At 65.5% G+C, this 114561-nt stretch carries 99 protein-coding genes; 51 read left to right on the top strand and 48 right to left on the bottom strand.

Annotation, left to right across the window (positions count from 1 at the left end):
* Positions 1–486: 486 nt before the first annotated feature.
* The 5 genes from ACFW0H_RS23035 to ribBA form a co-directional block, all read right to left on the bottom strand.
* Positions 487–1635, bottom strand: a complete 1149-nt coding sequence (locus tag ACFW0H_RS23035; protein WP_422916168.1) for an ABC transporter ATP-binding protein — start codon at positions 1633–1635, stop codon at positions 487–489.
* Between the two features lie 17 nt (positions 1636–1652).
* On the bottom strand, positions 1653–2462 hold the full coding sequence (locus ACFW0H_RS23030; protein WP_422916167.1) for an ABC transporter permease: 810 nt from the start codon (positions 2460–2462) through the stop codon (positions 1653–1655).
* Positions 2463–2465: 3 nt separating this feature from the next.
* Entirely contained in the window at positions 2466–3425 is a 960-nt protein-coding gene (locus ACFW0H_RS23025; RefSeq protein WP_422916166.1) for an ABC transporter permease, read from the bottom strand.
* Positions 3410–4435, bottom strand: coding sequence for a polyamine ABC transporter substrate-binding protein (locus ACFW0H_RS23020; protein ID WP_422916165.1), 1026 nt, complete (start codon positions 4433–4435; stop codon positions 3410–3412). The genes ACFW0H_RS23025 and ACFW0H_RS23020 overlap by 16 nt, the downstream gene beginning before the upstream one ends.
* Positions 4436–4809: 374 nt before the next feature.
* Complete coding sequence (ribBA, locus tag ACFW0H_RS23015) at positions 4810–5919, bottom strand: bifunctional 3,4-dihydroxy-2-butanone-4-phosphate synthase/GTP cyclohydrolase II (protein ID WP_422916164.1); 1110 nt, start codon at positions 5917–5919, stop codon at positions 4810–4812.
* Between the two features lie 80 nt (positions 5920–5999).
* Between ribBA and ACFW0H_RS23010 the strand changes: the two genes are divergently transcribed.
* Entirely contained in the window at positions 6000–6293 is a 294-nt protein-coding gene (locus tag ACFW0H_RS23010; protein WP_422916163.1) for a DUF1330 domain-containing protein, read from the top strand.
* 140 nt (positions 6294–6433) lie between these two features.
* Here the strand turns inward: ACFW0H_RS23010 and ACFW0H_RS23005 are convergent, their stop codons facing one another.
* The 12 genes from ACFW0H_RS23005 to ACFW0H_RS22950 all read right to left on the bottom strand — a co-directional run bounded on the left by ACFW0H_RS23005 (position 6434) and on the right by ACFW0H_RS22950 (position 16418).
* Positions 6434–6997 carry an NUDIX hydrolase gene (locus tag ACFW0H_RS23005; RefSeq protein WP_422916162.1) on the bottom strand — a complete coding sequence of 188 codons (564 nt, stop codon included), beginning with the start codon at positions 6995–6997 and terminating at the stop codon, positions 6434–6436.
* A gap of 4 nt (positions 6998–7001) precedes the next feature.
* Complete coding sequence (locus ACFW0H_RS23000; RefSeq protein ID WP_422916161.1) at positions 7002–7754, bottom strand: GntR family transcriptional regulator; 753 nt, start codon at positions 7752–7754, stop codon at positions 7002–7004.
* An 81-nt stretch (positions 7755–7835) separates the two neighbouring features.
* Positions 7836–8225: a carboxymuconolactone decarboxylase family protein gene (locus ACFW0H_RS22995; RefSeq protein WP_016491349.1), complete on the bottom strand. Its 390-nt coding sequence runs from the start codon at positions 8223–8225 to the stop codon at positions 7836–7838.
* Between the two features lie 80 nt (positions 8226–8305).
* Positions 8306–8791, bottom strand: coding sequence for a flavin reductase family protein (locus ACFW0H_RS22990; protein ID WP_422916160.1), 486 nt, complete (start codon positions 8789–8791; stop codon positions 8306–8308).
* Positions 8792–8804: 13 nt separating this feature from the next.
* Positions 8805–10286, bottom strand: a complete 1482-nt coding sequence (locus tag ACFW0H_RS22985; protein ID WP_422916159.1) for an aldehyde dehydrogenase — start codon at positions 10284–10286, stop codon at positions 8805–8807.
* Positions 10283–11116, bottom strand: a complete 834-nt coding sequence (locus ACFW0H_RS22980; RefSeq protein ID WP_422916158.1) for an alpha/beta fold hydrolase — start codon at positions 11114–11116, stop codon at positions 10283–10285. The genes ACFW0H_RS22985 and ACFW0H_RS22980 overlap by 4 nt, the downstream gene beginning before the upstream one ends.
* Before the next feature lie 26 nt (positions 11117–11142).
* Positions 11143–11733: an amino acid synthesis family protein gene (locus tag ACFW0H_RS22975; RefSeq protein WP_069082639.1), complete on the bottom strand. Its 591-nt coding sequence runs from the start codon at positions 11731–11733 to the stop codon at positions 11143–11145.
* 326 nt (positions 11734–12059) lie between these two features.
* The gene (locus ACFW0H_RS22970) at positions 12060–13424 is read right to left on the bottom strand and encodes a purine-cytosine permease family protein (RefSeq protein ID WP_422916157.1); all 1365 of its coding nucleotides are present in this window, start codon (positions 13422–13424) and stop codon (positions 12060–12062) included.
* A gap of 5 nt (positions 13425–13429) precedes the next feature.
* On the bottom strand, positions 13430–14116 hold the full coding sequence (locus ACFW0H_RS22965) for a cysteine hydrolase family protein (protein ID WP_422916156.1): 687 nt from the start codon (positions 14114–14116) through the stop codon (positions 13430–13432).
* 122 nt (positions 14117–14238) lie between these two features.
* Positions 14239–14397 (bottom strand): hypothetical protein, encoded by a 159-nt coding sequence (locus ACFW0H_RS22960; protein WP_422916155.1) that lies wholly within the window; start codon positions 14395–14397, stop codon positions 14239–14241.
* Positions 14398–14465: 68 nt separating this feature from the next.
* Positions 14466–15509 (bottom strand): LLM class flavin-dependent oxidoreductase, encoded by a 1044-nt coding sequence (locus ACFW0H_RS22955; protein WP_422916154.1) that lies wholly within the window; start codon positions 15507–15509, stop codon positions 14466–14468.
* A gap of 423 nt (positions 15510–15932) precedes the next feature.
* A complete protein-coding gene (locus tag ACFW0H_RS22950; protein ID WP_422916153.1) occupies positions 15933–16418 on the bottom strand; it encodes a flavin reductase family protein in 486 nt (161 codons plus the stop codon).
* A 351-nt stretch (positions 16419–16769) separates the two neighbouring features.
* Here ACFW0H_RS22950 and ACFW0H_RS22945 point away from each other — a divergent pair, with 351 nt between their 5' ends.
* The 3 genes from ACFW0H_RS22945 to ACFW0H_RS22935 all read left to right on the top strand — a co-directional run bounded on the left by ACFW0H_RS22945 (position 16770) and on the right by ACFW0H_RS22935 (position 20662).
* The gene (locus ACFW0H_RS22945; protein ID WP_422916152.1) at positions 16770–18167 is read left to right on the top strand and encodes a purine-cytosine permease family protein; all 1398 of its coding nucleotides are present in this window, start codon (positions 16770–16772) and stop codon (positions 18165–18167) included.
* A 161-nt stretch (positions 18168–18328) separates the two neighbouring features.
* Positions 18329–19153, top strand: coding sequence for a polyphosphate kinase 2 (ppk2, locus tag ACFW0H_RS22940; RefSeq protein WP_422916151.1), 825 nt, complete (start codon positions 18329–18331; stop codon positions 19151–19153).
* A 33-nt stretch (positions 19154–19186) separates the two neighbouring features.
* Positions 19187–20662 (top strand): MltF family protein, encoded by a 1476-nt coding sequence (locus ACFW0H_RS22935; RefSeq protein WP_422916150.1) that lies wholly within the window; start codon positions 19187–19189, stop codon positions 20660–20662.
* 1 nt (position 20663) lies between these two features.
* On the opposite strand, the gene ACFW0H_RS22930 is transcribed toward ACFW0H_RS22935, so the two are convergent.
* The 3 genes from ACFW0H_RS22930 to ACFW0H_RS22920 form a co-directional block, all read right to left on the bottom strand.
* Complete coding sequence (locus ACFW0H_RS22930; RefSeq protein ID WP_422916149.1) at positions 20664–20981, bottom strand: heavy metal-binding domain-containing protein; 318 nt, start codon at positions 20979–20981, stop codon at positions 20664–20666.
* 188 nt (positions 20982–21169) lie between these two features.
* Positions 21170–21595, bottom strand: a complete 426-nt coding sequence (locus ACFW0H_RS22925) for an organic hydroperoxide resistance protein (protein WP_422916148.1) — start codon at positions 21593–21595, stop codon at positions 21170–21172.
* 60 nt (positions 21596–21655) lie between these two features.
* Positions 21656–21784, bottom strand: a complete 129-nt coding sequence (locus ACFW0H_RS22920) for a hypothetical protein (RefSeq protein ID WP_422916147.1) — start codon at positions 21782–21784, stop codon at positions 21656–21658.
* Between the two features lie 364 nt (positions 21785–22148).
* Between ACFW0H_RS22920 and edd the strand changes: the two genes are divergently transcribed.
* The 10 genes from edd to ACFW0H_RS22870 all read left to right on the top strand — a co-directional run bounded on the left by edd (position 22149) and on the right by ACFW0H_RS22870 (position 34102).
* Positions 22149–23975 (top strand): phosphogluconate dehydratase, encoded by a 1827-nt coding sequence (gene edd / locus ACFW0H_RS22915; RefSeq protein ID WP_422916146.1) that lies wholly within the window; start codon positions 22149–22151, stop codon positions 23973–23975.
* Positions 23972–24925 carry a glucokinase gene (locus ACFW0H_RS22910; RefSeq protein WP_422916145.1) on the top strand — a complete coding sequence of 318 codons (954 nt, stop codon included), beginning with the start codon at positions 23972–23974 and terminating at the stop codon, positions 24923–24925. Before edd ends, ACFW0H_RS22910 begins: the two co-directional genes overlap by 4 nt.
* Positions 24926–25051: 126 nt before the next feature.
* Positions 25052–25783 (top strand): response regulator, encoded by a 732-nt coding sequence (locus tag ACFW0H_RS22905; RefSeq protein ID WP_422916144.1) that lies wholly within the window; start codon positions 25052–25054, stop codon positions 25781–25783.
* Positions 25776–27206, top strand: coding sequence for an ATP-binding protein (locus ACFW0H_RS22900; RefSeq protein ID WP_422916143.1), 1431 nt, complete (start codon positions 25776–25778; stop codon positions 27204–27206). Before ACFW0H_RS22905 ends, ACFW0H_RS22900 begins: the two co-directional genes overlap by 8 nt.
* 272 nt (positions 27207–27478) lie before the next feature.
* On the top strand, positions 27479–28732 hold the full coding sequence (locus ACFW0H_RS22895) for an ABC transporter substrate-binding protein (RefSeq protein WP_422916142.1): 1254 nt from the start codon (positions 27479–27481) through the stop codon (positions 28730–28732).
* Positions 28733–28954: 222 nt separating this feature from the next.
* Positions 28955–29863, top strand: coding sequence for a carbohydrate ABC transporter permease (locus tag ACFW0H_RS22890; protein WP_422916141.1), 909 nt, complete (start codon positions 28955–28957; stop codon positions 29861–29863).
* Entirely contained in the window at positions 29856–30701 is an 846-nt protein-coding gene (locus ACFW0H_RS22885; RefSeq protein ID WP_422916140.1) for a carbohydrate ABC transporter permease, read from the top strand. Before ACFW0H_RS22890 ends, ACFW0H_RS22885 begins: the two co-directional genes overlap by 8 nt.
* 24 nt (positions 30702–30725) lie before the next feature.
* Positions 30726–31877, top strand: coding sequence for an ABC transporter ATP-binding protein (locus tag ACFW0H_RS22880; RefSeq protein ID WP_422916139.1), 1152 nt, complete (start codon positions 30726–30728; stop codon positions 31875–31877).
* A 114-nt stretch (positions 31878–31991) separates the two neighbouring features.
* Positions 31992–33215 carry a maltoporin gene (locus tag ACFW0H_RS22875; protein ID WP_422916138.1) on the top strand — a complete coding sequence of 408 codons (1224 nt, stop codon included), beginning with the start codon at positions 31992–31994 and terminating at the stop codon, positions 33213–33215.
* Positions 33215–34102: a D-hexose-6-phosphate mutarotase gene (locus tag ACFW0H_RS22870; protein ID WP_422916137.1), complete on the top strand. Its 888-nt coding sequence runs from the start codon at positions 33215–33217 to the stop codon at positions 34100–34102. The genes ACFW0H_RS22875 and ACFW0H_RS22870 overlap by 1 nt, the downstream gene beginning before the upstream one ends.
* A 140-nt stretch (positions 34103–34242) precedes the next feature.
* On the opposite strand, the gene ACFW0H_RS22865 is transcribed toward ACFW0H_RS22870, so the two are convergent.
* Positions 34243–35112, bottom strand: coding sequence for a MurR/RpiR family transcriptional regulator (locus tag ACFW0H_RS22865; RefSeq protein WP_459077329.1), 870 nt, complete (start codon positions 35110–35112; stop codon positions 34243–34245).
* 173 nt (positions 35113–35285) lie between these two features.
* Between ACFW0H_RS22865 and zwf the strand changes: the two genes are divergently transcribed.
* The 5 genes from zwf (at position 35286) to ACFW0H_RS22840 (ending at position 41054) form a co-directional block, all read left to right on the top strand.
* Entirely contained in the window at positions 35286–36755 is a 1470-nt protein-coding gene (zwf, locus tag ACFW0H_RS22860; protein ID WP_422916136.1) for a glucose-6-phosphate dehydrogenase, read from the top strand.
* Positions 36742–37455 carry a 6-phosphogluconolactonase gene (gene pgl / locus ACFW0H_RS22855; protein ID WP_422916135.1) on the top strand — a complete coding sequence of 238 codons (714 nt, stop codon included), beginning with the start codon at positions 36742–36744 and terminating at the stop codon, positions 37453–37455. Before zwf ends, pgl begins: the two co-directional genes overlap by 14 nt.
* Positions 37456–37522: 67 nt before the next feature.
* Positions 37523–38161, top strand: coding sequence for a bifunctional 4-hydroxy-2-oxoglutarate aldolase/2-dehydro-3-deoxy-phosphogluconate aldolase (locus ACFW0H_RS22850; protein ID WP_422916177.1), 639 nt, complete (start codon positions 37523–37525; stop codon positions 38159–38161).
* Between the two features lie 273 nt (positions 38162–38434).
* Complete coding sequence (locus tag ACFW0H_RS22845) at positions 38435–40060, top strand: NADP-dependent glyceraldehyde-3-phosphate dehydrogenase (RefSeq protein WP_422916134.1); 1626 nt, start codon at positions 38435–38437, stop codon at positions 40058–40060.
* Between the two features lie 172 nt (positions 40061–40232).
* Entirely contained in the window at positions 40233–41054 is an 822-nt protein-coding gene (locus ACFW0H_RS22840; protein WP_422916133.1) for a shikimate 5-dehydrogenase, read from the top strand.
* 113 nt (positions 41055–41167) lie between these two features.
* Here ACFW0H_RS22840 and ACFW0H_RS22835 read toward each other — a convergent pair whose 3' ends face one another.
* The 5 genes from ACFW0H_RS22835 to ACFW0H_RS22815 all read right to left on the bottom strand — a co-directional run bounded on the left by ACFW0H_RS22835 (position 41168) and on the right by ACFW0H_RS22815 (position 46775).
* Positions 41168–41644, bottom strand: coding sequence for a MarR family winged helix-turn-helix transcriptional regulator (locus tag ACFW0H_RS22835; protein ID WP_422916132.1), 477 nt, complete (start codon positions 41642–41644; stop codon positions 41168–41170).
* Positions 41645–41780: 136 nt separating this feature from the next.
* Complete coding sequence (locus ACFW0H_RS22830; RefSeq protein ID WP_422916131.1) at positions 41781–42572, bottom strand: ABC transporter ATP-binding protein; 792 nt, start codon at positions 42570–42572, stop codon at positions 41781–41783.
* Positions 42572–44371 (bottom strand): branched-chain amino acid ABC transporter ATP-binding protein/permease, encoded by a 1800-nt coding sequence (locus tag ACFW0H_RS22825; protein ID WP_422916130.1) that lies wholly within the window; start codon positions 44369–44371, stop codon positions 42572–42574. Before ACFW0H_RS22825 ends, ACFW0H_RS22830 begins: the two co-directional genes overlap by 1 nt.
* Positions 44368–45405 (bottom strand): branched-chain amino acid ABC transporter permease, encoded by a 1038-nt coding sequence (locus ACFW0H_RS22820; protein ID WP_422916129.1) that lies wholly within the window; start codon positions 45403–45405, stop codon positions 44368–44370. The genes ACFW0H_RS22825 and ACFW0H_RS22820 overlap by 4 nt, the downstream gene beginning before the upstream one ends.
* A gap of 218 nt (positions 45406–45623) precedes the next feature.
* On the bottom strand, positions 45624–46775 hold the full coding sequence (locus ACFW0H_RS22815; RefSeq protein ID WP_422916128.1) for an ABC transporter substrate-binding protein: 1152 nt from the start codon (positions 46773–46775) through the stop codon (positions 45624–45626).
* A 146-nt stretch (positions 46776–46921) separates the two neighbouring features.
* Between ACFW0H_RS22815 and ACFW0H_RS22810 the strand changes: the two genes are divergently transcribed.
* From ACFW0H_RS22810 to ACFW0H_RS22755, 12 genes are all read left to right on the top strand, one after another.
* A complete protein-coding gene (locus ACFW0H_RS22810) occupies positions 46922–47131 on the top strand; it encodes a hypothetical protein (protein ID WP_422916127.1) in 210 nt (69 codons plus the stop codon).
* Positions 47132–47502: 371 nt separating this feature from the next.
* A complete protein-coding gene (locus ACFW0H_RS22805) occupies positions 47503–48615 on the top strand; it encodes an amidase (RefSeq protein ID WP_422916176.1) in 1113 nt (370 codons plus the stop codon).
* A 25-nt stretch (positions 48616–48640) separates the two neighbouring features.
* Positions 48641–49813, top strand: a complete 1173-nt coding sequence (locus ACFW0H_RS22800) for an acyl-CoA dehydrogenase family protein (RefSeq protein WP_422916126.1) — start codon at positions 48641–48643, stop codon at positions 49811–49813.
* Positions 49814–49840: 27 nt separating this feature from the next.
* The gene (locus tag ACFW0H_RS22795; protein WP_422916125.1) at positions 49841–50203 is read left to right on the top strand and encodes an IacB protein; all 363 of its coding nucleotides are present in this window, start codon (positions 49841–49843) and stop codon (positions 50201–50203) included.
* A gap of 5 nt (positions 50204–50208) precedes the next feature.
* A complete protein-coding gene (locus ACFW0H_RS22790; protein ID WP_422916124.1) occupies positions 50209–50724 on the top strand; it encodes a nuclear transport factor 2 family protein in 516 nt (171 codons plus the stop codon).
* A gap of 165 nt (positions 50725–50889) precedes the next feature.
* Positions 50890–52164, top strand: a complete 1275-nt coding sequence (locus ACFW0H_RS22785; protein WP_422916123.1) for an aromatic ring-hydroxylating oxygenase subunit alpha — start codon at positions 50890–50892, stop codon at positions 52162–52164.
* Between the two features lie 82 nt (positions 52165–52246).
* The gene (locus ACFW0H_RS22780; RefSeq protein ID WP_422916122.1) at positions 52247–52723 is read left to right on the top strand and encodes an aromatic-ring-hydroxylating dioxygenase subunit beta; all 477 of its coding nucleotides are present in this window, start codon (positions 52247–52249) and stop codon (positions 52721–52723) included.
* 153 nt (positions 52724–52876) lie between these two features.
* Positions 52877–53617 carry an SDR family NAD(P)-dependent oxidoreductase gene (locus ACFW0H_RS22775; RefSeq protein ID WP_422916121.1) on the top strand — a complete coding sequence of 247 codons (741 nt, stop codon included), beginning with the start codon at positions 52877–52879 and terminating at the stop codon, positions 53615–53617.
* A gap of 85 nt (positions 53618–53702) precedes the next feature.
* Positions 53703–54662 (top strand): PDR/VanB family oxidoreductase, encoded by a 960-nt coding sequence (locus tag ACFW0H_RS22770; RefSeq protein ID WP_422916120.1) that lies wholly within the window; start codon positions 53703–53705, stop codon positions 54660–54662.
* A gap of 18 nt (positions 54663–54680) precedes the next feature.
* Positions 54681–55181 (top strand): flavin reductase, encoded by a 501-nt coding sequence (locus ACFW0H_RS22765; protein WP_422916119.1) that lies wholly within the window; start codon positions 54681–54683, stop codon positions 55179–55181.
* A gap of 317 nt (positions 55182–55498) precedes the next feature.
* Positions 55499–56776: an OprD family porin gene (locus tag ACFW0H_RS22760; protein ID WP_422916118.1), complete on the top strand. Its 1278-nt coding sequence runs from the start codon at positions 55499–55501 to the stop codon at positions 56774–56776.
* 59 nt (positions 56777–56835) lie between these two features.
* Positions 56836–57459, top strand: coding sequence for an NIPSNAP family protein (locus ACFW0H_RS22755; protein ID WP_422916117.1), 624 nt, complete (start codon positions 56836–56838; stop codon positions 57457–57459).
* A gap of 196 nt (positions 57460–57655) precedes the next feature.
* Here ACFW0H_RS22755 and ACFW0H_RS22750 read toward each other — a convergent pair whose 3' ends face one another.
* Positions 57656–58540: a LysR family transcriptional regulator gene (locus ACFW0H_RS22750; RefSeq protein WP_422916116.1), complete on the bottom strand. Its 885-nt coding sequence runs from the start codon at positions 58538–58540 to the stop codon at positions 57656–57658.
* 136 nt (positions 58541–58676) lie between these two features.
* Here ACFW0H_RS22750 and ACFW0H_RS22745 point away from each other — a divergent pair, with 136 nt between their 5' ends.
* The 4 genes from ACFW0H_RS22745 (at position 58677) to ACFW0H_RS22730 (ending at position 62287) form a co-directional block, all read left to right on the top strand.
* Positions 58677–59798, top strand: a complete 1122-nt coding sequence (locus tag ACFW0H_RS22745; RefSeq protein ID WP_422916175.1) for a muconate cycloisomerase family protein — start codon at positions 58677–58679, stop codon at positions 59796–59798.
* 16 nt (positions 59799–59814) lie between these two features.
* Entirely contained in the window at positions 59815–60105 is a 291-nt protein-coding gene (catC, locus tag ACFW0H_RS22740) for a muconolactone Delta-isomerase (protein ID WP_028628792.1), read from the top strand.
* 39 nt (positions 60106–60144) lie between these two features.
* Positions 60145–61056, top strand: coding sequence for a catechol 1,2-dioxygenase (catA, locus tag ACFW0H_RS22735; protein WP_422916115.1), 912 nt, complete (start codon positions 60145–60147; stop codon positions 61054–61056).
* A gap of 358 nt (positions 61057–61414) precedes the next feature.
* A complete protein-coding gene (locus ACFW0H_RS22730; protein ID WP_422916114.1) occupies positions 61415–62287 on the top strand; it encodes an alpha/beta hydrolase in 873 nt (290 codons plus the stop codon).
* 184 nt (positions 62288–62471) lie between these two features.
* On the opposite strand, the gene ACFW0H_RS22725 is transcribed toward ACFW0H_RS22730, so the two are convergent.
* The 9 genes from ACFW0H_RS22725 to antA form a co-directional block, all read right to left on the bottom strand.
* Positions 62472–63725, bottom strand: a complete 1254-nt coding sequence (locus ACFW0H_RS22725) for an OprD family porin (RefSeq protein ID WP_422916113.1) — start codon at positions 63723–63725, stop codon at positions 62472–62474.
* Positions 63726–63856: 131 nt separating this feature from the next.
* Complete coding sequence (locus ACFW0H_RS22720; protein ID WP_422916112.1) at positions 63857–64546, bottom strand: ABC transporter ATP-binding protein; 690 nt, start codon at positions 64544–64546, stop codon at positions 63857–63859.
* Complete coding sequence (locus ACFW0H_RS22715; protein ID WP_422916111.1) at positions 64539–65288, bottom strand: ABC transporter ATP-binding protein; 750 nt, start codon at positions 65286–65288, stop codon at positions 64539–64541. The genes ACFW0H_RS22720 and ACFW0H_RS22715 overlap by 8 nt, the downstream gene beginning before the upstream one ends.
* Positions 65285–66304 carry a branched-chain amino acid ABC transporter permease gene (locus ACFW0H_RS22710; RefSeq protein ID WP_422916110.1) on the bottom strand — a complete coding sequence of 340 codons (1020 nt, stop codon included), beginning with the start codon at positions 66302–66304 and terminating at the stop codon, positions 65285–65287. The genes ACFW0H_RS22715 and ACFW0H_RS22710 overlap by 4 nt, the downstream gene beginning before the upstream one ends.
* Before the next feature lie 10 nt (positions 66305–66314).
* Complete coding sequence (locus tag ACFW0H_RS22705) at positions 66315–67226, bottom strand: branched-chain amino acid ABC transporter permease (protein WP_422916109.1); 912 nt, start codon at positions 67224–67226, stop codon at positions 66315–66317.
* A gap of 62 nt (positions 67227–67288) precedes the next feature.
* On the bottom strand, positions 67289–68452 hold the full coding sequence (locus ACFW0H_RS22700; protein ID WP_422916108.1) for an ABC transporter substrate-binding protein: 1164 nt from the start codon (positions 68450–68452) through the stop codon (positions 67289–67291).
* Between the two features lie 272 nt (positions 68453–68724).
* The gene (gene antC / locus ACFW0H_RS22695) at positions 68725–69750 is read right to left on the bottom strand and encodes an anthranilate 1,2-dioxygenase electron transfer component AntC (protein WP_422916107.1); all 1026 of its coding nucleotides are present in this window, start codon (positions 69748–69750) and stop codon (positions 68725–68727) included.
* A 19-nt stretch (positions 69751–69769) separates the two neighbouring features.
* A complete protein-coding gene (antB, locus tag ACFW0H_RS22690; RefSeq protein WP_422916106.1) occupies positions 69770–70261 on the bottom strand; it encodes an anthranilate 1,2-dioxygenase small subunit in 492 nt (163 codons plus the stop codon).
* Positions 70258–71652: an anthranilate 1,2-dioxygenase large subunit gene (gene antA / locus ACFW0H_RS22685; protein ID WP_422916105.1), complete on the bottom strand. Its 1395-nt coding sequence runs from the start codon at positions 71650–71652 to the stop codon at positions 70258–70260. Before antA ends, antB begins: the two co-directional genes overlap by 4 nt.
* Positions 71653–72365: 713 nt before the next feature.
* On the opposite strand from antA, the gene ACFW0H_RS22680 reads away from it, so the two are divergent.
* Both ACFW0H_RS22680 and ACFW0H_RS22675 read left to right on the top strand, forming a co-directional pair.
* Positions 72366–73379, top strand: coding sequence for an AraC family transcriptional regulator (locus ACFW0H_RS22680; protein ID WP_422916104.1), 1014 nt, complete (start codon positions 72366–72368; stop codon positions 73377–73379).
* Between the two features lie 107 nt (positions 73380–73486).
* Positions 73487–74224 carry a DUF899 domain-containing protein gene (locus ACFW0H_RS22675; protein WP_422916103.1) on the top strand — a complete coding sequence of 246 codons (738 nt, stop codon included), beginning with the start codon at positions 73487–73489 and terminating at the stop codon, positions 74222–74224.
* A gap of 135 nt (positions 74225–74359) precedes the next feature.
* Here the strand turns inward: ACFW0H_RS22675 and ACFW0H_RS22670 are convergent, their stop codons facing one another.
* Both ACFW0H_RS22670 and ACFW0H_RS22665 read right to left on the bottom strand, forming a co-directional pair.
* The gene (locus ACFW0H_RS22670; RefSeq protein ID WP_422916102.1) at positions 74360–77437 is read right to left on the bottom strand and encodes an efflux RND transporter permease subunit; all 3078 of its coding nucleotides are present in this window, start codon (positions 77435–77437) and stop codon (positions 74360–74362) included.
* Position 77438: 1 nt separating this feature from the next.
* Positions 77439–78536 carry an efflux RND transporter periplasmic adaptor subunit gene (locus ACFW0H_RS22665; protein WP_422916101.1) on the bottom strand — a complete coding sequence of 366 codons (1098 nt, stop codon included), beginning with the start codon at positions 78534–78536 and terminating at the stop codon, positions 77439–77441.
* Between the two features lie 144 nt (positions 78537–78680).
* On the opposite strand from ACFW0H_RS22665, the gene ACFW0H_RS22660 reads away from it, so the two are divergent.
* Positions 78681–78821, top strand: coding sequence for a hypothetical protein (locus tag ACFW0H_RS22660; RefSeq protein WP_422916100.1), 141 nt, complete (start codon positions 78681–78683; stop codon positions 78819–78821).
* Entirely contained in the window at positions 78818–80017 is a 1200-nt protein-coding gene (locus tag ACFW0H_RS22655; protein ID WP_422916099.1) for a multidrug effflux MFS transporter, read from the top strand. Before ACFW0H_RS22660 ends, ACFW0H_RS22655 begins: the two co-directional genes overlap by 4 nt.
* Positions 80018–80147: 130 nt before the next feature.
* Here the strand turns inward: ACFW0H_RS22655 and ACFW0H_RS22650 are convergent, their stop codons facing one another.
* Entirely contained in the window at positions 80148–80594 is a 447-nt protein-coding gene (locus ACFW0H_RS22650) for an Ohr family peroxiredoxin (protein WP_422916098.1), read from the bottom strand.
* 304 nt (positions 80595–80898) lie between these two features.
* On the opposite strand from ACFW0H_RS22650, the gene ACFW0H_RS22645 reads away from it, so the two are divergent.
* Positions 80899–81360: a MarR family winged helix-turn-helix transcriptional regulator gene (locus ACFW0H_RS22645; RefSeq protein WP_422916097.1), complete on the top strand. Its 462-nt coding sequence runs from the start codon at positions 80899–80901 to the stop codon at positions 81358–81360.
* A gap of 39 nt (positions 81361–81399) precedes the next feature.
* On the opposite strand, the gene ACFW0H_RS22640 is transcribed toward ACFW0H_RS22645, so the two are convergent.
* Positions 81400–85536 carry a sulfite reductase subunit alpha gene (locus ACFW0H_RS22640; RefSeq protein ID WP_422916096.1) on the bottom strand — a complete coding sequence of 1379 codons (4137 nt, stop codon included), beginning with the start codon at positions 85534–85536 and terminating at the stop codon, positions 81400–81402.
* Between the two features lie 803 nt (positions 85537–86339).
* Here ACFW0H_RS22640 and nirB point away from each other — a divergent pair.
* Complete coding sequence (gene nirB, locus ACFW0H_RS22635) at positions 86340–88901, top strand: nitrite reductase large subunit NirB (RefSeq protein WP_422916095.1); 2562 nt, start codon at positions 86340–86342, stop codon at positions 88899–88901.
* Complete coding sequence (nirD, locus tag ACFW0H_RS22630) at positions 88901–89269, top strand: nitrite reductase small subunit NirD (RefSeq protein WP_422916094.1); 369 nt, start codon at positions 88901–88903, stop codon at positions 89267–89269. The genes nirB and nirD overlap by 1 nt, the downstream gene beginning before the upstream one ends.
* Positions 89270–90016: 747 nt before the next feature.
* Here the strand turns inward: nirD and ACFW0H_RS22625 are convergent.
* Positions 90017–90676, bottom strand: a complete 660-nt coding sequence (locus ACFW0H_RS22625) for a gamma-glutamylcyclotransferase (RefSeq protein ID WP_422916093.1) — start codon at positions 90674–90676, stop codon at positions 90017–90019.
* 339 nt (positions 90677–91015) lie between these two features.
* Between ACFW0H_RS22625 and sfnG the strand changes: the two genes are divergently transcribed.
* The 4 genes from sfnG (at position 91016) to ACFW0H_RS22605 (ending at position 94494) form a co-directional block, all read left to right on the top strand.
* Entirely contained in the window at positions 91016–92104 is a 1089-nt protein-coding gene (sfnG, locus tag ACFW0H_RS22620) for a dimethylsulfone monooxygenase SfnG (protein ID WP_422916092.1), read from the top strand.
* A gap of 228 nt (positions 92105–92332) precedes the next feature.
* A complete protein-coding gene (locus ACFW0H_RS22615) occupies positions 92333–92989 on the top strand; it encodes a DUF3313 domain-containing protein (protein WP_422916091.1) in 657 nt (218 codons plus the stop codon).
* Positions 92990–93194: 205 nt separating this feature from the next.
* Positions 93195–93533: a DUF3302 domain-containing protein gene (locus ACFW0H_RS22610; protein WP_422916174.1), complete on the top strand. Its 339-nt coding sequence runs from the start codon at positions 93195–93197 to the stop codon at positions 93531–93533.
* Between the two features lies 1 nt (position 93534).
* Positions 93535–94494 carry an HlyD family secretion protein gene (locus ACFW0H_RS22605; protein ID WP_422916090.1) on the top strand — a complete coding sequence of 320 codons (960 nt, stop codon included), beginning with the start codon at positions 93535–93537 and terminating at the stop codon, positions 94492–94494.
* A 328-nt stretch (positions 94495–94822) separates the two neighbouring features.
* Here ACFW0H_RS22605 and ACFW0H_RS22600 read toward each other — a convergent pair whose 3' ends face one another.
* Positions 94823–95323, bottom strand: a complete 501-nt coding sequence (locus ACFW0H_RS22600) for an outer membrane beta-barrel protein (protein WP_422916089.1) — start codon at positions 95321–95323, stop codon at positions 94823–94825.
* A gap of 46 nt (positions 95324–95369) precedes the next feature.
* Positions 95370–96044 (bottom strand): DUF3313 domain-containing protein, encoded by a 675-nt coding sequence (locus ACFW0H_RS22595; RefSeq protein WP_422916088.1) that lies wholly within the window; start codon positions 96042–96044, stop codon positions 95370–95372.
* A gap of 297 nt (positions 96045–96341) precedes the next feature.
* Here ACFW0H_RS22595 and ACFW0H_RS22590 point away from each other — a divergent pair, with 297 nt between their 5' ends.
* Together ACFW0H_RS22590 and ACFW0H_RS22585 are read left to right on the top strand one after the other, a co-directional pair.
* Entirely contained in the window at positions 96342–97193 is an 852-nt protein-coding gene (locus ACFW0H_RS22590) for a winged helix-turn-helix domain-containing protein (protein ID WP_422916087.1), read from the top strand.
* On the top strand, positions 97190–97663 hold the full coding sequence (locus ACFW0H_RS22585) for a hypothetical protein (protein ID WP_422916086.1): 474 nt from the start codon (positions 97190–97192) through the stop codon (positions 97661–97663). The genes ACFW0H_RS22590 and ACFW0H_RS22585 overlap by 4 nt, the downstream gene beginning before the upstream one ends.
* 36 nt (positions 97664–97699) lie before the next feature.
* Here the strand turns inward: ACFW0H_RS22585 and ACFW0H_RS22580 are convergent, their stop codons facing one another.
* Positions 97700–97879 (bottom strand): hypothetical protein, encoded by a 180-nt coding sequence (locus ACFW0H_RS22580; protein ID WP_422916085.1) that lies wholly within the window; start codon positions 97877–97879, stop codon positions 97700–97702.
* A gap of 267 nt (positions 97880–98146) precedes the next feature.
* Here ACFW0H_RS22580 and ACFW0H_RS22575 point away from each other — a divergent pair, with 267 nt between their 5' ends.
* Together ACFW0H_RS22575 and ACFW0H_RS22570 are read left to right on the top strand one after the other, a co-directional pair.
* Entirely contained in the window at positions 98147–99223 is a 1077-nt protein-coding gene (locus tag ACFW0H_RS22575; RefSeq protein ID WP_422916084.1) for a hypothetical protein, read from the top strand.
* Entirely contained in the window at positions 99223–99642 is a 420-nt protein-coding gene (locus tag ACFW0H_RS22570; protein WP_422916083.1) for a hypothetical protein, read from the top strand. Before ACFW0H_RS22575 ends, ACFW0H_RS22570 begins: the two co-directional genes overlap by 1 nt.
* Positions 99643–99646: 4 nt before the next feature.
* Here ACFW0H_RS22570 and ACFW0H_RS22565 read toward each other — a convergent pair whose 3' ends face one another.
* Genes ACFW0H_RS22565 through msuE form a run of 4 tightly spaced genes read right to left on the bottom strand, consistent with a single transcriptional unit; the run spans position 99647 to position 103738 of the window.
* The gene (locus ACFW0H_RS22565) at positions 99647–100768 is read right to left on the bottom strand and encodes a sigma-54 interaction domain-containing protein (protein WP_422916082.1); all 1122 of its coding nucleotides are present in this window, start codon (positions 100766–100768) and stop codon (positions 99647–99649) included.
* On the bottom strand, positions 100765–101982 hold the full coding sequence (locus ACFW0H_RS22560; protein WP_422916081.1) for an acyl-CoA dehydrogenase family protein: 1218 nt from the start codon (positions 101980–101982) through the stop codon (positions 100765–100767). Before ACFW0H_RS22560 ends, ACFW0H_RS22565 begins: the two co-directional genes overlap by 4 nt.
* Before the next feature lie 36 nt (positions 101983–102018).
* Positions 102019–103164: an FMNH2-dependent alkanesulfonate monooxygenase gene (gene ssuD, locus ACFW0H_RS22555; protein WP_422916080.1), complete on the bottom strand. Its 1146-nt coding sequence runs from the start codon at positions 103162–103164 to the stop codon at positions 102019–102021.
* Positions 103165–103174: 10 nt separating this feature from the next.
* Positions 103175–103738, bottom strand: a complete 564-nt coding sequence (msuE, locus tag ACFW0H_RS22550) for an FMN reductase (RefSeq protein WP_422916079.1) — start codon at positions 103736–103738, stop codon at positions 103175–103177.
* A gap of 937 nt (positions 103739–104675) precedes the next feature.
* Here msuE and ACFW0H_RS22545 point away from each other — a divergent pair.
* Positions 104676–114561, top strand: a 9886-nt coding sequence (locus ACFW0H_RS22545; RefSeq protein WP_422916078.1) for a peroxidase family protein, incomplete at its 3' end; no start/stop codon positions are given.

Genomic DNA, 114561 nt, shown 5'->3' with positions numbered 1-114561 from the left:
AAGAGAGAGGAACACACCGAGAGAGGAAGCGGGCCACCTGAAGAGGCACGGGTGGAGCGGAGGCCGTCGCGCTGCTGTCTGGAGTCGGCGGCGCTGCGGCACGCGGCATCGGGTGCGAGGCTGCAGTGGCGCCGTGGCCTCGGGGATAATCCTTTTCTTTGTAACAGGGTGTGTCAATGAGCGGGATGAGTCGCAATCAGCGAAAGGTCAAAATGCTGGCATAAGCGGTAGAAGCCCAAAGATTGGGGGTTTCAGGGCATTTGAGGGAGTTTCTGGAGGGGACTTGGCGTCGTTTTTTGCCAGTGACGGGATTCCGGCGCAGCGACAGTCGCAACCTGTAGGCACCCCGTGGTCGAGACGGACATCCCCGGCGAGGGTGATGTCCGTCTCGTAGGGTGGACAGCGTTTTTCTGTCCACCAGACGGGACTGGCCGTAACACCGACGGTGGACAAAAAGGCGTTATCCACCCTTGGCAGGGAGGTGTTTCAGTGCGCCCCGGCCCCCTTGACCAGGTCGCTCTCGTTCCACTCGGTGTAGACGCAGGCATCCGCCGCGGCCCAGCGCACCAGCACCGGGGCGCCCGGTTGCAGTTGCGCGGCGCTGCCGGACAGTTCCTTGAGGGTCAGGCTGGCGCCACCGGCCGTGGTCACGCTACAGGTCAGGCATTCACCGAGGAACACGGTTTCCGCCACCTTGGCCGGGATCTGGTTCCAGCCGGCGGCCAGCGGTTCGCTGGCGGCCTGGTCCGGGGTCAGCACCTGGGCCTTTTCCGGGCGCACCATCAGCACCAGTTCCTGGCCATTCTGCAGGCTGGCGGTGGGGCGGATGGCCAGGGACTGGCCTTCGAAGTGGGCGGCGGCATTGCCCTGGGCCTTGACCCTGAGGAAGTTGGAGTTGCCCAGGAAGGAGGCGACGAAGGCATTCGGCGGGCTCTGGTAGAGGTCGTAGCCGCTGCCGAGGCCGACGATCTTGCCGTGGCTGAAGATGGCGATGCGCTGGGACAGGCGCATGGCTTCTTCCTGGTCGTGGGTAACGTAGACGATGGTGATGCCGAGGCGACGGTGCAGGTGGCGCAGCTCGTCCTGCAGGTCCTCGCGCAGCTTCTTGTCCAGGGCACCCAGGGGTTCGTCCATCAGCAGGATGCGCGGTTCGTACACCAGTGCCCGGGCGATGGCCACGCGCTGCTGCTGGCCGCCGGACAGCTGGGCCGGGCGGCGCTGGGCGAACTTCTCCAGCTGCACCAGCTTGAGCATGGCCTCCACGCGGCGCTCGCGCTCACCGGCGGCCTGCTTGCGGATGTCCAGGGGGAAGCCGATGTTGTCGCGCACATTCAGGTGGGGGAACAGCGAATAGCGCTGGAACACCATGCCAATGTCGCGCTTGTGCGGCGGCACGTTCACCAGGGACTTGCCGTCCACCAGGATCTCGCCCGAGCTCGGCGTCTCGAAACCGGCCAGCATGGACAGGGTGGTGCTCTTGCCCGAGCCGCTGGAGCCGAGGAAGGTGAGGAACTCGCCGTCCTGGATGTCCAGGCTGATGTTGTCCACGGCGGCGAAGTCGCCGTAGTGCTTGTTCAGGTTGCGCAGGCTGACCAGGGTCTTGTTTTCGCGGGTGTCTTGGATCACGGCACTCATTTTCTTTACCTCGGCGCTCAGGCGCTTGCAGGGTTGCGCCGGCGCAGCACGGCGGCGATCACCATGACCAGTACGGACAGACCGATCAGCAGCGTCGAAGCGACGGCGATCACCGGGGTCAGGTCCTGGCGCAGGGTGGTCCACATTTTCACGGGCAGGGTCTGCAGGGTCGGGCTGGCCATCATCACGCTCAGCACCACTTCATCCCAGGAGACCAGGAAGGCGAACAGGGCGCCGGCCATCATGCCGGGGCGGATCGCCGGGAAGGTCACCTTGAATACCGCCTGTAGCCGCGAGGCGCCGCAGATCACCGCGGCATCCTCGATGGACTGATCGAACAGCTTCAGCGAGTTGATGATCGAGATGATGGTGAAGGGCAGGGCGACGATCACGTGGCTGACCACGAAGGAGAACAGCGTCCCGGTGTAGCCCAGCTTGAGGAACAGCGCGTACACGGCCACCGCGATGATCACCAGCGGCACGATCATCGGCAGGGTGAACAGGCCGTAGAGGAACTCCCGGCCGGGGAACTTGCCGCGCACCAGGGCGAAGGCGGTGGGCAGGCCCAGGGCCACGGAGCAGACGGTGGTCAGCACGGCCACCTTGAGGCTGGCCAGGGCCGACTCCATCCACTCGGCGTTGGAGAAGAACTGCCCGTACCACTTCAGCGTCCAGCCCGGCGGCGGGAACACCAGCCACTGGGAGGAGCCGAAGGACAGCAGCACGATGAACAGGATCGGCAGCAGCAGGAAGGCCGCGATCGCCCCGGTGGTGAGGTAGAGGCCGATGCGCAGGCGCAGGCCCATGGCGTTGGGTGACAGCAGCATGGCTTACCTCGCAGTGCTCGAAGCCACCGGGGATTCCGGCTGCAGCTTCAGGTAGAGGTAGAACAGGACCAGGGTGATGGCGATCAGCAGCGCGGCGGCGGCGCTGGCCAGGCCCCAGTTGAGGAAGGACTGCACCTGCTGGACGATGAACTCCGGCAGCATCATGTTCTGCGCGCCACCGAGCAGGGCCGGGGTGACGTAGTAGCCGAGGGACATGACGAAGACCATCAGGCCGCCGGAGAACAGCCCCGGCCGGCACAGCGGCAGGAATACCCGGGTGAAGTTGGTCCAGGGGCTGGCGCCGCAGATGGAACCGGCCTGCAGCACCATCGGGTCGATGGCCGACATGGTGGCCTGCAGCGGCAGCACGATGAACGGGATCATGATGTAGCTCATGCCGATCACCACGCCTGTGAGGTTGTGCACCATTTCCAGCGGCTGGTCGATGATGCCCATCGCCATCAGCACCTTGTTGATCACTCCCGAGGCCTGCAGCAGCACCAGCCAGGAGTAGGTGCGCGCCAGCAGGCTGGTCCACATCGACAGCAGCACGATGTTCAGCAGCCAGCGGCCCCAGCCACGCGGCACCAGGGTGATCACCCAGGCCAGGGGGAAGCCCAGCAGCAGGCTGATCAGGGTCACCAGGCCGCCGACCGCGAAGGTGTTGAACAGCACGCGGGCATAGGCCGAGTTGGCGAACAGCTGCTCGTAGTTGCCCAGGCCCGGCGTCGGTTCCAGCACGCCGCGCAGCAGCAGCCCGATCAGCGGCGCGAGGAAGAACAGGCTGAGGAACAGCAGGGCCGGGATCAGGTTGCGGGCACCGCGCCAACGCAGCGCGGCCTGGTTGTCTTGCTTCATCGACGCAGCCTTGGAATCAGTGCCAGCGGAGGCGCGGGCTGCACCTCCAGTGGCCTTGGCCGGCGAGTTGGGCTGGATGGCAGCCATCTTCACTTGACCAGCCATTCGTTCCACCGCGCGGCGATAGCCGGGCCGTTCTTGGCCCAGTATGCGTAGTCGAGGGTGATCTGATCCTTAGCGTAGGCAGTGGGCAGGTTGGGGGCGAGGTCACCCTTGAGCTGGCCGACGCTGTCGACGTTCACCGGGGCGTAGGCGGTGAGGTTGGCGAACTCGGCCTGGCCCTTGGCGCTGCTGGCGTTGGCCAGGAACTTCATGGCCGCGTCCTTGTTCTTGGCGCCCTTGGGGATGACCAGGAAGTCGGCCATGACCAGGTTCTGCTTCCAGCTCACGCCCACCGGCGCGCCGTCCTGCTGCAGGGCGTAGACGCGGCCGTTCCAGAACTGGCCGAGGGTCGCTTCGCCGGAGGCCAGCAGTTGCTGGGACTGGGCGCCACCACCCCACCAGACGATGTCTTTCTTGATGGTGTCGAGCTTCTTGAAGGCGCGGTCCAGGTCCAGCGGGTAAAGCTTGTCGGCGGGCACGCCATCGGCCAGCAGGGCCAGTTCCAGTACGCCGGGGCTCGGCCACTTGTAGAGGGCGCGTTTGCCCGGGTAGTTGGCGGTATCGAACAGGGCGGTCCAGTCCTGCGGGGTCTTGCCGCCGACCTTGCCCTGGTTGTAGCCGAGCACGAAGGAGAAGAAGAAGGAGCCGACACCGTGGTCGGAAACGAAGCGCGGGTCGATCTTGTCGCGCTGGATCACGCCGAAGTCCAGGGGCTCCAGCAGGCCTTCGGCGGCGGCACGCAGGGCGAAGTCGGCTTCGACGTCCACCACGTCCCACTGCACGTTGCCGCTTTCCACCATGGCTTTCAGCTTGCCGTAGTCGGTGGGGCCGTCCTGCACCACGCGGATGCCGCTGGCTTCGCTGAAGGGCTCGGCCCAGGCCTGCTTCTGCGCGTCCTGGGTGGTGCCGCCCCAGCTGACGAAGCTGATGTTGTCGGCGGCGATGGCGGCGGTGCCGGTCGCGGTCAGGAAGGCTGCGGCGAGAACCACTGCTGCACGTTTTTTGAACACCATCTTGCTTGCCCTCATTGTTGTGTTTGTACGCAAGCGGGCTTCGCTTTCTACCCGCTTATCAGGAGCAGGGACCTCACTGGGTGAGGCTTCAAGGGCGGCCGGGGCGGGAGGCGGTCCCGGAAATTATCTCGGCCTACGGAATGTCATATTATGGTATTCCAAACTTTCTGCAAGTCCTCGGCGTTGCCGGTGGTCGCCATCGATGCTGGAAGCCCCGTTACGAGCGCGAGGGGAACCGTTGTAGGGGCGAATTCATTCGCCAGGCAGACCGCAGGTCTGCCCTGTGGGCCATTGGGGGCTGCTGCGCAGCCCTTGGCGAATGAATTCGCCCCTACAGGAGAAGCATCCGGGTTACCTGGCTACGAAGTCGGGCCTCACCCCTCGAACGGCAGGGTCTCCACCACTTCCAGGTCGTAGCCGGTCAGGCCCGCGTATTTCAGCGGCGCGCCCAGGTGGCGCAGCTTGCCGACGCCCAGGTCCTGGAGGATCTGCGCGCCGGTGCCCACTTCGGAGTAGATGCGCGACTGCGAGCGGCTGAACTGCCGGCGCGGCTGGGTGAGTTGCGGCACGCGCTCCAGCAGGGCCTGGGAGGATTCGTTGTTGGCCAGCACCACCACCACGCCGTGGCCGGCTTCGGCCACCTTCTGCAGGGCGGCCCAGAGGGTCCAGTTCTTCGGCCCGGTGTATTCGGCGCCCACCAGGTCGCGTAGCGGGTCGATCACATGCACTCGCACCAGGGTCGGCTCGTCGCGGTGGATATCACCCATCACCATGGCCATGTGCACGCCGCCTTCGATGCGATCTTCATAGGTGACCAGGCGGAAGGTGCCGTGCACCGTAGGCAGGTCGCGCTCGCCGATGCGGGTGACGGTGTGTTCGGTGCTCAGGCGGTAGTGGATCAGGTCGGCGATGGTGCCGATCCTGATGCCGTGCTTCTCGGCGAAGGCTTCCAGGTCCGGCCGGCGGGCCATGCTGCCGTCGTCGTTCATCACTTCGACGATCACCGAGGCCGGGGTGAAACCGGCCATCCGCGCCAGGTCGCAGCCGGCTTCGGTGTGCCCGGCGCGGGTCAGCACGCCGCCTTCGCGGGCGCGCAGGGGGAAGATGTGGCCGGGCTGCACCAGGTCGTCGGCGCAGGCCTCCGGCGCCACGGCGGTGAGCACGGTGTGGCAGCGGTCGGCGGCGGAGATGCCGGTGGTGACGCCGCTGGCGGCTTCGATGGAAACGGTGAAGGCAGTGGCGAAGGCGCTGCCGTTGGCCGGCACCATCTGTTCCAGGCCGAGGCGCTGGCAGTGTTCGTCGGTCAGGGTCAGGCAGATCAGACCACGGGCTTCGCGGGCCATGAAGTTGATCGCCTCGGGGGTGCATTTCTCCGCGGCCAGCAGCAAGTCGCCTTCGTTCTCGCGGTCTTCGTCATCCACCAGGAGGACCATCTTGCCCTGGCGGTAGTCTTCGATGAGTTCTTCGATGCGATTGAACGGCATGGTGTGACACCTGGCTGGATAAAGGGGAAGGTATTCTGGTATACCATAATACCAATTTAGCCGAAACAGCAGAGGTCAGCATGAAGGCTTACTGGATCGCCCACGTCGATGTGACGGACCCGGAGCGTTACAGCGAATACACCCGTCGCGCACCGGCCGCCTTCGCCAAGTATGGCGGCAGGCTGCTGGCCCGGGGTGGCCGTTCGGAAGCCCTGGAGGGCAGGCCGACGCCCCAGCGCAGCGTGGTGATCGAGTTCGATTCCTACGACCAGGCGCTGGCCTGCTACCGCTCGGCGGAGTATCAGGAGGCCTGTGGATATCGCCAGGGGGTGGCAAAGGCGGAGGTGATCATTGTGGAGGGGGTGGAGCCCTGATCAGGGCGCTTTTCCTGTAGGGGCGAATTCATTCGCCAAGGGCGGCGCAGCTGCCCCTGATGATTGGCAGGGCAGACCTTCGGTCTGCATGGCGAATGAATTCGCCCCTACAAAAGTGGTTCGCGCGAGCGAGCAACGCCTCAGCGGATGAAATGAATCTTCCCGGTATCGTCATTGCCCATGTAGATGCCATACACCCCCGCCTCGCGCTCTTCGATATAGCGCTCGAGGATCTGCCGGATGGCGGGGTAGTAGATGGCGTCCCAGGGAATCTCCTCGGGGGCGAAGAAGCGGTAGTCGAGGGTTTCCGGGCCGTGCTGGCCGGTCACTTCCAGGGCGGTGGCGCGGAAGATGATGTAGACCTCGCTGATCTTCGGCACGCTGAAGATGGAGTAGGGGCAGACGATCTCGGCGCGCACGCCGCTCTCTTCCCAGACCTCGCGCAGGGCCGCTTCCTCGGTGGTTTCGCCCTGTTCCATGAAGCCGGCGGGCAGGGTCCAGGTGCCGGGGCGCGGCGGGATGGCGCGCTGGCAGAGGAGGTACTTGCCGTCCTGCTCGATGATGCAGCCGGCGATGATCTTCGGGTTTACGTAATGGATATAGCCGCAGGCCGCGCACACCAGCCGTTCATGGGTGTCCCCCGGCGGGCACTGGCGGCTCAGGCCGCCGCTGCCGCAACCGGGACAGAAGCGCGGGGCGGGCATGGCGTCAGCGTCCGATGCGCGGTTCTTTCAGGACGATGGGGGTGACGATTTCGCGCACCTTGCCCGGCTCGTCCTGCTTGGACTTGAGGTAGTCCAGAGCCACCTTGGCGGCGGCGCGCACGTGGTCCACCGAGGCCTGGTGGGCGGCCAGCGGGTCGCCGCTCTTGATGGCTTCGACGATGCGCTCCATTTCCTTGTTGCTGGCGCCGCGGCGGTTCTCCTGGGACACCGAGGTGGCGCGCAGGTAGCTGATGCGCGCCTGCAGCTGGCGCAGCTGGGTGGCGGCGATGTGGTTGCCGGAGCCTTCCAGCAGCACGTCGTAGAAGCCCTGCACGGACTCCAGCACCTGCTGCAGCTCGCCTTCCTCGAGGGCCTTGCGGTTCTCCTCGAGGGCGCGCTCCAGGGCGCGGATGTCCTTGGCCTTGGCGTTGAGGGTGAAGAGCTGGACGATCAGGCCTTCGAGCACGCAGCGCAGCTCGTAGATGTCGCAGGCGTCTTCCAGGGTGATGATGGCCACGCGCGGACCCTTGGCATCGGCGAACTCCACCAGGCCCTCGGACTCCAGGTGGCGCAGGGCCTCGCGTACCGAGGTGCGGCTGACGCCCAGGCGGTCGCATAGGTCGCGCTCCACCAGGCGGTCGCCGGGCAGCAGCTGGAAGTTCAGGATGGCGCCCCGCAGCTTGTCGAGGACGATCTCGCGCAGGGTGACGGGATTGCGGTTGACCTTGAAGCTGTCGTCGAGGGGCAAGCGTTTCATGTGGTCCGCTCTGGTAATGGCTGTCCGTAGGAAAAACGAAGGAGCACCACAGGGTGCTCCATCATCGGGTAGCGCCGGCGGTCAACCCTGGGCCTCGGCATCGGCCTCGGCGAAAGCCTCGCGGGCGATGCGGAAGCTGTCCACCGCCGCCGGCACACCGCAGTAGATGCCGACTTGCAGGAGGATCTCGCGGATCTGCTCACGGGACAGGCCGTTGCGCAGGGCGCCGCGGACATGCAGCTTCAGCTCATGGGGGCGGTTGAGCGCCGAAATCATGGCCAAGTTTATCATGCTGCGTTCCTTCAGCGATAAGCCGTCCCGGCCCCAGACGTGGCCCCAGCAGTACTCGGTGACCAGTTCCTGCAGCGGGCGGGTGAAGTCGTCGGCGTTCTGGATCGACTTGTTCACATAGGCCTCGCCCAGGACTTTGGTGCGAATCTCCAGGCCCTTGGCGTACTTGTCGTTGCTCATGGGTGGTTCCTCCGGCAACGTCGGTTGCAATAAAAAAAGGGCCGCTGCCGAGAGTGGTGGCGGGCGGCCCTGAAGGTGACTCAGGCGATCTCCGGCAGGGCGCCAAGCTTGCCCTTGTGGTAGACCATGGGCGTGACCTCGTCCTTGGGCAGGATCAGGTTCTTCACCGCCCCGACGATGATGGCGTGGTCACCGCCGTCGTACTCGCGCCACAGTTCGCATTCGATGATGGCGGTGGCCTTTGCGAGCAGCGGGTTGCCCAGTTCGCTCAAGTGCCACTCGATGCCCTTGGCCTTGTCCTTGCCCTTCTTGGCGAAGGCGTAGGCCTCGGCCTGCTGGTCGGCGCAGAGCAGGTGGATGGCGAACTGCTTGCTGTCGCGCAGCACCGGGTAGGTGTCCGAGGCGTAGTTGGGGCAGAACAGCACCAGCGGCGGCTCGATGGACAGGGCGCTGAAGGCGCTGGCGGTGATGCCGACGATTTCGCCCTCGGCGTCAAGGGTGGTGACCACGGTGACGCCGGAGGGGAAGGAGCCCATCACGTCTTTGTAAATGCCGGGTTCGATCATCGCGGGTCTCCTCTCAACGCATCACGAAGGGGTCGGGCATGGGCGCTTGCGAGAGGTTGATCCACACCGTCTTCAGTTCGGTGTAGGCCAGCACCGAGTCGATGCCGCTCTCGCGGCCGTAGCCGCTGTTGTGGAAGCCGCCGATGGGCGCCATGGCCGACACCGCACGGTAGGTGTTGACCCAGATGATCCCGGAGCGGATGTCACGGGCTAAGCGATGTGCGCGGCCGAGGTCGCGGGTCCAGATGCCGGCGGCGAGGCCGAATTGCGAGTCGTTGGCGATGGCCAGGGCCTCGGCCTCGTCCTTGAAACGGATGACCGAGGCCACCGGGCCGAAGACTTCTTCCTGCATGATCTTCATCGAGTTGCGGTCGCACTCGAACAGGGTCGGCTCGTAGTACCAGCCCTTGGCGTCGATCGCGGGGCGCTTGCCGCCCAGGCGCAGGCGCGCGCCTTCGGCCAGGGCGTCGGCCACCAGGCCTTCCACCACGGCGAGCTGCTGCGCGGTGGCCATGGGGCCCATCTCGCTGCTGTCGTCCTGCGGGTTGCCGATGCGGATGCGCTGGGCACGGGCCACCAGGCGCTCGACGAACTGGTCGTAGATCTCGTCCTGCACCAGCAGGCGCGAGCCGGCCACGCAGCTCTGCCCGGAGGCGGCGAAGATGCCGGCCACGGCGCCGTTGATGGCGCTGTCCAGGTCGGCGTCAGCGAAGATGATGTTGGGCGACTTGCCGCCCAGTTCCAGGGACAGCTTGGCGAAGTTCTCCGCGCTGCTGCGCACCACGTGGCGGGCGGTGGCGGCGCCGCCGGTGAAGGCGATCTTGCGCACCAGCGGATGGCGGGTCAGCGCCGCGCCGGTGCTCGGGCCGAAGCCGGTGACCACGTTGACCACGCCCGCCGGGAAGCCGGCTTCCAGGGCCAGGCGCGCCAGTTCGAGGATGGTCGCCGAGGCGTGCTCGGAGGGCTTGAGGACGATGGTGTTGCCGGCGGCGAGCGCCGGGGCCAGCTTGATCGCGGTCAGGTACAGCGGGCTGTTCCAGGGGATGATCCCGGCCACCACGCCCAGCGGCTCGTGCACCGTGTAGGCGAACATGTCCGCCTTGTCGATGGGCAGGGTGCCGCCTTCCAGCTTGTCCGCGAGGCCCGCGGTGTAGTGGAAGAATTCCGGCAGGTAGCCGACCTGACCACGGGTCTCGCGGATCAGCTTGCCGTTGTCGCGGCTTTCCAGCTGGGCCAGGTGTTCCTTGTTCTCGGCGATCAGGTCGCCCAGGCGGCGCAGCAGCTTGCCCCGAGCGGTGGCGGAAAGGCCGCGCCAGGCCGGGTTCTCGAAGGCCTTCTGGGCCGCCTGCACGGCACGCTCGACATCCGCCTCGTCGGCATCGGGGAGCGCTGCCCAGGGCTCGGCCAGGGCCGGGTTGAGGCTTTCGAAGGTCTTGCCGGACAGCGCATCGACCCACTGGCCGTCGATGCACATCTGGAAGCGTGCGAGCGTCATGCGACGATCCCCTTTGCTTGATTCTGGAAGGTCTCTGCCTGCTGGAGGAACTCCAGCAGCATCTGGTTCACCAGACGCGGCGACTCCACCGGCATCATGTGCCGTTGCTCGTCGAGCACCACCACCCGGGCACCCGGAATGCATGCGGCCAGTTGCCGGGCCATCTCGGGCGTCGAGCCCGGGTCCAGTTCGCCGGTGGCGACCAGGGTCGGCACCTTGATGCTGTCCAGGTCCTCGGCGCGGTACATGTCCTGGGTGGCGAACAGCTCATAGGTAGTCAGATAGCCCTGCGGGTCATTGCTGGCAAGGGTCTGGCGGATGGCGGCGATCTGCGCCGGATTGGCTGCCTGGTACTCGCGGCTGAACCAGCGCGACAGGGCCGCCTCGGCATTGGCGTCCGGGCCGTGTTCGGCGGCCTGGCGGGTGCGTTCGATCACCCCGGCGCGCTGCTCGGCGCTGCGGTTGAACACGCTGTTGAGGATCACCAGGCCTTCCAGTCGCTGCGGATGGTGCAGGGCGAAGGCCCGCGCCACCAGGCCACCCATGGAGAAGCCGATGACGGTGGCCCGCTCCAGCTTCAGGTGCTCCAGCAGTTCGCGCAGCTGCTCGGCATAGCCCACCAGGCCGGTGCCCGGCTCCGGGCGCGGGCTGGCGCCGTGGCCGAGCATGTCGTAGGCGATGACCTGGAAGTGCGGGGCCAGGCCGACAATCTGGCCGCCCCACATTTCCTTGTTCAGGCCGACGCCGTGGATCAGCACCACGGGGTGGCCTTGGCCGGTCGCCAGATAGCTGGTGCCGGCCGGTGTGCGTTCAGCGGTGAGCCGAATCATGGATCGCTCCTGCACAGGCGTTGGGGTCACTGGGCCTGCTCGGCGGCCAGCTCTTCCAGGTCGATGTAGCGGTTGCCGATGCGCGGGTGCAGGCGACCACCGTCGGCAGCGCCCAGCACGACGATGATTTCGTCGGCGCGAGGTGCGTCTTCGATCTGCATTTCCAGGGTGATGTAGTGGGAGCGCAGGCCCTCGTCGTCCTTGTGCATCATCGGGATCTGGATCGAGGTGCCCGGGCCGCCGCGCTTGTTGGTGAAGCTCAGGTAGCTCTTGGCGTTCACCGCCTGGCGGTAGTGGTTGCCGAAGCGCAGGGTGTGGATAACTGCGGAGGCGTGTTCGATCTCACCGTCGGCGCCGACCACGGCGGCCTTGCCATAGGCTTCGATCTTCGCGGCACCGCCGATGGCGGCGGTGAGGCGCTCGACCATCATGGCGCCGAGGTCGGAGCAGTTGGCCTTGATCTCGGGCTTGAGGTCTTCGACGAAGCCGCGGCCGAGCCACGGGTTCTTGATCACCACGGCCAGGCCCACCATGGTCACCGGCTTGTCGGTTGCCTTGCCGCCTTCGATGAAGGTCTCTTCCACGTAGCTGACGATCTTGCGGATTTCGAAGCTCATTGGGCTCTCCTGGTTGGGGAAGTCTCTTGTTGTCTGATGGTATACCATAATATTGAATATGCAAGAGCCAGGTGGCGGGGGAGGGTAGGGCTTGGCGACGGAAGGTCGTGGAGGGCCTGGGATGCAGCTGGCGGCGGGGTGCCAAGGATAAGAGAAAATATGGAATACCGTAATACGAGATTCCGTTGATGTGGGGGCTGTAGGTGCGAATTCATTCGCCAACCGAGCCGAAGGCCCGGCCCGTGTAACCGATGGGGGCGCTGCGCGCCCCTTGGCGAATGAATTCGCCCCTACAAAGGCTGTTCCACCCCGGCAGGTGTGTGCGGCTATTGGGCCAGCGACCGTTCAGCCGCGCTTGCGACCTTGCGCCGCATCGCCCAGTAGTAGGTCAGCGCCGGAACCAGCAATCCGACCACCCAGGCCAGGTCGACGCCATCCAGCGCGGTGGCGATGGGACCGACGTAGAGGGTGGTGTTCATGAAGGGGATCTCCAGCAGGATGGTCAGCAGGAAGCTGCCGCAGGCCACCAGGTTGACCCGGCCGTAGCGGCCGTTCAGGTCGAAGATGTCCGGCACGCAGTAGTCGCCTTTCCTCAGGCAGTAGTAGTCCACCAAGTTGATGGCGGTCCACGGGATGAGGAAGTAGCTCATGAAGAAGATGAAGTTCAGGAAATAGCTGATGAAGTCTTCCTGGCTGATGGTGCACAAGGCGGTGGCGATCACGCTGATGGCCAGCATGAACAGTCCGCGGACCAGGGGCGTTACGCGCAGGCGGGAGAAAGGCTCGATCACCGTGACCGTGGACATGAAGGCGCCATAGAGGTTGAACACGTTGATCGCCACCTGGCCGTAGAGAAGGAAGGCGAACAGCGGCAACGCTGCTGCGCCGAACAGCAGCGCCAGGTGGCTGCCGACGTTATCGGAGAAGCCGCCGATGGCGACGCTCAGCACGGCGCCGAGGATCATCATCCAGGCGCCACCCGCCACGGTGCCGGCGTAGCTGTACCAGAACACCTGCGACATCGGCGTTGAACTCGGCAGGTAGCGCGAGTAGTCGGCGACATAAGGCGCATAGGACAGCTGCCAGGTGACCGCGATGCTCACCGCCACCAGGAACTTCGACAGGGAGAAGCCGGCCGGCGACCACTGCCCCTCGGGGATCGGCAGGCCCAGGGCAAGGGCGGTGGCGACCAGGAATACCAGCACCGAAAGCAGCGACAACAGCTTCTGCAGCCGGTGGATCAGGCGGTAGCCATAGAGCGCCACCAGGAAGCACAGCGCGCTGATCAGGTAGATGTTGCCGTTGCCGCCCAGCGGGCTGACCGATTCGATGGCCTGGGCCGCCAGCAGCGTGTTGCTGACGAAGAAGCCCAGGTAGATGAGCATCACGAACAGCAGCGGCAGCACGGCGCCGACCACGCCGAACTGGGCGCGGCTCTGGATCATCTGCGGGATGCCCAGCTTCGGCCCCTGGGCCGAGTGCGAGGCCATGAAGAGGGCGCCGATCAGCGAGCCGACGACGATGGCCGCGGCGCTCCAGAACAGGTTCAGGCCGAGCATCACGGGCAGCACGCCAGAGGCGATGGTGGTGATGTTCATGTTGGCGCCGAACCAGATGTAGAACAGCGAACCCGGCTGGCCGTGACGTTCGCTTTCAGGGATGAAATCGATGCTGCGTTTCTCGACATTCATGGCGATCACTCCTGTTCACGGCGCGGCAGGCCGAGAGTGGCCTGCAGGCGGACGATGGTGGCGACGAACTGATCGGGGCGGTGGGCGAACTGGTCCGGCTCCGTCGGGCGGCAGGACTGATGCGGCTCGCCGTCCAGCCGCCGCAGGAACTGGTCGGTGGAGAAGAGTTCGATGGCGTAGACCCAGTTGGCCATGATCAGCAGCACGGCGTTGTGGGCCGCCTCGGTGGTGCTGGTGCAGGCGTCGGCGATGAGGTCGACGCCGTAGCCGAGGGCGAAGGCGTCCAGCACCGTGGCCAGGACGCAGGCGTCGGTGAGCACCCCGGTGACGATCAGCCGGCGTACACCCAGTTCCCGCAATTGCCGGTCCAGGTCCGTGCGGTGGAAGGCGCTGTAGCGCGGCTTGTCGATAACCCGGTCGCCGGGCTGTGGCGCCAGGGCGCCGCAGATCTCCACCTGGCGGGTGCCGGCGCGGTAGCTGAGCGGGCGTCCGGCGCTGTCCAGCGGCTCGCCCGGGGGCAGGTCGCTGCCGTCCGCCGCGTTGACGTGCCGGGTATAGATGACGGGGATGCCGGCACCGCGCATGGCGGCAAGCAGCGAGGCGTTATTGGCGATGACCGGGTGCAGGTCGTGCAGGGGGAAGGCGTCCTCCTGCTGCAGGTCGATGACGAGGAAGGCTCTGTCAGTGTTCATGAGCAACTCTTGTTGTTCGGCCATGAGTTCGCGCCGACGTTTCCTGCCGGCCAGGCGCACGAAGGCGCCTCGCCAGGGCGTCGAAACGTCGGACGCGGGCGAATTTCAGCGGAGAGAGTTGGTCAGCGGACTATCTGCCAGAAGCCGTTCTGCTTGGCCGTGACGGAGGAGCGCAAGCGCTTGAGGAAGAGGTGGGCGGGGCTCCACTTGCCGCGCAGATAGGCCGTGGCGGCCCCGGGCAGTGGATTGCGGGGGCAGAAGGTGATGCCAGTCTCGTACATGGCGTTCGACCACCTGTGGGTTGGTGAAGGGCGGCCGGATCGCCCGATCCGGCCGTCTGCAGCATATATCAGCGGAACGCCGGCACCACGTGCTTGATGAACAGCTCCAGCGACTTCTTCTTCTCGGCGTGGGACAGGCTGTTGTCGGCCCAGAAGCTGAACTCGTCCACGCCCAGCTCCTGGTAATGGCGGATGCGCGCGATGATTTCTTCCGGGGTGCCGATCATGGTGTTCTTGCGGATGTTCTCCAGCTCGAACTCCGGGCGGTCCTTGAACTTCTCTTCCGGGCTCGGCTGGAGGATGCCGTTGACCGGGGTTTCCTTGTTGCCGAACCAGGCATCGAAGGTGCGGTAGAAGCGCGAGATGGCGGCAGCGCCGACCTTCCAGCCTTGCGGATCGTCCACGCTGTGCACATGGGTGTGGCGCAGCACCATGAGTTGCGGGCGCGGCACATCCGGGTTGTTGGCCAGGGCGCCCTCGAACTTGTTCTTCAGGTCCACCACTTCCTCGTCACCCTTCATCAGCGGGGTGACCATCACGTTGCAGCCATTGGCCACGGCGAAGTTGTGGGAGTCCGGGTCGCGAGCGGCGATCCAGATCGGCGGAGTGGGTTTCTGGATCGGGCGCGGCGAGGAGGTGGAGGTGGGGAACTTCCAGATTTCGCCGTCATGGGCGACATCGCCCTGCCACAGGGCTTTCACCACCGGGACCATTTCGCGCAGGGCCTGGCCGCCACTGGTGGCGGGCATGCCGCCGGCCATGCGATCGAATTCGTACTGGTAGGCGCCGCGCGCCAGGCCCACTTCCATGCGGCCGTTGCTGATCACGTCCAGCAGCGCGCACTCGCCGGCCACGCGGATGGGGTGCCAGAAGGGCGCGATGATGGTGCCGGCGCCCAGGCGGATGGTGGTGGTGCGGGCGGCGAGGTAGGAGAGCAGCGGCATGGGGCTCGGCGAGATGGTGTATTCCATCGCGTGGTGTTCGCCGATCCACACGGTGCTGAAACCACCGGCTTCCGCCATCAGGGTCAGCTCGGTCAGGTCTTCGAACAGCTGACGATGGCTGATCTGCTCGTCATAGCGCTCCATGTGCACGAACAAAGAGAATTTCATGTCGCTTACCTCGAACCATTTTCTGTTCGGCCATGGATCGGCCGGCTGCTGTGGGGGACCCCGCCGGTGTCCTCGGAAGGGCGGGGCGGCTTGATGGATATTGGTATACCATAATATGGAATATCCGCAAGTTCCTTCTATCAGCCTCCTGACTTCCGGTGACACCTTTGGGGAAACCCTGGCCTCGTGCGTTAAGCCCGTATGTGCTTCACGGTAGGGTGCGCTGCGCGCACCGATTCCAGAGGTAGGTCCGGCGCCATGCCCAGACGCTGGTGCGCACGGCGCACCCTACAAGGGCGTCTGAGCTATTCAGCCCACCAGCGGAGAACAGCGTGGGCTGAAGCCCACCCTACGGGCCATCAGCCCCCATAAAAAAAAAGCCCCCAATAAAGGGGGCGGGAATCAAAGCACACGAGGATTGAATCAGGCGAAGGCCTGCAGGGCCCCCATCTTGCCGCGGCAGTAGACCATCGGTACCACGGCCTGCTCGGGCACGATCAGGTTCTTCACGGCACCCACCAGGATGGCGTGGTCGCCGCCTTCGTATTCGCGCCACAGCTCGCATTCGATGATGGCGGTGGCATTGGCCAGGATCGGGTTGCCCAGTTCGCTCAGGGTCCAGTCGATGCCCTGGGCCTTGTCCTTGCCTTTCTTGGCGAAGGCGTAGGCCTCGCCCTGCTGGTCGGCGGAGAGCAGGTGGATGGCGAAGCGCTTGCTGCTGATCAGCACCGGATAGGAGTCGGAACTGTAGTTGGGGCAGAACAGCACCAGGGCCGGGTCCATGGACAGGGAGCTGAAGGCGCTGGCGGTCAGCCCGACGATCTGGCCGTCATCGTCCAGGGTAGTGATGACGGTGACGCCGGAGGGGAAGGAGCCCATGACTTGTTTGTAGGCATTGGTGTCGATCATTTCGGGTACCTATCGGGAGCAAGTGGCTGCGACCGGCAGCGCATCTGTGTCTGATGGTATACCGTAATACTTGCAATGCAAGCGGTATTTTTCCACCGCTCAGCGCTTGCCGACAAACGTCGATTGAGTCGCTGCAGGCCAGTAAATACGGGCTTCAAGCGAAAAATGGTTGAACGTTTCAGCAGGCGGAAAGACCCGTTTCAGTACAGATCGGCCCTGAAAAAAGCCTTGTCTGAGTCTTGGAATACCATAATATGGTGTTCGCGTATCGGGCTGTCGAAGCTGCAAGCGCAGCCCCCGAAAGCCAGACCCTCGAGGCTTTTCTACAAAGACAAGAAGCAAGGCAAGACGATGTCCGAGAAATCCCAGCAGACGCTGATCGAGAACCATACCGTCGACTACGTGCCGCCTGCCGAGCGTCATGGCAAGGCGCGCGACCTGTTCACCCTCTGGTTCAGCACCAATATCGCGCCACTGCCGATAGTCACGGGTGCCATGGTGGTCCAGGTGTTCCACCTTGACCTGCTCTGGGGGCTGCTGGCCATTGTGCTGGGGCACATGATCGGCGGTGTGTTCATCGCCCTCGCCTCGGCCCAGGGACCGCAGATGGGCATTCCGCAGATGGTCCAGAGCCGGGGCCAGTTCGGCCGCTACGGCGCGCTGCTGATCGTGTTGTTCGCCGCGGTCATCTATGTCGGCTTCTTCATTTCCAACATCGTCCTGGCAGGCGAGTCGATCCACGGCATCGCACCGGCCGTGCCGCTGCCGGCAGCCATCATCATCGGTGCCATCAGCGCCACCGCCATCGGCGTGATCGGCTACCGCTTCATCCATACCCTCAACCGCATCGGTACCTGGGTGATGGGCGGCGCGTTGCTGGTCGGCTTCGTCGCCATCTTCTGCAGCGAGCTGCCGGCGGACTTCTTCAGCCGTGGCGGCTACAACCTGGCGGGCTTCGTGGCCACCATTTGCCTGGGGATCATCTGGCAGCTGAGCTTCTCGCCCTACGTGTCGGACTACTCGCGCTACCTGCCGGCCAGCATCGGCATCGCCAGGCCGTTCTGGGCCACCTATTTCGGCGCCAGCCTGGGCACCATCCTGTCCTTCAGCTTCGGCGCGGTGGCCGTGCTGGCAACCCCGGAAGGCACCGAGGCCATGGCGGCGGTGAAACAGGCAACCGGCGTGCTCGGCCCGGTCCTGATGCTGCTGTTCCTGCTCAACATCATCAGCCACAACGCCCTCAACCTGTACGGTGCGGTGCTGTCCATCGTCACCTCGATCCAGACCTTCGCCGGCAACTGGACGCCGAGCATCCGCGTACGGGTGATCCTCTCCGCCGTGGTGCTGGCTGGCAGCTGCGTGATGGCGCTGGGTGCGTCGGCCAATTTCATTTCCCATTTCATCGGCCTGATCCTTGCGCTGCTGCTGGTCCTGGTGCCCTGGGCCACGATCAACCTGGTGGACTTCTACCTGATCAAGCGCGGTCGCTACGACATCGCCTCGATCTTCAAGGCCGACGGCGGCATCTACGGGCGCTTCAACCCCCATGCGATCACGGCCTACTTCATCGGCATCCTGGTGCAGCTGCCCTTCGCCAATACCGCGCTCTATGTCGGCCCCTACGCCAACTACATCGAGGGCGTGGACCTCTCCTGGCTGGTCGGGCTGCTGGTGACCTGCCCGCTGTACTACTGCCTGGCCACGCGCAGCGGGAAGGAAGCCGAGGCCGAGCTGAGCCTGGCCGAATAAGCGCCCAGCCCCGCCTGCGCACGACGCCCCGACCTGCCCTGGCAGTCGGGGCGTCGTGCCTTTGCCGTAGCGGCGCCGACCGGAGGCGTTTCGCCGCAGCTGCAAGCCGCCAGAGCTCAGCTAGCTTGTATGGAACGGATTCCCATACAACGGAGCGGGTCATGGCAAAGGGCAAGAAGAAGGCAGCCGCCAACGAGTCGGCGGGAGAGGGCAACATCGGTCGCAAGGAGTACGAGGAAGAACTCGAGCGCCTGCATGGGGAACTGGTGAAGCTGCAGCAGTGGGTGGTGGCCCAGGGGCTCAAGGTCTGCATCGTGTTCGAGGGACGTGATGGCGCCGGCAAGGGCGGGACCATCAAGGCCATTACCGAACGGGTCAGCCCGCGGGTGTTCCGCGTCGTGGCGCTGCCGGCTCCCACCGAGCGGGAAAAGACCCAGATGTACGGCCAGCGCTACCTGGCCCATATGCCGGCGGCCGGCGAAGTGGTGATCTTCGACCGCAGCTGGTACAACCGCGCGGGCGTTGAGCGGGTCATGGGCTTCTGCACCGAGGAGCAGGCGCACAAGTTCCTCGCCGTGACCCCCTTGTTCGAGAAGATGATGGTCGAGTCCGGAATCATCCTCATCAAGTACTGGCTGGAAGTGAGCGCCGAGGAGCAGACCCGCCGCCTCAAGGATCGCATCGACGATGGGCGCAAGGTCTGGAAACTCTCGCCCATGGACCTCAAGTCCTATACCCGCTGGGACGATTACACCCGCGCCCGCGACGAAATGTTCGCCGCTACCGACTCGTCCTGGGCGCCCTGGTACATGGCTCTCTCGGAAGACAAGCGGCGGGTGCGGCTGAATATCATCAGCCACCTGCTCAAGCAGATTCCGTACAAGGACCTGACCCGCGACAGCAAGGTGGAGTTGCCCAAGCGCGGCAAGCTCGGCAAGTACAAGGCGGCTCCCTATCCGTTCAGGATGGTCGAAGAGATATTCTGATCCCGCCGCCACCGGCGGCGAAGGCGGTGCTCCATGAGATCCGCGCATTCCCTGCAGCTTGTGGTGCTGGTGCTGCTTCTGCTGGTACGGAGTGTGTGGGCGGAGGATCTGCCCAGCGTCGAGTTGAGTGCGGCGGAGGAGGCCGAGGTCGATGCCATGGTGCTGCCCGTCCCGCGGATCTGGACAGGCGACTTCAAGGGAATGCGCGAACGCCGCCTGGTGCGCATCCTGGTGCCTTACAGCAAGACGTTCTATGCCGTCGATCGAGGGCGACAGCTGGGCATCAGCTACGAGATCGGCAGGGCCTTCGTGGACTGGCTCGACAAGAAGTACCCGCTCAAGAGCAAGTCCCTGCGCTGGCGGGTGCTGTTCATTCCGGTTGCCCGGAATGAACTTCTTCCCAAGCTGGTGGCCGGTGTGGGCGACGTCAGCGCCGGAGGTTTGGCGATCACCGGAACGCGTCTGGAAGCCGTGGATTTCAGCGAGCCCTTCGCCAAGGGCATTCGCGAAGCCCTGGTAACCGGCCCCGGCAGCCAGCCGCTGACGAAAATCGAGGACCTCTCCGGAATGGAGATCACGGTGCGGCCCTCCAGCAGCTATTACGAGCACCTGCTGGCGCTCAACGAAGACTTCGAGAAGCGCGGCTTGGCACCGGTGAAGATCAAGCCCGCCGATGAGAATCTGGAGTCCGAAGACCTGCTGGAAATGGTCAATGCCGGGTTGATCGGCGCTACCGTGATCGACCGTTACATCGCCGAGATCTGGCAATCGATGCTGACACAGCTGGTGATCCACGATGCGTTCTATCTGAGGGACGATACCGAGATCGCCTGGGCCGTGCGCAAGGGCAGCCCGCAGTTGCTCAAGGTCCTGTCCGAATTCGCCAAGGGACACAAGCTGGGCACGGCGTTCGGCAACGCCCTGCGCAATAAGTATGTGAAGAACAGCAAGGCGCTCTATGCCGCCACCAGCGAAGAGGAGTTCAAGCGTTTCACTGAACTGGTGACCTTCTTCGAGAAGCACGCGGGCACCTACGACTTCGACTACCTGATGCTGATGGCCCAGGGGTACCAGGAATCCCAGCTCAACCAGGGCGCCCGCAGCCAGCGCGGCGCCGTAGGTGTGATGCAGTTGTTGCCCAGTACCGCTGCCGACCCGAGTGTCGGCATTCAGGACGTCGACAAGAGCGCCGATCGAAACATCGAGGCCGGCACCAAGTACCTGCGCCTGCTGGTGTCCAAGTACCTCGACGATCCGGCGCTGACGCCCCAGAATCGAACCCTGATGGCGTTCGCCGCCTACAACGCGGGGCCGGGCAACCTGCGCAAGTTCCGGCGGCTGGCGGAGAAGTCCGGGCTGGACAAGAACGTCTGGTTCGGCAATGTCGAACACTCCGCCGCGCGCATCGTCGGGCGCGAGACGGTGGATTACGTCGGCAACATCTACAAGTACTACGTGGCCTACAAGCTGGCGCGGGAAAAGCAGCAGCTGAAGGCCGGGAACGGCTGACTCAGATCACCACCGCCGTGCCACTGATGCTCACCATCAGCATGCTGCCGTTCTGGCCGACCACCTCGTAGTCGATATCGATGCCGACCACCGCGTTGGCACCGACCTTCTCGGCGTGCTCGGAGAGTTCCTCGAAGGCGATTTCCCGCGCACGGGCCAGTTCCTTCTCGTAGGCGCCGGAACGGCCGCCGATGATGTCGCGGATGCCGGCGAACAGGTCGCGGAACACGTTGGCGCCGAGAATGGCTTCGCCGACCACTATGCCTTTGTATTCACGAATGGCACGGCCTTCGAGGGTGGGGGTGGTGGAGAGGATCATGCTGCGCTCCTTGGCTGGACTGAGGTGCATTCATTGTAGGGGCGAATTCATTCGCCAAGGGCTGCGAAGCGGCCCTCGTTCATGTTCGTCAGGGCAGGCCGGCGGCCTGCTTGGCGAATGAATTCGCCCCTACAGCGCAAGAAAGCGGGCACCCCGCTCGGGATGCCCGCCTTCGTTTCCTGCGCCACTCAGACCAGCGTCAGGGTCACGTCGATATTGCCGCGGGTGGCATTGGAGTAGGGGCACACGATGTGGGCCTTGTCGACGATGGCGCGGGCTTCCTCGCGGTCCAGCCCGGGGATGTCGATGCGCAATTCCACCTCGATGCCGAAACCGGTGGGGATGGCGCCGATGCCGACGATACCTTCGATGGAGGTATCGGCCGGCAGCTTGTGCTTGTCGCGGGCGGCGACGAACTTCAGGGCACCGAGGAAGCAGGCCGAGTAACCGGCGGCGAAGAGTTGCTCGGGGTTGGTGCCTTCGCCGCCGGCGCCGCCCAGTTCACGAGGGGTGGCCAGGCTGACGTCGAGTACGCCATCGGAGGAGATGGCGCGGCCGTCACGGCCGCCGGTGGCTTCTGCATAGGCGCGGTAGAGAACGTTTTCGATGCTCATGATGGATTCCTTCAGTTGGGTAGGGATTGCGTGGTGTGTGAGTGTTCAGGGTCTTCCGGATCAGCCGTCGTGGTTGATCAGCCATTCCGGGTACAGCGCGCCGCTGCGGCGGTTCTCCTGCTTTCCGGTGTCGGCGAAGCTGGTGGAGGACAAGGCAAGGACGGCGGTGAGGGTGAGCAGGGCTTTCATGGCGAGTCTCCGGGAGTTGGTTTGTTCGCTAATCTTTTGTTCGCCAAGTAAGCTGGTGAGGCAGAAATTACTGCTGAGTTATTTTGCGCGCAAGTTATTTCTTAGAGCATTTTGCGCTAGCGCCTATCTGCTGCGGTCATAAGCCTCTGGAATGCGCCATGGAAGGGGTAGGTGTCGATACCGGCCCGGCGTTATTCTCCAGGTCAGCCAGCGCTGGCGGTGGTCTATATGGATGGAAGCGGGCCTTGAGGGTGGTGTTGTTGTAATAACAAAATATTTTGCTTTTTATGGTTAATTTTTACACTGAGTGGCAATATTGTGGTTTCTATAAAAACAAATTTACCCGCTACCTGGAGTCGAGCTCATGCATCCCCGCATCCTTGAAGTAACCGAGCGCCTGGTGGCGCGCAGCCGCGCCACCCGCGCGCGCTACCTGGCGATGATCCAGCAGGCGGCCAGCGAAGGGCCGCAGCGCGGCAAGCTGCAGTGCGCCAACTTCGCCCACGGCGTGGCCGGCTGCGGTGGTCACGACAAGCAACGCCTGCGCCTGATGGATGCGGCCAACGTCGCCATCGTCACCGCCTACAACGACATGCTTTCGGCCCACCAGCCCTACGAGGACTACCCGGAGAAGCTCCGCCAGGCCCTGCGCGACATAGGTTCCGTGGGGCAGGTGGCCGGCGGCGTGCCGGCCATGTGCGACGGCGTCACCCAGGGCGAGCCGGGCATGGAACTGGGCATCGCCAGCCGCGAGGTGATCGCGCTGTCCACCGCCGTGGCGCTGTCCCACAACATGTTCGATGCGGCGCTGTTCCTCGGCATCTGCGACAAGATCGTCCCCGGCCTGCTGATGGGCGCGCTGCGCTTCGGCCACCTGCCGTCGATCTTCGTGCCCGCCGGGCCGATGCCCTCGGGCCTGTCCAACAAGGACAAGGCCGAGGTGCGCCAGCGCTACGCCGAGGGCAAGGCCAGCCGCGACGAGCTGCTGGCCTCGGAGATGGCCGCCTACCACAGCCCCGGCACCTGCACCTTCTATGGCACCGCCAACACCAACCAGATGCTCATGGAGATGATGGGCCTGCACCTGCCGGGCGCCTCCTTCGTCAACCCCAACACCCCGCTGCGCGAGGCGCTGACCGTGGAAACGGCGCGCCAGGTGACGCGCCTGACCCGGCAGGGCGGGCAGTTCCTGCCGCTGGCCGAGATCGTCGACGAGCGCGTGCTGATCAATGCGGTGGTGGCCCTGCACGCCACCGGCGGCTCCACTAACCACACCCTGCACCTGCCGGCCATTGCCCAGGCCGCCGGCATCCAGCTGACCTGGCAGGACATGGCCGACCTCTCCGAGGTGGTGCCGACCCTGGCCCACGTCTATCCCAACGGCAAGGCCGACATCAACCACTTCCACGCCGCCGGCGGCGTGGCCTTCCTGGTGCGCGAGCTGCTCGACGCCGGGCTGCTCCATGAAGACGTCAACACCGTCGCGGGTCGTGGCCTGCGCCGCTACACCCGGGAGCCGTTCCTCGCCGACGGCCAACTGGTCTGGCGCGACGGCGCCGGCCAGAGCCTCGACGAAAGCATCCTGCGCCCGGTGGCGCGGCCCTTCTCGCCGGAGGGCGGCCTGCGGGTGATGGCGGGCAACCTCGGCCGCGGGGTGATGAAGGTCTCCGCCGTGGCGCCGGAACACCAGGTGGTGGAAGCGCCGGCGCGGGTGTTCCACGACCAGCAGGCGTTCGCCGCCGCCTTCCAGGCCGGCGAGCTGGAGCGCGACCTGGTGGCGGTGCTGCGCTTCCAGGGCCCGCGCAGCAACGGCATGCCCGAGCTGCACAAGCTGACCCCCTACCTCGGGGTGCTGCAGGACCGTGGCTTCAAGGTCGCCTTGGTCACCGACGGCCGCATGTCCGGCGCCTCGGGCAAGATCCCGGCGGCCATCCACCTGTGTCCGGAAGCCGTCGACGGCGGCCCGCTGGCGCGCCTGCGCGATGGCGACCGGGTGCGCGTGGACGGCACCACCGGCACCCTGGAAGTGCTGGTGGACGCCGCCGAATTCGCCGCCCGCGAGCCGGCCCGCTGGGACCTGGAGCCCAACGTCGGCACCGGCCGCGAGCTGTTCGCCTTCATGCGCGAGGCCTTCAGCAGCGCCGAGCAGGGCGCCAGTGCCTTCACCCGCAACCTGGAGAGCCTCAAGTGAAGCTGGCGCTGGTCGGAGACATCGGCGGTACCAATGCGCGTTTCGCCCTCTGGCGCGACGAGAAACTGGAGTCGGTGCGAGTGCTGGCCACCGCCGATTTCGCCGGGCCGGAACAGGCCATCAGCCATTACCTCGCCGGCCTCGGCCTGGCGACGGGCAGCCTGGGGGCTGTCTGCCTGGCGGTGGCCGGGCCCGTGGGTGGGGAGCATTTCCGCTTCACCAACAACCACTGGCGCCTCAGTCGCTCGGCCTTCTGCCGCACCTTGCAGGTGGACGAGCTGCTGCTGGTCAACGACTTCACCGCCATGGCCCTGGGAATGACCCGCCTCAAGGGCCACGAGCGCGTGCAGATCTGTCCCGGCGTCGCCGAGGCGGACAGCCCTGCGGTGGTGATCGGTCCGGGCACCGGTCTCGGTGTCGGTACCCTGCTGCCCCTGGGCGAAGGCCGCTGGAAGGCCTTGCCGGGGGAGGGCGGGCATGTCGACCTGCCGATCGGCAGCCTGCGCGAGGCGGCGATCTGGCAACAGCTGCACGGCCAGCTCGGCCATGTCAGCGCCGAGAACGTGCTCAGCGGCAACGGCCTGCTGAATCTCTACTGCGCCGTTTGCGCGGTGGGTGGCCATGCACCGCGCCTGGTCTCACCGGCCGAGGTGAGTGCCGCAGCCCTGGTCGGCGACCCGCTGGCCGAGGAGGTGCTGGAGCTGTTCTGCAGCTGGCTCGGCCGGGTGGCCGGCAACAACGTGCTGACCCTTGGCGGCCGTGGCGGGGTATACATAGTCGGCGGCGTGGTGCCGCGTTTCGCGGCGTTCTTCCAGAACAGCGGCTTCGCCCGCGCCTTCGCCAGCAAGGGCTGCATGAGCGGTTACTTCGAGGGCATCCCGGTGTGGCTGGTAACCGCCGAATACCCCGGTCTGGAAGGGGCGGGCGTGGCGCTCCAGCAGTTGCATTGACACGGGCGGCGCCCGATTCGTTGGGCCTCGCGGGCTCGGCGCCAACCTACGAGGCTGCATGTAGGTTGGTGCCGAGGAACGAGGCCCAACATTTGATCGACCCGATAACAACAAAGGACGGCCGAAGTGAGCCAATCCGGAAAATCCATTCTCCTGGTGGATGACGACCAGGAAATTCGCGAACTGCTGGAAACCTACCTGAGCCGCGCCGGCTTCCAGGTGCGCAGCGTCGCCGATGGCGAGGGTTTCCGTCGCGCCATGGGCGAGGAAGCGGCGGACCTGGTGATCCTCGACGTGATGCTGCCCGACGAGGACGGCTTCAGCCTGTGCCGCTGGGTGCGCGCCCACCAGCGCGTTGCCCAGGTGCCGATCATCATGCTTACCGCCAGCTCCGACGAAGCCGATCGGGTGATCGGTCTGGAGCTGGGTGCCGACGACTACCTGGGCAAGCCCTTCAGCCCCCGCGAGCTGCTGGCGCGGATCAAGGCCCTGCTGCGCCGTGTCGGCTTCGGCCAGGAGCGCTCGGTGGTGGAGGTGCTGGCCTTCGACGACTGGCGCCTGGACATGATCAGCCACCGCCTGTTCCACCAGGATGGCGAGGAGGTGATCCTCTCCGGCGCCGACTTCGCCCTGCTCAAGCTGTTCCTCGACCATCCGCAGCAGATCCTCGACCGCGACACCATCGCCAACGCCACCCGTGGCCGCGAGGTGATGCCGCTGGAGCGCATCGTCGACATGGCGGTGAGCCGCCTGCGCCAGCGTCTGCGCGACACCGAGAAGCCCCCTCGGCTGATCCGCACGGTGCGCGGTGCCGGCTACCTGCTGGCGGCGCAGGTGACGCCGCACCATCATGCTTAGGCTGGTACCGCGTTCGCTGCTCGGACGCATGCTGTTTCTCACCCTGCTGGTGGTGCTGGTGGCCCAGGCGCTGTCCAGCGTCATCTGGCTCTCGCAACTGCGCACCAGCCAGATGGACGGCCTGCTGACCAGTGCCCGCAGCCTGGCCCAGTCCATGGCCGCCAGCGTCAGCTACATCCGCTCGCTGCCGCTGGGTTACCGGCCCATGGTCCTGGACCAATTGCGCTCCATGGGCGGCACCCGCTTCTTCGTCTCGCTCAATGACAAGCCGCTGGACATGCAGGTGCTGCCGGAAACGCCGCGCAAGCGCGCGGTGTTGGACGAGGTGGAGGTGGTGCTGCGCGAGCGCCTGGGCAAGCAGGTGGACCTGTCGCTGCACTTCGTCGCGCCGGACGACCTGCGTATCTTCAACAGCGGCCTCAAGCTCGACGAACTGCCGCGTTCCTGGGCCCACTATGCCCTGACTCTGGAGCCGGTGAATCCGCCGGTGCTGGTGACACAGATCCAGATCGGCCCCAGCGAATGGCTGTACCTCGCGTCCCTGCTGCCCGAGCCCTACGCCAGCCTGGAAGACCAGGGTCTGCCGACCCAGCAGCTGTGGTTCATCCTGCTCACCAGCAGCTTCCTGCTGCTGTTCATCGGCCTGCTGGTGCACTGGCAGAGCCGGCCGCTGAAACGCCTGGCCAGGGCCGCACGGGAGATGTCCCTGGGCGCCGAAGTGGAGCCCCTGCCCGAGGCCGGCGGCAGCGAAGTGGCTGATGTGAGCCGCGCCTTCAACAGCATGCGCGAGCGCATCAGTCGCTACCTCAGCGAACGCAGCCAGTTGTTCAGCGCCATTTCCCATGACCTGCGCACTCCCATCACCCGCCTGCGCCTGCGGGTGGAGCTGCTGGGGGATGAAGCCGTGCAGGCCAAGTTCAGCCGCGACCTGGACGACCTGGAGCTGCTGGTGAAAGGCGCCCTGCAGTGCGTGAAGGACACCGACATCCACGAGAACATTGAGCAGGTGGATCTCAACCACCTGCTGCATGGCCTGGTGGAACCCTACCTGGGCAGCGGCCGGGTGACCCTGGAAGGCGAGGCACATGCCAGCTACCCCGGCAAGCCACTGGCCCTGCGCCGCTGCATCGGCAACCTGGTGGACAACGCGCTGAAATACGGCGAACGCGCCCACCTGCAGATCGAGGACAGCAGTGATGCCTTTGTCCTCCACGTCGACGACGAAGGCCCCGGCGTACCCGAGCAGAAGCTGGAGCAGGTGTTCGAACCGCACGTCCGACTGGCCGGGCACCAGCAGGGCTATGGGTTGGGCCTGGGCATCGCGCGCAACCTGGCGCATAGCCATGGAGGCGAGCTGAGTTTGCAGAACCTGCGCGACGGTGGGTTGCGGGTGACGCTGTGGTTGCCGAGGCAGGCGGGGTGATGCGCTGTGCTGCGCTTTGCGTAGGTTGGCGCTGAGCGAAGCGAAGCCCAACGAGGAGTGCAAGGCGCTCCCAGGGGGCCGGTTCTGCGAACCGGATGTTGGGCTTCGCAGGCTCAGCACCAACCTACGGCCGTGTGTCTCCCACCATTTGTAACCACCCCGTGACCATCCACTATCCCTTTGTTACCCGCGGCCTTGAGGGGCGTGATTAGACTGCAGGCAAGCGCAAGCACCGACTTGCACAGCCATAAAAACAAAAAGGTGTCCCATCCATGAATGCCATTTCCCGCCTGGCCGCTGTCGTTTCCCTCGCCGCGCTGTTCCCGCTGTCCGCCCTCGCCGGCGAAGTGGAAGTCCTGCACTGGTGGACTTCCGGTGGCGAGAAGCGCGCCGCCGATACCCTGCAGAAACTCGTCGTCGACAAAGGCCACAGCTGGAAGGACTTCGCCGTCGCCGGTGGTGGTGGCGAGGCCGCCATGACCGTGCTGAAGACCCGCGCCGTGTCCGGCAACCCGCCGTCCGCCGCGCAGATCAAGGGACCGGATATCCAGGAGTGGGGCGAACTGGGCCTGCTGGCCGAACTGGATGAAGTCTCCACCGAAGGCAAATGGGATTCGCTGCTGCCCAAACAGGTGGCGGACATCATGAAGTACGACGGCCATTACGTGGCCGTGCCGGTCAACGTGCACCGGGTCAACTGGCTGTGGATAAACCCCGAAGTGTTCCAGAAGGCGGGCGCCACGCCGCCCACCACCCTGGATGAGTTCTTCGTCGCCGCCGACAAACTCAAGGCGGCTGGATTCATCCCGCTCGCCCACGGCGGCCAGCCCTGGCAGGACGGCACCGTGTTCGAGGACCTGGTCCTCGGCATCCTCGGGCCCCAGGGCTATCACAAGGCGTTCGTCCTGCAGGACAAGGCCACCCTCACCAGCGACAAGATGGTCGAGGTCTTCGTCGCCCTGAAGAAGCTGCGCGGCTACGTCGATCCCGACGCCGCCGGCCGCGACTGGAACAGCGCCAGCGGCCTGGTCATCAACGGCAAGGCCGGCATGCAGATCATGGGCGACTGGGCCAAGAGCGAGTGGAGCGCCGCCGGCAAGGTGGCAGGCAAGGACTACCAGTGCCTGCCATTCCCCGGCACCCAGGGCAGCTTCGCCTACAATATCGATTCGCTGGCCATGTTCAAGCTGAACGACGAGGCCAACATCAAGGCGCAGAACGACCTCGCGCGCACCGTGCTCGAGCCGCAGTTCCAGCAGTTCTTCAATCAGAACAAGGGCTCCATCCCGGTCCGCCTGGACCAGGACATGTCGAGCTTCGACGCCTGCGCGCAGCAGTCCATGAAGGACTTCAAGGAAGCCGCCACCGGCGACGGCCTGCAGCCCAGCCTGGCCCACGGCATGGCCGCCTCCAGCTACGTGCAGGGCGCGGTGTTCGACGTGGTGACCAACTTCTTCAACGACCCCGCCGCCGACCCGAAGAAGGCCGTGCAGCAACTGGCTGCCGCGATCCAGGCGGTGCAGTGAGCGGTCGGGCCGCGTAGCGGCCCCTGATTCCCAGTTCCCATGCCGGTGCAGGCTTCCAGGCCTGCGCCTCGGGATCGGCCGCGCCGCGATCTGCTCCCCTCTCCCTCCGGGAGAGGGGCGGGGGGTGAGGGAAGGTCGGCGTGGCTCGATGCATCCCTCACCCCAACCCTCTCCCAGAGGGAGAGGGGGCTGTCCGTGCAACCCGTAACTACGGAGTTACCCATGAGCTCAACCGCAGTCTTCGCCAAGGCCTCACCGCTGGACGCGCTGCAGCGCTGGATACCCAAGCTGGTATTGGCGCCCAGCGTGCTGATCGTGCTGGTCGGCTTCTACGGCTACATCCTCTGGACCTTTCTGCTGTCCTTCACCAACTCGCGCTTCATGCCCAGCTACAAGTTCGTCGGGCTGCAGCAGTACGAGCGCCTGCTGGAGAACGATCGCTGGTGGGTGGCCAGCCACAACCTGCTGGTCTACGGCGGACTGTTCATCACCATCAGCCTGGTGCTCGGCGTGTTCCTCGCCGTGCTGCTGGACCAGCGCATCCGCCGCGAAGGTTTCATCCGCACCGTCTACCTCTACCCCATGGCGCTGTCGATGATTGTCACCGGTACCGCCTGGAAATGGCTGCTCAATCCGGGCCTCGGCCTGGACAAGCTGCTGCGCGACTGGGGCTGGGAGGGCTTTCGCCTGGACTGGCTGGTGGACCCGGACCGGGTCGTCTACTGCCTGGTGATCGCCGCCGTGTGGCAGTCCTCGGGCTTCGTCATGGCGCTGTTCCTCGCCGGCCTGCGCGGGGTGGACCAGTCGATCATCCGTGCCGCCCAGGTGGACGGCGCCAGCCTGCCGACCATCTACCTGCGCATCGTCCTGCCGAGCCTGCGGCCGGTGTTCTTCAGCGCGCTGATGATCCTCGCCCACATCGCCATCAAGAGCTTCGACCTGGTGGCGGCGATGACCGCCGGCGGCCCCGGCTACGCCTCCGACCTGCCGGCGATGTTCATGTACGCCCACACCTTCACCCGCGGCCAGATGGGCCTCGGCGCCGCCAGCGCGATGCTCATGCTCGGCGCGGTGCTGGCGATCCTGGTGCCCTATCTGTACTCCGAACTGAGGAACAAGCGCCATGACTAGCCTGGCCGGAAAACCCGTGTTCAGCTTCAGCCGCCTGGCCATCTACGCCACGCTGATCCTGGCGTGCGCCGTCTACCTGGTGCCGCTGGTGGTGATGCTGCTGACCAGCTTCAAGACCCCCGACGACATCCGCAGCGGCAATCTGCTGTCCATGCCGGACGTGTTCACCCTGGTGGGCTGGGCCAAGGCCTGGGCCAGCGTCGGCGGCTACTTCTGGAACTCGGTGAAGATCACCGTGCCGGCGGTGATCATCTCCACCCTGCTCGGTGCGTTGAACGGCTACGTGCTGTCCATGTGGCGCTTCCGTGGCTCGCAGCTGTTCTTCGGGTTGCTGCTGTTCGGTTGCTTCCTGCCCTTCCAGGTGGTGCTGTTGCCGGCGTCCTTCACCCTTGGCCAGTTCGGCCTGGCCAACACCACCGGCGGCCTGGTGCTGGTGCACGTGGTCTACGGCCTGGCCTTCACCACGCTGTTCTTCCGCAACTTCTACGTGAGCATCCCCAACGCCCTGGTGAGTGCCGCGCGGCTGGACGGGGCGGGGTTCTTCACCATCTTCGGGCGCATCCTGCTGCCGATGTCGGTGCCGACCATCATGGTCTGCCTGATCTGGCAGTTCACCCAGATCTGGAACGACTTCCTCTTCGGCGTGGTGTTCGCCAGCGGCGACAGCCAGCCCATCACCGTGGCCCTGAACAACCTGGTGAACACCAGCACCGGGGTCAAGGAATACAACGTCGACATGGCCGCCGCGATGATCGCCGGCCTGCCCACCCTGCTGGTCTATGTATTCGCCGGCAAATATTTCCTGCGCGGTCTGACCGCTGGCGCGGTGAAGGGCTGATGCCCTCAAGATAGGAGAAACGACATGGCAACCCTCGAACTGCGCAATGTGAACAAGTCCTACGGCAGCGGCCTGGCGGACACCCTGAAGAACATCGAGCTGTCGATCGACTCGGGTGAATTCCTGATCCTGGTCGGCCCCTCCGGCTGCGGCAAATCCACCCTGATGAACTGCATTGCCGGGCTGGAGAACATCACCGGTGGCGCGATCATGGTGGACGGCGCCGACATCAGCGGCATGAGCCCCAAGGACCGGGACATCGCCATGGTGTTCCAGTCCTACGCCCTGTACCCGACCATGAGCGTGCGCGAGAACATCGCCTTCGGCCTGAAGATCCGCAAGCTGCCGGCCGCCGAGATCGACGCCGAAGTGGCCCGCGTGGCCAAGCTGCTGCAGATCGAGCACCTGCTGGAGCGCAAGCCCGGCCAGCTTTCCGGTGGCCAGCAGCAGCGCGTGGCCATGGGCCGGGCACTGGCGCGGCGGCCGAAGATCTACCTGTTCGACGAGCCGCTGTCGAACCTCGACGCCAAGCTGCGGGTGGAGATGCGCACCGAGATCAAGCTGATGCACCAGCGGCTGAAGACCACCACTGTCTACGTCACCCACGACCAGATCGAGGCCATGACCCTGGGCGACAAGGTGGCGGTGATGAAGGACGGCATCATCCAGCAGTTCGGCACCCCGCGAGAGATCTACAACGACCCGGCCAACCTCTTTGTCGCCGGCTTCATGGGCTCGCCGCCGATGAACTTCATCCCCCTGCGCCTGCAACGCCGCGACGGTCGCCTGGTGGGCCTGCTGGACAGCGCCGAAGGCCACTGCGAGCTGCCCCTGGGCGAAGCCCATGGCGAGCTGGAAGGGCATGAGCTGATCCTCGGCGTCCGCCCGGAGCAGATCCAGGTCGGCGCGAGCAACTCGCCCGCCGTCCGTGCCGAGGTGCAGGTGCTGGAGCCCACCGGCCCCGACACCCTGGCCTTCGTCGAGATCAACCAGACCAAGGTCTGCGTGCGCCTGGCGCCGGATGCCGCTCCACGGGTAGGGGAGACCCTGGAGCTGCAGTTCGCCCCGGACAAGGTGCTGCTGTTCGATGCGCGAAGCGGCGAGCGCCTCTGTGCTCCGGAAAAGGAGTCGAGCTTTGATCGGCCAGCCAGGGTGGCCCAGCTCAAGGGCTTGTAGCAGGTAGGGTGGGCTTCAGCCCACCAGATAGCTCGGTGGTGGGCTGAAGCCCACCCTACAAGAGCACCGCGTAAACGATCCATCGCAACACAACAATAAAAATCTGGAGTGGACATGAGCACGACTTTTAAAGGTTTGTGGGTACTGCCCTGCGCGCTTTTCGCGGTTTCCGGTGTGGCGCAGGCGGTGGAGTTCACCGGCTACATGCGCAGCGGTGCCGGTGGTTCCAACGAGGGCGGCACGCAATCCTGCTTCCAGTTGCCGGGGGCGCAATCGAAGTACCGCCTGGGCAACGAGTGCGAGCAGTACATCGAGCTGGACCTGCGCCAGGACCTGTTCAAGCTCGACGACGGTTCGGTGATCAGCGTCGAGGGCATGGCGCAGCTGTTCAATGAATACGGCCACACCCCCGAGTTCACCGGCGATCACGGCTTCGCGAGGATGAACCAGATGTACACCGAGTGGAGCAACATGCCGGCATTGAACGGTGGCTCCTTCTGGGCGGGGCGCCGCTTCTACAAGCGGAACGATATCCACATCTCCGACTACTACTACTGGAACCAGAGCGCCACCGGCTTCGGCTTCGACCAGGTGGCCATCGGCGACCTCAAGTACAGCTATGTCTTCTCGCGCAAGGACAACTACGACCAGGACCCCTACATCAACCGCCACGATTTCAATATCGACGGATTCCAGACCAACCCCGGCGGCGAAGTGGGCGTGGGCGTCAGCTACATCGACAAGCCCGACAGCACTGACGCCCACAGCGGCTGGTCGGCGGCCGTGCAGCACAAGCAGAAGGAGTTTCTCGGCGGGGTCAACACCTTCGCCCTGCAGTACGGCCGAGGGCCGGGCACCGCCCTGGGTTACACCGGCGATCCGACCCTGGACAACGCCAACCAGAGCTGGCGTGTGGTGGAGTTCTTCGACTGGCAGGTGACGCCGCGCTTCGGTGGCCAGTTCGAGGTGGTCTACCAGAAGGACACCCGCCCGGACGGCGACGACCAGAACTGGCTCTCCGTGGGCGTGCGCCCGGTCTACGCCATCACCGACCAGTTCAAGCTGGTCACCGAACTGGGTCGCGACCAGGTGGACGCTCCCGGCGGCACCCGCAAACTGACCAAGTTCACCGTCGCGCCCACCTGGTCGCCGGCCGGCCCCGGCTTCTGGCAGCGCCCGGAAATCCGCCTCTACTACACCTACGCCAGCTGGAACGAAGCGGCCCAGCGTGCAGCCAGCCAACTGGCGGCGGGTTCGGCACTGTCCGATACCGGCGCATTCGGCGATGCATTGCATGGCTCCAACTTCGGCGTGCAGCTGGAGTACTGGTGGAAGTGATGCGCAGCCCCAGGCCGCAGCTGCTGAAAGCGGGGGAGGGTTCGGACCATCCCCTGGCCGGCCTGCTGCGGCCGGCAGCCGGGCAGCCGTTCCGCTGGAGCGAGCAGCAGGGCCGCGAACTGCTGCTGGTGGAGCATCCGCGCTGCCAGGCGGTGTTCAGTCGCCAGGGTGGCCAATTGCTGCACTTCCAGCCCCGTGGCGAGCGTCCGCTGCTCTGGTGCGCGACGCGCTGGCCGAAGATCGGCGCCATCCGCGGCGGAGTGCCGGTGTGCTGGCCCTGGTTCGGCCGCCACCCCATGGAAGGCGGCTGGCCCCATCACGGCTGGGCGCGGCTCTCCGACTGGCGACTTATCCACAAGGAAGCCGACGCGGAAGGTGTGCGCCTCGTCTGGCGTTTGGAGCTGCACGACTGGCAGGTGGAGCTGGCGGCGGAACTCGGCGAGCGCCTGAGCCTGCAACTGGTCACCTGTCATCGCGACAGCGAGCCCTGCGTGTTCAGCCATGCGCTGCACGCCTACTGGCGGGTCAGCGATGTGGCGCGGGTCGGGCTGCTGGGGCTGGATGGCGCAGAAGGGCGTGATCTGATGAGCCGCGAACCCTGCCGGCAAGAGGGCGAATTGCGCGTGATCGATGGGTGCCACCAGGTGTTCCAGCAGGGCGGCCGCGTAAAGATTCAGGATGCCGGCTGGCAGCGACGTTTGTGCATCGACGGTGGGAGCAATCCGAACACCGTGGTCTGGCATCCCGGCAGCCGGCCTTTATCCGAAGTGAGCTGGGCGGAGGGGTTGGGATTTCTTTCCGTGCAGGGCGCGGCCTGTGGAGAAGACAGTGTGGAGCTGGTAGCGGGTGCAGAGGCGAGGTTGAGTTTGAAGGCGTGGGTCGGGTGATTTGTGGGGGCGGGCTCCGTTGCCCTCTCCCCAGTCGTAGGGTGGATCACGCTTTACCGATCCACCAGCGGAGCTGCTCGGAGCGTGTTGGTGGATGGAAGAGCGCCATCCACCCTACGAAAGGCGGGAGCCCGTCGCGATCAGGTCGGCTCTTCATCCGTCGGATAGCGGCTGGCATTGAGGCTTTCCTTGATCTTGCGCAGGTGCGGCTGGAAGTCCACGCCGCGGCGCAGGGTCATGCCGGTGGCGAGCACGTCGAGCACGGTGAGCTGGATGATGCGCGAAGTCATCGGCATGTAGATGTCGGTGTCCTCCGGCAGGGGGATGTCCAGGCTCAGGGTGCTGGCCTTGGCCAGGGGCGAGCCGGCGGCGGTGAGGCCAAGCACCGAGGCACCGTTCTGCCTGGCCAGGCGCGCCACTTCCACCAGTTCGCGGGTGCGGCCGGTGTAGGAAATGATCACGAACAGGTCGCCCGTGTGGGCCACCGAGGCCAGCATCCGTTGCATCAGCACATCGGAGTGGGCGGACACCGCGAGGTTGAAGCGGAAGAACTTGTGCTGTGCGTCCAGGGCCACCGAGGCCGAGGCGCCGAGGCCGAAGAAGTGGATTTGCCGCGCCTGGATCATCAGGTCCACGGCGCGGCTGATCAGCTGCGGATCGAGGCTCTGCAGGGCGCTGTCCAGGGAGGCGATGGCGCTGCCGAAGATCTTCCGGGTGTAGGCCTCGGGGCCGTCGTCGGCGGCCACCGCCTGGCTCACGTAGGCGGCGCCGCTGGCCAGGCTCTGGGCCAGCTGCATCTTCAGTTCGGGATAGCCGTTGACGCCGAAGGAGCGGCAGAAGCGGTTCACCGTCGGCTCGCTGACCTGCGCCGCCTGGGCCAGCGCCGCGATGCTGTAGCGGGTGGCCTGTTGCGGGTCGCGCAGGATGACTTCGGCGACCTTGCGCTCGGCCTTGTTGAGTTCGTCGAGGCGGTTCTGGATCTGTTCCAGCAGGTTGTGCACGCGGTCCATTGGGTTTCCTGGAAAGGGGCCTGCAATCAGTGGCTTATCGTACTGAGCGTACCCAGGCGGGGCCACCGTAATCTCGTATGTCGGTAAATGTAGTTTTATTACTACATTTTGTCTTGCTGTAACGCTTCATTGGGTGTATTCATAAGCTCATGTTTGATAGAAGAACAAATATCATGGCCTCTCAACCTGTCGAACCCTGCACCCTGGCCCTGTTCGGGGCACTTGGTGACCTGGCACTGCGCAAGCTGTTCCCCGCGCTCTATCAACTGGACCGTGCCGGCCTGCTGCCCGCCGACACCCGCATCCTCGCCCTGGCCCGCGAAGACGGCGACTGTGCCGCCCACCTCGCCGCCATCGGCGAACACCTGCGCCGCCATGTGCCGGCCCGGGAAGTGGAGGAGGGCGCCGTGCAGCGTTTCCTGGCGCGGCTCGACTACCTCTCCATGGACTTCCTCGACGCGGCAGCCTATTCGGCCCTGGCCGACAAGCTGGGCCCGGTAACCCGGCTGATCGCCTACTTCGCCACACCGGCATCGGTGTACGGGGCCATCTGCGCCGGCCTGGCCGCCACTGGGCTCGCCGAACGCACCCGGGTGGTGCTGGAAAAGCCCATTGGCCATGACCTGGAATCCTCCCGCGCGGTGAACGACGCGGTGGCGGCGCACTTCCCGGAAAACCGCACCTATCGGATCGACCACTACCTGGGCAAGGAGACGGTGCAGAACCTGATCGCCCTGCGCTTTGCCAACAGCCTGTTCGAAACCCAGTGGAACCAGCACCACATCTCCCACGTGGAAATCACCGTGGCCGAGCAGGTGGGCATCGAGGGCCGCTGGGGGTATTTCGACCAGGCCGGCCAGCTGCGCGACATGATCCAGAACCACCTGCTGCAGCTGCTCTGCCTGATCGCCATGGACCCGCCCAGCGACCTCTCCGCCGACAGCATCCGCGACGAGAAGGTGAAGGTGCTCAAGGCCCTGGCGCCGATCGGCGTGGAGCAACTCGGTCAACAGGTGGTGCGTGGCCAGTACGTGGCCGGCAACATCCTCGGCAAGTCGGTGCCCGGCTACCTGGAAGAGGACAACGCCAACACCCACAGCGACACCGAGACCTTCGTCGCCCTGCGCGCGGAAATCCGCAACTGGCGCTGGTCCGGCGTGCCCTTCTACCTGCGTACCGGCAAGCGCATGCCGCAGAAGCTTTCGCAGATCGTCATACACTTCAAGGAACCGCCGCACTACATCTTCGCCCCCGAGCAGCGGCCGTTGATCAGCAACCGCCTGATCATCCGTCTGCAACCGGACGAGGGCATTTCCCTGCAGGTGATGACCAAGGACCAGGGCCTGGACAAGGGCATGCAGCTGCGCAGCGGCCCGCTGCAGCTGAGCTTCTCCGACACCTACCGCAGCGTACGGATACCCGATGCCTACGAGCGGCTGCTGCTGGAAGTGATGAAGGGCAACCAGAACCTGTTCGTGCGCAAGGACGAAATCGAGTACGCCTGGAAGTGGTGCGACCAGCTGATCGCCGGTTGGCGGCAGCAGGGCGACGCACCCAAGCCCTATGCGGCAGGAACCTGGGGGCCGGTGGCCTCCATCGCATTGATCACCCGTGATGGCAGGAGCTGGTATGGCGATCTGTAATCTCGACCTGCCGTCGCAGGTCACCGGGCTCGCCCTTGGCAGCCCTGAACAACTGGCTGGCGAGCTGGCCATCACCGTGGCCAACGCCTTGCGTGCGGCCATCGAAACCCGCGGCTCGGCCGTGCTGGTGGTCTCCGGCGGGCGCAGCCCGGTGGCCTTCTTCGAGCGGCTCTCCGCAGAGATGCTGGACTGGTCGAAAGTGACCGTCAGCCTCGCCGATGAACGCTTCGTACCGGTCAGCCACTCCGACAGCAACGAAGGCCTGGTGCGCCGCCACCTGCTGCAAGGGGAGGCCGCGCAAGTACGCTTCGTCGGCCTCTACCAGAGCGCTCCGGGCGTGGAAGAGGCGGCGCGCCTGGCCGATGCGGCCCTGGCGGAACTGGCGCCCATCGACGTGCTGGTACTGGGCATGGGCGAGGATGGCCACACCGCCTCGCTCTTCCCCGGCAGCCCGAACCTGGACGAGGCCCTGCGCGCCGATGGTCCGCAGCGCTGTCTGCCAATGCTGGCACCCAGCGTGCCGCGCCAGCGCCTGACCCTGACCCTGCCGCTGCTGGCCAGCGCCCGGCTGACCCTGCTGACCGTGCAGGGCCAGGCCAAGCTGGCCACCCTGGCCGATGCCCTGGCGGGCGACGACGTGGCGGCGATGCCGATCCGCGCCTTCCTCCGCCGTCCCCTGGAAATCCACTGGTGCCCCTGAGCCCGAAGGACCGCAAATGACCAGTCTCCCCAACAGTCGGGCCACCAATCGCGACGCCGTGCCGGGCATGGCCGACAAGGCCGCCCTGATCGACATCCTCTGTGGCGCCGCGCGCATCCTCCCGGTGATCACCATCGAGCGCGAGCAGGACGTCCTGCCGCTCGCCGACGCCCTGGCCGCCGGCGGCTTGCGCACCCTGGAAATCACCCTGCGCTCCGAACACGGCCTCTCCGCCATTCGCACCCTGCGCGAGCAGCGCCCGGAGCTCTGCGTGGGGGCCGGCACCGTGCTGGACGAATGGATGCTCGCCGAAGCCGAGGCAGCCGGTTCCCAGTTCATCGTCACCCCCGGCTGCACCGCCGAGCTGCTGCGGGCCGGCGTCTACAGCCCGCTGCCACTCTTGCCCGGCATCAGCAGCGCGTCGGAAATCATGCTCGGCTACGCCCTGGGCTACCGCCGCTTCAAGCTGTTCCCGGCGGAAATATGCGGCGGCATCAAGGCCCTCAAGGCCTTCGGCGGCCCCTTCCCGGGCATCCGCTTCTGCCCCACCGGCGGGGTCAATCCCGGCAACCTGCGCGACTACATGGCGCTGCCCAACGTGATGTGCGTGGGCGGCACCTGGATGATGGACAAGGACTGGATCCGCAACGGCGACTGGCAGCGCATCCAGGAATGTTCCGCCGAGGCGCTGGCGTTGCTGGGCTGAGGCCGGCTGCTTCGCCCGTGGGGCGATCTTCCCTTGTAGGGGCGAATTCATTCGCCAAGCAGGCCGAAGGTCTGCCCTGCAAGATCCAATGGGGGCACTGCGTGCCCCTTGGCGAATGAATTCGCCCCTACAGGTTTCTACCCACCTTTGATCTACGCCGATCCCGTGCGGGAGCGGATTCCGCCAAACGGTTTGCTGAATCGATTTACCAAACAAAAAAGCCACGTTAAAACCTGACTTCATCTTCACCCGTTCGTGTCCGAGGGATGAGCAATGACCCACAACAACAATCTCGATGCCCTGTTCCCCACTGCTGCCGAAATCCCCGAGCGCTTTCGCCCCGGCGCCCCCATCGAGCAGCGCGAGTACCTGGTGAATGGCGAGCTGCTGCGCTGGGACGGCCCGCTGGCCGCGGTGCGCAGCCCGATCTTCCTGGCTGGCGAGCGGGGCGACGAACAGGTGGTGCTGGGCAGCACTCCGCTGCTGGACGCCGACGCCGCCCTGGCCGCGCTGGACGCCGCCGTCGCCGCCTACGACCACGGCCAGGGCCTCTGGCCGACCATGCGCGTGGCCGAGCGCATCCAGCATGTGGAGAAATTCCTGACGCGCATGCGCGAGCAGCGCGAGGCGGTGGTCCGGTTGCTGATGTGGGAGATCGGCAAGAACCTCAAGGATTCCGAGAAGGAATTCGATCGCACCTGCGACTACATCGTCGACACCATCGAGGCGCTCAAGGAGCTGGACCGCCGTTCCAGCCGCTTCGAGCTGGAGCAGGGCACCCTCGGCCAGATCCGCCGCGTGCCGCTGGGCGTGGCCCTGTGCATGGGCCCCTACAACTACCCGCTGAACGAGACCTTCACCACCCTGATCCCGGCACTGATCATGGGCAACACCGTGGTGTTCAAACCGGCCAAGTTCGGTGTGCTGCTGATCCGTCCGCTGCTGGAGGCCTTCCGCGACAGCTTCCCGCCGGGGGTCATCAACATCATCTACGGCCGTGGCCGCGAGACCGTCAGCGCCATCATGGCCAGCGGCAAGGTCGATGTGTTCGCCTTCATCGGCACCCACTCCGGGGCCAGCGACCTGAAGAAGCTGCACCCGCGCCCGCACCGCCTGCGCGCGGCCCTGGGCCTGGATGCGAAGAACCCCGGCATCGTGCTGCCGAAAGTGGACCTGGACAACGCGGTGAGCGAAGCCATCACCGGCGCGCTGTCCTTCAATGGCCAGCGCTGCACCGCGCTGAAGATTCTCTTCGTCCACGAGGATGTGCTCGAACCCTTCCTCGACAACTTCTGCGCCAAGCTCGCCGCGCTCAAGCCGGGCATGCCCTGGGACGACGGCGTGGCCCTGACCCCGCTGCCCGAGCCGGGCAAGGTCGATTACCTCAACACTCTGCTGGCGGATGCCGTGGCCAAGGGCGCCAAGGTGGTCAACCCGGGCGGCGGCAGCCACCGGCAGAGCTTTTTCTATCCCGCCGTACTGAGCCCGGTCAGCCCGGACATGCGCCTGTACTTTGAGGAACAGTTCGGCCCGTTGATCCCCGTGGTGCCCTACCGCGAGCTGGAGGAGGTGATCGACTACGTGCTGCATTCCGACTACGGCCAGCAGCTCAGCCTGTTCGGCAACGACCCGGCGCAGGTCGGCCGCCTCGTCGACGCCTTCGCCAACCAGGTCGGCCGCATCAACATCAATACCCAGTGCCAGCGTGGCCCGGACAGCTATCCCTTCAACGGCCGCAAGAACTCCGCCGAGGGCACGCTGTCGGTACATGACGCCCTGCGCGTGTTCTCCATTCGCACCCTGGTGGCGACGAAGTTCCAGGAGGACAACAAAGCGCTGGTCAGCGAGATCATTCGCAACCGCGAATCGAACTTCCTGACCACGGATTACATTTTCTGAGAGCGGGCGGCGGAACCCTGTAGGGGCAGTGGATTGCTGTAGGGGCGAATTCATTCGCCAAGCAGGCCGAAGGACTGCCCTGCAAGGTCTATTGGGGGCACTGCGTGCCCCTTGGCGAATGAATTCGCCCCTACAAGGATTTCGCCATTCCACCGATCAACGGAGACACCCCATGCCCCGCCCCATCAGCCGGGAAACCCGGCTCTGCATGTCGCTGTCCGGCCGCCCCGGCAATTTCGGCACGCGCTTTCACAACTACCTGTACGAAGCGCTGGATCTCGACTTTATCTACAAGGCCTTCACCACCACCGACCTGCCGGCCGCCATCGGCGGCATCCGCGCCCTGGGCATCCGCGGTTCGGCCGTTTCGATGCCGTTCAAGGAAGCCTGCATTCCGCTGCTGGACGAACTGGACGCTTCCGCTTCGGCCATCGACTCGGTGAACACCATAGTCGCCGACAACGGCTGGCTGAAGGGCTACAACACCGACTACAGCGCCGTGGCCAGCCTGCTGGCGAGCCACGCCGTGCCGAAGGACATCCGCTTCGCCCTGCGCGGCAGCGGCGGCATGGCCAAGGCCGTGGCCAGCGCGTTACGCGACAGCGGTTTCCGCCACGGCAGCATCATCGCCCGCAACGCGGAGACTGGTCGGAAGCTGGCCGAAGGCTGTGGCTACGAATGGTTGCCTGAACTGGGTGATGCAATGCCGCAGATGCTGGTGAATGTCACCCCGCTGGGCATGGAGGGCGGCCCGGAGGCGAACAGCCTGGCTTTCACGCCTGCGCAGGTGGAGGTGGCCGAGTGGGTGTTCGACGTGGTCGCCCTGCCAGTGGAAACCCCGCTGATCCGCCTGGCCCGCGAGCTGGGCAAGCCGGTGATCACCGGCGCCGAGGTGATCGTGCTGCAGGCCGTGGAGCAGTTCGTCCTCTACACCGGCATCCGGCCGGAGGCGGAGCTGATCGAGAAGGCCGCGGCGTTCGCAAGGGGCTTGTAGGGGCGAATTCATTCGCCAAGCAGGCCGAAGGTCTGCCCTTCAAGGCCCAGCGGGGGCACTGCGTGCCCCTTGGCGAATGAATTCGCCCCTACAGGAATGGTGCCGGCGGCACCTCAATCCTCCGGCAGATTCGCGTAGATCTTTTCCAGGGTGCCGTTGAGCTTGGCGATCTGGGCTTCGGTGAGGTCCCTGAAGCTGTTGGTGAAGATGTGCGCAGTATTGGCCTGGATTTCTTCCACCACCTGCCGGCCCTTCTCGGTGATGGTCACCTGGGTGACGCGGCCGTCATTGCTGCACGGAGCGGTGTCCACCAGGCCGTCGTCCTTCATGCGGTAGACGATCTTGGTGACGGTGGAGAGCTTGGCGATGGCGTGCTCGGAAATCTCCGAGATGCTCGATTGGCCGTTCTCCTTGAGGATGAAGAGGATGCGCCAGCGGGGGATGTCCAGGTCGATCTTCTTCAGGGTCTTTTCCATGGCCATGTTGTAGCGGCCGTAGACGCGGGCGATCCAGTAGAAGGGAAACTCTTCTTTCTTGAAGTCGTCACTGGCGGGGTTGTAACGATTGAGGCGCTTCTTCGGGGTGCTCATGCGAGTGGGGCATAGGTTCCTGCAGACAGGGGGAGAGTTATAGGGGGTTGCGTCGAGCCTGTCGACAGCCAAGTGGCCGGGACTTGACCTTGGTCAGTCCCGGCGGGTGGCCCGGCCTCGCGGCCGGGCCGGGGGATCAACCGGCGAGCATCTCCTGGTGCTTGCTGGCCAGGCCCAGGTAAGCCTCGATCACGCGCGGATCATCGGCGAGCTGGGCGGCGGGGCCCTGCATGGCGATCTGACCGGTCTCCAGCACGTAGGCATAGTCGGCCACGCGCAGGGCGGCGCGGGCGTTCTGCTCCACCAGCAGGATGGACACCCCCTGCTGGCGCAGGGTGGTGATGATGCGGAAGATCTCGCGGGTGATCAGCGGCGCCAGGCCGAGGCTGGGTTCGTCGAGCATCAGCAGCTTGGGCCTGGCCATCAGTGCGCGGCCCACGGCGAGCATCTGCCGCTCGCCGCCGGACAGGGTGGCGGCCAGTTGGTCGCGGCGCTCCCACAGGCGCGGGAAAAGGTCATAGACCTCCTTCAGAGTTTCGCCATGGTCGCGCTTGCCGCTGCGATGGCGCTGGAAGGCGCCGAGCAGCAGGTTGTCGGCCACCGTCATGCTGCTGAACAGCTCGCGTTTTTCCGGCACCAGGCCGAGGCCGCGCGAGACCATCACTTCCACGTCCGGCACCGCTTCCAGGCTGCCGTCGAAGTCCACCCGGCCACGGGAGCCGAGCACGCCCATGATGGCAGAGAGCAGGGTCGTCTTGCCGGCGCCATTGGGGCCGATCACGGTGACGATCTGGCCCTGGCCGACCCGCAGGCTGGCATTGCTCAGCGCTTCCACCTTGCCGTAGGCGACGCACAGGTCGCGGACGTCCAGCACCGCATTGGCCACGCGGTTTTCCGGCTGGTTCAGGTCTTGAATCGGCATGTTCATCACTCCGCTCCTCCGAGGTAGGCTTCCAGCACCACCGGGTCCTTCTGCACGTCGGCCGGCAGCCCGTGGGCGATGCGCTGGCCGAATTCCATCACCACCACGCGGTCCACCAGGCCCATGACGAAGTCCATGTCGTGCTCCACCAGGAGGATCGCCATGCCTTCGCTGCGCAAGCGGCTGAGGAGGGTGCAGAGGGCTTCCTTCTCCTTGTGGCGCAGGCCGGCGGCGGGCTCGTCGAGTAGCAGCAGGCAGGGATTGGCGCAGAGGGCGCGGGCGATCTCCAGGATGCGCTGTTGACCCAGGGCCAGGCTGCCAGCCTCCACGTGCAGGTAGTCGCCCAGGCCGACGCGTTCGAGCTGGCGGCGGGCTTCGCCGAGCAACTCGGCTTCCTCGGCGCGGTCCAGGCGCAGGGCGGCGGAGAGCACGCCCCTGTGGCCGCGCAGGTGGGCGCCGATGGCGACGTTCTCCAGCACGCTCATTTCCGGCAGCAGCTTCACATGCTGGAAGGTGCGGCTCATGCCCATGCGGGCGATGGCGCGGGAAGGGATGCCGTTGATGCGCTCACCCCGGAACAGCACCTCGCCCGAGGTGGGGGTGTCGACGCCCGAGAGCTGGTTGAACAGGGTGCTCTTGCCGGCGCCGTTGGGGCCGATCAGGGCGAGGATTTCCCCGGCGCACAGGTTCAGGTTCATCTCGTTGTTGGCCACCAGGCCGCCAAAGCGACGGGTTACGTTGCGGGCTTCCAGCAGCACCTCACCGGCGGCCGGCAGATCGCGACGCGGCAGCTCGGCGGTGAGTTCCGCCGCCTTGATCGCCTTGCGTGGCTTCCAGGCATCCGGCACCAGGCGCAGCAGCAGGGGCCAGAGGCCGCCCGGCGCACGCTGCATCAGCAGGATGATGATCAGGCCGAAGACGATCACCTCGTAGTTGCCGGTGCTGCCGAAGAGCTGCGGCAGCAGGTCCTGCAGCCATTGCTTGAGCATGGTCAGCGTGCCGGCGCCGAGCAGGGCGCCCCAGACGCTGGCCACGCCGCCGATCAGCGCCATGAACAGGTAGTCGATGCCCATGTGCAGGCCGAAGGGCGTGGGGTTCACGAAGCGCTGGGTGTGGGCGTAGAGCCAGCCGGAAAGGGCGGCGAACAGGGCCGAGATGAGGAAGATCACCAGCTTGGAGCGGAAGGTGTTCACGCCCATGGATTCGGCCATCAGCTGGCCACCCCTGAGTGCGCGGATGGCGCGGCCTTCACGGGAATCCAGGAGATTCTGGGTGATCAGCATGGCACAGAGCAGCACGGCCCAGATCAGGTAGTAGATCTCCTCGCCCTTGTTCAGCTCCCAGCCGAACAGGGAGATGGAAGGCAGGCCGCTGACCCCGGTGTGGCCGCCGAGGGATTCCAGGGTGCCGAACAGGTAGTAGAGCGACAGGCCCCAGGCGATGGTGCCCAGCGGCAGGTAGTGGCCGGAAAGCTTCAGGGTCAGGGCGCCGAGCAGCAGGGCCACCGCGCCGGTGAGGGCCAGGCCCACCAGCAGGGTCAGCCAGGGCGAGGCGCTGGCCCAGGCGAGCCAGCCCGGCAGTTCCGGCACCGTGGTCAGGTAGGCGCTGGTATAGGCACCCAGGCCGACGAAGGCCGCCTGGCCGAAGCTGGTCATGCCGCCGACACCGGTGAGCAGCACCAGCCCGAGGACGACCAGCGTATAGAGGCCGATGTAATTGAGCAGGGTGACGTAGTAGGGCGGCAGCACCAGCGGCGCGATGCCGAGCACGGCCAGCAGGGCGAGGATCAGGTAGCGCGGGTTCATTCATCGTCCTCCACATGACGGCTGGTGAGGGAGCGCCAGAGCAGGAAGGGGATGATCAGGGTGAAGACGATGATCTCCTTGTAGGTGCTGGCCCAGAACATCGAAAAGGCCTCGATCAGGCCCACGCCCAGGGCGCCCAGCGCGGCCACCGGGTAGCTGACCAGGCCGCCGATGATGGCGCCGACGAAACCCTTGAGGCTGATGACGAAGCCCGAGTCGAAGTAGAGGGTGGTGATGGGGGCGATGAGGATGCCCGACAGCGCGCCGATGAAGGTGGCCAGGGCGAAAGTGGCCTTGCCCGCCAGGTTCGGCGAAATGCCCATCAGCCGCGCGCCCAGGCGGTTCACCGCGGTGGCGCGCAGGGCCTTGCCGTAGAGGCTGCGCTCGAAGAACAGGAACAGGCCGATGATCAGTGTCAGGGATACGGCGATGACCCACAGGGTCTGGCTGTTGAAGGTCACCGGGCCGAGGGTCAGGCCGGCTTCGGAGAAGGGCGCGGTGCGTGCGCCTTCCGGGCCGAACATCAACAGGCCGATGCCGACCATGGCCACGTGCACGGCGATGGAAACGATCAGCAGGACCAGGGAACTGGCCGAGGCCAGCGGCTGGAACACCAGGCGATAGAGCTGCGGGCCCAGCGGCACCACCAGCGCCAGGGTGAGCAGCGCCTGGACGGCCATCGGCAGCTCCGCCAGCGGCAGGCCGCGCACCAGGCCGACCATGGCCAGGGCATAGGCGAGCTTGGGGATTATCCGTTTCGGGAAGCGGAAGCCGCGATTGGCGCGGGCGGCGTCAAACAGGTCCATGGCGCAGTCCGCCAGGGTCAGGCCGAGCAGCAGCCAGACCAGCGCGGTGGGCTGGCCGGCCTGTAGGCTGGCCATGGTCAACGCGCCATAGGTGACGAACTCGCCCTGGGGGATCAGCAGGATGCGCGTGACGGTGAAGACCAGCAGGAGCGACAGGGCCAGCAGTGCATAGATGGCGCCGTTGGTGATGCCGTCCTGGCCGAGCAGCAGGGCTATCTGGAGATTCATGGTGGGAACTCTTGTTGCGGTATGGGGCGCGCAAACTTGTAGGGTGGTGCTTCAGCCCACCATCGAGCGGTGGGCTGAAGCCCACCCTACGGGGCGCGCGAGGCGATCAGTGCGTAGGGTGGATGACGCTTTTTTCATCCACCGTCGGTGCTCGACCCGGGCTCCGTGTGGTGGACAGAAAAGCGCTGTCCACCCTACGAAGAGCCTGTGCCTGACGATCAGTTGCGGCCGAGCAGGGTCCAGGTGCCGTTCTTCACCTGGATCAGCTCGCGGCCGCGCTCGTCGAAGCCGCTGTGGTCATCCGGGGTCATGTTGTAGACGCCCTGGGTGGCGGGCACTTCGCGGCTGGCTTCCAGTGCGTCGCGCAGGGCGGCGCGGAACTCCGGCGTACCCGGCGCGGCCTTGGCGGCAGCCAGCGGAATGGCCTTCTGCAGCAGCAGGCCGGCGTCGAAGGTGTTGGCGCCGAAGGTGGCCGGCTTGCTGCCGTTGAGCTTCTCGTAGGCCGCCACGTATTCACCGGCGACCTGCTTGGAAGGATGGCCGTCAGGGATCTGATCGAGCACCAGCATCAGGCTGGCGGCGAGGATGGTGCCTTCCACCTTCTTGCCGCCGAGCTTGAGGAAGTCCGGCAGCGCGGCACCGTGGGTCTGGTACATCTGGCCGCGATAGCCCTGGTCGAACAGGGTGGTCTGCGGCAGCACCGCGGCACTGCCCGGCGCGGCTACCAGCACGGCGTCGGGGCGGGACGCGAGCACCTTCAGGCTCTGGCCGGTGACCGAAGTGTCCTGGCGCTGGAAGCGTTCGTTGGCCACCAGCTTGATGCCGTGCTCGGCGGCCAGGGCGCCCATCACTTTGGACCAGTTCTCGCCATAGGGGTCGGCGGTGCCGATGAAGCCCAGGGTCTTCACGCCGCGTGCGGCCATGTCGCCCACCAGGGCCTTGGCGATCAGGTCATCGTTCTGGGTGGTCTTGAACACCCACTTCTTCTGCTCGTTCATCGGCAGCACCACGGACGCGGTGCCCACCGGCGCCAGCAACGGCACGCCGGCCTCCGCGACGAACTGGATCACGCCCATGGCATTGGGCGAACCGCTTGGGCCGATGATGGCGTCGACGTTCTCTTCGCTGATCAGCTTCTTCAGTGCCTTGACGGTAGCGGTGGGGTCACTGCCGTCATCCAGGGGGATGTAGGTCACCTTCTGGTCCCCGGCCTGGGAGGGCAGCAATGGTGTCGAGTTCTTCTGGGGTAGCCCGACCAGCGCGAGCGGCCCGGTGGAGGAGGTGATGACGCCGACCTTCACGTCGGCCTGGGCATTGGCCAGGCAGGCGGCGCTGAGGAGCAGGGTGGACACGGCTTGTTTGAAGAGCATGACGTTCTCCGAGGGTTGCAAGGCTATTCCAGAGGCAGGGTCCGCAATGCTCCCGGAGGAGCTGGTGCGCGGGCGCCCGCCGCCTTTTTGTTGTTCTGGCGCCTGTTGGCGCTACCGGCGGGTATCCCGCTCGACGGGAGTCCGGAGTGCAGCTCCCGTGCCAGAAAAACCTGCGCCATGTCGGTGCCGGGCCGATGAACGGTTGTTGGCCCGTGCTCGCTGCCCTTCTTTCGGCGCTTTCCGAACACCCTGTCGGCCTGTTCCAGAAAACCGCTTTGACACCGCTCTGGCTGGCCTTCCGCTGGTCTCTCCAGAGGTGGTTTTTGGGGGCTAAAAAGCATGAATTTTTGCTCTGAAAAATCCACGTTTTTGCTCATAAAAAATCGCAATAAATCGCAAATATTCTGTTCGATAAACGCACGCCTGTGGGCGCCAGGGATTCACGGTGTTTCCTTGGTTTTAAATGAGAAGTTTTCTTTATTAGATAATAAGATATTGAAATACAAGGGTTTTATTAATCAGATAAGAGATATTTTGAGTTTCTGGACTGTTACCGATCTGCACGAGACTGGTGCTCGATTACGTGAAAATGCACCTAATCTACACACTCATTTTCCAGTGATAATTCAATTGACATTTCACGTAATTATTCTGATTCTGGATTTACGCGATCGACACCCAAACCGGGATCGGTCGGCACCAACAAGAACGCCAATGGGTGATGCAGATGACGATAGTGGTCGAGAAGCTGGAGCTGGGTGGGGCCGGAAGGACCGTGATGGTGAAAGACACCATCGACGTTGCCGGCCATCCCACCCGTGCCTCCAGCCGCGCGCTGGAGGAAGCGCCCGACGCCGAGCGCCATGCCGATGTGGTCCAGGCGCTGCTGGATGCGGATTGCCGCATCACCGGCAAGACCGGCCTGCATGAACTGGCCTTCGGTACCACCGGCCTGAACGCCTGGATCGGCACCGCCGACAACCCGCGCTACCCCGGCCGTATTCCCGGCGGCTCCTCGAGTGGCTCGGCCGCGGCCGTCGCCGCTGACCTCTGTGATTTTGCCCTGGGCACCGATACCGGTGGTTCGGTGCGAATCCCCGCCGCCTGCTGCGGTGTGTTCGGCCTCAAGCCCACGTTCGGTCGCGTCAGCCGCGCTGGCGTGATGCCGGCCGAGACCTCCCTGGACTGCGTCGGCCCCTTCGCTGCCAGCATCCACATGCTCATCGAAGCCATGGGCACCATCGATCCTTCCTTCGGTGTGCTGCCCGGTGTCAGTGGCATTCGCATCGGCGTCGTGCCGGTGGAAGCCAATCGAGAAGTGCAGGCCGCCCTGGACGCCGTGCTGGAAGCCTCCGATTTCGAACTGCGCAGTGCGCCGCTGCCGGGCATGCCGGCCGCCTATGACGCCGGCCTCGCCATCATCAACCGGGAAACCTGGAATGCCTGTGGACACCTGGTGGAAAGCGGTCTGGTGGGCGCCGATGTCGCCTCCCGACTGCTGGCCGCCAGCGCCACCACCGACGCCGCCCTGGCTGATGCCGAGGTCGTCCGCGCCGCCTTCACCGCCGAAGTGGATGCCGCCCTGGCGCGCTGCCCGATCCTCGCCCTGCCGACCATGCCGGATTACCCGGCCCTGGTGGCGGACGCCGCCGACACCCGCGCGGCCATCGGCATGACCGCCTTTGTGCGGCCCTTCAACCTCACTGGCCATCCGGCACTGAGCATCCCCTTCGAGGGCGCCTCGAAGCTGCCGGTGGGTCTGCAACTCGTTGCCGCCAGGGGCGCGGATGAACTGCTGCTGGCAGTCGCCCGCGAGCTTGTGCGTCGCCTCGAACAATAACCACAAAGCCCACCTGGAGAGCCCCATGTCTTCGCTAAGCGAGCTGGATTACCAGCGCCCCTCCCCGATTACCGCGAGTGAAGGATTCCAGACGCTGCTCGCCGATATCCGCGAGCGTGCCCGGCGCGAGGAATTCGACCGGCAGAAATTCATTTCCCAGGACGTGATCGAGCGGTTCAAGGAGCTCGGCGTCTACCGTGCCCTGGTGCCTACCCGCTTCGGCGGTGACCAGTGCTCGCCCATGGAGTTCTGCCAGATGGTGGAGGACATCTCCGCCGCTGACGGTTCCGCCGGCTGGGTGGCCAGCTTCGGCATGAACCCGGTGTACCTGGCGGCGCTGCCCCTGGAAACCCTGGAGAAGGTCTACGCCAACGGTCCGGACGTGGTCTTCGCCGGCGGCATCTTCCCGCCGCAGCCGGCGGCCTTCGTCGAGGGCGGACTGGAAGTGAACGGACGCTGGAAATTCTCCAGCGGCTGCATGGGCGCCACCCTGATCGGCGTCGGCATCAGCCCGAAGAACGGTGACACAGTCGGCCTGCCACGCCTGGCGGTGATGCCCCGCGAGAAGGTGAAGATCGAGGAGACCTGGGACGTGGTCGGCCTGATCGGCACCGGCAGCCATGACGTGGTGATCGAAGGCGTGGTGGTGCCCGAAGAGTGGACCTTCGTGCGCGGTGGTCCGGCCAACCTCGACGAGCCGATGTTCCGCTACCCCTCGTTGTCCTTCGCCACCCAGGTGCTCTCTGTCGTGGGCCTGGGCGTTGCCCGCGCCGCGCTGGACTACCTCTCCGGCATGGCCACCGGCCGCTTCTCCGTTACCGGCGCTCCGGCCCTGGCCGACCGCCCACTGGCGCAGATGCAGATGGCCAAGGCCGAGGCCGAACTGCGCGCCGCCCGCGCCTGGTTCTACGAGGCCATGGAAAACGCCTGGGCCAGCGTGCTGGCCGGTGATCCGGTAAGCGTGGAGCAGACCAACCTGCTGCGCCTGTCCTCCACCCACGCCACCCGCGTGTCCGCCGAAGTGGCGCGCAGCGCGCAGATGCTCTCGGGCATGTCCGGTGTGTACCGCGAAAACCCGCTGTCGCGCTTCGTCAACGACACCCTGGTGATCACCCAGCACGCCTTCATGGGCGACATGACCTACCAGAACGCCGGCGCGATCTTCTTCGGCAACAAGCCGCTGCCCGGCTACCTGTGAATTCCAACTGACTGATCGGTGATTTCGATGAGCGAGAAAAAAGCCCTGCGCGTCCTCTTCTGCATGGGGATCAACCAGAACTTCTTCGATGCCCCGCGCGAAGAGCAGCTCCAGGTCTGGGCCGCCTTCAGCGAGATGTGGAACGGCATCCACGACCTGCCCGGTGTGAAGGTGTTCGGCAACATGGACGACGACCAGAGCATGGTCGGACCAAGCACCGGCTACCCCTGGACCACCTACCTGCTGGCCGACGTGCCGGACATCGAAACCGTCCACGCCGCCTGCAACCTGTTCCGCACCACCCCGGTGGGCGACGGCATGTACAAGCTCTGGCGCTACGCCAAGGTCGAGGCCCGCACCGGCCGCGAACTGATCATCCAGCGCGCGTGACCGCCATGAGCCAAGCCCTCGAAGCACGTCTGCGCCAGCTGGAAAACGAACATGCCGTGCGCGCCTGCATGAACCGCTACATGGAACTGTGCGACGCCCTGGATGCCCGCACGCCCCTGGATGAGCTGGCCGGCCTGTTCACCGTCGACGCCGTCTGGGAAGGCAAGGGCGCCAAGTACGCCAAGAGCTTCGGCGGCTACCAGGGACGCGAAGCCATTGCCGCCATGTTCGACACCTACAGGGTGGAGCCGGCGCACTTCGCTCTGAACGTGCATTTCCTCTGCTCGGAGCTGATTCGTGTGAACGGCGAGAGCGCAGAGGGCAGCTGGGTGATGTTGCAGACCTCCACCTTCGCCAGCGGCGCCTCGCACCTCAATGCGGCACGCCTGACGGTGAAGTTCCGTGAGGAAGAGGGCGCCTGGCGCATGGCGCATTTCCAGACCGAGAACCTGTTCAGCCGGCCGGTGGAGGCGTGGAACAACGACGCGCACCTGCCGGTGCCGGGCAAGAACGGCGAGTAACAAACGTTGGGTGGGCCGGGCGGCGTTCCGCTTTAGCCCACCAAAGAGGCCTGGCGGTGGGCTGAAGCCCACCCTACGGAGGCCGCGCTAGCCGGGACTTCGAATTCCGGGCAGAGCGGGCGAAATTTTTTGTGAGTCGGCGCCTTGCGCCGACGAGGAGTGATCGTGACCAACCTGATCGAAACCGTGAACCTGGCCAGCTCGCCGGCCGACCTGGTGCTGCACGACCGCGTGCACACCTCCCTCTACACCGACGCCCGCCTCTTCGACGAAGAGCTGGAGAAGGTCTTCTACAGCACCTGGATCTGGGTCGCCCACGCCAGCGAAATTCCGGAGGGCGGCAGCTACAAGAGCACCTACATCGGCAAGCAGCCGGTGATCGTGGTGCGCGACCGCAAGAAGGACGTGCACGTGCTGCTCAACCGTTGCCGCCACCGTGGCGCCACCGTCTGCGAGCACAAGAAGGGCAAGGCCAACAGCTTCGTCTGCCCCTACCACGGCTGGAGCTACGCCCTCGACGGCAGCCTGCGCGGTGTGCCGCACCCGGAAAGCTACGCCGACTGCCTGGACAAGGGCGAGCTGCCGCTGGTGAGCCTGCGGGTCGAGCAATACAACGGCATGATTTTCGCCACCTTCAAGGACGACATCGAGCCGCTGGTGGACTTCCTCGGCCCGGCGAAGAAGTGGATCGACCTGTTCATGAAGCAGGGCGCCGGCTACGGCGTGAAGGTTTCCGGCGAGCACCGCTTCCGCTTCCCCGGCAACTGGAAGATCCAGCTGGAAAACACCACCGACGCCTACCACTTCCCGCTGGTGCACAAGTCGTTCCTGTCCTCGGTGGACGAGCAGACCCTGGAGCTCTTCGACTTCGTGAAGGGTCCGGGCTACGTGGAAGACCTCGGCAACGGCCACAGCGTGATGGTGATGATTCCCGAGCTGGTGGATCTGGAAGCCGACCTCGACAAACCGATCCCCGAGCGCTTCGAAGCCCTGGCCGAGGAACTGCGCGCCGAAGGCATCGAAGAGCAGCAGGTGCGCCGCATCGTCCGCGCCGTCGGTGGCTCCGGTTTCAACCTCAACCTGTTCCCCAACGTGGCCTGCTCCATGGCCTTCTTCCGCGTGCTGCAGCCGATCTCGGTGAACGAGACCGAGATCCACCACGCGGTGATCACCATGGACGGCGGCCCGGCCGTGGCCAACCGCTACCGCCTGCGCCTGCACGAGCACTTCCAGGGCCCCATGGGCTTCGGCACCCCGGACGACTCCGAGGCCTGGGAGCGCGTACAGAAGGGCGCCCAGGCCGGCACCGACCTCTGGATCATGCTCAACCGCGGCCTGCCCGGCGAGAAAGAGAGCGAGGACGGGCTGATCAGCGACGTGAGCGCCGAGACCGGCATGCGCGCGGCCTATCAGCAGTGGAAAAAGATGATGTCGGTGTGACCCCTGTCCGCCCCTCTCCCGCCAGCGGGAGAGGGGCAAGGGATGGCGTCACCTCGCAACGCACAAATTGAAGAGAGCCACCATGAACCTTGAATTGCTCAATCACGTCAGCGCCTTCATCTGGCAGGAAGCGGACATGCTGGACCATGGCGAATTCGACGCCTGGCTGAACCTGTGGACCGAGAAGGGCACCTACATCATTCCCATCGATCCCACCGAGACCGACTTCGAGAACACCCTCAACTACGCCTACGACGACCACCACATGCGCCAGCTGCGCGTGCAGCGCCTGATCGGCGGCGAGTCCATCTCCACCAGCCCGCGTGCCCGCACCGTGCGTGCCCTGTCGCGCTTCCGCGTGCTGGGCGAGGAAGACAGCGTGGTGACCGTGCGCTGCGCGCAGAACCTGCGCGAGTTCCGCAAGGATGTGCTCAAGCACTACACCGCCGACATTACCTTCCAGCTCAAGCGCGAAGGCGAGTGCTTCAAGATCCAGCGCAAGCTGATTCAGCTGATCAACTCGACCGATACCCTGGCAGGTATCGGCTACATCCTCTGAGGGCCAATCCATGAGCTGCTGCGCGTCGGCGATACTGCGTCATCAATGGCTTCGAGATGCTCATTTACTGCACGTAAACTCCGCTCTCTCAGCCATTTCTTCCTTGTCTCGCTCTAGCTCGCGAGCCCATGGACCGACCCTCGGGAGCGCGCCATGACCCAAGTCGCACTGGTCACCGGCGCTGCGCAAGGCCTGGGTCTCGCCATCGCCAGCCGTCTGTTCGCCGCCGGTTACACGGTGGCAATCACCGACCTGTCGCTGGAGCGTGCCCAGGCCGCCGCCGACAGGCTCGACCCGAGTGGCCAGCGCAGCCTGGCGCTGAAGCTCGATGTCGCCAGCAAGGCCGACTTCGAGGCGGCACTGGCAGCAGTGGTGGAGCGCTTCGGCGCCCTGCACGTGGCGGTGAACAACGCCGCCATGACCATGACCACGCCTGTGATGCAGATCAGTCCGGAAGAGTTCGACCGCGTCCTGAGCCTCAACACCCGCAGCGTCTTCGTCGGCTGCCAGGTGTTTGGCACCCACATGGCGGCGGCCGGCTACGGACGGATCGTCAACATGGCCTCCCTGGCTGGGCAGAACGGCGGCACTGCCACCGGCGCGCACTACGCCGCGTCCAAGGGCGCCATCGTCACCCTGACCAAGGTCTTCGCCAAGGAGCTGGCGGCCAATGGTGTGACCGTCAACGCCATCGCCCCGGGGCCCATCGAGTCCCCGGCAGTGCGCGCGGCAGTACCGCCGGAGCGCATGGAAGGGCTGCTCGCCAACATCCCGGTCAAGCGCCTGGGCGATGCCGATTTCCTTGGCGACCTGGTGGTGCAGCTGGCGCGTCCGGAAGCCTATTTCACAACCGGGGCGACCTGGGATGTGAACGGCGGCCTCTTCATGCGCTGAAGAAAGAACGCCGCGCGTACGTGCCGCGCGGCCAGTAACAACGAACGAAAACAAGCAGCACCTTGAAAGGTGCGGGAAGGGCGGTATGAGTGAGCAAGTGTTGAATCTGGTGGTCCGCAAGCGGCAGGAGCAGGGCGAGGGCGTGGTGATCCTCGATCTCGCCGATCCCTCGGGCAAAGCCCTTCCGGCGTTCGCAGCCGGCGCCCATGTGGATATCCACGTCAAGCCCGGCCTGGTGCGCCAGTACTCGCTCTGCGGTGACCCGGCCAACGCCGCCGTCTACCGTCTGGGTGTGCTGCGCGATCCGGAATCCCGTGGCGGTTCCGTGGCCGTCCACGAACTGCTGACTGAAGGCACCAGCGTCGCCGTCAGCGCCCCGCGCAACCTGTTCCCCCTGGCGGCGGGCGCCAGCCGCTCGATCCTCGTCGGCGGCGGCATCGGCATCACCCCGATGATCGCCATGGCTCACGAGCTGACCGCCAGGGACAGCGCCTTCGAGCTGCACTATTGCGGCCGTTCGCGCAGTCGAACCGCCTTCCTGGATGAGCTGGCCGAGGCCAGTTTCGCCGGCTGCGTGCACACCCACTTCGATGACGAAGATGCCGCGCAGAAACTCGACCTGCCCGCAGTGCTCGGCCAGCCGGCCGAAGGCGTGCACGTCTACGTCTGCGGCCCGGCCGGGTTCATGGACTGGGTGATCAGCGAGGCCCGCAAGGCCGGCTACGCCGAGGACCACATCCACCGCGAGTACTTCCAGGTGGCAGTGGATGCCAGCGGCAACAGCTTCGAAGTGGTGGCTGAGCGCAGCGGCAAGACCGTGCAAGTGGCCGAGGGCCAAAGCATCGTCGACGCCCTGGCCGGTGTCGGCATCAAGATAGAGATCTCCTGCGAACAGGGTGTCTGCGGCACCTGCCTGTGCGACGTGCTGGAAGGCGAACCGGACCATCGCGACGTCTACCTGACCGATGAAGAAAAGGCCGCCAACGACCAGATCCTGGTCTGCTGCTCGCGGGCCAAGTCGAAAAAACTGGTGCTGGACATCTGACCGCTGAGGGGCATGACCATGGTCGATACAACCGGATTTCGTAATGCCATGGCGCTGCTGGGCGGCGCCGTTTCCGTCATCACCACCGATGGCGCCGCCGGGCGCTTCGGTTTCACCGCATCGGCGGTGTGCAGCGTCACCGACCAGCCGCCGACGCTGCTGGTCTGCATGAACCGCTCGTCCTTCGCCAACGGTCATTTCAAGCAGAACGGCGTGCTCGGTGTGAACGTCCTGACCGCCGAGCTGAAGGACATTTCCGCCGTGTTCGCCAACCGCGAACTGGACTCCGAGCAGCGCTTCGCGCAAGCCAACTGGAGCATTCTGGAAAGCGGGTCGCCGCTGCTGGAAAACGCCCTGGTGAGCTTCGACTGCCGCATCGCCCAGGCCCACGAAGTGGGCTCCCACACCATCTTCTATTGCGAAGTGCTGGGCATCTGCCACGGCAAGAGCCAGGAAGGCCTGGTGTATTTCAACCGCGCCTACCACCGCCTGGGGGACGCCTCGCGTTCAGCTTGCTGACCCGGGTTGGTGGGCTGAAGCCCACCCTACGGCACAGTCTTCCCAGTAGGGTGGGCTTCAGCCCACCAAAAAAAGAATTTCGGAGCTGCTCCGGAATATCGGATGAAGTTGTCATTCGTCCGGCTATCAAGCTGTACCCATAACTAGAAATCGAGGGTGCCCGTACATGTTCGGGTGGCGGGCCTTGCTACAACTTTTTTGCAGTAAGTGGTTATAAAAACAACAGCGTGGATTAACTGCCGAAGTTGCACTTCTTGCTAATTAATCTGCTCCCACTCGATGTGCCTTGCATGCACATGTAAGAAAGGATTACTTCCATGTTTCAGAAAAGCTGGCTGGCCAGCGGCGTAGCTGCCGCAGGCCTGGTGGGGATGCTCATGCCGATGTCCGCCCAGGCGGACTTCGTGAAGGATCGGCAAATCAGCCTTGGCCTGCGTAACTTCTATATCGATCGTGACTTCAAACAGGAAGGTGCGCCGAAATCGCGTCTCGGAAGTTGGACCCAGGGTTTCGACTTCCGTGCCATCTCCGGATATACCGAAGGCACTGTGCAGTTCGGTCTGGATGTTTCCGGGCAATATGCTTTCCGCCTCGATGGCGGCGGTGGCCGCGGCCCGGACACCATCATTCCGTACGATGACAGCAAGGGGGAGCAGGCCCACGAATATGGTCGCGCCGCGCTGACCGGAAAGGTGCGTTACTCGAAGACCGAACTGAAAGTGGGCGAGCACCGCCCGATGCTGCCCGTAGCCTTCTTCGACGACACCCGACAGCTGATCACCACCTTCCACGGCTTCCTGCTGGAATCTCGCGAGGTGGACAAGCTCACCCTCACCGCCGGACGCTTCACCGAGATCAGCAGCCGAGAATCGTCCGGCCGCGAGAAGATGTACCTGTTCAACGGACCGGACATCAAACGTCGCAGCGATGGCCTGAACTTTGGTGGCGCCACCTATGCGTTCAGCCCTGCGCTGACCGCCAGCTATTTCTACGGCCAGTTGGAGGACATCTACCAGCAGCATTACGCCGGCCTTACCCACAACGCCGATCTGGGCAATGGCTATGGCCTGAAGACCGACCTGCGTTACTTCGACAACAGCGAAGACGGCCGGGCGCTCTACGGCGATATCGACAACCACTCCTACGGCGCCATGACCACCGTGCGCAAGGGCGCACACGCCATCGGCGTCGGCTACCAGCGCATGCTCGGCGAGAGCACCTTCCCGACCCTGAACGGCTTCGCACCGCAGCCCTACCTGGTGAACTGGTCCACCGTCGGCTTCATCAAGCCCAACGAGAGTTCCTGGCAGCTGCGCTATGACCTCGACTTCGCCGCCTATGGTGTGCCGGGCCTCAAGCTGATGACCCGTTACCTGCGCGGCACCGGTATCGACCGAGGCAACAACGCCCTGGACCAGAACGTGGAGAGCGAACGCAACTTCTTCCTTAGCTACGTGGTGCAGAGCGGCCCGCTCAAGGGCGTCGGCGTCGAATGGCGCAACATCGACGTCAAGACCCGTTTCGGCACTGGCACTGCCTCGGGCCCGGATTATCAGGAGAACCGCCTGATCACCACCTACACCTTCAAGTTCTGAGCCCGTGGGGCCGGCTGGCAATGCCCGGCCCCATGGCCGGCCAACGCAAAGAGACAGCGATGCGACTCTACGAACTCATTACCTTCACCCTGCGGGTGCGCACCCCGGCCGCCGCCCTGGCACGCCTGGAATCGACATTGGCCGAGGCGATGCCGGGATGCACCCTGGTCGGCTGCTGGTCCTCGGAGATCGGCCCGCTGAACCAGGTCGCCGTGCTGCGTGGCTTCACCGACGAGACGGCGCGCCAGGCCGAGCGCGAGCGCTACCTGCTGGCGAGGGATGCCTTCGGCATCGAAGCATTCATGCTCGACATGAAGGTGGAGAACTACAGCCTCTTCCCCTTCCTCGAACCCCTGGCGCCCGGCGCCCATGGGCCGTTCTACGAGCTGCGCGAATACAACCTGGTGCCGTCCGGCCTGACGCCCACCCTGGAAGGCTGGAAGAAGGCCGTCGGCCCGCGCACCGCTGCGAGTTATTCACAGGTCTACGCGGCCTTCTACGCCACCGACGGACGAACGCCGCGCTACCTGCACATCTGGCCCTACGCGACCCTGGAGCAGCGCCTCGATGTCCGCACGCGTGCGGTGGAGGACGGTGTCTGGCCGCCGGAGAACTCCGGGCCACAGCTGCGCGAAATGCATTCCACCGTCTACCTGCCGGCGAAATTCTCGCCGCTGCAGTAGCGACTTTTTTCACGCTTTACCTCAGCCCGTTCCACTCCTTTGCGGGCTTTTTTTATTGCATGAGCGGTGCGGCCGCTCTTCGTAGGATGGGTTGAGGTACGAAACCCATGCGGACCATGGTTGATGGGTTTCGCAAGCTCTACCCATCCTACGGCCTGCATCGCGAATGAATTCGCTCCTACAAGGTGTCCGCTGTTCAGCCAATCCGCCCTTCGGAGAGCTCCTCGATCAGCGCCAGGCAATGGGTCAGTGCGGGCGAGGCGTCGCCCACGCGGCGGCTGATGATGATGGGCGAGGTGGCCTGGGCTTCCTCAAGAGTGGCGTAGCCGATGTCGATGCGGTGCAGCACCTGCACCGAGGCCGGCACCAGGGTGATGCCGATGCCGGCGGCCACCAGGCCGATGGCGGTCTGCAGTTCGTTGGTCCACTGCGCCACCTCGATCTGCAGGCCATAGGCGGCGAACAGTGACAGCACATGGTCGGCGTAGCTCGGCCTTGGGTTGCCCGGGTAGAGCACGAAGGGCTCCTGGGCAAGATCGGTCAGGCTCACCGGGCCTGGCAGCAGCGGATGCCCGGCGGGGAGGGCGGCCACCAGCGGGTCGAGGGTCAGCACCTGCTGCTGGATGGCCGGATCGTTGATATGGATGCGGCCGAACCCGACGTCGATGCGCCCGGCCTTGAGGGAGTCCACCTGTTGCAGGGTGGTCATTTCCGACAGGCCAAGCTCCAGGCCGGCATCGCTGCGCAGGCGGCGGATCAGGTCGGGCAGCACGCCGTAGAGGGTGGAGGGGGCGAAGCCGATGCCGAGCCAGGCTTTTTCGCCCGACCCAATGCGGCGGGTATTGTCACAGACCTTGGTGAGCTGTTCGAGGAGCGTGCTGGAATGTTCGTGGAAGAAGCGCCCGGCTTCGGTCAGGCGCAGGGGCCGGCCGCGGTCCAGCAGGGCCACGCCGAGTTCGTCCTCGAGCTGCTGGATCTGCCGGCTCAAGGGCGGTTGAGCGATGTGCAGGCGTTCTGCGGCGCGGGTGAAATTGAGGGTTTCGGCGAGCGCCTGGAAGTAGCGCAGGTGGCGAAGCTCCATGGTGGCTCCGGGGCGGTGATGTTGTGGGTTTCTCGATACCTTGAAGGTATCGAGCTAGACAAACTCTATATTGGACCCCGGCGTTTGTCGCGGCCACTATCGGGACCAGATGAAACGAAACCTGATGGGTATTGAAGTGAGCCAAGTCCTGATCGAAAGCGTCGAGACGATCATCGTCGACCTGCCGACCATCCGCCCCCACAAGCTGGCCATGCACACCATGCAGAACCAGACCCTGGTGGTGATCCGCCTGCGCAGCTCCGATGGCATCGAAGGCCTGGGCGAATCCACCACCATCGGTGGCCTGTCCTACGGCAACGAGAGCCCGGAGAGCATCAAGCAGAACATCGACAGCCATCTCGCTCCGCTGCTGATCGGCCAGGACGCCTGCAATATCAACGCCGCCATGCTGCGTCTGGACAAGGCCGCCAAGGGCAATACCTTCGCCAAGTCCGGCCTGGAAAGCGCACTGCTCGACGCCCAGGGCAAGCGCCTGGGCCTGCCGGTGAGCGAGCTGCTCGGCGGCCGCGTGCGTGACGGCCTGGAAGTGGCCTGGACCCTGGCCAGTGGTGACACCGCCAAGGACATCGCCGAAGCCGAGCACATGCTGGAAATCCGCCGCCACCGCATCTTCAAGCTGAAGATCGGCGCCGGCGAGGTGAACAAGGACCTGGCCCACGTCATCGCCATCAAGAAGGCTCTGGGCGACCGCGCCAGCGTGCGCGTCGACGTCAACCAGGCCTGGGACGAATCCGTCGCCCTGCGCGCCTGCCGCATCCTCGGCGACAACGGCATCGACCTGATCGAACAGCCCATCTCGCGCATCAACCGTTCCGGCCAGGTACGCCTGAACCAGCGCAGCCCGGCGCCGATCATGGCCGACGAATCCATCGAAAGCGTCGAGGACGCCTTCAGCCTGGCCGCCGACGGCGCCGCCAGCATCTTCGCCCTGAAGATCGCCAAGAACGGCGGCCCGCGTGCCGTGCTGCGCACCGCGCAGATCGCCGAAGCGGCCGGTATCGCCCTGTACGGCGGCACCATGCTGGAAGGCTCCATCGGCACCCTGGCGTCGGCCCACGCCTTCGTCACCCTGAAGCAACTGACCTGGCATACCGAGCTGTTCGGCCCGCTGCTGCTGACCGAGGAAATCGTCAGCGAAGCACCGGTGTACCGTGATTTCCAGCTTCACGTGCCGCGTACTCCGGGCCTCGGCCTGGCTCTGGACGAAGAGCGCCTGGCGTTCTTCCGCCGCAAGTAAGGAGGAGTATCAACCCATGCTGTTCCACGTGAAGATGACCGTGAAGCTTCCGGTCGACATGGACCCGGCCAAGGCCGCCAAGCTCAAGGCCGACGAGAAGGAACTGGCCCAGCGCCTGCAGCGCGAGGGCAAGTGGCGCCACCTGTGGCGCATCGCCGGCCACTACGCCAACTACAGCGTCTTCGACCTTGCCAGCGTCGAGGAACTGCACGATACCCTGATGCAGCTGCCGCTCTTCCCCTACATGGAGATCGAGGTGGACGGTCTCTGCCGCCACCCGTCGTCGATTCACGAAGACGATCGCTGATCGTCACGTCGCCGATAACAACAAGATGAGGAAATAGCCATGACTATCAAACTGTCCAGCACTGAAAGCGTTCAGAAGTTCTTCCAGGAAGCCAGCGGCTTCAACAACGACCAGGGCAGCCAGCGCATGAAGAAGCTGGTCAACCGCATCCTGCTCGACACCATCAAGATCATCGAGGACCTGGAAGTCACCACCGAGGAATTCTGGAAGGCGGTGGACTACCTCAACCGCATGGGTGCCCGTGGCGAAGCCGGCCTGCTGGTGGCGGGCCTGGGCCTGGAGCACTACCTCGACCTGCTGCTGGATGCCCAGGACGAGGCGGCCGGCCTGTCCGGCGGCACCCCGCGCACCATCGAAGGCCCGCTGTACGTGGCCGGCGCGCCGCTCTCCGAAGGCGAGACCCGCATGGACGACGGCACCGACCCGGGCACCCCGATGTTCCTCGAGGGTCGTGTGGTGGATGCCGAGGGCCAGCCCATCGCCGGCGCCGTTGTCGACCTGTGGCATGCCAATACCAAGGGCACCTATTCCTACTTCGACACCACCCAGTCGGACTACAACCTGCGCCGCCGCATCGTCACCGACGCCGAAGGCCGCTACCGTGCCCGCAGCATCGTGCCGTCCGGCTACGGCTGCCCGCCGGATGGCACTACCCAGGAAGTGCTGAACCTGCTCGGCCGCCACGGCAACCGTCCGGCGCACATCCACTTCTTCATCTCCGCGCCGGGCTACCGTCACCTGACCACCCAGATCAACCTGTCGGGCGATCAGTACCTGTGGGACGACTTCGCCTACGCCACCCGTGACGGTCTGGTGGGTGAAGTGCGCTTCAGCGAGAACATCCGTGGCCTGGAAGGTCGTGTCGCCGAGATCGAATTCGGCTTCCAGCTGCAGAAGGCCCTGACGCACGAGCAGGAAGCCATCCGCGACCGCGTACGCGCTGAAGCCTGAGTCACCGAATTGGCGGGGGAGGCTGGTTCCCCCGCCATTTGAGCCGGCCGATTGGCCGGCTTTTTTATTTTGGGAAGCGCTTGGGTGTTGGGGCTTGACCTCCCTCACCCCCGGCCCCTCTCCCAACGGGAGAGGGGTGACTCGCGCTTGGCACGCACTATCCATCCTGCACGGACAGCTCCCTCTCCCTCTGGGAGAGGGTTGGGGTGAGGGTGTTCGACCCCGCGCTCGGTCTATCGCGAATGAATTCGCTCCTACACCAAACACACCAACTCCCCGGATAACCATCCCCGACTATCTGGATTTCCCCACACCACCGGTTGCCGCCTAATCCACGGACAACCCACCGGAGGTGTCCATGAGCAGACCCAGCGATCCGGCCGAACTGGCCGCCTACTTCGACGTGCAATACAACGCCCGCGCCAGTGTCGAGGACTTCGACCAGTACCCCCGCCAGTACCGCGCGCTGAGCGATGCGGCCCACGCCAGCCTGCGCTGTTTCAAGGACGTGCCCTACGGGGCTGGCGCCGGCGAGCGGCTGGATATCTTCCCCGCCGGGCGGCCGGATGCGCCGGTGCTGCTGTTCATCCATGGCGGCTACTGGCGGGCGCTGTCGAAGGCCGACTCGGCCTTCATGGCGCCCGCGCTCACCGCTGCTGGCGCCTGCGTCGTGGTGCTGGATTACGACCTGGCGCCGGCCGTGACCCTCGACCATATCGTCGACCAGACCCGCCGCGCCTTGGCGTGGTTACACCAGCACATCGCCGAGTTCGGTGGTGACCCGCAGCGGCTGTATGCGAGCGGCAGCTCGGCGGGCGGCCACCTGACCGGGATGCTGCTGGCCGGCGGCTGGCATGAACGCTATGGCGTCCCGGACAGCGTGTTGCGCGGCGCCCTGCCCATCAGCGGGCTGTTCGACCTGCGCCCGCTACTGGATACCCATATCAACGGCTGGATGGGCATGGACGACGCGGCGGCGCGGCGCAACAGCCCGACCTTCCACCTGCCGACGCGGGGGGCCGAACTGGTGATCAGCTACGGCGCGCTGGAGACGGCGGAGTTCGCTCGCCAGAGCCACGAGTTCCTTGATGCCTGGACGGCGCGGGGGCTGCCCGGCAGCTTCGTCGAAGCGCCCGGCAAGAACCATTTCGATGTGGTGCTGGAACTGGGTCAGCCGGGGGCGCCGCTTTATGGGGCGGTGGTGGAGTTGATGGGGTTGAACGCCAAATAGGGTCAGCGGCGGTGCGAATCTGTAGGGGCGAATTCATTCGCCAAGCAGGCCGAAGGCCTGCCAGAGGTGGTCTGTTTGGGGCAGCTGCGCTGCCCTTGGCGAATGAATTCGCCCCTACAGGTGGAGCAGACAGTGCCGCTGACCAGCCAAGGCGCTCGATGCGAGCGCCGCAGGTCTGGTTGAGTCAGAACAGTGCCAATGTGTAGTTGAGGATCAGCCGGTTCTCGTCGATATCGGTGCGGTAGTTGGAGCGCGCGGTGACATTGCGCACGCGCACGCCAAGGCCCTTGAGCGAACCGCTCTGGATCACGTAGCCGATGTCCAGGTCGCGCTCCCAATCCTCGCCTTCGAAACCCTTGCCGGTGTCGACGTTGTCGCCGGTGATATAGCGCAGGGTGGTGGTCAGGCCGGGGATGCCGAGGGCGGCGAAGTCGTAGTCATGGCGCACCTGCCAGGAGCGTTCGTCAGCCGAGGCGAACTCGTAGGTCGGCACCTCGTTGCCCAGCGGCGTGATGTTGGCAAACACCTTGGGGAAGCCCTGGTCGCCGTACATGGCCTGGTAGCCGACGAAGAAGGTGTGGCCGCCACGCTTGGCCGAGAACAGGGAATAGAAGGCCTGGTTGTCGACCTCGCCGATCAGTTGCTTGCCGTCTTCGGATGAGTCATAGAAACCCATATTGGCGCCCAGTACCCAGTCACCCACAGGTTGGGCGTGCTTCAGGCTGATCAGGCGCTGGTCGTAGATGTCTTCCAGTTGCGCGTACCAGGCGCCCACCGTGGTGCGGTTGGCGTTGAAGGCGTAATCGGCACCGGCGTAGTTGAACGCATCGCTGGAAGCCTGGCGCTGCGGCTGGAAGCCGATCTGGGCCTGGATCTTGTCGTCGCCGGCCTCGTTGCGCAGGCTGGTGCCGGTCAGGTGGCCGCCCTGCAGGGTCAGCCCGGCGATTTCGTTGGAGACGACGCTGGCGCCCTGGTAGCTGGGTGGCAGCAGGCGGATATCGCTGAACATCAGCACCGGCAGGTTGGGTTGCAGCTCGCCGACTTTCAACTCGGTCTTCGACAGGCGCATCTTCCCGGCTACCCCGAGGCGGCTGTAGTCGTCGGCGGCCTCGCCATCTTCCTGCACCGGCAGCAGGCCGGTGTTGACCCTGTCGGGGCTGCTGTCCAGCTTGATGCCGAGGGTGCCGATGGCATCGATGCCGAAGCCCACCGGGCCCTGGGTGTAGCCGGACTTGAAGTTGAGGATGAAGCCCTGGGCCCATTCCTCGGCCTTGGACTGCTTGTTCGGGCCGACGATGTCGGAGAAGTCGCGGCTGAAGTAGTAGTTGCGCAGTTGCAGGGTGGCGGTGGAATCCGCGATGAAGCCGGATTCGGCGGCCAGGGCGGAAAGGGGAAGGGTGCTCAAAAGGAGGGGAAACGCACGGGTCTTGTAGTTCATCGCAAGGCTCTTCTTCTTGTGTTTTCTGGGCGCAACCGTCCGCCGCCGGCCTCTGTTGAGGCAGACGGGAGGTGCATTGCGTCGGGGCGTGCGGCCCCTGGCAGATCAGGGGCCGGTCAAATGGGCGCTGCTCAGACGCCCAAATAGCGGTGCGACAACTCCGGTGTCGCGGCCAGTTCGTCCGGCGTGCCCTGCCAGACCTGTCGGCCCTTCTCGATGATGTGGTGGCGATCGACCACCCGCGCCATCTCCTTGAGGTTCTTGTCGATCACCAGGATGGTCTCGCCCTCGGCCTTGAGGGTGGCCAGGCAGCTCCAGATGGTTTCGCGGATCACCGGGGCGAGGCCCTCGGTGGCCTCGTCGAGGATCAGCAGCTGCGGATTGGTCATCAGCGCGCGGCCCACCACCAGCATCTGCTGCTCGCCGCCGGAGAGGGTCTTCGACAGCTGTTCCTGGCGCTCTTCCAGGCGAGGGAAGAGCTTGTAGATGCGCGCCAGGTCCCACTTGCCGCCCTTGGTAGCGGTGGCCAGCAGGTTTTCCTTCACGCTCAGGCTGCCGAAGGCGCGGCGACCCTCGGGCACCAGGCCGAGGCCGGCCTGGGCGATGCGGCAGGGCGTGGCGCCACGCATCTCCCGGCCATGGATACGGATGCTCCCGGCGCTGGGTTTGAGCAGGCCCATGATGGATTTCACGGTGGTGGTCTTGCCCATGCCGTTGCGGCCGATCAGCGAGACCACCTGCCCCTGTTCGATGGTCAGGTGCATGTCGAACAGCACCTGGCTCAGGCCGTAGCCGGCCTGCAATCCACTGACTTCAAGCATGTTCTTCCCCCAGGTAGGCGGCGCGGACCTGCGCGTTGTTGCGGACTTCTTCGACGGTGCCGGTGAGGATGGTCTGGCCGTAGACCAGCACGGTGATGCGGTCGGCCAGGGCGAATACCGCGTCCATGTCGTGCTCCACCAGCAGGATGGCGTAGCGCCCCTTGAGCGACTGCAGCAGCTCGGTCATGCGTGCGGACTCCTCCGCGCCCATGCCAGCCATGGGCTCGTCCAGCAGCAGCACCGAGGCTTCCTGGGCCAGCGCCAGGGCCAGTTCGAGCTGGCGGCGCTCGCCATGGGACAGCTCGTTCACCAGGTCCTCGGCGCGGCGGCCGAGGCCGACCTGCTCCAGGTAGCCGCGGGCCGGGTCCAGCAGGCGGCGGTCGCGGGACAGCGGGTTCCACATGCCGAAGGTCTTGCCTTCGCGGGCGGCGATGGCCACGGCGACGTTCTCCAGCAGGCTGAAGTCCGGGTACAGCTGGCTGACCTGAAAGGAACGTGCCAGGCCCAGGCGTGGCCGTTCGTGGGCCGGCACGGCGGTGATGTCCTGGCCGGCGAAGAGTATCTGCCCCTTGTCCGGGCGGATTTCCCCGGCGATCTGCGAGATCAGCGTCGACTTGCCCGCGCCGTTGGGGCCGATGATGGCGTGCAGCTCGCCGGCGGCCAGTTCCAGGTTGGCGCCGTTGGTGGCCTTTACCGCGCCGAAGGCCTTCTCCAGGCCACGGATGGACAGTTGCGCGCTCATGGGTGCACCTCGCGGGCGGTGGCGACGGGGGCCGGCTCGATGACCGGCTTGCGCGGTCGGCTGCCGGCCATCAGCAGGCCGTGGATGCCCTGGCGGCCGAACAGCACCACCAGCAGGAGCAGCGGGCCGAAGATCAGCAGCCAGTGCTCGGTCCACAGGCTCAGCAGTTGCTCCAGGCCGAGGTAGACCGCCGCGCCCAGCACCGGGCCGAGCAGGGTGCCGACGCCGCCGAGGATGACCATCGCCATCAGCTCGCCGGACTTCTGCCAGGACGCCATGTCGGGGCTGACGAACAGCGCGTAGTTGGCCCAGAGCACACCGGCCAGGCCCGCGCCGAGACCGGCGATGACGAAAGTGGTGAGGCGGTAGCGCAGGGGCTTCAAGCCGAGGCTGACGGTGCGCCGCTCGCTCTGCTTGAGGCCGCGCAGGACGAAGCCGAAGCGCGAGCCCACCAGGCGCCGGCAGAACAGCAGCCAGGCCACCAGCAGGCCGACGCAGAGGTAATAGAACTGGTTGGCGTCGTTCAGGTCGAGGCCGGGCAGGGCGTTGCGCTCGTTCAGCAGGATGCCGTCGTCGCCGCCATAGAGGGACAGCGAGCCGAGGATGAAATAGAGCATCTGGCTGAAGGCCAGGGTGATCATGATGAACTGCACGCCGGTGGTGCGCAGCGACAGGTAGCCCATCACCAGGCCGAGCAGGGCGCAGCAGAGCAGGGCCAGCGGCCAGACCAGCAGGGCGCTGTTGCTGCCCTCCCAGCCCCACAGCGGCATGCCCTGGGAGGTGTGGAAGGCGACGATGCCCACCACGTAGCCACCGAGGCCGAAGAAGGCGGCATGGCCGAAGCTGACCAGGGCGCCGTAGCCGATCAGCAGGTCGAGGCTGGCGGCGGCCATGCCGTAGATGGCCAAGCGGGTGAACAGGCTGACCAGGAAGGGTTCGTCGAGCAGCGCCGCAACCAGGGGCATCAGCGCGAAGGTGGCCAGGCAGGCCAGGTCGATGATGATTCGACGGGACATGGGATTCTCCTCAGGCACGGGCGGGCAGCAGGCCGCGCGGACGCACCAGCAGCACCAGGGCCATGACGATGTAGGCGCTGGCGGAAATCAGCCCGGCGGAGAGCGCACCGCTCACCTCGGCGGGCAGCAGTTCATCGAGCAGCGGCGGGATGTAGGCGCGGCCGAGGCTGTCGACCATGCCGATCAGCAGGGCGCCGACGAGGGCACCGCGCACCGAGCCGACACCGCCGACGACGATGACCACGAAGGTGGTGATCAGCACTTTCTCGCCCATGCCGATCTCCACCGAGAGCAGCGGGGCGGCCATGAAGCCGGCCAGGCCGCAGAGCACGCAGCCGAAGACGAACACCAGGGTGTACAGGCGCGAGATGTTCACCCCCAGGGCCCCGACCATCTCGTGGTCGTCGGCGCCGGCGCGGATCAGCATCCCCAGGCGGGTGTGGTTGATCAGCAGCCACATGCCGAGGGCCACCAGCAGGCCGGCGCCGATGAACAGCAGGCGGCTGACCGGGTACATCAGGCCCGGCAGTACCTCGACAAAGGCGCTGTACCAGTCCGGCGTGGGCATGGCCGGCGGGCTGCGGCCGAACAGCAGGGTGATGAGTTCGTTGGTGAAGAACACCACGGCGAGGGTGGCCAGCACCTGGTCCAGGTGGTCGCGGTTGTAGAGCCGGCGGATGATCGCGGTCTCGATCACCAGGCCGTAGAGCGCGGCGCCGGCCAGCGCGGCCAGGCCGCCGAGCCAGAAGGAGCCGGTGGCGATGGCGGTGTAGGCGGCGCAGAAGGCGCCGACCATGTAGAAGGCGCCGTGGGCCAGGTTGATCACGCCCATGATGCCGAAGATCAGCGTCAGGCCGGAGGCGAGCAGGAACAGCAAGGCGCTGTACTGCAGGCCGTTGAGGAGTTGTTCGAGCAACAGCATGGCGAAGTCCTGCGGTGATGGCCCGCCGGGGTTGCCGGCGGGCTGGCGATATCAGGCGGGGATCAGAGCGCGCACTTGGCCGCGTAGCTGTCCACCTGGGCCTTGGCGATGGTCTTCACCGGCACTTCGGCGAGCTTGCCGTCAGCGCCGGCCTGGACCTTGAGCAGGTGCCAGTCGATCACCGCGTGCTGGTTGCTGCCGAAGCGGAAGTCGCCACGCACCGAGTCGAAGCGCGCCTCGCGCAGGGCGGCGCGGAAGGCCTGGGCATCCTTGAGGTTGCCGTTGGTGGCCTTGAGGGCCGAGCCGATCAGCCGTGCAGTGTCGTAGCCCTGGGCGGCGTACATGGTCGGCGCGCGGTTGTACTTCTCGGTGAAGGCCTTGACGAAGGCCTGGTTGGCCGCGTTGTCGGACTGCGGGTTCCAGCCGCTGACCACGTTCACGCCCTCGGCCACGTTGCCGGTGGCGGCGAGCATGCGCTCGTCCATGGAGAACACCGGTACCACCATCGGGATGCTCTTGGCGAGGCCCGAGCTGCCGTACTGCTTGGCGAAGTTGATGCCGCCGCCGCCGGGATGGAACTGGAACACCGCGTCCGGGTTCAACGAGCGGATGCGCGCCAGCTCCACGGAGAAGTCCAGCTGGTTGAGCTTGGTGTAGATCTCGGTGACCTCGCCCTTGAAGGTGCGCTTGAAGCCCGCCAGGGCATCGCGGCCGGCCTGGTAGTTGGGCGCGAGGATGACCATCTTCTTGTAGCCCAGGTCGTTGGCGGCGACGCCGGCCATCTCGTGGGGCACGTCGTTCTGGTAGGAGGCGGCGAAGTAGTTGGGCTTGCACTGGGCGCCGGCGAGGTTGGAGGGCGCGGCGTTGGTGCTGATGTAGAAGCGGTCGCCCTGGGTGGCGCCGTTGACCACGGCGGCGAGGACGTTGGAGAACATCACGCCGGTGTAGAGGGAGATGCCGTCCAGGCTCATGCGGTCGATGATCTGCTTGCCCTTGGCGGGCTGCAGGCCGTCGTCCTCCACCACCAGTTCCACCGGCACGCCGCCGAGCTTGCCGCCTTCCTGGTCCATGGCCAGGCGGAAGGCGTCGCGGGCGTCTTCGCCGAGGTAGCCGGCGGGCGTCGACAGGGTGGTGATGAAGCCGATGCGCACAGGGTCCTGTGCCAGGGCGGGAAAGGAAGAGGCCAGTACGGCCCCGAGCATCGCAAGGTTCAGGGTTTTTTTCATGGTTACCGCCTTGGTTGCGCAGTGCCGTCGTGACTCGGCCTGCTTAGTTGTTGTTTGGGCAGTTTTGGAGCGGGTGGAGCGGAATTGTTGTGGTTATGGGGCACGCCGGGATGGGCGTGGCACCTGGCTCTTGCTTCTTCGTAGGATGGGTGGAGCGGAGCGATACCCATGCTGGCCGGTTTCCGGGCAATGAACCCGAGTACACCTGACGTCGCGAATTGATGGGTATCGCTTCGCTCCACGCCATCCTACGGAGGGATCGGAGCCGGGATTTAGCTGTTGCTCTCGGTGAATTTCTCGAAATACAGGTGGCCGTTGTCGATGGCGTTTTCGCTGAGCCAGGTCTTCACCGACTCGACCATCGGCGGCGGGCCGCACAGGTACATGTCGAAGGGCGCATCGCGCAGGGCGGCGGCGTCGAAGTGCTCGGGCACGTAGCCGCGCTTGCCGTCCCAGTCCTGGCCTTCGTCACTGATCACCGGGGTGAAGCTGAAGCCCGGGATGCGCGCGGAGTAGCCCTGGATGCGTTCCAGTTCGCAGAGGTCCGCCACCTGGCGCACGCCGTAGAACAGGTGCACCGGCTGGCCGCAGCCGCCGCGCTCGGCGATCTCATCGAGCATGCCGAGGAAGGCCGAGAGGCCGGTGCCACCGGCCACCAGCAGCAGCGGCTTCTCCACGTGGCGCAGGTAGAAGGCGCCCAGCGGGGCCTCGAAGCGGATCTCGTCGCCCACCTGGCAGCGTTCGCGGATGTAGTTGCTCATCACCCCGTCCGGCAGCAGGCGGATGAGAAACTGCAGCTTGTTCTCCGGGTTCGGTCGGTTGGCGAAGGAGTAGGAGCGCTTCGCCTCGGTGCCCGGCACCAGCAGGCGGGCGTACTGGCCCGGCAGGAAGTCCAGCTGCTGGCCGTCGACACCGGCATCCAGGTGGAGGATGGCGGTGGTGGGCGAGACCTGCTCGACATGGGTGACGATGCCGCGTTCCTCTACCGTCTTCGCCGCGCCGCAGAGCGAGGAGTCGAAGTCGAAGTAGAAGGAGGCGTCGGACTGCACGCGGGTCTGGCAGGTGAGCATCTTGCGCTGCTCCAGGTCCTTGGCCGACAAGGCCTCTTCGTCCACGTAGTCCATTTCGAAGCGGCCGGACTCGCAGCGGCCCATGCAGGTGCCGCAGACGCCTTCGCGGCAGTCCAGCGGAATGTTGATGCCGTTGCGCAGGGCGGCGTCGAGGAGAATCTCGTTGCCCCGCACGGGGAAGAACAGGGTTTTGCCGTCGGCAAAACTGAAGGCGACCTTGTGGTTCATGGCGCGTACTTCCGGTGGATCAGAGGTGGTAGAAATCGAGCACCGAGTTGATGGTGTCGTTCAATAGCAGCATGTGCTTGCGGGTGATCTTCCAACTGTCGCCCACGGGCTTGAGGTGGTAGGTGGCATGGCCGAAGAACTGCTCGGCCTGGCCCAACCGGTAGTAGAGGGTGTGCCAGTTGGCTTTCACCTCCAGCTGGCCGTCCTCGCGTTCCTTGACGCGCACGTTGCTGATCTGGTGCAGGGTGCGCGGCATCGGGATGGTCGAGGCGGCCTTGCCGGTGCGGATGCGGAACACGCGGTCTTCCAGGCCCGAGCGGTTGCTGTAGTAGATCAGCGACATGCCGCGTTTAGGGTCCTTGGTGTATTCGTGCTCGGACTCCCACTGCGGCAGGTGGTACTCGCACTGCTCGTCGAACAGGTCCAGGTAGGCATCCCAGTCCTGGGCGTCGCACAGGGCGGACTTGCGGTAGAGGAACTGTTCGATCTGGTATTGCAGCTGCGGGTTCATGCCTGCACCTCCTGCAGTTTCAGGGCTTTCTGGTCCAGGCCCTGGAGCAGGAAGCGCTGCCAGTTGGCGTGCTGGTTCACATACAGGCCTTCATGGGTGAATTCGGTGCCGGTCATCACCGGGGCGATGCCCAGGGTCTGGCTGTTCGGCGTGGTGCCGGTGACCCACTTGCCATAGCCGCGGGAGATGTCGCTCCAGCGCTCCAGGCGGCCCTGGAAACCGCGCTGTTGTTCGCGGAATTCCACCAGGTCGTCGGGGGTACCCATGCCGGAGACGTTGAAGAAGTCCTCGAACTGGCGGATGCGGCTTTCGCGGTCGGCGTCGGACTCGCCCTTCACGCCGATGCACTGGCTGATGATCTCGGTCTTGTTCCAGGCCAGCGGGCGCACGATGCGCAGCTGGGAGCTGATCTGGTCCATGAAGAACAGGCTGGGGTAGATGTTCAGGTTGCGCAGGCGGTGCATCATCCACTCCGCCTTGCCCTGGCCGAATTCCTCCACCAGGCGCGGCATCACGGTGGCGTAGCCGGGACGCACGGTGGGGTTGGGCATGTCGCTGAACAGCACGCTGTGGCCGTTGTGGAAGGAGAACCAGCCATCATCGGTCTCGGCATCGCCGGCGCCCAGCTTGCTGTAGTCCAGGGTGCCGTTGGCCGCGCCATTCTCGGCGTTGACCTGCTGGCGGTGCTGCACGGTGGCCACGTAGTTGTAGTGCACGGTGCTGACGTGATAGCCGTCCAGGCCGTTCTCGTTCTGCAGCTTCCAGTTGCCGTCGAAGGTGTAGGTGGACTTGCCCGGCAGCACTTCCAGCTCACCGGTGGGCGACTGGGCCACCATCATGTCGAAGAACACCTTGGCGTCGCCGAGGAAGTCTTCCAGGGAATCGCTGGCGTGGACGTCCAGGCTGATGAAGACGAAGCCCTTGTAGCTCTCGATGCGTGCCTTTTTCAGGCCGCGGGTGGCCTTGTCGAAGCCTTCCGGGTATTCGCCCGGCGCCTTGACCTTCACCAGGCGGCCGTCGCTCTTGTAGCACCAGGCATGGAAGGGGCAGGTGAAGGTGGACTGGTTGCCCTTGCCGACGCGGGTGAGGGTGGCGCCGCGATGCTGGCAGGCGTTGATCAGCGCGTGCAACTGGTTGTTGCCGTCGCGGGTGATGATCATCGGCTGGCGGCCGGCGCGCAGGGTCATGAAGTCATGCTTGTTGGGGATTTCGCTCTCGTGGCAGGCGTAGATCCAGTTCTTCTCGAAGATCAGCTCCATCTCCAGGTCGAACAGTTCCGGCTCGGTGAACATGTCCCGGGCAATGCGGTACACGCCCTCGGCCGGACGGAAATCCAGGCAGCCGCTGACGTACTCTCTCCACTGCGCGATGTTTTTGTTCGAAGTATTCATGGGGGCACCTTCCACTCAGGCGAATCAGTGGAGGCCATTAGAAGGAGCTGGGACTTCTTCGGTCTATCCGATTAGTGGGCAAAGTCGCGCCGTAAATTCCGGCCCGCCAGTTTTGGGCCGGAAGGCACGGATGGCGGGGCTTCCGGCCTTTTTCAGGGAGCTGAAGAAGCGGATAGTGTTGGTCGAGAAAACGGATGGCGAACCGGGCGGGAAACGGATTTGAATCGACCCTCGCCCCGGCTTACGTGCCCTGGGGTAACGTTTCCGGGCGCCGCCGGGAATGGGGTAACGCTTTCTCCGATGGCCAGCAGAAGGAGTGGGCGTACGCTATCCGGAAAGTTGGCAAAAGCTGTCCGCTTATCGTGGTTGGCTGTTCTTTCGGGCGATGTGCGGCCGATAGCGGTAACACCCGTGGCGCCTGCTGGCCATGCACCCGACCCGGAGGCAAGCGCAAGGCCCTCCGGAGAGGCCTTCCCGTGCTCGTCCGGTCCTGAACCATGGGGTGGCAGGGCGACCCCGGGATGGGGCGCCGACCTGCTCTGGAGCAGAGGTGGCGGGGCCGCCGCGTGGGCCGCCTGTCCATAAGATCCGCCAATGTTATCCTTTTGTTTCGAGTTGCGACGGAACGCCGGGGCGTGGCATGGAGCTTGCTTCTTTCAGGTCGACGCGCCGCTAGAGCGCGCATGTCCAATTGCCGTGTTGGGTGCCGCGTGATGAGTACGAAGAACCACTCCCACTTTCGAGACATCTCCGCCGATCGCTATGACCTGGTCGGGGCCCGTTCCTGGATGTCCAATATCTGCGGGCCTCACCTGCTCAAGGTGCCCAGGCCCGAGCGCATCCAGTTCCATCACAGCGGCAATGTGCTGCCCTCGATGGCCACGACCCTGGGCCATGTCGAGTACGGCACCGACGTGACCATTGGCGTTGGCGACGAGATGAACCTCAATTGCTATAGCCTCAGCCTGCCGCTCAGCGGTGAGCAGGAACTCGTCAAGGCCGGACGCCTGCTGCGCTCGGACCGTGACTGGGGGGTGATCATCTCGCCCCATGAGCATCAGGAACTGACCATCGCCGGCGATTGCCACAAACTGCAGGTGGCCATCCCGCGCGCCGCCATGCAGAAGACCCTGGAAGAGCTGCTGCAGCGCAGCGTGGAGACGCCCCTGAGCTTCCAGGCCGAAATGGATGCGGTGGAGGGCGCTGCCGCCTCCTGGTGGCGCATGGCCCGGCACCTGATCGACGAAATGGAGCGCAGCCGCGATCTCTACGGCCAGCTGTACTTCACCCGCGACATGGAAAGCGCGCTGATCAAGGGGCTGATCCTCGCCCAGCCGAACAACTACTCCGAGGAACTGCGGGACCGCCTGGAGATCAAGCTGCCTCACTATCTGGTACGGGCCCGCGACTTCATCCATGCCCACGCTCGCGAGGAGGTCTGCCTGGAGGACATCGAGCGGGCCGCCGGGATATCGCGCTTCAAGCTGTTCGAGGGTTTCAAGCGCTACTTCGGCCAGTCGCCCATGGCTTACCTGAAGAAGCACCGCCTCACCGCCGTGCGCCAGGAACTCCTCGAAGACCGCTGTGCGCGGAATATCTCGGTGATCGCCATGGGCTGGGGCTTCAATCACCTCGGCCGCTTCGCCAGCGAGTACCGCAAGCTCTTCGACGAAACCCCGAGCATGACCATCCAGCGCCTGGAGGCGCGGCGCGGGCGCTCGATCTGAGGCGCAGCCGCCTGTCGGGAAACGTGCGGGGACTGTCGAACCCGCCTGATGCGTGACGACCAGAAAGGCGAGTTCCTTTTTCAGCGTCAGGTTCAGGAGGTTGCACCATGAATATCGACAATCACCCCGTAGTGACCCGCGAGGAGTGGCTGCAGGCCCGCGAGGCGCTGCTGCGCAGGGAGAAGGCCTTCACCCACGAGCGCGACCGTCTCAGCGAAGAGCGCCGCGCGCTGCCCTGGGTGCGCATCGACACCCCTTACTTCTTCGACGGGCCGGATGGGCGCGAAAGTCTCGCCGACCTGTTCGAGGGGCGCAGCACCCTGGTCATCTACCACTTCATGTTCGGCCCTGGCTGGCAGGAGGGCTGCCCCGGCTGCTCCTTCCTCGCCGACCATATCGACGGCCCCAATCAGCACCTCAAGCACCACGATGTGACCCTGCTCTGCGTGTCGCGGGCGCCCCTGCAGGAGTTCCAGGCCTTCCGCAAGCGCATGGGCTGGAACTTCAAGTGGGTGTCGTCCCATGGCAGCAGCTTCAACTACGACTTCGGCGTGGCCGCCCGCCCCGAGGCCATCGCCGCCGGCACCGCGACCTACAACTACGGCACCAGCAATGACCCCGGCGAGGACATGCCCGGCCTCAGCGTCTTCTATCGCAATCAGGCCGGGGAGATCTTCCACACCTATTCCACCTACGCACGCGGGCTGGACCTGCTGGTGGGCGCCTACAATTTCCTCGACCTGCTGCCCAAGGGGCGGGACGAGAAGGAGATCATGGATTGGATGACCTATCACGACCGGTATGCGGAAGAGCCGGCGAAGCCGCACGGCTGTTGCGCAGAATAGCGCCCTGTGGGGCTTTTCATTGTGGGGGCGAATTCATTCGCCAAGCAGGCCGCAGGTCTGCCCTGCAAGTCCCCGGGGGGCAGCTGCGCTGCCCTTGGCGAATGAATTCGCCCCTACAGGATTAGCCCCGCCAATTCATGCCACGGCAACCTCCGCCTCCACCACTGGTTTCCTTTCCCGCAACACCAACGCACACAGCGCCGGCAGGAACAGCAGGGTCAGGACCGTGCCCACCAGCACCCCGCCGATCAGCACATAGGCCAGGGATGACCAGAACACCGAGAAGGTCAGCGGGATGAAGGCCAGCGCGGCGGCCAGGGCGGTGAGCAGCACCGGGCGGGCGCGGCGCACCGTGGCTTCGATGATGGCCTCGCGCAGGGGGCGGCCGTGGGCCTGCTCCTGCTCGATCTGGTCGGTGAAGATCAGGGTGTTGCGCATCAGGATGCCGCCGATGCCGATCAGCGCCAGGATGGCGTTGAAGCCGAAGGGCTGGCCGAACAGCAGCAGGGCCGGCACCGCGCCGATCAGGCCGAGCGGCGCGGTGGCGAAGACCATGAACATCAGGGCGAAGGAGCGCACCTGGAACATGATCGTCACCAGCGTCAGCAGGATCATCACCGGGAACAGCACGGCCAGTGCCTTGTTGGCCTTGGCGCTTTCCTCCACCGGGCCGCCGATGGTCACCTTGTAGCCCGCCGGCAGCTTGGCGATCAGTGGTTGCAGGTCGGCGTAGACGGCCTTTTCCACATCCGGCGGCTGGGTGCCCTTGATGATGTCTGCGCGTACTTCGAAGGTCAGCGCGCGGTCGCGGCGCTTGAGGATCGGTTCCTCCATCACCGGCTGGAAGCGGCCGACCTGTTCCAGCGGCACCGAAACGCCGGCGGCATTGGTGATGGTCAGTCCCTCGATGCCGCCAAGGTTCTCCCGTTGGGCATTCAGCGCACGCACCATCACCGCCACGGTGCGGGTGCCTTCGCGCACTTCGGTCACCGGGTTGCCGGTCAGCAGGGCGTTGAGCTGGCTCTTCACCTCATTGGGGGTGAAACCGAGCAGGCGCAGGCGGTCCTGGTCCAGCACCAGGCGATAGCTGCTGCTGCGTTCGCCCCAATCGACGAAGGTGTCACGGGTCATGGCGTTGGCGGCTACTACCTGGCGTACCTCTTCGCTGATCTGCCGCAGCTGGTCGAGGTTCGGGCCGGAGACGCGGAACACCACCGGGAAGGGCACCGGCGGGCCGAACACCAACTGGGTCACACGTACTCGGGCCGAGGGGAATTCACCGGCGGCGATGCGCTCCTGCATGCGTGCCCTGAGGGCGTCACGAGCCTTGGAGTCGGCGGTTTGCACGATGATCTTGGCGAAGGCCGGATCGGGCAGCTCGGGGTTCAGGGAGAGGAAGAAGCGCGGCGCGCCGCCGCCCACGTAGGCATCCACCAGTTTGGTCTGGGGTTCTTCCAGCAGGGCTTTCTCCACCTGGGCGACCACGGACTCGGTGGCCTTGAAGGCGCTGCCCGGCGGCAGGTAGATCTCCACCAGCAGCTCCGAGCGGTCGGAATTGGGGAAGAACTGCTTCTTCACCACACTCATGCCCAGGACGCTGGCGACGAAGGCCAGCACCACCAGGGCAGTGACCAACTTGCGGTGGTTCACGCACCAGGTCACCAGGGCGCGCAGGCGCTGGTAGAGGCGGGTGGCGTAGAGGGCTTCATGGCCGCCGGCCACCGGCTGGATCTTCGGCAGCAGCTTTACCCCGAGGTACGGCGTGAAGAACACCGCCACCACCCAGGAGGCGAGCAGGGCGAAGCCGACGATCCAGAAGATGTTGCCGGCGTATTCCCCGGCGCTGGACTTGGCAAAACCCACCGGCAGGAAGCCGATCACCGTCACCAGGGTGCCGGTCAGCATGGGCGCGGCGGTGGAGGTCCAGGCAAAGGTGGCAGCCTGCAGGCGGTCGAGGCCTTCCTCCAGTTTCACCACCATCATTTCGATGGCGATGATGGCGTCGTCCACCAGCAGGCCCAGGGAGAGGATCAGCGCGCCGAGGGTGATGCGGTCGAACTCGCGGCCGGTCATCAGCATGATCACGAAAACGATGGCCAGGGTCAGCGGTACGGCAGCGGCCACCACCAGGCCGACGCGGAAGCCCAGGGCCAGCAGGCTGATCAGCATCACCACGCCGAGCGCAACGAAGAACTTGATCATGAATTCGCCCACCGCCAGGCGGATCTTCTCGGCCTGGTCGGACACCTTGTCGAACTTCACGCCCAGCGGCAGTTCGGCGTGGATGCGGTCTTCCTCGGCCTTGAGGGACTTGTCCAGCTCCAGGCCGTTGAAGTGCGAGTCCATGATCACACCGAGCATCAGCGCCGGTTCGCCCTGGTGGCGGATGCGGTAGGTGGGCGGGTCTTCGTAGCCGCGCTTCACGGTGGCCACATCGGCGATGCGCAGCAGCTTGCCGTTGGCGTTGATCGGCACGTTCTCGATCAGCTTCAGGCTGTCGAAGGCGCCATCCATGCGGATGTAGGCGCGCGGGCCGGCGGTCTCGACGAAGCCGGACGGGGCCACGCCGTTCTGCTTGGCCAGGGCTTCGAAGATCTGCTCGGGCTTGATGCCCAGGGTGGCCAGGCGTTCGTAGGAGAACTCGACGAAGATGCGCTGGGCCTGTTCACCGAGGATGTTGACCTTCTTCGCCCCGGGCAGGAGCAGCAGGCTCTGGCGCAGGTCTTCGGCCATCTGCACCAGTTGGCGGTGCGGCAGTTGCTCGGCTTTCAGGGCATAGAGGGCGAAGTAGACGTCGTTGTACTCGTCGTTGAAGAAGGGGCCGATCACGCCCTGGGGCAGGCGATTGGCCTCGTCGGAGAGCTTCTTGCGGGTTTGGTAGAAGAGTTCCTGGATGTCCTTCGGGCGGGTGGAGTCGAGGTACTGGATCTTCATCGAGACGAAGCCGGGCTGTGCGATGGTCTCCACCCGGTCGTAGAGGTCCAGCTCCTGCAGGCGCTTCTCCAGGCGGTCGGCCACCTGCTCCTGCATTTCCCGCGCGGTGGCGCCCGGCCAGGCGGCGGTGACGGTCATGGTCTTCACCGTGAAGGACGGGTCCTCCGCGCGGCCCAGCTTGCTGAAGGCGATGGCTCCGGCGACCAGGGTGGCGATGATCAGGAAGAGGGTGACCGCCGGGTTGTGTACCGCGAAGGCGGAGAGGTTGAAACGGCTCATCTCAGCGCTCCAGGGCCAACGACGGGGCCGGCAGTTCACGGACGCTGTCGCCCGCATTCAGCAGATGGGCGCCCAGGGCGACGATGCGCTCGCCGGGCTGGACGCCGCCTTCCAGAACCGCTTCTTCCTGCTCCAGGCGCACCACGCGCACCGGGCGCAGCTGCACCTTGCCGTCCGTCCCGATGACCCAGACGCCCGTGCCCTGGCCCTTGTCGTGCAGGGCGCCAAGGGGCACGCGTACCAGTTGCTGGTGGGCCGCGCCATCCAGACGCAGGGTGATGGTGGAGCCGATGGCCAGGGCGTTCGAGTCGCCGCCCAGGGTGTAGCGGGCGCGGAAGGTGCGGGTAGTGGCATCCGCCGCCGCGGAGAGTTCGCGCAGGGTGGCGGGCACCGCTTCGCCGGTGGCGCCGTAGGGATAGGCGCGGGCGGGTTGGCTGGCCAGGGTGCGCTGGGTTTCCGGGATGTCGATCACCGCTTCGCGGGCACCGTTGTGGGCCAGGCTGGCGACGATCTGCCCTTCGGCGACCACCTGGCCGCGATCCACCCGGACGTCGGTGATTACGCCATCCGCGTCGGCCGTGAGGGTGGAGTAGGCGCGGCGGTTTTCCACCTGGGCCGCTTCCGAGGTGGCGGCGGCCTGCTCGGCCTGGGCCACCCGCAGGCGTGTGTTGGCCTGATCGTAGATCTGCCGGGACACCGCGCCGGTGCCGGTCAGGCGGCGGTAGCGGGCTTCGTCGTCGCGGGCCTGGCGCAGCTCGGCTTCGGCGGCGGTGACGCGGTTGCGTGCGGTGCGCAGGGCCAGTTCGAAGTCGGTGTTGTCCAGCACCAGCAGCACATCGCCGCGCTTGACGCGGGTACCCGGGTCCACCTTGCGGGCGATCACCTTGCCGCCGACGCGAAAGCCCAGGTCGCTGGCGGTGCGGGCTGCCACCACGCCGGTATAGAGGGCGTCCTGCTGGGAAGCGGCCTGCACTTCGGCCACCAGCACGGCGCGTGGCTGGGGCGCGGTGACCGTGGTGTCGGCCTGGCTGTTGCAACCGCTCAGGGTCAGCAGGGCGGTGGGGATCAGGGCAAGCAGGGCAAGGTGCGGGCGGTTCATGGAGCGATCCTCGGGGGCGGCAGCAACAGTGCGGGGATACCGCGGGTCGAAAATATGATAGGCATAATTTAATTTCGCGTATATATGTCACTCGTCATTTAAATCGTCAGCCCAAGGGCGAAGCGACCAACGGAGGTATGTGTGATGAGCAATGAACAGCAGGTAGAGAAGTGCGAAACGGTTTGCGGGGCGTCGTCCGGCGTCAGCAGCGACGACTGGCAGGCCCTGGAATGGCAGCTGATGGCCCTGGCGCTGGACGACAAAGAAGAAGGAGCGCAGTCATGAACCCGTCGCGCCTGCTGTTGGTGATCCTGATGGTGCTGACTGCCCTGGGGGAAATCTCCACCCAATTGATCATTCCTGCCCTGGGCCGCATCGAGCAGGGCCTGGGCGCCGTCCATGGTGCGAGTCTGGCCGCCCTGTCGGTGTTCGTCGCCGCCTTCGGCGTGGGGCAGCTGCTATTGGGACCGCTGTCGGACCGGGTCGGCCGCCGGCCGGTGCTGATCGGCGGGCTCAGCCTCTACCTCGCCGCCACGGCCTGGATGCTGCTGGCCGACAGCATGAGTGACTTCATTATCGGGCGTGCGGTCCAGGGGTTCGGTGCCTGCACAGCGCTGGTGCTGGCGCGGGCCATCGTGCGGGATGTGTGGAAGGCCCAGGCGGCGCCGGCGCTTGCCATGACGGTGATCGGCATGCTCAGCGCCATCGCCCTGGCGCCCATGGTGGGTGGTCTGCTGACCCAGTGGGGCGGCTGGCACGCGCCGATCCTCGCTTCGCTGACCATCGGTAGCTGTGCACTGCTGACGGTGCTGGTTTTCTACCGTGAGTCCAACCCCAGCCTCGATCCCAAGGCCGGCCATCCGGCGACCCTGGCGCGGGATTACTTCGACCTGCTCAAGCAACGCTCCAGCCGCGCCCTGGCCCTGACCTTGGCAGGCACCTACGGCGCGATGTTCGCCGTGGTCGCGGGATCGTCTGCGGTTTACATCGGCCTGCTGGGACTGAGTTCCGCCGAGTACGGGCTGGCCTTCGGTGCCACCATTTCCGGCCTGATCGGCGGAGCGCTGTTCACCCGGCGGAAGATCACGCAGTTGGGGCCGCAGCGCATCGTCGGCATCGGCGTCAGCCTGGTGGCGACCGGCGCCGTCACCACCTTGCTGGTGCATGCCAGCCTGGGCTTGTCGGTACTCGGCCTCTCGCTGCCGCAGGTGCTGGTTACCCTGGGTGGCGGCATGCTGATCCCGGCTTCGGTGGCCGGCGTGGTCATGCCCAACGCCCACCGCGCGGGCCTCGCCGCCGGCCTGATGGGCTTTGCCCAGATGCTCGGCGCCACCTGCAGCGGCCTGCTGCTCGGCGCCCTGCAGGACGGCAGCGCCTGGCCGATGATCGGCGTGCAGGCATTGTTCGCCGTGGGGGCCTTCAGTGCCTTCAGCCTGATGACCCGCAAGGCGCGTGGCGCGGCTGTATCAGCGGCGGGGTGAGAGGGCGGACCCGGTGTCAGGCCCGGGCATGGATGCTGGTGCGCGCGGCGCCCCCTACAAGAGGGAAGTCCCTTTCCCGCCGGCACCTGGTTCGGCCGGGACTGGCCAGGCCGAACCGGTGCGCGGTGCATCATGCGGTGAACACGTTGATGGCGACCTCGATATTGCCGCGTGTGGCCTTGGAGTAGGGGCAGACTTCATCGGCGGCGTGGGCGAGTTTCTCGGCGACGTCCTGCGCCAGGCCTGGCGCGTGGACATTGAGCCGGGCCTGGAGGAACCACTCGGCCCCGGTCTGGCCCAGGTCCACCTCGATCTCCACGGCCAGGTCGGCTGGCAGCGTCACCTTCATCTGTGCGGCCACCAGGCCGATGGCGGCGATGTAGCAGGACGACCAGGCACCCGCGAACAGCCGCTCTGCCGTCGGGTGCGACTGGACGGCGCTCAGCACCTGCTCCTGGCCGTCGCTGCCGGACAGCTTGAGGTCCAGGCTGCCATGGGCTGCACGGGTGGCGCCATCACGGCGGCTGAGGGTGGTGTGGGTCTTGCCGGTGAACAGGACTTTGTCGATCTTGGTCATGGTGATTTCCTCATTGCTTGGGCTTGGTTTGTATCGCTAGAGATTAAATCGTATGCGATGTATTAAGACTGAAGCTGCCGCTTCTGGATGTCAAGGCGTGTCATTCGACTTCGTCCCGGGCATCCGACAAATGGTCGCGTTAGATTTGATCGCGTACGATAAAAATGCTCCGACACGACATCGCCATCAAGGATGCTTCTCGGGCGGTTTGTCCCTGGCAATTCCAGCGGTACCGAAAAAGTCGCATGCGATGTAAGATCTGGCCTTCACCCGACCTGGCCTGGTGCCAACGAGAGGAAGACAGATGAAAACCAACGAGCAGGACGCCCCCTCGGACGTGAAGCTGGCCGATTTCCTGTGCTTTGCGGTCTACTCGACCAACCTGGCCTTCGGCAAGGTCTACAGGCCGGTCCTGGAAGCGCTCGGCCTCACCTACACCCAGTACGTCACCGTCGTCGCGCTCTGGGAAGAGGACAACCAGACCGTCAGCGGCCTCGGCGAAAAGCTCTTCCTCGAATCCAACACCCTCACGCCGATCCTCAAGAAGCTCGAGGCCATGGGCCATGTCCAACGCAAGCGCGACCCGGCCGACGAGCGCCAGGTGAGGGTCCACCTGACCGCTAGCGGGCGGCGGCTGCGCGAACGGGCCTTCGACTTCAACCTGAAGGACGCCTGCGGCCTGAGTTCCCGGGAGTTCTCCAGGCTGCAGAAGGAGATAGTCGCGCTGCGCGGCAGCCTGCTGAAATTCGCACGCGACGAGGACTGAACGGGACGGATGTGTTGGTGAAAGCGCTCGGGAGCGCTTTCAATACACGTCCCGCACGTAGCGCTTGTCCCTGCTCATCGCCCCGACATAGGCCTCCGCCTCCGCGGCGCTGAGGCCGCCATGCTCGCGCACCACGGCCTTGAGTGCCGCGTCCACATCCCTGGCCATGCGGCTGGCGTCGCCGCAGACGTAGAAGTGCGCACCGTCCTCCAGCCAGCGCCAGAGCTCGGCGCCCTGTTCGACCATGCGCTGCTGCACGTAGACCTTCTCTTGCTGGTCGCGGGAGAAGGCGGTGTCCAGGCGCTGCAGGTGGCCGCAGGCCTGCCAGGCTTCCAGTTCCTCGCGGTAGTAGAAGTCCGAGGCCTCCCGTTGTTCGCCGAAGAACAGCCAGTTGCGGCCCTTGGCACCCGAGGCCTGGCGTTCCTGGAGGAAGGCGCGGAAGGGCGCGATGCCGGTGCCGGGGCCGACCATGATGATCGGCCGCTCGGGGTTGGCCGGGACGCGGAAGTGGGCGGACTTCTGGATGAAGATGGGCACCTCGCCCTGGCCCGCGCGGTCGGCGAGGAAGGCCGAGCAGACGCCGCCCCGTGCGCGGTCGTCGCACTGGTAGCGCACGGTGGACACCGTCAGGTGCACTTCATCCGGGGTGGCCAGGGAGCTGGAGGCAATGGAGTAGAGGCGTGGCTGCAGGCGTTTGAGCCGCCCCAGCAGTTCGTCCGCGCTGGCCTGGATGGGGAAGGCGCGCAGCAGGTCGGCCAGTTGCCGGCCCCAGAGCCAGTCGTCCAGTTCGGCCTTGTTCGCGGGCTCCAGCAGACGCGCCAATTCCTCGCTGCCCGACCGTTCGGCGACCAGGCGCAGCAGCTCGGGCGTGATCCTGGCGATTTCGAAGTGCCGCCCCAGGGCAGTCGCCAGGGGCAGGGTGCCCTGGTCCTTCATCGCCACTGATTGCGCGCCATCGAGGTTCAGGGCGGCCAGGACCTCGTGCACCAGCGCCGGACAGTTGCTCGGCCATACGCCCAGCGCGTCGCCGGCCTGGTAGGTGAGGCCGCTGCCTTTGAGGTCCAGCACCACCTGCCGGGTTTCCTTCGCCGAGTCCGGCGCATTCAGCACGCGGTTGTGCAGCAGGCGGCTGAGTAGGGGACGTTGGCGGCTGTAATTGGTGGGGACGGCGGCTTCGACTTCGGGTTCGGCCTCCACGCCCGCCAGCTCGGGCACCGGCTGCGCCGGGGTGGCACCGGCCAGGGCGTGAGCTACGGCGGCCAGCCAGACGCGCGCCGGTTCCTCGTAGTCCGGTTCGCAGTCCACCCGCGGGGCCAGGCGCCGCGCGCCGAGTTCCTCCAGGCGGGCGTCCAGCTTGCGGCCGAAGCCGCAGAACTGGTCGTAGTTGGAATCCCCCATGGCCAGCACGGCGAAGTCCAGGCCGGCGAGGGAGGGGGCGCCGTCAGCCGACAGGGCGCTCCACAGGGTGGTGCCATTGTCGGAGGGATCACCGTCGCCGAAGGTGCTGGCGATCAGCAGGGCGGTACCGGCGCCGGCCAGTTCAGCGGGCTGGATGGCGTCCATCGAGCGCACCGTCGCGGCGCGGCCCTCGGCCTTGAGCGACTCGGCGCAGAGGTTGGCGAAGGTCTCCGCATTGCCGGTCTGGGAACACCAGAGCACCAGCAGCGGTTTCTGCGGCGCGGGGACCGGAGCTGGCTCAGCCGGGGCCTCCCAGCTGCGGGAAAACAGGCCGGCGAGGATGCCGTCCAGCAGCAGGCGGGTGTCGGGCGCCAGGGGCGCGCTGGCCGGCAGGGTGGGCACACCGCCCAGCTTGCGGCTTTCCTCGCTGCGCAGGCCGAGCAGGTAGCCCTGCAGGTAGCGCTGTTCGGTGGGGGCCAGGCTGACATCGGCGCTGGCGTCGAGGTTCAGCAGGCGGGCGAAGGCATTGATCGGCATGTCGGCGAGTTCCTCCGAAGAGCCGGTCGCGGCGCTGGCCGTGGCCGTCTCGACTTCTACCAAGGGGATGAGCTCGGGGCTGGCCGGAGCGACGGGCGCCAGGGCGACGGCGCTGTGCTTGAATTCCGGCTGCAGCGAAATGGGGTCGATGGCGTCGCTGGTGACGGCGTTGATCGCCAGGTCCTCGCCATAGCGGTCGTTCCAGTGGAAGGGCGCGAAGCAGTTGCCCGGCCGCACACGGTCAGTGACCAGCGCCGGCAGCACCGCGCGGCCGCGGCGCGAGCGCACTTCCACCTGGCCCTTGTCGGCGATGCCGAGGCGCTCGGCATCCACCGGGTGGATTTCCACGAAGGGGCCGGGGTTGAGCTTGTTCAGGGTGGCCACCTTGCCGGTCTTGGTCAGGGTGTGCCACTGGTGCTGCACGCGGCCGGTGTTGAGCACCAGGGGGAAGGCGTCATCCGGCATGTCCGCCGGGTCCATGTGCGGACGGGGGAAGAACAGGCCCTTGCCGTGCTCGGTGGCGAAGGCGATGGCCGGGCGGTTGCCGTCGGCATCCAGCTTCGGCGCCTGGCTGACGCCGTCGTTGAGGTAGCGGACCGGGTTACGTGCGTTGGCCTCGCTGCCCGGCGCGCAGGGCCACTGCATCGGGCCTTGGCGCAGCAGGTCGAAACTGGCGCCACGGATGTCGTAGCCGGTCTTCGGGTTCCAGGCCAGCTTGATCTCTTCGAACACTTCGGCGGCGCTTGCATAGCTGAAGGCCTCGGCGAAGCCCATGGCACAGGCGACGCGGGCGATGATCTGCCAGTCCGGCAGGCTGTCCCCGGGGGCATCCACGGCCTTTTGCGTCAGGGTCAGATTGCGCTCGGAGTTGATCATCACACCTTCGGCCTCGGCCCAGAGGGCGCCGGGCAGGAGGATGTCGGCATAGTGGTTGGTCTCGGTGTCGAGGAAGGCGTCCTGGGTAATCACCAGTTCGGCGGCCTTGAGGCCTTCGATGGCCTGGCGACGGTTGGGCACGGTGGCCACCGGGTTGGTGCAGATGATCCAGCAGGCCTTGATCTCGCCTGCGCCCATGGCCTCGAACATGGCCACGGTGCCATTGCCGCCGTCGCTGCGCAGGTGGCCACGGGGCAGTTGCCAGAGGTCCTCGATGAAGTGGCGGTCGGCCTCCACCAGCAGCGAGCGCTGGCCGGGCAGGCCGGGACCCATGTAGCCCATCTCGCGGCCGCCCATGGCGTTGGGCTGGCCGGTGAGGGAGAAGGGGCCGCTGCCGGGGCGGCAGATGGCGCCGGTGGCCAGGTGCAGGTTGCACAGGGCGTTGGTGTTCCAGGTGCCGTGGGTACTCTGGTTCAGGCCCATGGTCCAGCAGCTCATCCATTCCCCGGCTTCGCCGATCCACTGGGCGGCCTTGCGGATATCCGCCTCGGGCAGGCCGGTGATGGCGGCGACCCGTTCCGGGCCGTAGTCCTCGAGGAAATCCTCCATGGCCTCCCAGCCCTGGGTATGGGCATTGATGAAAGCCTCGTCGGTGTGGCCGTTCTTGTGCAGCAGGTGCAGCAAGCCGTTGAGCAGGGCCAGGTCGGTGCCCGGCCTGATCGGCAGGTAGAGGCTGGCCTTGTCGGCAGTGGCGGTACGGCGTGGGTCGACCACGATCAGCTTCGCCCCCGCCTTGACCCTGTCCATCATGCGCAGGAAGAGGATCGGGTGGCAGTCGGCCATGTTGGCGCCGGTCACCAGGAACAGGTCGGCGCGGTCGAAGTCCTGGTAGGAGCCGGGCGGGCCGTCGGAGCCCAGAGACAGCTTGTAGCCGCTGCCGGCGCTGGCCATGCACAGCCGCGAGTTGGATTCGATATGGCGGGTGCGGATGAAACCTTTGGCCAGCTTGTTGGCCAGGTACTGGGCTTCCAGGGACATCTGCCCGGACACATAGAAGGAAATGGCGTCCGGGCCCCGGGTGTCGAGCAGCACACGCAGGCGGCTGGCGGTGTCGTGGATGGCCTGGTCGATGCCGGTGCGCACCGGGTCGCGGCTGCGTTCGTGGCGCAGGTAGGCGTGTTCCATGCGACCGGAGTCGGCCAGGGGCTTGGCGCAGGTGTTGCCCTTGGTGCACAGGCGGCCGAAGTTGGTCGGGTGGGCCTTGTCGCCGGTCACCTTGATCACGCGGTTGTCCGCCACTTCCATGACGATGCCGCAACCGACGCCGCAATAGGGACACACGCTTCGTACTGTCTTGTTCGCCATAGCCGGACCTTGCGCAGAAACGAAAAAGCGCCATGCCACCCACCGTCGGAACGGGGGAGACACGGCGCCTTTGTCGTGGGGTAGGGCAATCGGCATTGATTGCCTTGGCGGTCCTATCGCAAGGCACATGCCAAGTTGCCGCGAATCCGCTCAAGGCTTTGCGTGGCGGTGCTTGCGGGAATTTTTCGGGTGTTTTTCGGGGATGGCGAGCCGGCTTCAGGATGGGGCGCGCCAGGTGTCGGCGCACCGTTTTGGTTCTTGGCTCGGCAGGCGCCAGAAAGGCTTCCGATGCGGCGAACGAAACCTGCGCAAATCGCTGCAGGCCGCGCCGCTGCTGCGCCGGGACGTCGATCGGGGAGGCGTGTCGAGCGCCTTTTCGCGGAACTGGCACAGCCACTGCATAGGCAGGTCCAGACCCACCGCGAACAGTGCGGAGGGCGGCCCGGCAGATCAATGGCGATCGCTCCCCCGGGCCAAAGCCTGTTCACGATCTCGCGAGCTAGAGAAGAACAAGGCGCAACGACCAACGGGAGTAACAGCCGCAGGCTGGCCCGAAGGGGGAGCGCCAGCGAATCAAATGGCTGAAGACGCGGAGTTTACGAGTTGTAAATGAGCAGTCTGAAGCCATTTTCAACGCAGTTATTCCGACGCGCAGCAGATTGTGGATAGGTTTTGACAGGTGCGTCAGGCAGTGTGGCCCGGCGACACCCATGAATGAACAGGCAAAGGCGCCTGGGACGGCTGAGTCCCAGGCGTTTTTTTTTGCCCCCGAAAACGTGATTGGCTTGGGCCGGGTGCTACCTATGAACTCCAACGTCGCTTCCACTCCTGATGTGCAAACGCTGATCGTCATCGGCAATGGCATGGTCGGCCATCATTGCGTCGAGCAACTGATCGAACGCGGCGCGCTGGACCGCTACCGCATCGAAGTCTTCAGCGAAGAGCCGCTGCGCGCATACGACCGTGTGCACCTGTCGGAGTACTTCGGCGGTCGCGATGCCGAGTCCCTGGCCCTTGGTGAAGCCAGCCTCTACCAGACTCCGGGCGTGACCCTGCACCTGGGCGTGCCGGTGCTGGAGATCGACCGCGAACGCCGCGAGGTGATCACCGCCCAGGGCAATGTGCCCTACGACAAGCTGGTGCTGGCCACCGGTTCCTACCCCTTCGTACCGCCCATCGAAGGCGCCGAGGGCAACTCGCGCCTGGTCTACCGCACCCTGGCCGACCTCGACACCATTCGCGCGGCGGCGGCCGATGCCCGTCGTGGCGTGGTGGTGGGCGGTGGCCTGCTGGGCCTGGAAGCGGCCAACGCGCTGAAGTCCCTCGGTCTCGACGCCCATGTGGTGGAGTTCGCCCCGCGCCTGATGCCGGTGCAGTTGGACGACCAGGGCGGCCAGGCGCTGAAGGCGCGGATCGAGGCGCTGGGTGTCGGCGTGCACCTGTCCAAGGCCACCCAATCCATCAGCGCGGGCGAGCAATACCGCTATCGGATGAACTTCGCCGGCGAGGACTTCCTGGAAACCGACCTGATCGTCTTTTCCGCCGGCATCCGCCCGCAAGACGCGCTGGCCCGCCAGTGCGGACTGGAGCTTGGCGCCCGTGGCGGTGTGGCCATCGACGGCCAGTGCCTGACCTCGGACGCGAGCATCTACGCCATCGGCGAATGTGCCGCCTGGAACGGCAGCATCTTCGGCCTGGTCGCCCCCGGCTACCAGATGGCCCGCAGCGTCGCCACGCAGCTGTGTGGCGAAGAGGCCGACCCCTTCATCGGCGCCGACATGTCCACCAAGCTGAAGCTGCTGGGCGTGGACGTGGGCTCCATCGGCGATGCCCACGGCGCACTGCCGGGCGCGCGCAGCTACCGCTTCATCGACGAAGCCACCTCCAGCTACCGCCGCCTGGTTGTCTCCGCCGATGGCAAGCAGGCCCTGGGCGCGGTGCTGGTGGGCGACAACAGCTACTACGACACCCTGCTGCAATACGTGCAGAACGGCATCAAGCTGCCGGCCGATCCGGCCAGCCTGATCCTGCCGGCGGGCGAGGGCGCCCCGGCCCTGGGCGCCGATGCGCTGCCGGCCACCGCCACCGTGTGCTCCTGCCACAACGTCAGCAAGGGCGCGATCTGCTCCGCCATCGACGGCGGCTGCACCGATGTCGCCGGGGTCAAGGCCTGCACCAGGGCGGCCACCGGCTGCGGCGGTTGCGCGGCGCTGCTCAAGCAGGTGGTGGAGCACGAGCTCTCCGCCCGGGGCGTGGCCGTGGACAAGAGCCTTTGCGAGCACTTCGCCTACACCCGCCAGGAGCTCTACGCCCTGGTCCGCGTGGAAGGCATCGAGACCTTCGAGGAAATGCTCGCCAAGCACGGCCGTGGCCACGTGGGTTGCGAGATCTGCAAGCCGGCCATCGGCTCCATCCTGGCTTCCTGCTGGAACCGCCCGATCCAGAACCCGTGGCTGGTGCCGCTGCAGGACACCAACGACACCTTCATGGCCAACATGCAGAAGAACGGCACCTACTCGGTGGTGCCGCGCATCCCCGGTGGCGAGATCACCCCGGAAGGCCTGATCGCCATTGGCGAGGTGGCGAAGAAGTACAACCTCTACACCAAGATCACCGGCGGCCAGCGCATCGACCTGTTCGGCGCCCAACTCCACGAGCTGCCGGATATCTGGGGCGAGCTGATCGCCGCCGGCTTCGAGACCGGGCATGCCTACGGCAAGTCCACCCGTACGGTGAAGTCCTGCGTCGGCAGCACCTGGTGCCGCTACGGCGTGCAGGACAGCGTGAAGATGGCGCTGGACATCGAGCATCGCTACAAGGGCCTGCGCTCGCCGCACAAGCTGAAGTTCGCCGTCTCCGGCTGCACCCGCGAGTGCGCCGAGGCGCAGAGCAAGGACGTCGGCGTGATCGCCACCGAGAAGGGTTGGAACCTCTACGTCTGCGGCAACGGCGGCATGCGTCCGCGCCACGCCGAGCTGTTCGCCACCGACCTCGATGACGAGACCCTGATCCGCTACATCGACCGCTTCCTGATGTTCTACATCCGCACCGCCGACAAGCTGCAGCGCACCTCGGTCTGGCGCGAGAGCCTGGAAGGCGGCCTGGACTACCTCAAAGCGGTGATCATCGACGACAGCCTGGGGCTGGCCGATGAGCTGGAAGCACAGATGCAACTGGTGGTGGACCGCTACGAATGCGAGTGGGCCAACGCCATCCAGGACCCGGAGAAGCTCAAGCGCTTCCGCACCTTCGTCAACGACGGTCGTGGCGACCCGGATATCCGTTTCATCGATGAACGCGGCCAGATCCGCCCGCTCCGGGCGGACGAAGCCGAGCTTATTCCTTTGGTGGAGGAGGTGGTCTGATGAACCAAGCAAGCGTGCAATCCAGTGACGTCCGGGGCCGTTGGCAAGCCGTCTGCAACCGCGCCGACCTGGTGCCCAATTCCGGCGTGGTGGCCTGGGTGACCAATATCCAGGTGGCGCTGTTCTACCTGCCGGGAGAGGCCGGCGAGCAACTCTTCGCGGTGCAGAACCATGACCCGCTGGCGCGGGCCAACGTGATCGGCCGCGGCATCGTCGGCCATCTCGGCGGCGACCTGGTGATCGCCTCGCCGCTGTACAAGCAGCACTACCGTCTGGAGGACGGTAGCTGCCTGGAGTACCCGGAGCAGCAGCTGCGGGTGTGGCCGGTGCGCCTCGCGGGGGAAGTAGTGGAAATCGGGCTGGATTGAGATTCGGATTCGGGATCGGAAGCCTGTGGGAGCGAATTCATTCGCGAATGAACTCGCTCCCACAAGGGCAGACTGCTTCGTCGACCGGATGAGATTTGGGAGCGGGCTGCACCCGGGGCAAGGTCCTCCCCAGCAGGCAGGCTTTTCCTGTAGGGGCGAATTCATTCGCCAAGGGCAGCGCAGCTGCCCCCAGGTGCCTTTCAGGTCTCCGCTCCGGCCTGGCACCTCCCTCTCCCCCGGCCCCTCTCCCTGAAGCGGAGAGGGGTGACTCGCGCCTGACAGGGCGCAGCAATCCTGTTGCCTGATCAGTGCCTGAACCTGTGCGGAAGAGCTGGGGCAGCGACTGCGCCCCTTCAGGAGGCCGAGCGGAATCGTTGCGCAGGGGGACGAGCGGCATGGATGCCGCGAGAGGCGTGCGGGGCCATGGATGGCCCCTCACGCCGGGCCCCCGGAGCAACGATGGAGCAAGGGAACCCCGGCGAAGCCGGGGCCGGATGCCGGGGCAAGTTTTTTGGTTCCTTTTCAACGATTGGAAAAGGGACTCGCCCGGGAGGGCGAAACAGGGACTCGCCGTCCGCTCGATAATCAGCTTGGTTCAGGACGCTCTAGCAACACTTAATGCAGACATAGCCAATTCATTCGCCAAGGGCAGCGCAGCTGCCCCCTGCGGCCTTGCAGGGCAGACCTTCGGCCTGCTTGGCGAATGAATTCGCCCCTACAAGGGTGGCCGGATACGGTCCGCCATCCTCAACTGAAATCCAGCGCGCCCTGCTTGCAGCAGCGCACCAGCACTTCTTCCAGCCTGCGGTCGGGCATGGCGTGGGCGCGCAGGGTGCGGGCCGTCTTCTCCACATAGTCGCGGGTGCTGCCGTAGTGGCCGCTGGCGTTGTCGAAGACCTGGCGCAGCACGTGGTCCGGCAGGGTGCCGGCGTAGCAGGCGATATCGCGCCGCAGCACGAAGCCCAGTGCCTGCACACTGGGCCCGTGTTCCAACTGGCAGTTGAGCCACTTCGGTTGATAGGCGGCGTCGGGCATTTCCCGTTGCCAGAGGGCGAAGAGGTGTTCTTCCAGTTGTTCGTCCGGCAGCCGGTAGGCGAAGCCAGCGCAGGAGCCGCCGCGGTCCAGCCCGAGCACCAGGCCCGGTGTCTCCGGGGTGCCGCGATGAATCTGCGACCAGAGGTAGAGCCCACGGTGGTAGCCATGGATGCGCGCACGGCGGGTTTCCACCGTTGGGCATTCCGGCCGCCAGATCAGCGAACCGTAGGCGAACAACCAGACCGCACCGCCCTGATGGCGGGCCATGGTGTTTTCCAGGGAGGCGAGCAGTTCGGCGCGGGCGAGCTTTACCGGCTGCTCGAGCAGGGGCGGGTACGACAGGTTCTGGAGCGCGGGATCAGGGCCATGCATTGCTTGAAGTCAGGCTCCTCAACGACTACGCGGACAGTTTTACCAGTTGTAGCACCGGCCGCGTACTGGCGTTCGTCGAATTGCGCCGGCGATGGCCCGGCTCGCGCCGGCCAAGGTGTCGGTGGGCTGTGCGCAGATCGACAGTTGGCCGGGGCGCTGCTGTTGCCTCGGCAACAGTCCTTCAACAAGTTGCTGCCCCAGGGGCCCACGCCAGCATTCGAAATTATTGAATAACTTACTGATATTCATGGGTTTTTGTGGGTTGGTACAGATGCTGCTCCAAGGCTTGCGAGGCGTGAACGCCGCTCCTTTCCATTGCCCGCAACCTCGGAGACATGTATGAGCCAAGCCCCCATCAAGTTCGCCTATTGGGTACCCAACGTCAGCGGCGGCCTGGTCGTCAGCAAGATCGAACAGCGCACCAGCTGGGACATCGACTACAACCGCAAGCTGGCGCAGATCGCCGAGCGTTCCGGCTTCGAGTACGCCCTGACGCAGATCCGCTTCACCGCCGGCTACGGCGCCGAGTACCAGCATGAGTCGGTGGCCTTCAGTCATGCGCTGCTGGGCGCCACCAGCAGCCTCAAGGTGATTGCCGCGATTCTCCCCGGTCCCTGGAATCCGGTCCTGGCGGCCAAGCAACTGGCGACCATCGACCAGCTCACCGGCGGTCGCATCGCGGTGAACATCGTGTCCGGCTGGTTCAAGGGCGAGTTCACCGCCATCGGCGAACACTGGCTGGAACACGACGAGCGCTATCGCCGTTCGGAGGAGTTCATCCGTGCGCTGAAAGGGATCTGGACCACCGACAACTTCAGCTTCAGTGGCGACTTCTATCGCTTGCGCGACTACAGCCTCAAACCCAAGCCGCTGCAGCAGCCACACCCGGAAATCTTCCAGGGTGGCAGCTCCCGCGCCGCGCGGGACATGGCAGCGCGCGTGTCGGACTGGTACTTCACCAATGGCAATTCGGTCGAGGGCATCAAGGCCCAGGTGGACGACATCCGTGCCAAGGCCGCCGCCAACGGACATTCGGTCAAAATTGGCGTGAATGCCTTCATCATTGCCCGCGACACCGAGGAAGAAGCTCGCGCGGTACTGGAGGAGATCATCGTCAAGGCCGATCCGGAAGCGGTGAACGCCTTCGGCGATGCCGCCCGGCAGGCCGGCAGGGCCAGCCCGGAGGGCGAAGGCAACTGGGCCAAGTCGAGCTTCGCCGACCTGGTGCAGTACAACGATGGCTTCAAGACCAATCTGATCGGCACCCCGCAGCAGATCGCCGAACGCATCGTCGCCCTCAAGGCGGCCGGGGTGGACCTGGTGCTAAGCGGCTTCCTGCACTTCCAGGAGGAGGTGGCCTACTTCGGCGAGAAGGTGTTGCCGCTGGTGCGCGAATTGGAAGCGCGGCGAGTGGCGGAGGCGGCCTGAACCACTCGTGAGGCGGGTTCTCGTGCGTATGAGCCCGCCTCGCCGGCGCGGAGACCTCCAAGCAGATCGACAAGTTTTGTTGCAAGGAACTCCGTCACGCTGTCATGAAATGCGAATTTTTTGTCGTGAAATGCGAAGTCGAGAAAAGTGGCTGTCCATAGGCTTGGCCGCCATTCAGTTGGGGGCGGAGCCGCTGCAGGGCCCGCCCCGACAGTCCCGGAGTCTTTCATGGTGAAACCGCTTTTCGGATTCGCGTTGGCAGGGTTGGTCCTGTTCGGCAGTGGTTGTTCCAGCAAGGTCACCCAGCCCGAGCAGTATTCAGGCTTTCTGGCGGATTACTCGCAGCTCGAAGAAACCAGGTCCGCCAGCGGCAAGCCGGTGCTGCGCTGGACGGCAGCGGACTTCGACCCGCAGCGCTACGGCTCGCTGCTGGTGGAGAAGCCGGTCTTCCACCCCGCCCAGCCCTCTAGCGACCAGTTGAGCCAGCAGACCCTGGACCAGATCGCTACCTACATGCGCCTGGCGCTGCAGCGCGAACTGGTGGGCGAACTGCGCCTGGTGGGTGAACCGGAGGCGGACACCCTGGTGCTGCGCCCGGCCATCTCCGCGGTGGCCGTTTCGACCGAACACCTGAAGGCCTACGAGGTCATTCCGATCGCCTTGCTGGCCGCCGCCGCAACCACGGCAGCCGGCACCCGCGACCAGGAAGTGACCATCTACGCCGAGCTGGAGGCCGTGGACGCCGCCAGCGGCAAGCCCGTGGTGAGGATGGTGCGCAAGGGCCAGGGATTGAACCTGGAGAACCGCAAGACGCCGCTGGTCCTGGATGACCTCAAGCCCCTGCTCGATGACTGGGCACGGGACGCGCGTGATTTCCGGCCCTGACGGGCCTCCTTCGATCGAGCGACGAGTCGGCACCGGTGCCCGCCAGCAGGCGGGCATCGGTTCCTTTGCGTGTGCTCGCCCTTTGACCCGGGCCGAACGGCCGGGTCGTAAACCCCATGCAGGCGCAACTTCTCCGGCAGTGGACATGAGTCGGCCGGAAGAGGCGTGCCCCTGCCAACCAGGTGATTAAATGCTCAGTGATGGGATTCTCGATTACTTTGCCCTAGGCGTGCTGTTCTTCGTCGTGATCGTGCTGTTCTACGGGATCATCGTGCTGCACGACATTCCCTACGAGATCGCCAAGCACCGTAACCATCCGCACCGGGACGCCATCCACGCCGCCGGGTGGGTGAGCCTGTTCACCCTCCACGCGCTGTGGCCGTTCCTCTGGATCTGGGCCATGTTGTACCGCGAGGACCGGGGCTGGGGCTTCGGCGTGCCGCGGACGGAACTGGAGCGGCAACTGGCCGACATGCGCCAGCGCCTCGAACGGCTGGAAGGACGGGAGACCTCCCGCTCGGCCAACGTGGTAGAGGAGGCCTGACATGGACCTGTTGCTGATCCTCACCTACACGGCCATCTGCGTCGCCATCTTCAAGATCTTCAAGATTCCGCTGAACAAGTGGTCGGTGCCCTCCGCCGTGCTGGGCGGCGTGGTGCTGATCGGGACGCTGATCTTCCTGATGAACTACAACCACCCGTACTCCGAAGTGGCGCGCAGCTACTTCGTGTCGACGCCGGTGATTCCGACGGTCAGCGGCCAGGTGGTGGAGGTACCGGTCAAGACCAATCAGCCCCTGGAGAAGGGCGATGTGCTGTTCCGCATCGACCCGACGCCCTTCGAGAACAAGGTCAAATCCATCAAGGCGCAGCTGGTGTCGGCCCGCGCCGACCAGTCTCGCGCTCGTGAGCTGGCGGCGCGCAATGTCGGCAACCGCCGCGACGTGGATCTCACCACGGCGCGGGTGGATGACCTGCAGGCGCAACTGAACATCGCCCGGTTCGACCTGGACAACACCGTGGTGCGCGCGCCGAGCAAGGGCTTCGTGACCCACGTGTCGCTGCGTCCGGGGATGATGGCCTCCCGGCTGCCGCTGCGTCCGTCCATGGTGTTCATCCCGGACGAGGGGCACTACATCGCGGCCTGGATGCGCCAGAACAGCCAATTGCGCCTGACCCCCGGTGACGAGGCCGAAGTGGCTTTCGACGGCATCCCGGGCCAGGTGTTCAAGGGCAAGGTGAAGCAGGTGATTTCGGTGATCGGCGAAGGCCAGGTGCAGCCCTCCGGCAACCTGCTCAGCTTCACCGGCACGCCGCCTCCTGGCCGGGTGCCGGTGATCGTCGAGATCACCGACCCGGACTATGCCCCGTACGCGGCCCTGATGCCCGGCGGCGCCTACGGCCAGGCGGCGCTCTACAGCCAGCATTTCCACCATGTGGCGGTGATGCGCAAGATCCTCCTGCGCATGGCGGCCTGGATGAACTACATCTTCCCCTTCCATTGAGCCGGGTGCCGCTCCCGCCCCTGAGTGGGAGCGGCCCTGCCTGTCACGACTCAAGTCGTTCGGGATACATCGGTTGGCGGGCAGGAGTCGTTTGGGATTCATCGGTAGGGTGTGCCGTGCGCACCAGAGGTTGAGCATCGCGCGATGGCCGATCCCGCAATCGGTGCGCACAGCGCACCCTACGGCGGACGGGAGTCGTTCGGGGTTGTGGGTAGGGTGCGCCGTGCGCACCAGAGGTCGAGCCTCGCGCGATGGCTGACCGCGCAACGCAGCCTCAAGCTACAGGCAGAGAGGCGGCCCGCTGCCGGGGCAGGGGCCGCGGGGGGTATCAGAACTTGAGGTAGGCGGTGGCGCTGGTCTGGTCCAGGTCGACGTCGCCGACCTTCAGCACTTCCTGCTCCAGACGCACGCCGAAGTTGCGGAACACATCCAGTTCGACGCCGAGGCCGTAGGTCAGGTCCAGGTCGCTGCTGCCGCCGGTGATATCCGAGTCGGCGTCCCAGGCGTGGACACCGGCACTGGCGAAGAGGCGCAGACGGTCGCCCACCGGCACGCCGAAGTGGGCGGCAGCCTGGAGGGAGTGGCCTTCGAAGTCAGCGCGGCCGCCGCCGAAGCTGCCCAGGTCGACCCAGGCGCCTTCCACGGCCAGGTAGGGGTTGAAGCGGTAGCCGACGTAGGCCTTGTAGCTGTTGTCCTCGTCGCCCAGGGCGTGCTCGTCGATTTCCACCCGGGTCACGCCGCCACCGAGGTAGAGGCCGCGATCGTCGGCGAAGGCGCCGAGGGAGGTGATCGTCAGGACGGCGGCTGCCAGTTGTTTGCCAAATTTCATGGGTATTCCTGCAAGGTCTGTTGAAAGGGTTGGGGGAGTGTTGGGATCAGGCCGATCCCTTTTTCTGGAACTCCCTGTCCAGGCGTTCGCGAATCTGCCGCGCCGTCGCATCCATGGCGGGATAGATGTCCTCGACGGCGGGTTGCGCGGATTGCTCGATGTTCCTGCCGCTGGCGCGGTCGACGGCGCGACCCAGGGTTTCGCCGGTCCGGCCGTCGGCGACTTCGCTGTCGAAGAACAGGTAGAGGGTCTCGTCGCGCACGCCGGTGGCGTGCAGGGAGAGGCCGACCAGGAAGCCGATCGGGATGTATTCCATGACGCTCGGATCGCGCGGTTCGCGCTTGATGTCGCTGATCGAGACGCGGAGTGTCAGCGCACCCGGCCTGGGCCGGTCCACCAGGCGGTAACCGGCGGAGGAAAGTTGTTGTTCAAGTTGGCCGCGGAAGTGTCGGAGCAGTTTGTTGGTTTCCGCTTCGAACGGTGTTTGGTTGTTGTTAGGTGCGAGTGGTTTGGCCAGATCGATGAATATTGTCTTGTCGTGGTTTCTTGAAAAGGGCGCTGGGTATTTCTTCCAGGCGATGCTGTCCTCGTCTCGTTCGATGATTTGCAATGGGGCATTGGCTTGTTGTCCGGAGACAGTGGCAACGTCGATGGCGGGCGCCATCGAACAACCGAACAAGCTCAGCGAAAGCGAAAGGATGGAAAGTTCTCTGATATGCATGGGGATTCCTGTTGATGGCGCGTCGATGCGCCCGGCCCCGACACTGGGGAGTTGCCCTGGGGCCATGGCCTCGACGGCGGCGTGGCGTGCCGTCGGACGGCTCGCCTGGAGCGGAGGAGCGTGCAGGCGTATGCTGCGGCGCCCCGTCCGGCGCATCCGCACTCTGAGTCAGCCGCGAAGAAAACAAGAATCAAAAATCGTCATTTCTGCTCTGCAGTGCGCTGCTCGCAGCCGATGTGCGAGAGAATTCGTGTCTTCTCCCGCGGGTAGTCAAATCAATAAGCTCAGCGAACTTTCATGAAAAGCCAGTTCAAGTTCTTCCTGAAGGGCGGCGAAAGTGTTTTATTCGACGCCGCGAATAATCAGTTGCATATAGGCTCGGATTCGGGCGAGCCACGCGCAGTGACTATTTCCTATTCGGAATCGCGCTTGCTGCAACTTCTGCTGGATAGTCCGGGAGAGACCCGGAGTCGCAACGAGATAATGGAGTACGCCTGGGATAATCGCGTCGTCGCCGCCGGAAGTCTTAATCAGGCGATATTCACCCTGCGCAACCTGATCGACGACGGCACCGACCACGAACTGCTGCAGACAGTCCCGCGGCGTGGCTATCGGTTCAATGCGCAGTACCTGGCAGCCGAGCCCGAGTCTGCATCCGTATCGGCATCGGCCGTCGCCGACGCGCCGGTCGGCCGCGTCGAGGAAGCAGGGCAGCCGATTGCCGATGTTCCGCCGATCACCCGTGGGCAGCGGCTGCTCGCCCTGCTCGATTCACCGAAGCTGCTGTTGCCCGCCTATGCAGCGATGTTCTGCCTGCTCGCCCTGGTGGGCCTGTCGCGCGGCGGTGCCTTCGACGGTGCCGCCTCGGACCTGGTGATCGAGGATGTGCCGGTGGGGTCGATGACCTACCACTTCGTCGGCGACAGCGCGGAGGAAAACGCCCGCAGCCGCGAGGTCTTCAAGCAGGCGTTGAATACCCGCGAGGAGGGCCTCGCCGGGCATGTCTGGATCAATCGCTCGAACCGGCTCTTTGATCTCAGCTGCATCCGCGCCGACGGTACGACGGCGAACCTGATCTTTCTCGAGGACAACCCGATGGCCAACCTGCAACTGGAAATGGTTCGGCGTTGCCTGAGGGGCCAGCCATGACGTTGAGCCGCTACAAGCATGCCTTCATCCTCGGAGCCCTCGCCCTGCTGGCGGTGGCCGGCCTGGTGATCGACCGTCCGGCCTACACCCGTGGGGTTTCCTATCACGGCGCCAACAACATCCTGCTCAACGATGGGACCCTGATGCGGTCGGAGGAGCGGATCATCATCGGTGATGTGTTCAGCTTCGCCGCCATGGAGCGCGTCGCTTCGGAGGTGAACTATGGAACCCTGGTGGCGGAGGTCGTCGATTCCGGCCCGCGCAATCTCGACCTGCGCCTGCAGAAGGCCAATACCAGCCGTGCCAGGCCGATGGAGCGGATGAGCGAAATCCCGGACCTGTTCTTCGGCCGTCAGTACGGCCTGGCCACGGGGGCGATGCTGCGCCTGGAGTTCCTGCCGGTGCCGGGCAGCGGGGTGATCTGCTACTACGCCCGGGAAATCGACAATGTTCGCTGCCTGAACCGCTGAACGGGCCGGGGTGGCACCCTGCATCGGCGCCTGCCTTCAGGAGGATTCCCGCAGGCGGAGTTCGCTGCGTTCCAGGAGCGCCCCGGCCAGGCTGCGGGTTTCCAGGGCGAGCACGATCATCGGCCATTGCAGGCGGACGACCTTGATGCGGGTGAGGGTATCCGGCGAACGCTGGATGACCAGGCTCTCCCCGGGAGTGAGGCACAGGACCCGCATTTCGAACCTTCCATGGCGGTTGTCGTGCCGATTGTCGAAGGCGCGGCGAGCCTGATGCGAATCAAAAATGCTCATTGCCGCTTGCCCTGCGCGGGCCGTCGGACGCGCCCCGGCGCCAGGGCGGCGCTGAGCGCAAATGAGGATTGCTGATTTTCATTTCCGCATCTCCTTTTCGAGAATCCGACCGTCCCGCGGTCGATGACCCGAGGCAGGCCATGGCCTGCCGGGAAACGCCGGGGCCAGTCTTGCTACGAGAAGGGGCGTCGAATGAAGTTCTTACCTGTCATCAGGCTTGTCTGCTGGGGCGTCTGTTCGGTCCTGGTCGCCCTGTCCTTCGGGGTCATGGGCAGTTCCATCATCGGCGGGTTGCTGATGCTGTCCGGCGCGGTCTGGCTGTGCCCGGCTTCCTGGCGGCCGATAGAAAGCCTGTCGGGGAAACAGGGCAGTGGCATAGCCTTGGCGATCCTGGCGGTGCCGCTGTTCCTCCTCGGGGTGCATGTCGCCACCCATGCCGACTACCCGGACCAGGCATCCAGCCTGCTGCGCCTGCTGACCGACGCGGACGCCGTGATCCCGCCCGACGCCCGCCCCCGTCCGGAGGTGAACCCCGGCGCGCTGAACTTCTTCCGCCACATCATGGAACAGGACTACCTGATCGCCCTGGCGGGCGGGACGTCGGCGCTGAACACCCTGTCGATGGTCAATCCGGTGGAGCGCCTGCCCAGTTCCAAGCTCGCGCGGCTCTATGAAGACGACGAGGCGGCCATCGATCCGCTCTACAAGGGCCGCAGGCTCATCGTCAGTGGCGAGATCCTCGCCGTGCGCACGGACTTCGCCGATGACGTGGTCGTCGAACTTCCCGGTGCCGACGAGCTGTTCAACGTCCAGGCGAAACTGCACGGCGATCCGCAGAAATTCCCCGGGCCGGTGATGGAGGGGAGCTACGTGAGCCTGTACTGCACCCTGTTCGGCAAGGTCGCCGGGGGCAGCGCCAGCAACCTCTACCTGACGGACTGCACCAGGGTCGATTTCACCCCCGATGCCAGGGCCTATGCCGACAACCTCACCGAAGCCTTGCGCGGCTGGCTGAACACCGGCGGCAAGCACATTTTCCCCTCGGACAACGCGGCCACCTACTTCCTCGTCACCTACCTGTCGGGCACCCAGCTGCCAGCGGACAATCCCTGCCTGCGCGAGGAGGTCCTGGTGGAGGAGTGCGTGAGCTCCCTGGAGGACATGCAGGCCGGTGCACTGTTCGAGAAGGCGCGAGGCGACCTGCGGCGCTGGCAGGAGTGGCTCGGCCTGCCGACGCAGGACGGCTATGTGCAGCTGAGCAGCCGCTGATGGGACTGTCCTTCCGGACCCTGTTGGCCTGCTGCCTGATCGGCTTGGCCATGTCCGCCCCCACGCTGGCGGCCGAGGTGCACCTGCGTAGCCACTGGTTGCAGCCGATCGACGACGAGGACAGTTTTGTCGGTGTGCTGAGCCGCGACGAAGACGGCGACGCTGTTGCCGCGGAACTGCATCTGGAAGCCTTTCGCGATGGTCTGGCACTCGGCGAGGAGGTGCACCGGATCGCGCTGCCAGAAACGGTGCGGCTGTTCGCCTTCCCACTGGACGAAGACGTCGACTGCTACCGCGTGATCGCCGTGGTGGGCCTGGATGCCGTGGGTGACCCAGTCTCGGCCGAGGACGGCTCGATCGCGCCTGACGAGTGCGAGGCCCCCGAACTGCTGCCCGTCGGGACGTCCCGGCCGAGCTGAGCGATCAGACCGACAGCTGCACGTCGCGCTGGCCGTCGATGCGTTGCACGCCACGGCGGCTCACCACCAGTTCGCCGATGGCGATCAGGCGGCTGCGGGTGACATTGCGGCTGAGGCCGAGCAGGTTGGCGGTGTGCACCTGGTTGTAGTGGCAGTGGCGGTAGGCCGCCCGCAGCAGCGCGTCTTCCACCTTCTGGTGGAGGTTGCCGGCCTGTTCCGCGAAGAGCCGCTGGAAGGCCTGCTGCAATTGCGCGTCGGCGCCGCCTTCGCCGGCACGGGGCTCGTCCGGGCGGTCGATGCGCAGGTTGGACAGGTGCAGGTCGGCGGCCTGGATCACACCGTCTCGGCAGATCAGCAGAGTGTGGTGGATGACGTTCTCCAGCTCGCGGATATTGCCCGGCCAGGAATAGCTGCACAGTTTTCGTTCGGCCTCGGGGCCGAGTTCGCTGCGGCCGTAGCCGAGGCGGCGGCTGTATTCGTCGATGAAGTGGCGGGTCAGCGGCAGGATGTCGCCGGGACGCTCGCGCAGCGGGCTGAGTTCCAGGCTGACGACATTGAGCCGGTAGTAGAGATCCTCGCGGAAGTGCCCGGCATTGATCGCCTTCTCCAGTTGCACGTTGGTCGCGGCCAGCACCCGCACATCGATGGGGATGCTCTTGCGCGAACCCAGGCGTACCACTTCGCGCTCCTGCAGCACCCGCAGCAGCTTGACCTGGATGGGCATGGGCAGGTCGCCGATCTCGTCGAGGAACAAGGTGCCGCCGTTGGCCTCTTCGAACCAGCCGGCCTTGGCCGCCAGGGCGCCGGTGAAGGCACCTTTCTCATGGCCGAACAGCTCGGCTTCCACCAGGGATTCGGAGAAGGCGCCGCAGTTGACCGCCACGAAGGGGCCGTTGCGGCGTCCGCTGAGGTTGTGCAGATGGCGCGCCACCAGCTCCTTGCCGGTGCCGGTCTCGCCGATGATCAGCACGCTGGCCTCGCTGGGCGCCACTTGCTGCAGGTGTGCCAGCAGGGCCTGGGACTTCGGGTCCTCGAAGACCTGGGCGGTGGCCCGCACCGAGGTGGCCAGGGCCGGGGATGGGGGTAGGGTGAGCAGGCTGGAGGGAGCTTGGCGCGGTGCTTTCATGAGTAGAAGGTCGGCTTCGGCAGAGTCTGGTTGAGGGCCCACTCGCCCAGCTCGCGGACCTTGTAGTCCACCGGGTCGTGCAGGGTCTGGGTACGCAGGTTGCGCCAGTGGCGGTCCAGGCGCAGGGCGGCATGGGTGGAGCGCGCGCCGGTCACTTCGAACAGGCGGCTGCACAGGTCGAGGCCGGTGCGGGTGGCCGCCACCTTGGCGGTGGCGATGGCCAGGGCCAGTTCACCGCGCTGGGCGTCGCCAAGGTCGGGGCCCTGGTTCCAGGCGGCATCCAGCAGGGTGGCAGCCCGTTGCACCAGGGCCCGCACGCCTTCCAGGCCAACCCAGAATTCGCCGTAGTGGGCCAGCACATAGGGGTCTTCGCCGATGTGGCTGGCCGGTGACTTGAACCAGGGGCGGGCCTCCTTGAGGGTGTAGGCGCGCGCTTCCTCGAAGGAGCCTTCGGCGATGCCGAGGAAGATGTGGGTGAAGATCAATTGCGCGATCAGCGGACGCAGGCAGGCGAAGGGCGTGCTCAGCGGGCCCGGATCCAGCAGCAGTTCATTCTCCTCGACCCGCACCCGCTCGAAGGTGGCGCTGCCGCTGTCGGTCTGGCGCTGGCCCATGTTGTCCCAGTCGTCCGCCAGGCTGATGCCGCTGCGCGCCGTGGGCACGGCAGCGATCAGCAGCTTGCCGGTTTCTTCGTCGAGGCCCGAGGCGATCAGCATCTGCGAATCCAGGGCGCCGGAGCAGAAGCTTTTCCTGCCGGAGAACTCGCGCCAGCCATCCTGCTTCTTCACCGTGGTGCGGGTGTCCAGCGGATTCAGGGCGTTGCCCCAGAACCAGCGGTGGCGTGCGGTGAGCTGAAACCAGGGCTGCCACTGCTCGGGGCGGGAGAACAGGCGCACGGTGGCCAGCATCAGGTGCTGGAAGCCGAAGACGTGGGCGATGGAGCTGTCCACCCGCGCGAACTCGCGCACCACGTTCAGCGTGGTCTGCCAGTCCTGGCCCAGGCCGCCGTCTGCCTCGGGAATGATCAGCGAGAGCAGGCCGCTCTGGCGGATGGCGTCGCGTTCGGCCTTCGGCGTACCGCCGCGGGCATCGCGCTCGGCGGCGGATTCGGCGAACCCTGCCGCCAGTTCGCGGGCGATCTCCAGGGGCGAGGGGAGGGTGAGATGCTGCGGGGCATTCACGCGGAGTACCTCTTCAGATGAGTTGCTTGTCATGGGGGTGCCCCTTCGCCTGGGAAGGGGCGGGGTGGTTCAGCTCGCGGCGGCCCTGGGCAGCACGTCGTTGGCGATCATCTCGCCGAAGGGGCCGGTGAGGTTGGTGACGCCGCGACCGGCCAGGCTGGCGTAGGGTTCGGGTAGCAGCGGGAAGACCAGTTCGGCGAAGCGATAGGCTTCTTCCAGGTGCGGGTAGCCGGAAAAGATGAAGCTTTCGATGCCGAGGTCGGCGTATTCCTTGATGCGTGCCGCCACCTGCTGCGGGTCGCCCACCAGGGCGGTGCCGGCGCCGCCGCGCACCAGGCCGACGCCGGCCCAGAGGTTGGGGGCGATTTCCAGCTTGTCGCGTTGGCCGCCGTGCAGCGCGGCCATGCGCCGCTGGCCTTCGGAGTCGAAGCGGGCGAAGGATTGCTGGGCGGCGGCAATGGTCTCGTCGGAGATGTGCTCGATCAGCTTTCCGGCGGCGCGCCAGGCCTCTTCGGCGGTCTCCCGGACGATCACGTGCAGGCGGATGCCGAACTTCACCGTGCGGCCATGGCGGGCGGCGCGTTCGCGCACGTCGGCGATCTTCTTCGCCACCGCCGCCGGTGGTTCGCCCCAGGTCAGGTAGACGTCCACCTGCTCGGCGGCCAGGTCATGGGCGGCCTCGGAGGAGCCGCCGAAGTACAGCGGCGGGTAGGGCCGCTGGATCGGTGGGTAGAGGGCCTTGGCGTTTTCCACATGGAGGTGTTTGCCCTCGAAATCCACCGACTCGCCCTGCAGCACGCGACGCCAGATGCGCAGGAATTCGTCGGTCACCTCATAGCGCTCGGCGTGGCTCTGGTGGATGCCGTCGCCACGGTTTTCATCCGGGTCGCCGCCGGTGACCACGTTGATCAGCAGGCGACCGCCGGAGAGGCGATCCAGGGTGGCGGCCATGCGCGCGGAGACGGTAGGGGAGATGATTCCCGGGCGGATCGCCACCAGGTAGCGCAGGCGCTCGGTCAGCGGCGCCAGGGCCGAGGCCACCACCCAGGAGTCCTCGCAGGAGCGGCCGGTGGGGATCAGCACGCCGTGGTAGCCGAGGCTGTCGGCGGCCTGCGCGACCTGCTTGAGGTACGGCAGGGAAACCGGCCGGGCGCCCTGGCTGGTGCCGAGGAAGTGGCCGTCGCCGTGGGTGGGGAGAAACCAGAAAACGTTCATGTCAGGTCCTTCAGGCGATCTTCAGCAGGTCGGCGGCATTGCCGATGAACAGCGGCGCGGCGCGTTCGGCGGCGAGGGCGATGCGGGCTTTCAGGGCGTCGCTGGCGATCTGGTAGTTGTCGAAGTCGGCCTCGGAGGCGTAGACGCCGATGGGCAGGGTCAGCGACTGGAAGAAACTGAACAGCGGGCGCAGCTGGTGATCCAGGACCAGGGCGTGGCGCTCGCTGCCGCCGGTGGCGGCGAGCAGCACCGGGGTGTCGACCAGGGCGTTGAGGTCGACCAGGTCGAACAGGTGCTTGAACTGGCCCGGGTAGGAGCCGCGATAGACCGGCGCGGCTACCACCAGCAGGTCTGCGGTCTCGATGGCGCGCAGCTCGTGCTCGACGGTCTCCGGCAGTTCCTTGCGCGACAGGGCGCCGCCCACCGAACGGGCGATATCGCCCAGTTCGATGAGATGGCTGTGGATGGGCAGGTGCTTGCCCAGTTCGGCGACGATGGCTTGGGTCAGCACCAGGGTGCGGGAAGGGCGGAAGGTGCTGCCGGTGACAGCGACCACTTTGATCGGCTTGGTCATGGGGTATCCCTTGTGATGTTGCGCTGTGTGCAGAGGGATAGAGCAAGGGGCGTACCAAGGCGCCAACTGTGCGGAATCAGGGCAGTTCGGCGCTGTTTGCCGGGTTGTCGCTGGTCGATTGGCAACAGTTGTGCTGATGGGGTGTTGCTGTGGCAACAGTTCGTCATGAGGAGGGCGCCTTCGCCGGCGCCATCAGCGGCAAGGCCGGCTGGTCGAGGCGGCCAATGGCGGCACGCTGTTCTTCGACTCAGGTGGGAAGAACGGTTTTTTGACTCACAGAATTTACAATCCTGCAAGTTTTCGCCGGCCTCCTCCGGACGGTGGCAAACAGCGGATTAACGGATGGCACCTGTCGTGAAGGCTCTATATCGGGCCTTCCAGGAATTGGTGATAGCCCCCGAAATGGGTGGTGATAGCCCCGAAGTACCACGCATTATCATCTTTGTAAGAAGATGTTTCAGTGAAAAGTTAATACAAAACAAATAGTTGATCGACGTATTGCCTCTGAAGTTGCCAGTCCGACGGTCGCTTGACAGTGTTTCTGGCCAAATCTTTATTCAGGTATGTAAGAAATTGTTTCCTGGCGCGGCAGCTGTACCGTGAGGGCGGTCTTGGCCGGGGAACGATGAAGGTTTGGGAGAACGTCATGAACGCTGGTTCGCAAGTCTGGTTCCAGGAGGCGATTCCGCCCGCTTCGCTGCACCTCACCGAATATCACGGTCCGCCGGGTCGATGAACCCGGCGTCGGCGTCTTCGCGCCGACCCTCTCAGGGATAGAACCTCCTGCTGAAGAGCATGAATCGCGCTAGCACCAGCGTCGCTTGAAGGTAGGCGTCATCTAGTCCCCCAAATCCCGCAGTCAAGTCGAAAGCGTGGCGTCCCGTGCCTGATGCCATGGCGCACGCCCCTACGCGGTAGGAATTGAGGAATCAGCAAAATGGCCAACTTCAACCTGTCGGACCTGGATTTCATCCTCCAGCAGATACTCATCGCCGAATCCCACGCTGCCGGCCGTAATCTCCGTGACCTGCTGCCCAACGTGCAGGTGCCCTGGGGACTACGCACCATTGATGGTTCCTTCAACAACCTGGTGGCCGGGCAGAGCGCGTTCGGTGAAGCGGACAACATATTCCCGCGGCTGCTCGACCCGGTCTTCCGCACGGCCGACAGCAACCCCTTCGTACCGGGGTCCGCGCCCACCAGCTATGCCCAGACCAGCGGCACGGTGTTCGACAGTCAGCCGCGGATCATCAGCAACCTGATCGTCGACTTCACTGTCAACAACCCGGCCGCGCTGGCCGCCGCCACACAGACCCCGGGTGCCACTACCGTGTTGAGCCCCGGCCTCGACGGGACATTCGGCACCGCGGATGACGCGTCGACCTTTTTCATCCCCAACGTTGCGCCGGATGCCGGGCTGTCAGCACCGTTCAACGCCTGGATGACCTTCTTCGGGCAGTTCTTCGACCACGGCCTGGACCTGGTGACCAAGGGCGGCAACGACATCGTGTTCGTTCCGCTGCAGCCGGACGATCCGCGCTTCGTGGCGGGCAGCCCGACCAATTTCATGGTGATGACCCGCGCCACCCAGTTCGGCGGGCCGGGCCTGAACCAGAACACCACCTCGCCCTTCGTCGATCAGAACCAGACCTATACGTCCCACCCCTCGCACCAGGTGTTCCTGCGCGCCTATGAGCTGAACGCCCTGGGCCAGCCGATGGCCACCGGCAAGTTGATCACCAACCGTGATCTGGGCGTCGATGGGCGTTTTGGCACCGCCGACGATGTGGAAATCGGCGGCATGGCCACCTGGAAGGTCGTCAAGGCCCAGGCCCACGACATCCTCGGGATCAATCTGACCGACGCCGATGTATTCGACCTGCCGCTGCTGGCCACCGACGCCTATGGCAACTTCATCAAGGGCCCGAATGGTTTCCCGCAGGTGGTGATGAAGGGGTTCGATGGCATCGCCGGGACTGCCGATGATGTGCTGGTGGAGGGCAATCCGCTGGCGCCGATCGACCTGACCAATGCCGTGCGCACCGGGCACCAGTTCCTCATCGACATCGCCCACAGTGCCGATCCCACCGGTGGCCTGGTGGCCGACGCCGACACCGTGATCAACGCCGGCAGTCCGCAGCCGGCAGGCACCTACGACAACGAGCTGCTGGATCAGCACTACATTGCCGGCGACGGCCGGGCCAACGAGAACATCGGCCTGACCACCGTGCACCATGTGTTCCACTCCGAGCACAACCGCCTGGTGGAGCAGACCAAGAGCACCTTGCTCTCTCCCGGCGCCCTGGCCACGGCCGATGATCTGGCCACCCTGAACCAGTGGCTGCTTGTGCCGGTGACCATTTTCCCGGTCGCGCCTGCCGATATCGCCGCCCTGCAATGGAATGGCGAGCGCCTGTTCCAGGCTGCCAAGTTCGGCACCGAGATGCAGTACCAGCACCTGGTGTTCGAAGAGTTCGCCCGCACCATCCAGCCGCAGGTGGACGAGTTCCTCGCTCCCACGGGCTATGACACCACGATCAACCCGGCGATCGTCGCCGAGTTCGCCCACACGGTTTTCCGTTTCGGCCACTCCATGCTGTTGGAAACCGTGGATCGCTTCGATGCCGCCTTCAATCCGGTCACCGTCGACCCGCTGCACCCGACCAACGCCCAGCAGATGGGGCTGATCTCCGCCTTCCTCAACCCGCTGGCCTTCGCCGCCAGCGGCCCGATTCCGGAGCAGGCGGCCGGCGCCCTCGTACGCGGGCTGACCCGTCAGGTCGGTAACGAGATCGACGAGTTCATCACCGAGGCCGTGCGCAACAACCTGGTGGGGCTGCCGCTCGACCTGGCTGTGCTGAACATCGCCCGTGGTCGCGACACCGGCATTCCTTCGCTGAACGCCGCGCGCCGCGAGTTCTATCGCATGACCGGCGATGAACAGTTGACGCCCTACATCAGTTGGGTGGATTTTGCCGGCCATCTGAAGCACGTGGAGTCGCTGATCAACTTCATCGCGGCCTACGGCACCCATGCCAGTATCACCGGCGCCACGACCCTGGCTGCCAAGCGCCTGGCTGCCATGGAACTGGTGCTGGGGACCGATCAAAACGCCGATGGCCTGGTAGCCACCGACCGCCTGGACTTCCTCAACAGCACCGGTGTCTGGGCCAGCGGCGCGGATGGCGTGACCACGACCGGCCTGGATGCGGTCGATTTCTGGATCGGCGGCCTGGCTGAAGAGAAGATGCCCTTCGGCGGCATGCTCGGCTCCACCTTCAACTTCGTCTTCGAGACGCAGTTGGAGTCGCTGCAGAACGGCGACCGCTTCTACTACCTGGCACGCACCGCGGGGCTGAACTTCGGTGCCGAGCTGGAGAACAACTCCTTCGCCAAGCTGGTGATGAACAACACCGACGCCGTGCACCTGGCGAACGCGATCTTCTCCACCCCGACCTGGAACCTCGAGGTCGACCCGACCAAGCAGTTCAATCAGGGCGTAATAGCCGGTGCCGACGGCATCGTCGGTACCCTCGATGATCTGCCCGGCGGCAGCGACCCCACTGGCGGCACCGCGATTGGCGCGGTCGAGATCATCCCGCTGGTGATCCGCGACAACCCCAATACGGTTGGCGCGGACACCAACTTCCTGCACTACACCGGCGAAGACCACATCGTAATCGGCGGCACCGTCGGCAACGACATCACCATCTCCGGTGATGGCGACGACACGCTGTACGGCGATGAAGGCAACGACGAACTGGAAGGCGGCTACGGCAACGACACCGTGATGGGCGGCGCCGGCGACGACATCCTCACCGATGCCGGGGGCGACAACCGCATGGAGGGTGGCGCCGGCAACGACGTGATCGTGGTCGGCAACATGATGGCCGGCGGCGGCGGCAACCTGATCCTGGGCGGTGATGGCAAGGACTTCATCGTCACCATCGAAGACATTTCCACCACCTTCGGCGGCCAGGGCGACGACTTCATCTACAGCGCCAAGACCAGCCTGCCGCCGACCGGCAACGAGGGTGACGACTGGATCGAAAAGGGCACCCAGGATGGCGCGCCTGGCGACAACTTCGCCCCCCTGCTGGCTGACAACATCATCGGCAACGACATCTTCATCGGTGGCGGTGGCTTCGACGAGATGATCGGCGAGGGCGGCGACGACATCTTCGTCGGCAGCGATGCCCAGGACAAGATGGACGGCATGTCCGGCTATGACTGGATCACCTACAAGAACGACCGGATCGGCGTGACCGTCGACCTGGCCCTGGCGGCCTTCCTCGGCATTGGTGAGGTGGGTGACCACCTGGCCTTCCCGGTCGCGCAATCGCCCGCCTCGATCTTCGACCGCTTCGCCGAAGTGGAGGGGCTTTCCGGCTCGGCCTTCGCCGACATTCTGATGGGTGACAACGCCGATGCGGCAGCGCTCGCAGGGGTCACAGCGACGGGCAACGTGCTGACCAACCTCGACCTGATCACCGGCTTGCGGGCATTCCTGGGTGCCGCCGCAGCGGGTCCGGATGGCGTAGTCGGCACGGCTGACGACCAGTTCGGCACCGGCAATATCATCCTTGGCGGCAGCGGCAGCGACATTATCGAAGGCCGCGGCGGCGACGACCTGCTCGATGGCGACCTTTCGCTGAACGTACGCATCAGCGTGCGCGCCAACCCCGACGGTACCGGGGCCGAGATCGCCACCTTCGACAGCATGATCGACCTCATTCCGCTGATGCTGAACCACACCTTCACCCCCGGCCAACTGGTCGCGGTGAGGGAATTGCTGACCGGCACCGCGGCGTTCGACACCGCCAACTACCGGGGACTCACCGCCGAGTACATCATTACGCCCAACGCCGACGGTTCGTTCACGGTCGCCGACCAGGTCGTCGGCCGCGACGGCACTGACCGCCTCACCAACATCGAGCGGGTTCAGTTCTCCGACGGCGCCGTTGTGCTGGTCCCCGGTCTGAATGCCGAGCCGGTGGGCGCGCTGACCATCACCGATACCAATGGCGGGGCGCTGGAGGTCGGCGACTTCCTCACCGTGTCGAGCGCGGGCGTGACCGATGCCGACAACCCCGGCGGCACCATCACCAACGTCAACTTCGTCTGGCAGGTTGAGCGAATCGCAGGGTCCGGTGTGTTCGAGGACATCATCGCCGCGCCGGCCGGTGACCTTGCCTTCCAGAGCGCCAATGGCATTCGCTTCCGCATCACCCCGGATGTGGCTGGATTGGTGCTGCGGGTCAAGGGGGTCTATGCGGACGCCCTTGGCACGACCGAGCAGGTGTTCTCTGCACCCACCGCCGCCGTGGCGCCCTTCGTCCCGCCGCCGCCGACCTTCGTTCCCGATCCGGGACCGGGCGTCACGCAAAGCGGGCCGGGCATCCAGCTGGTGCGTTCGGACCTGAACTTCATCCTCGACCAGATCCGCATCGCCGAGGCCCATGCCGCGGGTGTCGACCTGCTGTCGCTGGTGCCCAACGTGCGCGCCTCGGCGGGCCTGCGCACGGTGAGCGGTGAGTTCAACAACCTGCTGGAGTTCTCCGGCATCGACCAGAGCCAGTTCGGCGCCGCCGACAACCTCTTCCCGCGGCTGCTGCCGGCGGAGTTCCGTCCCGCCGAAGCGGGTACCACCTATGACTCGGCCGTCGATGTGACCGACTCCCAGCCGCGCACCATTTCCAACCTGATTGTCGACCAGACCGCCACCAACCCGGCGGCGCTCGCGACGGCGTTCGATCCTGGCGTGGACGGTGTCCTCGGTACGGCTGACGATGTGCTGAAGGACGGTGTGCAGGTGGTGACCGGAACCCGCACCGACGGCTCGACCTTCCAGACCTTCTTCTTCGCCAACGAAAAACCGGATGCCGGCCTGTCGGCGCCCTTCAATGCCTGGATGACCTTCTTCGGGCAGTTCTTCGACCATGGCCTGGACCTGGTCACCAAGGGCGGCAACGGTATCGTGTTCATGCCGCTGAACCCGGATGACCCGCGCTTCGTGCCCGGCAGCCCGACCAACTTCATGGTCCTGACCCGCGCCACGCAATTCGCCGGTCCCGGGGCGGATGGCATTCTCGGCACCGCCGACGATACGCGGGAGAACCAGAACACCACCTCGCCCTTCGTCGACCAGAACCAGACCTACAGCTCGCACCCGTCGCACCAGGTGTTCCTGCGCGCCTATACGCTCAATGCCGCTGGTGATCCGGTGGCCACCGGCAAGCTGATCACCAACCGTGACCTGGGCGCCGATGGCGTGTTCGGTACGGCCGATGACCGCGAGATCGGCGGCATGGCCACCTGGAAGGTGGTCAAGGCCCAGGCCCACGACATCCTGGGGATCAACCTCACCGATGCCGATTTCGACAACGTGCCGCTGCTGGCCACCGACCTCTATGGCAACTTCATCAAGGGGCCCGGTGGCATGCCGCAGGTGGTGATGGTGGGGCCGGACGGCCTGCCCGGCACCGCTGACGATGTGCTGGTGGAAGGCAACCGCGCCGCGCCGATCGACCTGACCAGCGCAGTGCGCACCGGCCACCAGTTCCTCATCGACATCGCGCACACCGCCGTTCCGGTGGACAGCCAGACCGGCGCGGCGCTCACCCCGGATGCGGACACCGTCATTGGCGGTACACCTGCGCCCGGCACCTACGACAACGAGTTGCTGGATGCGCACTACATGGCCGGTGACGGCCGGGTCAACGAGAACATCGGCCTGACCGCGGTGCACGCGATCTTCCACTCCGAGCACAACCGCCTGGTCGAGCAGACCAAGTCCACGGTGCTGGCCAGCAATGACCTGGCCTTCATCAACGAATGGCTGCTGACGCCGGTGACCACCTTCCCGACCACCGCGGCCGAGATCGGTGCCCTGGAATGGAATGGCGAGCGCCTGTTCCAGGTGGCCAAGTTCGGCACCGAGATGCAGTACCAGCACCTGGTGTTCGAGGAATTCGCGCGGACCATCCAGCCGAACGTCGACCCGTTCTTCGCGCCGACCCAGGTCTATGACGTGGATCTCGATCCGTCGATCGTCGCCGAGTTCGCCCACACGGTTTACCGCTTCGGCCACTCGATGCTGACCGAATCGGTCGATCGCTTCGACGCCAACTTCAACGTCGTCGGCGACGCCGATCCGCTTGCCGCGGGCAATCAACAGCTCGGCCTGATCCAGGCCTTCCTCAACCCCCTGGCCTACGAGGCCAGCGGCCTGACGCCCGAGGAAGCCACCGGTGCCATCGTTCGCGGTGTGACCCGCGAGGTCGGCAACCAGATCGACGAGTTCGTCACCGAGGCGCTGCGCAACAACCTGGTGGGCCTGCCACTCGACCTGCCAGCGCTGAACCTCGCCCGGGGCCGTGATGCCGGGGTTCCGTCCCTCAACCACGCCCGTGCGCAGTTCTACACCGCCACCGGTGACAGCAACCTGAAGCCGTACACCAGCTGGGCCGACTTCGCGATGCACCTCAAGCATGCGGAGTCGCTGATCAACTTCATCGCGGCCTATGGCACCCATGCCAGCATCACCGCGGCCACGACCCTGGCCGACAAGCGCGCGGCGGCGTCCGCCATCGTCCTCGGCGGGGCTACTGCGCCCGCCGACCGCCTGGACTTCCTCAATGGTCCGGCGGCCACCACGGGCCTGGATTCGGTGGACTTCTGGATCGGCGGCCTGGCCGAGAAGGTCACGCCCTTCGGCGGCATGCTGGGATCGACCTTCAACTTCGTGTTCGAGAACCAGTTGGAGAAACTGCAGGACGGCGACCGCTTCTACTACCTGGAACGCACCGCCGGCATGAACTTCAACGCCGAGCTGGAGGGTAACTCCTTCGCCAAGTTGATCATGGCCAACTCCAGTGCGACCCACCTGCCGGCCATCGTGTTCAATACGGCGACCTGGACGCTGGAGGTCGATCCGACCAAGCAGCACACCGCACTGAACGATGCCGGCCTGGATGGTATCCAGGGAACCCTCGACGATGTCGCGGGACCGGACGGCATACTCGGCAACTCCGACCCGCTCGGCGCCAGTACGATGCTCCCGCTGGTATCGCGCGACAACCCGACGACGGCAGGGCTGGACACCAACTACCTGAAGTACAGCGGTGAAGACCACATCGTGATGGGCGGTTCGGCCAATGCCGACATCCTGCGCTCCGGCGATGGCGACGACACCCTCTACGGCGACGGCAACAATGACCGCCTGGATGGTGGCTACGGCAACGACTTCATCAATGGTGGCGATGGCGACGACATCATCACGGACATCGGTGGTGACGACAACATCAAGGGTGACAACGGCAACGACGTGATCCAGGGTGGCAATGGCGTCAACCTGATCCTCGGCGGCTTCGGCAACGACTTCATCGTCACCGGTGAAGACGCCAGCGAAGCCTTCGGCGGCCAGGGCAACGACTTCATCCTGGGCTCGAAGGCCAACGAACAGGACATGGGCAACGAGGGTGACGACTGGATCGAGGCCGGTACGTCCGACGGTGCGCCTGGCGACAACTTCGATCCTGCCGGCAACGACCCGGTCCCCGGCAACGACATCTACATCGGCAGCGGCGAGAACGACAAGTTCAACGCCGAGGGCGGTGACGACATCATGGTCGGCAGCCCTGGCATGGGCGACCGTTATGTCGGCGGCTCCGGCTATGACTGGGCGAGCTTCAAGAACGACACCATGGGCGTCACCGTCGACATCGATGGCCGCTTCTTCGACCAGCCGGCGCTGCCGGGCTCGGGAGCCTCGGTGCTGACCCGCATGGACTTCGTCGAGGGGATTTCCGGTTCGGCGTTCAGTGACATACTGCGCGGCGACAACTCGAGTCCGCTCACCCTGCCGACTGCCGGCGCCAAGGGCAGCGTGCTGACCAACCTCTCGCTGATCTCCGGCCTGCAGGCCTACCTCAACGAGGTGCTCTCGACCGCAACGGTGCCCGCGGTGACCTTCTTCGATGGTGGCAACATCATCCTCGGCGGCAGTGGCAGCGACATCATCGAAGGTCGTGGTGGCAATGACGTGATCGACGGCGACAAGTGGCTGAACGTGCGCATCAGCGTACGCACCAACCCCCTCGATCCGACCACCGAGATCGACAGCGCCAACAGCATGACCACCCTGGTGCAATCCATGGTCTCGGGCCGCTACAACGCCGGGATGCTGGTGGCCGTCAGGGAAATCGTGCAGGGCGACGACTCGATCGACAGCGCGGTGTTCAGCGGCGTTGCCAGCAACTACACGGTGACCATCAACGATCGCGGCACGGCCGACCAGCACGACGACATCATCACCGTTACGGATAACACCGGTGTCGACGGCACGGACACCTTGACCGGTATCGAGCAACTGGAGTTCTCCGATAGCAGCCAGCTGCTGGTGACCGGCCGTAACGCAGCCCCGACCGGGGTCGTGACCGTCAACGACAGCACCCCTGATGTCGGGGCGCTGATGGAGGCCTTCATGGACGGGATCAGCGATCCCGACAACCCCGGTGGCAGCGTGACCGGACCGGTGACCTATTTCTGGCAGGCCGAAACCGCCGCGGGTTCCGGGGAGTTCGTGGACATCACCACCTTCGCGGCCGGTGAGCTGACCCGGGCCACCAGCAAGACCTTCCGCATCACCGCGGATCAGTTGGGCCTTGCCCTGCGGGTCAAGGCGATCTACCGGGATGCCCACGGTGTGCTGGAAACCGTGTTCTCCAATGTCACGCCGCCGGTTGTTCCGACCGCCAACGATGCGCCGACGGGAGCCGCGGCCATCAGCGATGTCTCGCCGACCCAGAGCCTGGGGCTGATCGCCTCCCGTGGCAGCATCTCGGATCCGGATGGCCTCACCAACACGGTCTTCAACTATCGGTGGCAGTCTTCGAGCGATGGCGTCACCTTCACCGACATCGCCGGGGCGACCCAGCCCGGATTTACCCCGACGGCGGCGCAGGTTGGCCTTAGCCTGCGGGTGGTGGCCAGCTTCACGGATGATGGCGGCACCCTTGAATCGGTCACCTCGGGCGTTACGGGGGTCGTCGGTGCGCTGATCAATGGCACCTCCGCTGCCGAAACGCTGGCGGGCACCATCGGCGCCGACCTGATCAACGGCGGTGACGGCAATGACACGCTGCTCGGTGGCCTGGGCGATGACGCCCTGAACGGTGACGCCGGTGATGACGTGCTGATAGGCGGACCAGGGGCCGACACGATGATCGGCGGCCTCGGCAATGATGTCTATGAAGTCACCGACGCCGGCGACCAGGTTCTCGAGGCGGCCGGTGGAGGCCATGACACGGTCTCGACGTCGCTCAACAGCTACACCCTGAGCGCCAATGTCGAGGGCCTGTTCTTCGGCGGCAGCGGCGACTTCGTCGGCATCGGCAACGCCCTGGACAACGTCATCGTCGGCAGCGTCGGCAATGATGTGCTGGTGGGCGGTGTCGGCGCCGACATGATGGCCGGCGGCCAGGGCAATGACGCCTATAACGTCGACAACCTCGGGGATGTGGTCAGCGAAGACGCCGGCGGCGGGGTGGACTGGCTGGTGACCACCTTGGCCAGCCATACCCTGGGCGCCAACCTCGAGAACCTGATCTTCGATGGCAGCGCCGACTTCACCGGTGTCGGCAACGCCCTGAACAACGTGATGATCGGTGGCAGCGGCAACGACATCCTGATCGGTGGCGCGGGTGCCGACACCATGAGCGGTGGCTTGGGCAACGATATCTACGAGGTCACGGATGCCGCGGATGGGGTGAACGAACTGGCCGGCGGTGGGCGCGACACGGTGTCGACCTCGCTGGCCAGCT

The organism is Metapseudomonas cellulosilytica (assembly GCF_049334135.1).
In the GTDB taxonomy this organism is placed as follows: domain Bacteria; phylum Pseudomonadota; class Gammaproteobacteria; order Pseudomonadales; family Pseudomonadaceae; genus Metapseudomonas.
The sequence above is the reverse complement of the archived record's forward strand: the minus strand, read 5'-3'. Positions and strand labels throughout refer to the sequence as shown.

Coding starts and splice junctions, on each gene's coding strand:
- ACFW0H_RS23035 (WP_422916168.1), bottom strand. CDS start 1,635: ATGAGTGCCGTGATCCAAGACACCCGCGAAAACAAGACCCTGGTCAGC.
- ACFW0H_RS23030 (WP_422916167.1), bottom strand. CDS start 2,462: ATGCTGCTGTCACCCAACGCCATGGGCCTGCGCCTGCGCATCGGCCTC.
- ACFW0H_RS23025 (WP_422916166.1), bottom strand. CDS start 3,425: ATGGCTGGTCAAGTGAAGATGGCTGCCATCCAGCCCAACTCGCCGGCC.
- ACFW0H_RS23020 (WP_422916165.1), bottom strand. CDS start 4,435: ATGGTGTTCAAAAAACGTGCAGCAGTGGTTCTCGCCGCAGCCTTCCTG.
- ribBA (WP_422916164.1), bottom strand. CDS start 5,919: ATGCCGTTCAATCGCATCGAAGAACTCATCGAAGACTACCGCCAGGGC.
- ACFW0H_RS23010 (WP_422916163.1), top strand. CDS start 6,000: ATGAAGGCTTACTGGATCGCCCACGTCGATGTGACGGACCCGGAGCGT.
- ACFW0H_RS23005 (WP_422916162.1), bottom strand. CDS start 6,997: ATGCCCGCCCCGCGCTTCTGTCCCGGTTGCGGCAGCGGCGGCCTGAGC.
- ACFW0H_RS23000 (WP_422916161.1), bottom strand. CDS start 7,754: ATGAAACGCTTGCCCCTCGACGACAGCTTCAAGGTCAACCGCAATCCC.
- ACFW0H_RS22995 (WP_016491349.1), bottom strand. CDS start 8,225: ATGAGCAACGACAAGTACGCCAAGGGCCTGGAGATTCGCACCAAAGTC.
- ACFW0H_RS22990 (WP_422916160.1), bottom strand. CDS start 8,791: ATGATCGAACCCGGCATTTACAAAGACGTGATGGGCTCCTTCCCCTCC.
- ACFW0H_RS22985 (WP_422916159.1), bottom strand. CDS start 10,286: ATGACGCTCGCACGCTTCCAGATGTGCATCGACGGCCAGTGGGTCGAT.
- ACFW0H_RS22980 (WP_422916158.1), bottom strand. CDS start 11,116: ATGATTCGGCTCACCGCTGAACGCACACCGGCCGGCACCAGCTATCTG.
- ACFW0H_RS22975 (WP_069082639.1), bottom strand. CDS start 11,733: ATGAGCTTCGAAATCCGCAAGATCGTCAGCTACGTGGAAGAGACCTTC.
- ACFW0H_RS22970 (WP_422916157.1), bottom strand. CDS start 13,424: ATGAATGTCGAGAAACGCAGCATCGATTTCATCCCTGAAAGCGAACGT.
- ACFW0H_RS22965 (WP_422916156.1), bottom strand. CDS start 14,116: ATGAACACTGACAGAGCCTTCCTCGTCATCGACCTGCAGCAGGAGGAC.
- ACFW0H_RS22960 (WP_422916155.1), bottom strand. CDS start 14,397: ATGTACGAGACTGGCATCACCTTCTGCCCCCGCAATCCACTGCCCGGG.
- ACFW0H_RS22955 (WP_422916154.1), bottom strand. CDS start 15,509: ATGAAATTCTCTTTGTTCGTGCACATGGAGCGCTATGACGAGCAGATC.
- ACFW0H_RS22950 (WP_422916153.1), bottom strand. CDS start 16,418: ATGATCGACACCAATGCCTACAAACAAGTCATGGGCTCCTTCCCCTCC.
- ACFW0H_RS22945 (WP_422916152.1), top strand. CDS start 16,770: ATGTCCGAGAAATCCCAGCAGACGCTGATCGAGAACCATACCGTCGAC.
- ppk2 (WP_422916151.1), top strand. CDS start 18,329: ATGGCAAAGGGCAAGAAGAAGGCAGCCGCCAACGAGTCGGCGGGAGAG.
- ACFW0H_RS22935 (WP_422916150.1), top strand. CDS start 19,187: ATGAGATCCGCGCATTCCCTGCAGCTTGTGGTGCTGGTGCTGCTTCTG.
- ACFW0H_RS22930 (WP_422916149.1), bottom strand. CDS start 20,981: ATGATCCTCTCCACCACCCCCACCCTCGAAGGCCGTGCCATTCGTGAA.
- ACFW0H_RS22925 (WP_422916148.1), bottom strand. CDS start 21,595: ATGAGCATCGAAAACGTTCTCTACCGCGCCTATGCAGAAGCCACCGGC.
- ACFW0H_RS22920 (WP_422916147.1), bottom strand. CDS start 21,784: ATGAAAGCCCTGCTCACCCTCACCGCCGTCCTTGCCTTGTCCTCCACC.
- edd (WP_422916146.1), top strand. CDS start 22,149: ATGCATCCCCGCATCCTTGAAGTAACCGAGCGCCTGGTGGCGCGCAGC.
- ACFW0H_RS22900 (WP_422916143.1), top strand. CDS start 25,776: ATGCTTAGGCTGGTACCGCGTTCGCTGCTCGGACGCATGCTGTTTCTC.
- ACFW0H_RS22895 (WP_422916142.1), top strand. CDS start 27,479: ATGAATGCCATTTCCCGCCTGGCCGCTGTCGTTTCCCTCGCCGCGCTG.
- ACFW0H_RS22890 (WP_422916141.1), top strand. CDS start 28,955: ATGAGCTCAACCGCAGTCTTCGCCAAGGCCTCACCGCTGGACGCGCTG.
- ACFW0H_RS22885 (WP_422916140.1), top strand. CDS start 29,856: ATGACTAGCCTGGCCGGAAAACCCGTGTTCAGCTTCAGCCGCCTGGCC.
- ACFW0H_RS22880 (WP_422916139.1), top strand. CDS start 30,726: ATGGCAACCCTCGAACTGCGCAATGTGAACAAGTCCTACGGCAGCGGC.
- ACFW0H_RS22875 (WP_422916138.1), top strand. CDS start 31,992: ATGAGCACGACTTTTAAAGGTTTGTGGGTACTGCCCTGCGCGCTTTTC.
- ACFW0H_RS22870 (WP_422916137.1), top strand. CDS start 33,215: ATGCGCAGCCCCAGGCCGCAGCTGCTGAAAGCGGGGGAGGGTTCGGAC.
- ACFW0H_RS22865 (WP_459077329.1), bottom strand. CDS start 35,112: ATGGACCGCGTGCACAACCTGCTGGAACAGATCCAGAACCGCCTCGAC.
- zwf (WP_422916136.1), top strand. CDS start 35,286: ATGGCCTCTCAACCTGTCGAACCCTGCACCCTGGCCCTGTTCGGGGCA.
- pgl (WP_422916135.1), top strand. CDS start 36,742: ATGGCGATCTGTAATCTCGACCTGCCGTCGCAGGTCACCGGGCTCGCC.
- ACFW0H_RS22850 (WP_422916177.1), top strand. CDS start 37,523: ATGGCCGACAAGGCCGCCCTGATCGACATCCTCTGTGGCGCCGCGCGC.
- ACFW0H_RS22845 (WP_422916134.1), top strand. CDS start 38,435: ATGACCCACAACAACAATCTCGATGCCCTGTTCCCCACTGCTGCCGAA.
- ACFW0H_RS22840 (WP_422916133.1), top strand. CDS start 40,233: ATGCCCCGCCCCATCAGCCGGGAAACCCGGCTCTGCATGTCGCTGTCC.
- ACFW0H_RS22835 (WP_422916132.1), bottom strand. CDS start 41,644: ATGAGCACCCCGAAGAAGCGCCTCAATCGTTACAACCCCGCCAGTGAC.
- ACFW0H_RS22830 (WP_422916131.1), bottom strand. CDS start 42,572: ATGAACATGCCGATTCAAGACCTGAACCAGCCGGAAAACCGCGTGGCC.
- ACFW0H_RS22825 (WP_422916130.1), bottom strand. CDS start 44,371: ATGAACCCGCGCTACCTGATCCTCGCCCTGCTGGCCGTGCTCGGCATC.
- ACFW0H_RS22820 (WP_422916129.1), bottom strand. CDS start 45,405: ATGAATCTCCAGATAGCCCTGCTGCTCGGCCAGGACGGCATCACCAAC.
- ACFW0H_RS22815 (WP_422916128.1), bottom strand. CDS start 46,775: ATGCTCTTCAAACAAGCCGTGTCCACCCTGCTCCTCAGCGCCGCCTGC.
- ACFW0H_RS22805 (WP_422916176.1), top strand. CDS start 47,503: ATGACGATAGTGGTCGAGAAGCTGGAGCTGGGTGGGGCCGGAAGGACC.
- ACFW0H_RS22800 (WP_422916126.1), top strand. CDS start 48,641: ATGTCTTCGCTAAGCGAGCTGGATTACCAGCGCCCCTCCCCGATTACC.
- ACFW0H_RS22795 (WP_422916125.1), top strand. CDS start 49,841: ATGAGCGAGAAAAAAGCCCTGCGCGTCCTCTTCTGCATGGGGATCAAC.
- ACFW0H_RS22790 (WP_422916124.1), top strand. CDS start 50,209: ATGAGCCAAGCCCTCGAAGCACGTCTGCGCCAGCTGGAAAACGAACAT.
- ACFW0H_RS22780 (WP_422916122.1), top strand. CDS start 52,247: ATGAACCTTGAATTGCTCAATCACGTCAGCGCCTTCATCTGGCAGGAA.
- ACFW0H_RS22775 (WP_422916121.1), top strand. CDS start 52,877: ATGACCCAAGTCGCACTGGTCACCGGCGCTGCGCAAGGCCTGGGTCTC.
- ACFW0H_RS22770 (WP_422916120.1), top strand. CDS start 53,703: ATGAGTGAGCAAGTGTTGAATCTGGTGGTCCGCAAGCGGCAGGAGCAG.
- ACFW0H_RS22765 (WP_422916119.1), top strand. CDS start 54,681: ATGGTCGATACAACCGGATTTCGTAATGCCATGGCGCTGCTGGGCGGC.
- ACFW0H_RS22760 (WP_422916118.1), top strand. CDS start 55,499: ATGTTTCAGAAAAGCTGGCTGGCCAGCGGCGTAGCTGCCGCAGGCCTG.
- ACFW0H_RS22755 (WP_422916117.1), top strand. CDS start 56,836: ATGCGACTCTACGAACTCATTACCTTCACCCTGCGGGTGCGCACCCCG.
- ACFW0H_RS22750 (WP_422916116.1), bottom strand. CDS start 58,540: ATGGAGCTTCGCCACCTGCGCTACTTCCAGGCGCTCGCCGAAACCCTC.
- catC (WP_028628792.1), top strand. CDS start 59,815: ATGCTGTTCCACGTGAAGATGACCGTGAAGCTTCCGGTCGACATGGAC.
- catA (WP_422916115.1), top strand. CDS start 60,145: ATGACTATCAAACTGTCCAGCACTGAAAGCGTTCAGAAGTTCTTCCAG.
- ACFW0H_RS22730 (WP_422916114.1), top strand. CDS start 61,415: ATGAGCAGACCCAGCGATCCGGCCGAACTGGCCGCCTACTTCGACGTG.
- ACFW0H_RS22725 (WP_422916113.1), bottom strand. CDS start 63,725: ATGAACTACAAGACCCGTGCGTTTCCCCTCCTTTTGAGCACCCTTCCC.
- ACFW0H_RS22720 (WP_422916112.1), bottom strand. CDS start 64,546: ATGCTTGAAGTCAGTGGATTGCAGGCCGGCTACGGCCTGAGCCAGGTG.
- ACFW0H_RS22715 (WP_422916111.1), bottom strand. CDS start 65,288: ATGAGCGCGCAACTGTCCATCCGTGGCCTGGAGAAGGCCTTCGGCGCG.
- ACFW0H_RS22710 (WP_422916110.1), bottom strand. CDS start 66,304: ATGTCCCGTCGAATCATCATCGACCTGGCCTGCCTGGCCACCTTCGCG.
- ACFW0H_RS22705 (WP_422916109.1), bottom strand. CDS start 67,226: ATGCTGTTGCTCGAACAACTCCTCAACGGCCTGCAGTACAGCGCCTTG.
- ACFW0H_RS22700 (WP_422916108.1), bottom strand. CDS start 68,452: ATGAAAAAAACCCTGAACCTTGCGATGCTCGGGGCCGTACTGGCCTCT.
- antC (WP_422916107.1), bottom strand. CDS start 69,750: ATGAACCACAAGGTCGCCTTCAGTTTTGCCGACGGCAAAACCCTGTTC.
- antB (WP_422916106.1), bottom strand. CDS start 70,261: ATGAACCCGCAGCTGCAATACCAGATCGAACAGTTCCTCTACCGCAAG.
- antA (WP_422916105.1), bottom strand. CDS start 71,652: ATGAATACTTCGAACAAAAACATCGCGCAGTGGAGAGAGTACGTCAGC.
- ACFW0H_RS22680 (WP_422916104.1), top strand. CDS start 72,366: ATGAGTACGAAGAACCACTCCCACTTTCGAGACATCTCCGCCGATCGC.
- ACFW0H_RS22675 (WP_422916103.1), top strand. CDS start 73,487: ATGAATATCGACAATCACCCCGTAGTGACCCGCGAGGAGTGGCTGCAG.
- ACFW0H_RS22670 (WP_422916102.1), bottom strand. CDS start 77,437: ATGAGCCGTTTCAACCTCTCCGCCTTCGCGGTACACAACCCGGCGGTC.
- ACFW0H_RS22665 (WP_422916101.1), bottom strand. CDS start 78,536: ATGAACCGCCCGCACCTTGCCCTGCTTGCCCTGATCCCCACCGCCCTG.
- ACFW0H_RS22660 (WP_422916100.1), top strand. CDS start 78,681: ATGAGCAATGAACAGCAGGTAGAGAAGTGCGAAACGGTTTGCGGGGCG.
- ACFW0H_RS22655 (WP_422916099.1), top strand. CDS start 78,818: ATGAACCCGTCGCGCCTGCTGTTGGTGATCCTGATGGTGCTGACTGCC.
- ACFW0H_RS22650 (WP_422916098.1), bottom strand. CDS start 80,594: ATGACCAAGATCGACAAAGTCCTGTTCACCGGCAAGACCCACACCACC.
- ACFW0H_RS22645 (WP_422916097.1), top strand. CDS start 80,899: ATGAAAACCAACGAGCAGGACGCCCCCTCGGACGTGAAGCTGGCCGAT.
- ACFW0H_RS22640 (WP_422916096.1), bottom strand. CDS start 85,536: ATGGCGAACAAGACAGTACGAAGCGTGTGTCCCTATTGCGGCGTCGGT.
- nirB (WP_422916095.1), top strand. CDS start 86,340: ATGAACTCCAACGTCGCTTCCACTCCTGATGTGCAAACGCTGATCGTC.
- nirD (WP_422916094.1), top strand. CDS start 88,901: ATGAACCAAGCAAGCGTGCAATCCAGTGACGTCCGGGGCCGTTGGCAA.
- ACFW0H_RS22625 (WP_422916093.1), bottom strand. CDS start 90,676: ATGCATGGCCCTGATCCCGCGCTCCAGAACCTGTCGTACCCGCCCCTG.
- sfnG (WP_422916092.1), top strand. CDS start 91,016: ATGAGCCAAGCCCCCATCAAGTTCGCCTATTGGGTACCCAACGTCAGC.
- ACFW0H_RS22615 (WP_422916091.1), top strand. CDS start 92,333: ATGGTGAAACCGCTTTTCGGATTCGCGTTGGCAGGGTTGGTCCTGTTC.
- ACFW0H_RS22605 (WP_422916090.1), top strand. CDS start 93,535: ATGGACCTGTTGCTGATCCTCACCTACACGGCCATCTGCGTCGCCATC.
- ACFW0H_RS22600 (WP_422916089.1), bottom strand. CDS start 95,323: ATGAAATTTGGCAAACAACTGGCAGCCGCCGTCCTGACGATCACCTCC.
- ACFW0H_RS22595 (WP_422916088.1), bottom strand. CDS start 96,044: ATGCATATCAGAGAACTTTCCATCCTTTCGCTTTCGCTGAGCTTGTTC.
- ACFW0H_RS22590 (WP_422916087.1), top strand. CDS start 96,342: ATGAAAAGCCAGTTCAAGTTCTTCCTGAAGGGCGGCGAAAGTGTTTTA.
- ACFW0H_RS22585 (WP_422916086.1), top strand. CDS start 97,190: ATGACGTTGAGCCGCTACAAGCATGCCTTCATCCTCGGAGCCCTCGCC.
- ACFW0H_RS22580 (WP_422916085.1), bottom strand. CDS start 97,879: ATGCGGGTCCTGTGCCTCACTCCCGGGGAGAGCCTGGTCATCCAGCGT.
- ACFW0H_RS22575 (WP_422916084.1), top strand. CDS start 98,147: ATGAAGTTCTTACCTGTCATCAGGCTTGTCTGCTGGGGCGTCTGTTCG.
- ACFW0H_RS22570 (WP_422916083.1), top strand. CDS start 99,223: ATGGGACTGTCCTTCCGGACCCTGTTGGCCTGCTGCCTGATCGGCTTG.
- ACFW0H_RS22565 (WP_422916082.1), bottom strand. CDS start 100,768: ATGAAAGCACCGCGCCAAGCTCCCTCCAGCCTGCTCACCCTACCCCCA.
- ACFW0H_RS22560 (WP_422916081.1), bottom strand. CDS start 101,982: ATGACAAGCAACTCATCTGAAGAGGTACTCCGCGTGAATGCCCCGCAG.
- ssuD (WP_422916080.1), bottom strand. CDS start 103,164: ATGAACGTTTTCTGGTTTCTCCCCACCCACGGCGACGGCCACTTCCTC.
- msuE (WP_422916079.1), bottom strand. CDS start 103,738: ATGACCAAGCCGATCAAAGTGGTCGCTGTCACCGGCAGCACCTTCCGC.